This is a genomic window from Burkholderia sp. Bp9012, assembly GCF_003853825.1.
GTDB lineage: Bacteria > Pseudomonadota > Gammaproteobacteria > Burkholderiales > Burkholderiaceae > Burkholderia > Burkholderia diffusa.
The window spans coordinates 115344-226533 of the sequence record NZ_QTQA01000006.1 but is presented as its reverse complement, the minus strand read 5'-3'; the positions used below and the strand labels follow the sequence as shown (position 1 = coordinate 226533).

At 66.4% G+C, this 111190-nt stretch carries 116 protein-coding genes and 7 tRNA genes (2 of these 123 only partly in view); 79 read left to right on the top strand and 44 right to left on the bottom strand.

All coding sequences use genetic code 11. The features are described 5' to 3' along the window. The 16 genes from gyrA to cysM form a co-directional block, all read left to right on the top strand. Positions 1–554: the end of a DNA gyrase subunit A gene (gene gyrA / locus DIE11_RS10715; RefSeq protein WP_059599005.1), read on the top strand. Its footprint begins 2050 nt before the window's first position; 554 of the gene's 2604 nt are visible here — the last part of the coding sequence; its start codon lies beyond the left edge, outside the window; the stop codon is at positions 552–554. Positions 555–637: 83 nt separating this feature from the next. Then, entirely contained in the window at positions 638–1237 is a 600-nt protein-coding gene (locus tag DIE11_RS10710; protein ID WP_011883810.1) for a DUF2059 domain-containing protein, read from the top strand. Positions 1238–1398: 161 nt separating this feature from the next. Then, positions 1399–2481, top strand: coding sequence for a 3-phosphoserine/phosphohydroxythreonine transaminase (gene serC / locus DIE11_RS10705; RefSeq protein ID WP_124623417.1), 1083 nt, complete (start codon positions 1399–1401; stop codon positions 2479–2481). A 33-nt stretch (positions 2482–2514) separates the two neighbouring features. Continuing rightward, complete coding sequence (gene pheA / locus DIE11_RS10700; RefSeq protein ID WP_059599006.1) at positions 2515–3597, top strand: prephenate dehydratase; 1083 nt, start codon at positions 2515–2517, stop codon at positions 3595–3597. 186 nt (positions 3598–3783) lie between these two features. Beyond that, a complete protein-coding gene (locus DIE11_RS10695; RefSeq protein WP_124623415.1) occupies positions 3784–4710 on the top strand; it encodes a prephenate dehydrogenase/arogenate dehydrogenase family protein in 927 nt (308 codons plus the stop codon). Between the two features lie 20 nt (positions 4711–4730). Further along, positions 4731–6035, top strand: a complete 1305-nt coding sequence (aroA, locus tag DIE11_RS10690; RefSeq protein ID WP_059530011.1) for a 3-phosphoshikimate 1-carboxyvinyltransferase — start codon at positions 4731–4733, stop codon at positions 6033–6035. 13 nt (positions 6036–6048) lie between these two features. Continuing rightward, a complete protein-coding gene (gene cmk / locus DIE11_RS10685; protein WP_059599008.1) occupies positions 6049–6735 on the top strand; it encodes a (d)CMP kinase in 687 nt (228 codons plus the stop codon). A 141-nt stretch (positions 6736–6876) separates the two neighbouring features. Next, positions 6877–8589, top strand: coding sequence for a 30S ribosomal protein S1 (gene rpsA, locus DIE11_RS10680; protein WP_059599019.1), 1713 nt, complete (start codon positions 6877–6879; stop codon positions 8587–8589). Between the two features lie 22 nt (positions 8590–8611). Continuing rightward, positions 8612–8935, top strand: coding sequence for an integration host factor subunit beta (locus tag DIE11_RS10675; protein WP_006750752.1), 324 nt, complete (start codon positions 8612–8614; stop codon positions 8933–8935). 210 nt (positions 8936–9145) lie between these two features. Continuing rightward, positions 9146–9439 carry a lipopolysaccharide assembly protein LapA domain-containing protein gene (locus DIE11_RS10670; protein ID WP_059530004.1) on the top strand — a complete coding sequence of 98 codons (294 nt, stop codon included), beginning with the start codon at positions 9146–9148 and terminating at the stop codon, positions 9437–9439. Between the two features lie 53 nt (positions 9440–9492). After that, positions 9493–10665: a lipopolysaccharide assembly protein LapB gene (gene lapB, locus DIE11_RS10665; RefSeq protein WP_124623411.1), complete on the top strand. Its 1173-nt coding sequence runs from the start codon at positions 9493–9495 to the stop codon at positions 10663–10665. Positions 10666–10755: 90 nt separating this feature from the next. Continuing rightward, positions 10756–12156, top strand: coding sequence for a UDP-glucose/GDP-mannose dehydrogenase family protein (locus DIE11_RS10660; protein WP_124623408.1), 1401 nt, complete (start codon positions 10756–10758; stop codon positions 12154–12156). Positions 12157–12163: 7 nt separating this feature from the next. Continuing rightward, complete coding sequence (gene rfaE1, locus DIE11_RS10655) at positions 12164–13114, top strand: D-glycero-beta-D-manno-heptose-7-phosphate kinase (protein ID WP_174907117.1); 951 nt, start codon at positions 12164–12166, stop codon at positions 13112–13114. Positions 13115–13178: 64 nt separating this feature from the next. Then, positions 13179–14171, top strand: a complete 993-nt coding sequence (gene rfaD / locus DIE11_RS10650) for an ADP-glyceromanno-heptose 6-epimerase (RefSeq protein WP_059507155.1) — start codon at positions 13179–13181, stop codon at positions 14169–14171. Between the two features lie 73 nt (positions 14172–14244). Beyond that, a complete protein-coding gene (locus tag DIE11_RS10645) occupies positions 14245–14589 on the top strand; it encodes a helix-hairpin-helix domain-containing protein (protein ID WP_059599012.1) in 345 nt (114 codons plus the stop codon). 206 nt (positions 14590–14795) lie between these two features. Then, positions 14796–15698 carry a cysteine synthase CysM gene (gene cysM / locus DIE11_RS10640; protein WP_124623402.1) on the top strand — a complete coding sequence of 301 codons (903 nt, stop codon included), beginning with the start codon at positions 14796–14798 and terminating at the stop codon, positions 15696–15698. Between the two features lie 76 nt (positions 15699–15774). On the opposite strand, the gene mltB is transcribed toward cysM, so the two are convergent. Beyond that, complete coding sequence (gene mltB / locus DIE11_RS10635) at positions 15775–17124, bottom strand: lytic murein transglycosylase B (protein WP_124623567.1); 1350 nt, start codon at positions 17122–17124, stop codon at positions 15775–15777. 43 nt (positions 17125–17167) lie between these two features. Between mltB and DIE11_RS10630 the strand changes: the two genes are divergently transcribed. Next, positions 17168–18091 carry a histone deacetylase family protein gene (locus DIE11_RS10630; RefSeq protein ID WP_124623400.1) on the top strand — a complete coding sequence of 308 codons (924 nt, stop codon included), beginning with the start codon at positions 17168–17170 and terminating at the stop codon, positions 18089–18091. A gap of 22 nt (positions 18092–18113) precedes the next feature. Here DIE11_RS10630 and DIE11_RS10625 read toward each other — a convergent pair whose 3' ends face one another. After that, positions 18114–19037, bottom strand: coding sequence for an alpha/beta hydrolase (locus DIE11_RS10625; RefSeq protein ID WP_124623564.1), 924 nt, complete (start codon positions 19035–19037; stop codon positions 18114–18116). Between the two features lie 216 nt (positions 19038–19253). On the opposite strand from DIE11_RS10625, the gene DIE11_RS10620 reads away from it, so the two are divergent. The 5 genes from DIE11_RS10620 to DIE11_RS10600 all read left to right on the top strand — a co-directional run bounded on the left by DIE11_RS10620 (position 19254) and on the right by DIE11_RS10600 (position 23684). Beyond that, the gene (locus tag DIE11_RS10620) at positions 19254–20288 is read left to right on the top strand and encodes a methionine ABC transporter ATP-binding protein (protein ID WP_124623398.1); all 1035 of its coding nucleotides are present in this window, start codon (positions 19254–19256) and stop codon (positions 20286–20288) included. Further along, positions 20278–20931 (top strand): methionine ABC transporter permease, encoded by a 654-nt coding sequence (locus DIE11_RS10615; RefSeq protein WP_059529977.1) that lies wholly within the window; start codon positions 20278–20280, stop codon positions 20929–20931. Before DIE11_RS10620 ends, DIE11_RS10615 begins: the two co-directional genes overlap by 11 nt. A gap of 27 nt (positions 20932–20958) precedes the next feature. Next, on the top strand, positions 20959–21753 hold the full coding sequence (locus DIE11_RS10610; protein ID WP_124623395.1) for a MetQ/NlpA family ABC transporter substrate-binding protein: 795 nt from the start codon (positions 20959–20961) through the stop codon (positions 21751–21753). Positions 21754–21982: 229 nt separating this feature from the next. Beyond that, the gene (locus DIE11_RS10605) at positions 21983–22732 is read left to right on the top strand and encodes an electron transfer flavoprotein subunit beta/FixA family protein (protein WP_124623394.1); all 750 of its coding nucleotides are present in this window, start codon (positions 21983–21985) and stop codon (positions 22730–22732) included. Between the two features lie 16 nt (positions 22733–22748). After that, the gene (locus DIE11_RS10600) at positions 22749–23684 is read left to right on the top strand and encodes an electron transfer flavoprotein subunit alpha/FixB family protein (protein ID WP_059590178.1); all 936 of its coding nucleotides are present in this window, start codon (positions 22749–22751) and stop codon (positions 23682–23684) included. A 322-nt stretch (positions 23685–24006) separates the two neighbouring features. Here the strand turns inward: DIE11_RS10600 and DIE11_RS10595 are convergent, their stop codons facing one another. Next, positions 24007–25293: a D-amino acid dehydrogenase gene (locus tag DIE11_RS10595; RefSeq protein WP_124623391.1), complete on the bottom strand. Its 1287-nt coding sequence runs from the start codon at positions 25291–25293 to the stop codon at positions 24007–24009. A 144-nt stretch (positions 25294–25437) separates the two neighbouring features. Between DIE11_RS10595 and DIE11_RS10590 the strand changes: the two genes are divergently transcribed. Continuing rightward, positions 25438–25926, top strand: a complete 489-nt coding sequence (locus tag DIE11_RS10590) for an Lrp/AsnC ligand binding domain-containing protein (RefSeq protein WP_006762687.1) — start codon at positions 25438–25440, stop codon at positions 25924–25926. A 91-nt stretch (positions 25927–26017) separates the two neighbouring features. Further along, positions 26018–27196 (top strand): PA0069 family radical SAM protein, encoded by a 1179-nt coding sequence (locus DIE11_RS10585; protein ID WP_124623388.1) that lies wholly within the window; start codon positions 26018–26020, stop codon positions 27194–27196. A 22-nt stretch (positions 27197–27218) separates the two neighbouring features. Here the strand turns inward: DIE11_RS10585 and DIE11_RS10580 are convergent, their stop codons facing one another. After that, a complete protein-coding gene (locus DIE11_RS10580; protein ID WP_059599369.1) occupies positions 27219–27689 on the bottom strand; it encodes an NINE protein in 471 nt (156 codons plus the stop codon). Positions 27690–27799: 110 nt separating this feature from the next. Then, positions 27800–28939, bottom strand: coding sequence for a sorbosone dehydrogenase family protein (locus DIE11_RS10575; RefSeq protein WP_124623561.1), 1140 nt, complete (start codon positions 28937–28939; stop codon positions 27800–27802). Positions 28940–29092: 153 nt separating this feature from the next. Between DIE11_RS10575 and rpsP the strand changes: the two genes are divergently transcribed. The 6 genes from rpsP to DIE11_RS10545 all read left to right on the top strand — a co-directional run bounded on the left by rpsP (position 29093) and on the right by DIE11_RS10545 (position 33221). Continuing rightward, positions 29093–29347 (top strand): 30S ribosomal protein S16, encoded by a 255-nt coding sequence (rpsP, locus tag DIE11_RS10570; protein ID WP_006476550.1) that lies wholly within the window; start codon positions 29093–29095, stop codon positions 29345–29347. A 42-nt stretch (positions 29348–29389) separates the two neighbouring features. Continuing rightward, positions 29390–30067, top strand: coding sequence for a ribosome maturation factor RimM (gene rimM / locus DIE11_RS10565; RefSeq protein ID WP_124623384.1), 678 nt, complete (start codon positions 29390–29392; stop codon positions 30065–30067). Continuing rightward, complete coding sequence (gene trmD, locus DIE11_RS10560; protein WP_059599372.1) at positions 30067–30861, top strand: tRNA (guanosine(37)-N1)-methyltransferase TrmD; 795 nt, start codon at positions 30067–30069, stop codon at positions 30859–30861. The genes rimM and trmD overlap by 1 nt, the downstream gene beginning before the upstream one ends. Positions 30862–30994: 133 nt before the next feature. Continuing rightward, positions 30995–31387, top strand: coding sequence for a 50S ribosomal protein L19 (gene rplS / locus DIE11_RS10555; protein ID WP_006753174.1), 393 nt, complete (start codon positions 30995–30997; stop codon positions 31385–31387). 87 nt (positions 31388–31474) lie between these two features. Beyond that, positions 31475–32161, top strand: coding sequence for a CoA pyrophosphatase (locus DIE11_RS10550; RefSeq protein WP_124623381.1), 687 nt, complete (start codon positions 31475–31477; stop codon positions 32159–32161). Positions 32162–32282: 121 nt separating this feature from the next. Further along, positions 32283–33221, top strand: coding sequence for a CobD/CbiB family protein (locus tag DIE11_RS10545; RefSeq protein ID WP_059599374.1), 939 nt, complete (start codon positions 32283–32285; stop codon positions 33219–33221). A 78-nt stretch (positions 33222–33299) separates the two neighbouring features. Here DIE11_RS10545 and DIE11_RS10540 read toward each other — a convergent pair whose 3' ends face one another. Genes DIE11_RS10540 through DIE11_RS10530 form a run of 3 tightly spaced genes read right to left on the bottom strand, consistent with a single transcriptional unit; the run spans position 33300 to position 35873 of the window. Next, complete coding sequence (locus DIE11_RS10540; RefSeq protein ID WP_124623378.1) at positions 33300–33617, bottom strand: putative signal transducing protein; 318 nt, start codon at positions 33615–33617, stop codon at positions 33300–33302. Between the two features lie 58 nt (positions 33618–33675). Further along, complete coding sequence (gene rsgA / locus DIE11_RS10535; protein ID WP_124623375.1) at positions 33676–34617, bottom strand: ribosome small subunit-dependent GTPase A; 942 nt, start codon at positions 34615–34617, stop codon at positions 33676–33678. After that, positions 34614–35873 (bottom strand): M48 family metallopeptidase, encoded by a 1260-nt coding sequence (locus DIE11_RS10530; RefSeq protein ID WP_059599377.1) that lies wholly within the window; start codon positions 35871–35873, stop codon positions 34614–34616. The genes rsgA and DIE11_RS10530 overlap by 4 nt, the downstream gene beginning before the upstream one ends. A gap of 117 nt (positions 35874–35990) precedes the next feature. Here DIE11_RS10530 and orn point away from each other — a divergent pair, with 117 nt between their 5' ends. Next, entirely contained in the window at positions 35991–36611 is a 621-nt protein-coding gene (orn, locus tag DIE11_RS10525; protein ID WP_059678659.1) for an oligoribonuclease, read from the top strand. A 16-nt stretch (positions 36612–36627) separates the two neighbouring features. Here orn and mog read toward each other — a convergent pair whose 3' ends face one another. Together mog and yjgA are read right to left on the bottom strand one after the other, a co-directional pair. Further along, on the bottom strand, positions 36628–37248 hold the full coding sequence (mog, locus tag DIE11_RS10520) for a molybdopterin adenylyltransferase (protein WP_124623372.1): 621 nt from the start codon (positions 37246–37248) through the stop codon (positions 36628–36630). Next, positions 37229–37834: a ribosome biogenesis factor YjgA gene (yjgA, locus tag DIE11_RS10515; protein WP_272482657.1), complete on the bottom strand. Its 606-nt coding sequence runs from the start codon at positions 37832–37834 to the stop codon at positions 37229–37231. The genes mog and yjgA overlap by 20 nt, the downstream gene beginning before the upstream one ends. A 128-nt stretch (positions 37835–37962) precedes the next feature. Between yjgA and pmbA the strand changes: the two genes are divergently transcribed. After that, complete coding sequence (gene pmbA / locus DIE11_RS10510; RefSeq protein ID WP_059523791.1) at positions 37963–39333, top strand: metalloprotease PmbA; 1371 nt, start codon at positions 37963–37965, stop codon at positions 39331–39333. A gap of 83 nt (positions 39334–39416) precedes the next feature. On the opposite strand, the gene DIE11_RS10505 is transcribed toward pmbA, so the two are convergent. Next, on the bottom strand, positions 39417–39917 hold the full coding sequence (locus DIE11_RS10505; protein ID WP_124623369.1) for a dihydrofolate reductase: 501 nt from the start codon (positions 39915–39917) through the stop codon (positions 39417–39419). A gap of 296 nt (positions 39918–40213) precedes the next feature. Further along, positions 40214–40507 carry a hypothetical protein gene (locus tag DIE11_RS10500; protein WP_260437101.1) on the bottom strand — a complete coding sequence of 98 codons (294 nt, stop codon included), beginning with the start codon at positions 40505–40507 and terminating at the stop codon, positions 40214–40216. 534 nt (positions 40508–41041) lie between these two features. Here DIE11_RS10500 and DIE11_RS10495 point away from each other — a divergent pair. Further along, the gene (locus tag DIE11_RS10495) at positions 41042–42439 is read left to right on the top strand and encodes a sigma-54 dependent transcriptional regulator (protein WP_059606981.1); all 1398 of its coding nucleotides are present in this window, start codon (positions 41042–41044) and stop codon (positions 42437–42439) included. Positions 42440–42481: 42 nt separating this feature from the next. Continuing rightward, a complete protein-coding gene (locus DIE11_RS10490; protein ID WP_124623366.1) occupies positions 42482–43453 on the top strand; it encodes a thymidylate synthase in 972 nt (323 codons plus the stop codon). 111 nt (positions 43454–43564) lie between these two features. Here DIE11_RS10490 and DIE11_RS10485 read toward each other — a convergent pair whose 3' ends face one another. Both DIE11_RS10485 and DIE11_RS10480 read right to left on the bottom strand, forming a co-directional pair. Next, entirely contained in the window at positions 43565–46075 is a 2511-nt protein-coding gene (locus tag DIE11_RS10485; RefSeq protein WP_124623364.1) for a DUF6600 domain-containing protein, read from the bottom strand. Between the two features lie 162 nt (positions 46076–46237). Next, entirely contained in the window at positions 46238–46945 is a 708-nt protein-coding gene (locus DIE11_RS10480) for a helix-turn-helix transcriptional regulator (protein ID WP_124623362.1), read from the bottom strand. 175 nt (positions 46946–47120) lie between these two features. On the opposite strand from DIE11_RS10480, the gene DIE11_RS36250 reads away from it, so the two are divergent. Then, positions 47121–47261 carry a hypothetical protein gene (locus tag DIE11_RS36250; protein WP_170296360.1) on the top strand — a complete coding sequence of 47 codons (141 nt, stop codon included), beginning with the start codon at positions 47121–47123 and terminating at the stop codon, positions 47259–47261. Between the two features lie 144 nt (positions 47262–47405). Continuing rightward, positions 47406–47918, top strand: coding sequence for an acyl-CoA thioesterase (locus DIE11_RS10475; RefSeq protein ID WP_014897688.1), 513 nt, complete (start codon positions 47406–47408; stop codon positions 47916–47918). 56 nt (positions 47919–47974) lie between these two features. Here the strand turns inward: DIE11_RS10475 and fumC are convergent, their stop codons facing one another. The 3 genes from fumC to DIE11_RS10460 all read right to left on the bottom strand — a co-directional run bounded on the left by fumC (position 47975) and on the right by DIE11_RS10460 (position 51247). Next, positions 47975–49369, bottom strand: coding sequence for a class II fumarate hydratase (gene fumC, locus DIE11_RS10470; protein ID WP_124623360.1), 1395 nt, complete (start codon positions 49367–49369; stop codon positions 47975–47977). 141 nt (positions 49370–49510) lie between these two features. Next, positions 49511–50899, bottom strand: a complete 1389-nt coding sequence (norM, locus tag DIE11_RS10465; RefSeq protein WP_124623358.1) for a multidrug efflux MATE transporter NorM — start codon at positions 50897–50899, stop codon at positions 49511–49513. Between the two features lie 129 nt (positions 50900–51028). Continuing rightward, a complete protein-coding gene (locus tag DIE11_RS10460) occupies positions 51029–51247 on the bottom strand; it encodes an RNA-binding S4 domain-containing protein (RefSeq protein ID WP_006753074.1) in 219 nt (72 codons plus the stop codon). A 280-nt stretch (positions 51248–51527) separates the two neighbouring features. Here DIE11_RS10460 and DIE11_RS10455 point away from each other — a divergent pair, with 280 nt between their 5' ends. Beyond that, entirely contained in the window at positions 51528–51938 is a 411-nt protein-coding gene (locus tag DIE11_RS10455) for a hypothetical protein (RefSeq protein ID WP_124623356.1), read from the top strand. A 117-nt stretch (positions 51939–52055) separates the two neighbouring features. Here the strand turns inward: DIE11_RS10455 and DIE11_RS10450 are convergent, their stop codons facing one another. The 8 genes from DIE11_RS10450 to fdxA all read right to left on the bottom strand — a co-directional run bounded on the left by DIE11_RS10450 (position 52056) and on the right by fdxA (position 56435). Continuing rightward, entirely contained in the window at positions 52056–52832 is a 777-nt protein-coding gene (locus DIE11_RS10450) for a DUF4088 family protein (RefSeq protein ID WP_124623355.1), read from the bottom strand. Positions 52833–52991: 159 nt separating this feature from the next. After that, positions 52992–53330 (bottom strand): AzlD domain-containing protein, encoded by a 339-nt coding sequence (locus DIE11_RS10445; RefSeq protein ID WP_124623352.1) that lies wholly within the window; start codon positions 53328–53330, stop codon positions 52992–52994. After that, a complete protein-coding gene (locus tag DIE11_RS10440) occupies positions 53327–54100 on the bottom strand; it encodes an AzlC family ABC transporter permease (RefSeq protein WP_124623351.1) in 774 nt (257 codons plus the stop codon). The genes DIE11_RS10445 and DIE11_RS10440 overlap by 4 nt, the downstream gene beginning before the upstream one ends. A 121-nt stretch (positions 54101–54221) precedes the next feature. Then, the gene (locus tag DIE11_RS10435) at positions 54222–55127 is read right to left on the bottom strand and encodes an AraC family transcriptional regulator (RefSeq protein WP_124623349.1); all 906 of its coding nucleotides are present in this window, start codon (positions 55125–55127) and stop codon (positions 54222–54224) included. Between the two features lie 61 nt (positions 55128–55188). Beyond that, positions 55189–55674 carry a CreA family protein gene (locus DIE11_RS10430; RefSeq protein ID WP_059607001.1) on the bottom strand — a complete coding sequence of 162 codons (486 nt, stop codon included), beginning with the start codon at positions 55672–55674 and terminating at the stop codon, positions 55189–55191. Positions 55675–55781: 107 nt separating this feature from the next. Next, positions 55782–55857 (bottom strand) — tRNA-Asn (locus DIE11_RS10425). A gap of 75 nt (positions 55858–55932) precedes the next feature. Continuing rightward, positions 55933–56008 (bottom strand) — tRNA-Asn (locus tag DIE11_RS10420). 103 nt (positions 56009–56111) lie between these two features. Continuing rightward, the gene (fdxA, locus tag DIE11_RS10415; RefSeq protein ID WP_011544919.1) at positions 56112–56435 is read right to left on the bottom strand and encodes a ferredoxin FdxA; all 324 of its coding nucleotides are present in this window, start codon (positions 56433–56435) and stop codon (positions 56112–56114) included. Positions 56436–56724: 289 nt separating this feature from the next. Between fdxA and pncB the strand changes: the two genes are divergently transcribed. From pncB to DIE11_RS10385, 5 genes are all read left to right on the top strand, one after another. Then, entirely contained in the window at positions 56725–57924 is a 1200-nt protein-coding gene (gene pncB / locus DIE11_RS10405) for a nicotinate phosphoribosyltransferase (RefSeq protein ID WP_059607002.1), read from the top strand. Between the two features lie 86 nt (positions 57925–58010). Continuing rightward, positions 58011–58673 (top strand): lactate utilization protein C, encoded by a 663-nt coding sequence (locus tag DIE11_RS10400; protein WP_059607005.1) that lies wholly within the window; start codon positions 58011–58013, stop codon positions 58671–58673. Between the two features lie 52 nt (positions 58674–58725). Continuing rightward, on the top strand, positions 58726–60156 hold the full coding sequence (locus DIE11_RS10395; RefSeq protein WP_059607007.1) for a sodium:proton antiporter: 1431 nt from the start codon (positions 58726–58728) through the stop codon (positions 60154–60156). An 81-nt stretch (positions 60157–60237) separates the two neighbouring features. Continuing rightward, on the top strand, positions 60238–61227 hold the full coding sequence (locus tag DIE11_RS10390) for a D-glycerate dehydrogenase (RefSeq protein WP_124623347.1): 990 nt from the start codon (positions 60238–60240) through the stop codon (positions 61225–61227). Beyond that, a complete protein-coding gene (locus DIE11_RS10385; RefSeq protein ID WP_124623345.1) occupies positions 61224–62702 on the top strand; it encodes a DNA recombination protein RmuC in 1479 nt (492 codons plus the stop codon). The genes DIE11_RS10390 and DIE11_RS10385 overlap by 4 nt, the downstream gene beginning before the upstream one ends. Positions 62703–62798: 96 nt before the next feature. Here the strand turns inward: DIE11_RS10385 and DIE11_RS10380 are convergent, their stop codons facing one another. The 6 genes from DIE11_RS10380 to DIE11_RS10355 form a co-directional block, all read right to left on the bottom strand. Continuing rightward, positions 62799–63284 carry a GNAT family N-acetyltransferase gene (locus DIE11_RS10380; protein ID WP_059607011.1) on the bottom strand — a complete coding sequence of 162 codons (486 nt, stop codon included), beginning with the start codon at positions 63282–63284 and terminating at the stop codon, positions 62799–62801. Further along, positions 63281–63556, bottom strand: a complete 276-nt coding sequence (locus tag DIE11_RS10375; RefSeq protein ID WP_006476519.1) for a hypothetical protein — start codon at positions 63554–63556, stop codon at positions 63281–63283. The genes DIE11_RS10380 and DIE11_RS10375 overlap by 4 nt, the downstream gene beginning before the upstream one ends. Positions 63557–63592: 36 nt before the next feature. After that, positions 63593–64888 (bottom strand): gephyrin-like molybdotransferase Glp, encoded by a 1296-nt coding sequence (glp, locus tag DIE11_RS10370; RefSeq protein ID WP_124623343.1) that lies wholly within the window; start codon positions 64886–64888, stop codon positions 63593–63595. Positions 64889–64993: 105 nt separating this feature from the next. After that, positions 64994–65611 (bottom strand): molybdenum cofactor guanylyltransferase MobA, encoded by a 618-nt coding sequence (mobA, locus tag DIE11_RS10365; RefSeq protein WP_124623341.1) that lies wholly within the window; start codon positions 65609–65611, stop codon positions 64994–64996. Between the two features lie 28 nt (positions 65612–65639). Next, complete coding sequence (gene moaA / locus DIE11_RS10360; RefSeq protein WP_124623339.1) at positions 65640–66752, bottom strand: GTP 3',8-cyclase MoaA; 1113 nt, start codon at positions 66750–66752, stop codon at positions 65640–65642. A gap of 131 nt (positions 66753–66883) precedes the next feature. Then, positions 66884–70063, bottom strand: a complete 3180-nt coding sequence (locus tag DIE11_RS10355; protein ID WP_124623337.1) for an Rne/Rng family ribonuclease — start codon at positions 70061–70063, stop codon at positions 66884–66886. 724 nt (positions 70064–70787) lie between these two features. On the opposite strand from DIE11_RS10355, the gene DIE11_RS10345 reads away from it, so the two are divergent. Genes DIE11_RS10345 through DIE11_RS10330 form a run of 4 tightly spaced genes read left to right on the top strand, consistent with a single transcriptional unit; the run spans position 70788 to position 73869 of the window. Beyond that, positions 70788–71792, top strand: a complete 1005-nt coding sequence (locus DIE11_RS10345) for an RluA family pseudouridine synthase (RefSeq protein ID WP_059607020.1) — start codon at positions 70788–70790, stop codon at positions 71790–71792. A gap of 5 nt (positions 71793–71797) precedes the next feature. Then, complete coding sequence (locus DIE11_RS10340; RefSeq protein WP_059607022.1) at positions 71798–72457, top strand: HAD-IA family hydrolase; 660 nt, start codon at positions 71798–71800, stop codon at positions 72455–72457. Continuing rightward, entirely contained in the window at positions 72454–72864 is a 411-nt protein-coding gene (locus DIE11_RS10335; RefSeq protein WP_059607024.1) for a Rieske 2Fe-2S domain-containing protein, read from the top strand. Before DIE11_RS10340 ends, DIE11_RS10335 begins: the two co-directional genes overlap by 4 nt. Positions 72865–72876: 12 nt before the next feature. Beyond that, on the top strand, positions 72877–73869 hold the full coding sequence (locus DIE11_RS10330) for a S49 family peptidase (RefSeq protein ID WP_124623335.1): 993 nt from the start codon (positions 72877–72879) through the stop codon (positions 73867–73869). A gap of 72 nt (positions 73870–73941) precedes the next feature. On the opposite strand, the gene DIE11_RS10325 is transcribed toward DIE11_RS10330, so the two are convergent. Beyond that, positions 73942–74664: an SAM-dependent methyltransferase gene (locus tag DIE11_RS10325; protein WP_059447957.1), complete on the bottom strand. Its 723-nt coding sequence runs from the start codon at positions 74662–74664 to the stop codon at positions 73942–73944. Then, positions 74661–75290, bottom strand: a complete 630-nt coding sequence (locus tag DIE11_RS10320; protein WP_124623333.1) for a Maf-like protein — start codon at positions 75288–75290, stop codon at positions 74661–74663. The genes DIE11_RS10325 and DIE11_RS10320 overlap by 4 nt, the downstream gene beginning before the upstream one ends. Positions 75291–75544: 254 nt before the next feature. On the opposite strand from DIE11_RS10320, the gene DIE11_RS10315 reads away from it, so the two are divergent. From DIE11_RS10315 to nagZ, 22 genes are all read left to right on the top strand, one after another. Continuing rightward, positions 75545–76180 (top strand): DUF177 domain-containing protein, encoded by a 636-nt coding sequence (locus DIE11_RS10315; protein WP_059607032.1) that lies wholly within the window; start codon positions 75545–75547, stop codon positions 76178–76180. 98 nt (positions 76181–76278) lie between these two features. Further along, positions 76279–76458, top strand: a complete 180-nt coding sequence (gene rpmF / locus DIE11_RS10310; protein WP_047900174.1) for a 50S ribosomal protein L32 — start codon at positions 76279–76281, stop codon at positions 76456–76458. Positions 76459–76587: 129 nt separating this feature from the next. Then, positions 76588–77694, top strand: coding sequence for a phosphate acyltransferase PlsX (plsX, locus tag DIE11_RS10305; RefSeq protein WP_059607035.1), 1107 nt, complete (start codon positions 76588–76590; stop codon positions 77692–77694). Continuing rightward, positions 77695–78684, top strand: a complete 990-nt coding sequence (locus tag DIE11_RS10300) for a beta-ketoacyl-ACP synthase III (protein ID WP_059607037.1) — start codon at positions 77695–77697, stop codon at positions 78682–78684. A gap of 85 nt (positions 78685–78769) precedes the next feature. Continuing rightward, positions 78770–79702, top strand: a complete 933-nt coding sequence (gene fabD, locus DIE11_RS10295; RefSeq protein WP_124623331.1) for an ACP S-malonyltransferase — start codon at positions 78770–78772, stop codon at positions 79700–79702. 36 nt (positions 79703–79738) lie between these two features. Continuing rightward, positions 79739–80488 (top strand): 3-oxoacyl-ACP reductase FabG, encoded by a 750-nt coding sequence (gene fabG, locus DIE11_RS10290; protein ID WP_059607041.1) that lies wholly within the window; start codon positions 79739–79741, stop codon positions 80486–80488. A 144-nt stretch (positions 80489–80632) separates the two neighbouring features. Then, positions 80633–80872, top strand: a complete 240-nt coding sequence (gene acpP / locus DIE11_RS10285; RefSeq protein WP_004197638.1) for an acyl carrier protein — start codon at positions 80633–80635, stop codon at positions 80870–80872. 161 nt (positions 80873–81033) lie between these two features. Further along, positions 81034–82266, top strand: a complete 1233-nt coding sequence (gene fabF, locus DIE11_RS10280) for a beta-ketoacyl-ACP synthase II (RefSeq protein WP_124623329.1) — start codon at positions 81034–81036, stop codon at positions 82264–82266. 11 nt (positions 82267–82277) lie between these two features. Further along, complete coding sequence (locus DIE11_RS10275) at positions 82278–82742, top strand: protein YgfX (protein ID WP_124623327.1); 465 nt, start codon at positions 82278–82280, stop codon at positions 82740–82742. A 91-nt stretch (positions 82743–82833) separates the two neighbouring features. After that, positions 82834–83433 carry an RNA polymerase sigma factor RpoE gene (rpoE, locus tag DIE11_RS10270; RefSeq protein ID WP_006752490.1) on the top strand — a complete coding sequence of 200 codons (600 nt, stop codon included), beginning with the start codon at positions 82834–82836 and terminating at the stop codon, positions 83431–83433. A gap of 88 nt (positions 83434–83521) precedes the next feature. Next, the gene (locus DIE11_RS10265; RefSeq protein WP_059523722.1) at positions 83522–84139 is read left to right on the top strand and encodes a sigma-E factor negative regulatory protein; all 618 of its coding nucleotides are present in this window, start codon (positions 83522–83524) and stop codon (positions 84137–84139) included. 5 nt (positions 84140–84144) lie between these two features. Next, positions 84145–85197: a MucB/RseB C-terminal domain-containing protein gene (locus tag DIE11_RS10260; RefSeq protein ID WP_059607047.1), complete on the top strand. Its 1053-nt coding sequence runs from the start codon at positions 84145–84147 to the stop codon at positions 85195–85197. A 16-nt stretch (positions 85198–85213) separates the two neighbouring features. Continuing rightward, entirely contained in the window at positions 85214–86719 is a 1506-nt protein-coding gene (locus DIE11_RS10255) for a DegQ family serine endoprotease (RefSeq protein ID WP_124623326.1), read from the top strand. A gap of 7 nt (positions 86720–86726) precedes the next feature. Further along, on the top strand, positions 86727–86963 hold the full coding sequence (locus DIE11_RS10250) for a glutaredoxin family protein (protein ID WP_059607051.1): 237 nt from the start codon (positions 86727–86729) through the stop codon (positions 86961–86963). A gap of 217 nt (positions 86964–87180) precedes the next feature. Further along, entirely contained in the window at positions 87181–88974 is a 1794-nt protein-coding gene (gene lepA / locus DIE11_RS10245; RefSeq protein WP_059607053.1) for a translation elongation factor 4, read from the top strand. 16 nt (positions 88975–88990) lie between these two features. Then, entirely contained in the window at positions 88991–89884 is an 894-nt protein-coding gene (lepB, locus tag DIE11_RS10240; protein ID WP_059678698.1) for a signal peptidase I, read from the top strand. 153 nt (positions 89885–90037) lie between these two features. Next, entirely contained in the window at positions 90038–91285 is a 1248-nt protein-coding gene (gene rnc, locus DIE11_RS10235) for a ribonuclease III (protein WP_124623324.1), read from the top strand. A gap of 60 nt (positions 91286–91345) precedes the next feature. Next, positions 91346–92245, top strand: coding sequence for a GTPase Era (era, locus tag DIE11_RS10230; protein ID WP_059607060.1), 900 nt, complete (start codon positions 91346–91348; stop codon positions 92243–92245). After that, complete coding sequence (recO, locus tag DIE11_RS10225) at positions 92232–93071, top strand: DNA repair protein RecO (RefSeq protein WP_014897645.1); 840 nt, start codon at positions 92232–92234, stop codon at positions 93069–93071. Before era ends, recO begins: the two co-directional genes overlap by 14 nt. After that, on the top strand, positions 93068–93844 hold the full coding sequence (gene pdxJ, locus DIE11_RS10220; protein ID WP_124623322.1) for a pyridoxine 5'-phosphate synthase: 777 nt from the start codon (positions 93068–93070) through the stop codon (positions 93842–93844). The genes recO and pdxJ overlap by 4 nt, the downstream gene beginning before the upstream one ends. Before the next feature lie 69 nt (positions 93845–93913). Then, positions 93914–94366, top strand: coding sequence for a holo-ACP synthase (gene acpS / locus DIE11_RS10215; RefSeq protein ID WP_124623320.1), 453 nt, complete (start codon positions 93914–93916; stop codon positions 94364–94366). 15 nt (positions 94367–94381) lie between these two features. Then, a complete protein-coding gene (gene nagZ, locus DIE11_RS10210) occupies positions 94382–95410 on the top strand; it encodes a beta-N-acetylhexosaminidase (RefSeq protein ID WP_124623318.1) in 1029 nt (342 codons plus the stop codon). Between the two features lie 166 nt (positions 95411–95576). Here nagZ and DIE11_RS10205 read toward each other — a convergent pair whose 3' ends face one another. The 3 genes from DIE11_RS10205 to earP all read right to left on the bottom strand — a co-directional run bounded on the left by DIE11_RS10205 (position 95577) and on the right by earP (position 99117). Then, positions 95577–96962 (bottom strand): sigma-54 dependent transcriptional regulator, encoded by a 1386-nt coding sequence (locus DIE11_RS10205; protein WP_124623316.1) that lies wholly within the window; start codon positions 96960–96962, stop codon positions 95577–95579. 271 nt (positions 96963–97233) lie between these two features. Beyond that, complete coding sequence (gene efp / locus DIE11_RS10200) at positions 97234–97791, bottom strand: elongation factor P (RefSeq protein ID WP_059607070.1); 558 nt, start codon at positions 97789–97791, stop codon at positions 97234–97236. Between the two features lie 138 nt (positions 97792–97929). Continuing rightward, positions 97930–99117 (bottom strand): elongation factor P maturation arginine rhamnosyltransferase EarP, encoded by a 1188-nt coding sequence (earP, locus tag DIE11_RS10195; protein ID WP_124623314.1) that lies wholly within the window; start codon positions 99115–99117, stop codon positions 97930–97932. Positions 99118–99193: 76 nt separating this feature from the next. Here earP and uvrC point away from each other — a divergent pair, with 76 nt between their 5' ends. From uvrC to DIE11_RS10160, 7 genes are all read left to right on the top strand, one after another. After that, positions 99194–101224: an excinuclease ABC subunit UvrC gene (uvrC, locus tag DIE11_RS10190; protein WP_124623312.1), complete on the top strand. Its 2031-nt coding sequence runs from the start codon at positions 99194–99196 to the stop codon at positions 101222–101224. Between the two features lie 99 nt (positions 101225–101323). Then, on the top strand, positions 101324–101911 hold the full coding sequence (gene pgsA / locus DIE11_RS10185; protein WP_006757520.1) for a CDP-diacylglycerol--glycerol-3-phosphate 3-phosphatidyltransferase: 588 nt from the start codon (positions 101324–101326) through the stop codon (positions 101909–101911). Between the two features lie 144 nt (positions 101912–102055). Then, positions 102056–102131 (top strand) — tRNA-Gly (locus DIE11_RS10180). Between the two features lie 53 nt (positions 102132–102184). Then, positions 102185–102260, top strand: a tRNA-Gly gene (locus DIE11_RS10175). Between the two features lie 52 nt (positions 102261–102312). Further along, positions 102313–102388, top strand: a tRNA-Gly gene (locus DIE11_RS10170). Between the two features lie 51 nt (positions 102389–102439). Continuing rightward, positions 102440–102515 (top strand) — tRNA-Gly (locus DIE11_RS10165). A 101-nt stretch (positions 102516–102616) separates the two neighbouring features. After that, positions 102617–102690 (top strand) — tRNA-Cys (locus DIE11_RS10160). A gap of 63 nt (positions 102691–102753) precedes the next feature. On the opposite strand, the gene DIE11_RS10155 is transcribed toward DIE11_RS10160, so the two are convergent. The 3 genes from DIE11_RS10155 to DIE11_RS10145 form a co-directional block, all read right to left on the bottom strand. Beyond that, positions 102754–103242, bottom strand: a complete 489-nt coding sequence (locus tag DIE11_RS10155) for a hypothetical protein (RefSeq protein ID WP_124623310.1) — start codon at positions 103240–103242, stop codon at positions 102754–102756. A 283-nt stretch (positions 103243–103525) separates the two neighbouring features. Then, complete coding sequence (locus DIE11_RS10150) at positions 103526–104074, bottom strand: GNAT family N-acetyltransferase (RefSeq protein WP_124623308.1); 549 nt, start codon at positions 104072–104074, stop codon at positions 103526–103528. Beyond that, complete coding sequence (locus DIE11_RS10145) at positions 104071–104730, bottom strand: helix-turn-helix domain-containing protein (protein ID WP_059678707.1); 660 nt, start codon at positions 104728–104730, stop codon at positions 104071–104073. Before DIE11_RS10145 ends, DIE11_RS10150 begins: the two co-directional genes overlap by 4 nt. 148 nt (positions 104731–104878) lie before the next feature. Between DIE11_RS10145 and DIE11_RS10140 the strand changes: the two genes are divergently transcribed. Beyond that, positions 104879–105115, top strand: a complete 237-nt coding sequence (locus tag DIE11_RS10140) for a ParD-like family protein (RefSeq protein WP_124623306.1) — start codon at positions 104879–104881, stop codon at positions 105113–105115. Next, positions 105115–105921 (top strand): type I methionyl aminopeptidase, encoded by an 807-nt coding sequence (map, locus tag DIE11_RS10135; protein WP_124623304.1) that lies wholly within the window; start codon positions 105115–105117, stop codon positions 105919–105921. Before DIE11_RS10140 ends, map begins: the two co-directional genes overlap by 1 nt. A 138-nt stretch (positions 105922–106059) precedes the next feature. Here map and DIE11_RS10130 read toward each other — a convergent pair whose 3' ends face one another. Together DIE11_RS10130 and DIE11_RS10125 are read right to left on the bottom strand one after the other, a co-directional pair. Next, complete coding sequence (locus DIE11_RS10130; RefSeq protein ID WP_124623302.1) at positions 106060–106563, bottom strand: GAF domain-containing protein; 504 nt, start codon at positions 106561–106563, stop codon at positions 106060–106062. A 133-nt stretch (positions 106564–106696) separates the two neighbouring features. Further along, positions 106697–107614, bottom strand: coding sequence for a LysR family transcriptional regulator (locus DIE11_RS10125; protein ID WP_059607090.1), 918 nt, complete (start codon positions 107612–107614; stop codon positions 106697–106699). A 110-nt stretch (positions 107615–107724) separates the two neighbouring features. Here DIE11_RS10125 and DIE11_RS10120 point away from each other — a divergent pair, with 110 nt between their 5' ends. Together DIE11_RS10120 and DIE11_RS10115 are read left to right on the top strand one after the other, a co-directional pair. Further along, positions 107725–108591, top strand: a complete 867-nt coding sequence (locus DIE11_RS10120; protein ID WP_124623300.1) for a pirin family protein — start codon at positions 107725–107727, stop codon at positions 108589–108591. A 127-nt stretch (positions 108592–108718) separates the two neighbouring features. Continuing rightward, complete coding sequence (locus tag DIE11_RS10115; RefSeq protein ID WP_124623298.1) at positions 108719–109210, top strand: GNAT family N-acetyltransferase; 492 nt, start codon at positions 108719–108721, stop codon at positions 109208–109210. Positions 109211–109229: 19 nt separating this feature from the next. Here DIE11_RS10115 and DIE11_RS10110 read toward each other — a convergent pair whose 3' ends face one another. The 3 genes in view from DIE11_RS10110 to DIE11_RS10100 are tightly spaced (at most 10 nt apart) and all read right to left on the bottom strand, a layout consistent with a single transcriptional unit that may run on beyond the window. Beyond that, positions 109230–110102 carry a cytochrome c oxidase assembly protein gene (locus DIE11_RS10110; RefSeq protein ID WP_124623296.1) on the bottom strand — a complete coding sequence of 291 codons (873 nt, stop codon included), beginning with the start codon at positions 110100–110102 and terminating at the stop codon, positions 109230–109232. Positions 110103–110112: 10 nt separating this feature from the next. Beyond that, positions 110113–110553 (bottom strand): copper chaperone PCu(A)C, encoded by a 441-nt coding sequence (locus tag DIE11_RS10105; protein ID WP_124623294.1) that lies wholly within the window; start codon positions 110551–110553, stop codon positions 110113–110115. An 8-nt stretch (positions 110554–110561) separates the two neighbouring features. Next, a protein-coding gene (locus tag DIE11_RS10100; protein WP_124623292.1) for an SCO family protein crosses the window boundary here: on the bottom strand, positions 110562–111190 show its 3' portion. 16 nt of this gene lie beyond the right edge of the window; only the last 629 of its 645 coding nucleotides appear in the window; its start codon lies beyond the right edge, outside the window — the gene reads right to left on this strand; the stop codon is at positions 110562–110564.

Sequence of the window (111190 nt, the reverse complement as noted above, 5' to 3'; positions counted from 1 at the left end):
GCCTCGACGACGGCGACTTCCTGATCGGTGCATCGATCACCGACGGTGCGCACGACGTGATGCTGTTCTCCGACGCCGGCAAGGCCGTTCGCTTCGACGAGAACGACGTGCGTCCGATGGGTCGCGAAGCGCGCGGTGTGCGCGGCATGCAGCTCGAGGACGGGCAGCAGGTCATCGCGATGCTGGTCGCGGGCAGCGAGGAGCAGACCGTGCTCACCGCAACCGAGAACGGCTACGGCAAGCGCACGCCGATCACCGAGTACACGCGCCACGGCCGCGGTACGAAGGGTATGATCGCGATCCAGACGTCCGAGCGCAACGGCAAGGTCGTGGCCGCGACGCTCGTCGACGCCGAAGATCAGATCATGCTGATTACGACGGCCGGCGTGTTGATTCGCACCCGCGTATCCGAGATTCGCGAGATGGGGCGTGCCACGCAAGGTGTTACACTCATCAGTCTCGATGAGGGTACCAAGCTTTCTGGCCTGCAGCAGATCGCGGAGGCCGAAGAGGGCGATGGCGAGGCCGACGAGGCGTCGGACGGCGAAGCCTGAAGAACGGATGAGACTCTGGCCGCCGCGGGCGTGAAGCGCCGCGGCCGGCGAGCAACCATTCATATTTCCAAAAGGGAGTGATGATGCAAAAGCAATTCAAGCAACTGGTTCTGCTGGCTGCACTGGTGCCGACGTTCGCGATGGCGCAAGCGCTGTCGAATTCCGCACCGGCTGCGACCGCGGCAGCTGCGCCGATCGACGCCGACAAGAAGGCGGCGATCAAGGATCTGCTCGACGCGATCGACGCGCCGAAGCTCGTGTCGGCAATCGGCAACAGCGCCGAGATGCAGGCAAAGCAACTCGTGCCGGCGATCCTGTCGGACGCGCTGTCGGAAAACAAGACGCTGAACGACAAGCAAAAGCAAGCCGCCGTGCCGACGCTGCAGAAGAACGCGGTGCCGAAGCTGGTTGACGGTGCGGGCAAGGTGTTCGGCACGCAGCAGTTCCAGAACGACGCGATGTCGGCTCAGTACGACGCTTACGCGAAGTACTACAGCACGTCGGAGATCAAGGATCTGACGACGTTCTACAAGAGCCCGACGGGCCGCAAGTTCATCCAGGTTCAGGATCAGGTCGGTCGCGACGTGGTCAACGGCCTGATGCAGAAGTACATGCCGCAAGCGATCCAGGCAACGCGTACGCAGGCTGACAAGGAAGTCGCTGCAGTCAAGCCGGGCAAGTAAGCCGTCCGGGCACGCCGCCCGGCCGTTCGGCCGGGTTTGGCGGGAGCCTGATGACAGTGCGATAATGGCCGTTTGCGCGCGAGCGCAAGCGGCCATTCCTTTTCTGGCGCGGTTCTTTCTGCCGGCGGCAAGCCGGTCGCGTCCCTCCCGAGGTTTTCACGATGCGCGTCTTTAATTTCTCCGCCGGTCCTGCGGCGCTCCCCGAGGAAGTGCTGCGGCAGGCCGCCGACGAAATGCTCGACTGGCACGGCAGCGGCATGAGCGTGATGGAGATGAGCCATCGCGGCAAGGAATTCATGTCGATCCACGAGGCAGCGCTGACCGACCTGCGCGAGCTGCTCGATGTGCCGGCCAGCCACCGGATCCTGTTCCTGCAGGGCGGCGGCATTGCCGAGAACGCGATCGTGCCGATGAACCTGCTTGGTTCGCGCAAGACCGCCGACTTCGTCGTGACGGGTTCGTGGTCGCAGAAGTCGTTCAACGAAGCGAAGAAATACGGCACGCCGCATCTGGCCGCATCCGGCAAGACGGCCGACGGTTTCACGCGCGCGCCCGCCCGCGCCGAATGGCAGCTGTCGGACGATCCGGCCTACGTGCATCTGTGCACGAACGAGACGATCGACGGCGTCGAGACGTTCGAGATTCCCGACCTCGGCGACGTGCCGCTCGTCGCGGACGTGTCGTCACACATTTTGTCGCGTCCGATGGACGTCGCGAAGTACGGCGTGTTGTTCGGCGGCGCGCAGAAGAACATCGGGATGGCCGGCGTGACCGTCGTGATCGTGCGAGAGGATCTGCTCGATCGCGCGCTGTCGATCTGTCCGTCCGCATTCGAATGGAAGACCGTCGCCGCGAACAACTCGCTGTACAACACGCCGCCTACTTATGCGATCTACATCGCGGGCCTCGTGTTCCAGTGGCTGAGGCGGCAGGGCGGCCTCGAGGCGATCGAGGCGCGCAATATCGAGAAGGCGAAGCTGCTCTACGACACGATCGATGCGAGCAGTTTCTATCTGAACAAGGTCGAGCCGGCGGTGCGGTCGCGTATGAACGTGCCCTTTTTCCTGGCCGACGAAACGCGCAACGAAGACTTCCTTGCCGGCGCAAAGGCGCGCGGGCTGCTGCAGCTGAAGGGCCACAAGTCCGTCGGCGGCATGCGGGCGTCGATCTACAACGCGGTGCCGCTCGAGGGCGTGAAAGCGCTCGTCGAGTACATGAAGGACTTCGAACAGCGCGGCGCCTGAGCGCGCGCTGTTCAAACAGCACGGCAACTACGCATGGACGACGAACTGAATTCCCGCCTGAAACCGCTGCGCGACCGCATCGACGCGATCGACGCGCAGCTGATCGCGCTCCTCAACCAGCGCGCCGCGGTGGCGCTCGAGGTGGGCGAGGTCAAGAAGCATTTCAACGCGCCGGTGTTCCGGCCGGAGCGCGAGCTGCAGGTGATCGCGCGCCTGCAGGACATGAGCGCGGGACCGCTCGCGAGCGAGCACATTAGCGCCATCTGGCGCGAGATCATGGCCGCGAGCCGCGCGCTCGAACAGACGATCCACGTCGCGTTCCTCGGGCCGGTCGGCACGTACAGCGAACAGGCGATGTTCGAGTACTTCGGCCAGTCGATCGAAGGGCTGCCGTGTCCGTCGATCGATGAGGTATTCCGCTCGGTCGAGGCAGGCGCGTCCGCATTCGGCATCGCGCCGGTCGAGAACTCGACCGAAGGTGCGGTGTCGCGCACGCTCGACCTGCTGCTGCAGACGCAGTTGCTGATCAGCGGTGAACTCGCGCTGCCGATCCATCACAACCTGCTCACGCAGAGCGGCACGCTCGACGGCGTGACGCGCGTCTGCGCGCATGCGCAGGCGCTCGCGCAATGCCAGCAGTGGCTTGCCGCGAACGCGCCGCAGCTCGAGCGGCAAGCGGTGTCGAGCAATGCGGAGGCCGCGCGTCTCGCGGCGGCGGATCCGAGCGTCGCGGCGATCGCAGGCGACCGCGCAGCCGCGCACTACGGCCTGCAGATCGCGTTCTCGCTGATTCAGGACGATCCGCACAATCGCACCCGCTTTGTGATCGTCGGCAAGCAGCCGGCCGGGCAGAGCGGTCACGACCAGACGTCGCTGATCGTGTCGGTGAAGAACGAGCCGGGCGCGGTGTTCAAGCTGCTCGAACCGCTCGCGAGGCACGGTGTGTCGATGACGCGCTTCGAGTCGCGCCCCGCGCGGGTCGGCACGTGGGAGTATTACTTCTACATCGACATCGAAGGGCACCGGGACGAGCCAGCCGTGGCCGCCGCGCTCGCGGAGCTCGGCCAGAAGGCCGCGTTCCTGAAGATACTCGGTTCGTATCCGCGCGCGCGCTGACGCGTAGCGGCCCGTCGCCTGCACCAGCAGGCGGCGCGGCGAAGCGGGCGGGGCAGGCCGGGCGGCGCTGCCCAAGGCGGGTTCGGGCGGTATCCGGTGCAGGTCGCGCCGGGTGCGGGCCCGTTGCCCGGAATCTGGACTTCCGTGCGCGGGGCGTCGTTCCGCGCGCGTCACTTGGCTCTTGTCGTGTCAGGCTTTGCATTCAACAAACTTGTCATCTTCGGCGTCGGCCTGATCGGCGGATCGCTGGCGCGCGCGTTGCGCGAGCGCACACCGGGTGGCGCGGGCGAAGTCGTCGGCGTCGGTCGTTCGCGTGCAACGGTCGATCGCGCGCTCGCGCTCGGCGTGATCGATCGCGCGGTGGCGCTCGACGACGATGCGCAACTGCGCGACGCACTTGCCGGCGCCGATCTCGTATTGCTGGCTGCGCCCGTCGCGCAAACGGGCCCGTTGCTCGCGCGCATCGCGCCGTGGCTTGACGCTGCGACGATCGTCACCGACGCTGGCAGTACCAAGTCCGACGTCGTTACGGCGGCACGCGATGCGCTCGGTGCGCGGATTGCGCAATTCGTGCCGGGCCATCCGATCGCCGGGCGCGAATCGAGCGGCGTCGAGGCCGCGCTGCCGGATCTGTACGTCGGTCGCAACGTCGTGCTGTGTCCGTTGCCGGAGAACGCGCCCGAAGCGGTCGCGCGGATCGACGCGATGTGGCGGGCGACCGGCGCCGACGTGCGCACCATGAGCACGGCGCAGCACGATCGCGTGTTCGCGTCGATCAGTCATCTGCCGCACGTGCTGTCGTTCGCGCTCGTAGAGCAAATTCTCGGCGAGACGGATGCCGAACTGAAATTCTCGTACGCGGCGGGCGGCTTCCGCGACTTCACGCGGATCGCGGCGTCGAGCCCGGAAATGTGGCGCGACGTGTGTGTCGCGAACCGCGCGGCGCTGCTCGATGAACTCGACGGCTACACGCGCGTGCTCGCCCGGCTGCGTGCGGCGATCGACGCCGGCGATGGCGCGGCGCTCGAAGCCGTGTTCACTCGCTCGCGCGCTGCACGCAAGGCCTGGCAGGAACGTGGCGCGCAGCCCGCTGCCGAACCGGTCAAGAAATAACAGGAAACAGGACGATTCCCATGGACTATCTCGATCTCGGCCCATATTCCAGCGCGTCGGGTACCGTGCGCCTGCCCGGCTCGAAAAGCATCTCGAACCGCGTGCTGCTGCTCGCGGCGCTTGCTGAAGGCGATACGACGATCACCAACCTGCTGGATTCCGACGACACGCGCGTGATGCTCGACGCGCTCGGCAAGCTTGGTGTGAAGCTCGCGCGCGAGGGCGACACCTGTGTCGTCACCGGCACGCGCGGCGCGTTCACCGCGAAGACCGCCGATCTGTTCCTCGGCAACGCGGGCACCGCAGTGCGACCGTTGACGGCGGCGCTCGCAGTCAACGGCGGCGACTATCGCGTGCACGGCGTGCCGCGCATGCACGAGCGGCCGATCGGCGACCTCGTCGACGGCCTGCGGCAGATCGGCGCGCAGATCGACTACGAGCAAAACGAAGGCTTTCCGCCGCTGCGGATCAAGCCTGCCGCGATCACGGTCGACGCGCCGATCCGCGTGCGCGGCGACGTGTCGAGCCAGTTCCTCACCGCGCTGCTGATGACGCTGCCGCTCGTGAAGGCGAAGGACGGCAGGATCGTCGTCGAAGTCGACGGCGAATTGATCTCGAAGCCGTACATCGACATCACGATCCGGCTGATGGCGCGCTTCGGCGTGACCGTCGAGCGCGACGGCTGGCAGCGTTTCGTCGTGCCGGCCGGCGTCCGCTACCGTTCGCCGGGGCGCATCATGGTCGAGGGCGATGCATCGTCGGCCTCGTACTTCCTCGCGGCCGGCGCGCTCGGCGGCGGCCCGCTGCGCGTCGAGGGCGTGGGGCGCGCGAGCATCCAGGGCGACGTCGGCTTCGCGAACGCGCTGATGCAGATGGGCGCGAACGTATCGATGGGCGACGACTGGATCGAGGTGCGCGGCATCGGCCATGACCATGGCAAGCTCGAGCCGATCGACATGGACTTCAACCTGATTCCCGACGCGGCGATGACCATCGCGGTCGCGGCGCTGTTCGCGAGCGGCACGAGCACGCTGCGCAACATCGCGAGCTGGCGCGTGAAGGAAACCGACCGCATCGCCGCGATGGCGACCGAACTGCGCAAGGTCGGCGCGATCGTCGAGGAAGGCCCGGACTATCTGGTCGTTACGCCGCCGCAACGGCTCACGCCGAATGCAGCGATCGACACGTACGACGATCACCGGATGGCGATGTGCTTCTCGCTCGTCAGCCTGGGCGGCGTGCCCGTGCGGATCAACGATCCGAAGTGCGTCGGCAAGACGTTCCCCGACTATTTCGACCGCTTTGCCGCGCTCGCCAAAGCCTGACCCGACAGTTCCGATGAAATCGACCCGACCCTTTCACCCGACCCCCGTCATCACGATCGACGGTCCGACCGCTTCCGGCAAGGGGACCGTCGCGGCGCTCGTCGCCGCGCATCTCGGCTTTCACCTGCTCGACAGCGGCGCGCTGTACCGGCTCGCCGCGCTCGCGAGCGTGCGCTACGGCATCGCGGCGGAGGATGTCGACGCGCTCGTGAAGCTGATCGACGATCTTCACATCACGTTCCGCGAGGGCTGCGCGCAGCTCGACGGCGTCGACGTGTCGAACGACATCCGCGCCGAAGCGGTCGGCAACCGCGCGTCGGCCATTGCCGTGCACGGGCCGGTGCGTACCGCGCTCGTCGCGCGCCAGCGCGCGTTCCGCAAGACGCCGGGCCTCGTTGCCGACGGCCGCGACATGGGCACTGTGATCTTCCCGGACGCCGTGCTGAAGGTGTTCCTGACGGCCAGTGCCGAGGCTCGCGCGACCAGGCGGCATAAGCAATTGATGCAAAAAGGTTTTTCTGCTAATATTGATAACTTGCTCCGGGATCTTCGTGAACGTGACGCGCGCGACAGCAATCGCGCAGCCGCGCCGCTGAAGCCTGCGGCAGATGCCAAGCTGCTCGATACGTCGGCGCTTTCGGTTGATGAAGCAGTCGACCAGGTGCTGCAGTGGTACCGAACGCTCGGTCAGCCCGCCTGAGAAGGCGGGCAGCAGTAGGTGCTTTGCGCGAGAAGCGCGGAGCGTGTTTCGAACCCTTAACCCCGTGTGGCTTCGATCTGGCCCTTTCAGCCTGCCATTCCGGCCGGCGTGGCACAGCGATCCATGCACAATCAGATTTTTATGTCCGACCTGCAAACCTCCAACCCGAATACTGAATCTTTCGCGGCTCTGTTCGAAGAGTCGCTGACCCGCCAAGACATGCGCGCCGGCGAAGTGATTTCCGCCGAAGTCGTGCGCGTCGACCACAACTTCGTGGTCGTCAATGCAGGCCTGAAGTCCGAGGCTTACATTCCGATCGAGGAATTCCTGAACGATCAGGGCGAGGTTGAGGTGCAGTCGGGCGATTTCGTGTCCGTCGCGATCGACGCACTCGAAAACGGCTACGGCGACACGATCCTGTCGCGCGACAAGGCGAAGCGCCTTGCATCGTGGCTGTCGCTGGAAAAGGCTCTCGACAACAACGAACTCGTCACTGGCACGATCACCGGCAAGGTGAAGGGCGGCATGACCGTGATGGTCAACGGCATCCGCGCGTTCCTGCCGGGTTCGCTGGTCGACACGCGTCCGGTCAAGGACACGACCCCGTACGAAGGCAAGACGCTCGAGTTCCGCGTGATCAAGCTCGATCGCAAGCGTAACAACGTCGTGCTGTCGCGTCGTGCAGTGATCGAAGCAACGCAAGGCGAAGAGCGCGCAAAGCTGCTCGAGACGCTGAAGGAAGGCGCGATCGTCAACGGCGTGGTCAAGAACATCACCGACTACGGCGCGTTCGTCGACCTCGGCGGCATCGACGGCCTGCTGCACATCACCGACATCGCGTGGCGTCGTGTGCGTCACCCGAGCGAAGTTCTGTCGGTTGGCCAGGAAGTCACCGCGAAGATCCTCAAGTTCGATCAAGAGAAGAACCGCGTCTCGCTGGGCATCAAGCAACTGGGCGACGATCCGTGGGAAGGCATCTCGCGCCGTTACCCGTCGGGCACGCGCCTGTTCGGCAAGGTCACGAACATCACCGACTACGGCGCATTCGTCGAAGTGGAATCGGGCATCGAAGGCCTCGTCCACGTGTCGGAAATGGACTGGACCAACAAGAACGTTGCTCCTTCGAAGGTTGTCCAGCTGGGCGACGAAGTCGAAGTCATGGTCCTCGAGATCGACGAAGACCGTCGTCGTATCAGCCTCGGCATGAAGCAGTGCAAGCCGAATCCGTGGGATGACTTCAGCCGCAACTTCAAGAAGGGCGACAAGATCACGGGCGCAATCAAGTCGATCACCGACTTCGGCGTGTTCATCGGTCTGCCGGGCGGCATCGACGGCCTGGTCCACCTGTCGGACCTGTCGTGGAGCGAAGCCGGCGAAGAAGCCGTTCGCAAGTACAAGAAGGGCGACGAAGTCGAAGCGATCGTGCTCGGTATCGACGTCGAGAAGGAGCGTATTTCGCTCGGCATCAAGCAGCTCGAAGGCGACCCGTTCAGCAACTACGTTGCAATGAACGACAAGGGTTCGATCGTCGACGGCGTGGTGAAGTCGGTCGATGCGAAGGGTGCGGTCGTTACGCTGACGGGCGACATCGAAGGCTACCTGCGCGCGTCGGAAATCTCGCAGGATCGCGTCGAAGACGCACGCAACGTGCTGAAGGAAGGCGACAAGGTCAACGCGATGGTGATCAACATCGATCGCAAGTCGCGTGGCATCAACCTGTCGATCAAGGCGAAGGATTCGGCTGAACAACAGGAAGCGATCCGCGGCCTGCAGTCGGACACCAGCGCTGCTGCGACCGGTACGACCAACCTCGGCGCGCTGCTGAAGGCGAAGCTCGACGGCCAGAACCAGTAAGCCTCACGAGGTCTGCTGAAGTATGACCAAATCCGAGTTGGTCGCGCAGCTGGCACTGCGATTTCCGCAACTTGTCCTCAAGGATGCGGATTTCGCGGTGAAAACGATGCTCGATGCAATGTCCGACGCTTTGTCGAAAGGGCATCGCATCGAAATTCGGGGTTTCGGCAGCTTCGGCCTCAACCGTCGCCCGGCGCGCGTTGGGCGCAACCCGAAGTCGGGGGAGAAAGTGCAGGTGCCCGAGAAGTTCGTGCCTCACTTCAAGCCCGGCAAGGAATTGCGTGAACGCGTCGACGGCCGCGCCGGCGAGCCGCTGAAAGCTGATGATCCGGACGACGAGCGTTGAGCGTCGTGCGGCTTGCCCGGAATCCGTCCAGCGAAGGCTGAAGAAAAAAGCGCCCCTTGCGGGCGCTTTTTTCATTTCCGGCGGCCGCGTGACAACGTGTACCCGCAGGATGTGCGGTGACGCGGAAACGCTTCCTTTACAATACGGGTCGATTCGGCGCCGCGAAGGGGAGTCGCGCGCCACGGCAAACCTCAACAAAGAGAGGGCTACATGAAGTTTATCGTCTGGCTGATCCGGGTATTGGTGTTCGTGCTGTTGCTGGTGCTCGCGCTGGCCAATACGCAAACCGCGACGCTGAATTTCGTTGCCGGCTACGCATGGCAAGCACCGCTGATCCTGATCGGCCTCGCGTTCTTCGTCGTGGGGCTGCTGGCCGGCCTGCTGTCCGCGCTGCCGGCGATCTTCCGCATGCGCCTCGAGAACGGGCGCCTGAAGCGCGATCTGCGTACGGCGCGCGAAACCCCGGCCGTCGTCGACCAGCCGCCGATGCCGCCCGTCATTTAACACGGACGCCGCGCGACTCTGGCGCGGTTTTCGTCTCTGCTTCGATATTTCGCATGGATCTGGATTTTTGGTGGTTGCTCGCGATTCCGGTGGCGTTCGCGCTCGGCTGGGCGGCGTCACGCTATGACCTGAAGAACCTCCTGTCGGAGAGCGCCAACCTGCCGCGATCGTATTTCCGCGGCCTGAACTTTCTGTTGAACGAACAACCGGACAAGGCGATCGACGCGTTCATCGAGGTCGCGAAGCTCGACCCCGAGACGGTCGAGTTGCACTTCGCGCTCGGCAACCTGTTTCGCCGGCGTGGCGAAACGGACCGTGCGATCCGCGTGCATCAGAACCTGCTGAGCCGCACGGACCTGCCGGTGAACGAGCGCGACCACGCGCTGTACGAGCTCGGCCAGGATTTCCTGAAGGCCGGCCTGCTCGATCGTGCGGAGGAGACCTTCCACCGGCTCGCCGATGGCGATTACGCGCTGGGCGCGCAGCGGGCGCTGCTGACGATCTACGAGATCGAGAAGGACTGGAACAAGTCGATCGATACCGCGAAACGCATCGAATCGATGAGCGACAAGCCGCTCGGCACCGAAATCGCGCAGTTCCATTGCGAACTCGCGCAGGAGGCGCTGCAACGCAAGAACGCCGCGGCTGCGGCCGATCAATTGAAGCTCGCGCTTGCAGCGAACCCGCAGAACGTCCGCGCGACGATCCTGTCCGGCGACGCCGCGCAGGCGGCGGGCGATCACGCGGCCGCGATCGAGCACTGGAAGCGTGTCGAAGCGCAGAATCCGGCGTATCTGCCGCTCGTCGCCGACAAGCTGATGAAGGCCTACGTCGCGCTCGGCAAGCCGGTCGAGGGTGCCGAGCTGCTGATGGGCTACGTCGATCGTTATACGTCGAACGACCTGCTCGATATTGCTTATCAGCACATCGCCGGGTTGCGCGGCCAGGAAGCGGCGCACACACTCGCGCGTACGCAGATGGAGAAGTCGCCGAACCTGTCGGGCATGCTGCACCTGCTCGATGCGCAGATCGCGGCCGCCGACGAGCCGCGCCGTAAGGAACTTGAAATGATGCGTGCGCTGATCAAGCAGCGCACCAAGAATCTGCCACGCTATACGTGCCAGAATTGCGGTTTCCGGGCACGGCTCTTCTACTGGCAGTGCCCCGGATGCAGCGGCTGGGAAACCTATGCGCCGCGCCGCGTCGAACCTGCGATGCCGGGCTGATCCCGGCGTTCGACGCGCAAGCGCTGCGGTTGTCGCCGGGCCCGCTCCGGCGGCCAAGTTTGTCATTTACCGGGACGTACCGGAACCTCTATGAAAATCACCATCATCGGCACTGGCTATGTCGGTCTCGTCACGGGCTCCTGCCTCGCCGAGATCGGCCACGACGTCTTCTGTCTGGATGTCGATCCGCGCAAGATCGAGATCCTGAACAACGGCGGGATGCCGATTCACGAACCGGGCCTGCTGGACATCATCGCGCGCAACCGCGCGGCAGGACGTCTGCGCTTCTCGACCGACATCGAGGCGAGCGTTGCCCACGGTGAGATCCAGTTCATCGCGGTCGGCACACCGCCCGACGAGGACGGTTCGGCCGACCTGCAATACGTGCTCGAGGCGGCGCGCAACATCGGCCGGTACATGACCGGTTTCAAGGTGATCGTCGACAAGTCGACGGTGCCGGTCGGCACCGCGCAGCGCGTGCGCGCGGTGGTCGACGAGGCACTCGGCGCGCGCGGCCTTGCGGGCAGCGTCGCGCACCGTTTCTCGGTCGTGTCGAATCCGGAATTCCTGAAGGAAGGCGCGGCAGTCGAGGACTTCATGCGCCCTGACCGAATCATCATCGGTGTCGACGACGACGAGACGGGCACGGTGGCGCGCGAGAAGATGAAGAAGCTGTACGCGCCGTTCAACCGCAATCACGAGCGCACGATCTACATGGACGTGCGTTCGGCGGAATTCGCGAAATATGCGGCGAATGCGATGCTCGCGACGCGCATTTCATTCATGAACGAGATGTCGAATCTCGCCGACAAGGTCGGTGCCGACATCGAAGCCGTGCGCCGCGGGATCGGTTCCGATCCGCGCATCGGCTATCACTTCCTGTACGCGGGCGTTGGTTACGGCGGCTCGTGCTTCCCGAAGGACGTGCAGGCGTTGATTCGCACCGCGAGCGAAAACGGTCAGCCGCTGCGCATCCTGGAGGCCGTCGAAGCGGCCAACTCCGCACAGAAGGACGTGCTGATCGGCAAGATCGAGCAGCGCTTCGGCGCAGACCTGAACGGTCGCGAATTCGCGGTCTGGGGCCTCGCGTTCAAGCCGAACACGGACGACATGCGCGAGGCGCCGAGCCGTCGGCTGATCGCCGCGCTGCTCGGGCGTGGCGCGACCGTGCGCGCGTACGATCCGGTCGCGATCGACGAGGCGCGCCGTGTGTTCGCGCTCGATCTCGGTGAGGCTCCCGACGCGCTTGCGCGCCTGCACTTCGTCGATACCCAGGACGCGGCCGTGACCGCCGCGGATGCGCTCGTGATCGTCACCGAATGGAAGGAATTCAGGAGCCCGGATTTCACGCGCCTGAAGGCCGAACTGAAGGCGCCGGTGATCTTCGACGGACGCAACCTGTACGAGCCGGACGCAATGGCCGAACTCGGCATCGACTACCATGCGATCGGGCGTCCGCATGTCGACCCCCAGTCCTCTCCCCGTGGATGAACGCACGATGACTACCCTTCGCGAAGTGGTGCCGGTACCGCGCGCGCAGCTCGCGCGTTCGCGCGTGCTCGTGGTCGGTGACGTGATGCTCGACCGCTACTGGTTCGGCAACGTCGAGCGCATTTCTCCGGAAGCGCCGGTTCCTGTCGTGCACGTGCAGCGCCAGGAAGAGCGGCTTGGCGGTGCGGCCAACGTCGCGCGCAACGCGGTGACGCTCGGCGGTCAGGCCGGGCTCCTGTGCGTGGTTGGCTGCGACGAGCCGGGCGAGCGCATCGTCGAATTGCTCGGCAGCAGCGGTGTGACGCCCCATCTCGAACGCGATGCGTCACTGCCGACGACGATCAAGCTGCGCGTGCTCGCGCGCCAGCAGCAGCTGCTGCGCGTCGACTTCGAGGCGATGCCGACGCACGAGGTGCTGCTCGCCGGGCTCGCGCGTTTCGATGCGCTGCTGCCGCAGCACGACGTCGTGCTGATGTCGGATTACGCGAAAGGCGGTCTGACGCACGTGACCACGATGATCGAGAAGGCGCGCGCGGCCGGCAAGCCAGTGCTCGTCGATCCAAAGGGCGGCGACTGGGCGCGCTATCGCGGCGCATCGCTGATCACGCCGAACCGTGCCGAGTTGCGCGAGGTCATCGGTCAGTGGCAATCGGAAGACGACCTGCGCGCGCGTGTCGCGAAGCTGCGTGCGGAGCTCGATCTCGACGCGTTGCTGCTCACGCGTTCGGAAGAGGGGATGACGCTCTTTTCCGCAGCGGGCGAACTGCACGCACCGGCGCTCGCGCGCGAGGTGTATGACGTGTCCGGCGCAGGCGATACCGTGATCGCGACCGTCGCGACGATGCTCGGCGCCGGCGTGCCGCTCGTCGATGCCGTCGTGCTCGCGAACCGTGCGGCAGGCATCGTGGTCGGCAAGCTGGGTACGGCCACGGTAGACTACGACGAACTGTTTCACTGAGCGCATTCGGCGGCACGCCGAGCGGGCCGCACGTATTTCTTGCAATTTTTCAGGCAGAACGACCATGACCATCATCGTCACCGGCGCAGCCGGTTTTATCGGCGCGAACATCGTCAAGGCGCTCAACGAGCGCGGCGAGTCGCGCATCATCGCGGTCGACAATCTGACGCGCGCGGACAAGTTCCGCAATCTCGTCGATTGCGAGATCGACGACTATCTCGACAAGACGGAATTCGTCGAGCGCTTCGCGCGCGGCGATTTCGGCAAGGTACGCGCGGTGTTCCATGAAGGCGCCTGTTCGGACACGATGGAAACCGACGGCCGCTACATGATGGACAACAACTTCCGCTACAGTCGCGCGGTGCTCGATGCGTGCCTCGCGCAGGGCGCGCAGTTCCTGTACGCGTCGTCGGCCGCGATCTACGGCGGCTCGACGCGTTTCGTCGAGGAGCGCGAAGTCGAGGCGCCGCTGAACGTCTACGGCTATTCGAAGTTCCTGTTCGACCAGGTGATCCGCCGCGTGCTGCCGAGCGCGAAGAGCCAGATCGCCGGGTTCCGCTACTTCAACGTGTACGGTCCGCGCGAGACACACAAGGGCCGCATGGCGTCGGTCGCGTTCCACAACTTCAACCAGTTCCGCGCGGAAGGCAAGGTCAAGCTGTTCGGCGAGTACAACGGTTATGCGCCGGGCGAGCAGACGCGCGACTTCGTGTCGGTCGAGGACGTCGCGAAGGTGAACCTGTTCTTCTTCGATCATCCGGAGAAATCGGGCATCTTCAACCTCGGCACCGGCCGGGCACAACCGTTCAACGACATCGCATCGACGGTCGTGAACACGCTGCGCGCGCTCGACAACCTGCCGCCGCTGACGCTCGCGCAGCAGGTCGAGCAAGGGCTGATCGAGTACGTGCCGTTCCCGGATGCGCTGCGCGGCAAGTACCAGTGCTTCACGCAGGCCGACCAGACGAAACTGCGTGCTGCCGGCTACGATGCGCCGTTCCTGACGGTGCAGGAAGGTGTCGATCGCTACGTGCGTTGGCTATCCGGCCAGGTTTAAGCCTGCGCGTCGCATCGCTAGACTGGGTCTCACGGTCGGCAGCCGCCGACCGTTTTCATCGGAGATCCAGTACATGATCAGGAAATGGTTTGCCGCCGCCGCCATGTTCGGCGCGATCGCGTCGGCCTGGGCGGCCGTCGACGTCAACACCGCGAACGAAGATGCACTCGTCGGCATCAAGGGCATCGGTCCCGCGCGAGCGAAGGCGATTCTCGACGAGCGCGGTGCACGGGGGGCTTTCAGGAATGCAGACGATCTCGCATCGCGCGTGAAAGGCATGGGCGGCCATACGGTCGAGCGTCTTCAACGGGAAGGGTTGACGATCGGTACGGCCGGCCCAGGTGCTGCGGCACCGGCCGCGGGCAAGCCCGCGGCGGCGACGCCGGCTGCGGCACCTGCCCGCACCGCGCAGAAGTAACGCACGCGAGACAAAGGGCTCCTTCAGCCGCCGTCGTTGCGACGGCTTCCCGCGGCATGCCGCGGGTTTTTTGCGTGCATGCTGCAAATGCACACTCGTCAATCGCGCGGCACATCTATTCCATCGTCACAATGGGGTTGCCGGCGCGAGCCCCGGTGCTGGTTTACAATCAATCGATTGATCGGCCTCGCACTCACGGTATCTCCATGGCTTACAAAACTATCGAAGACACGATCGGCAACACGCCGCTCGTGCAACTGGTCCGCCTGCCGGACGACGAGATTCGCGCACGCAACAACGTGGTGCTTGCGAAGCTGGAGGGCAACAATCCGGCCGGCTCCGTGAAGGATCGCCCGGCGCTGTCGATGGTCAGCAAGGCTGAGGCGCGCGGTCGCATCAAGCCGGGCGATACGCTGATCGAGGCGACGAGCGGCAACACGGGCATCGCGCTCGCGATGGCAGCGGCGATCCGTGGCTACAAGATGGTGCTGATCATGCCGGAAGATCTGTCGATAGAGCGTCGCCAGAGCATGGCCGCCTACGGCGCCGAAATCATCCTGACGCCCGTAAAGGGCGGGATGGAACTGGCGCGCGACCTCGCGGAGCAGATGCAGCGCGAAGGCAAGGGGGTGATTCTCGATCAGTTCGGGAACCCCGACAATCCAATCGCGCACTACGAAGGAACAGGCCCGGAGATCTGGCGCGACACCGAGGGGCGCGTTACGCACTTCGTGTCGGCGATGGGCACGACGGGCACGATCATGGGCACGTCGCGCTTTCTGAAGGAACAGAATCCGGCGATCGAGATCGTCGGCGCGCAGCCGGAAGAAGGGTCGCGTATTCCGGGCATTCGCAAGTGGCCGGAAGCCTATATGCCGACGATCTTCGATCGCAGCCGCGTCGATCGCGTAGAGAGCGTGAGTCAGGCCGCGTCCGAAACGATGGCGCGTCGGCTCGCGGCCGTCGAAGGCATCTTTGCCGGCATCTCGTCGGGTGGCGCATGCGAAGTCGCGATGCGTATCGCGCGTCAGGTCGAGAACGCGACGATCGTGTTCATCGTCTGCGATCGCGGCGACCGCTACCTGTCGACCGGCGTATTTCCTGCCTGAGCCCGAACGGCATCAGCAGCGTCACGCGATAAAAAAGCGCCGCATGAGCGGCGCTTTTTCTTTGCGCGGACCGTGCTTACTGCGCCGGCGCTTCCGTGTCCGCCGCAGGCAGCGGCAGCGCGCCGTTCGCTTCCATCTGCGCCTTCACGGCTTCGCCGAGCTGGTACACGGCGAGTGCGTAGAAGAAGCTGCGGTTGTAGCGCGTCAGCACGTAGAAGTTCTTGAGGCCGAGCATGTATTCGGTCGCGCTTCCCGGCGACGGCAGATCGACCACGGTGACCGGCGTGCCAGCTTCGGTGGTGATGTTAACCATCGGCTCGTTGAGCGTCATGCCGGCGCGCAGAAGTTGCGACAGTGCCCAGTGCGGTTCGGGCTGACCGTCCGCGGCCGCCTGGGCAATGCCGAGGCTGCCGGTGTCGGGCGTGATTCGCCAGACTACCGGGCGATCGGTTTCCCAGCCGTGCTGCTTCAGGTAGTTCGCGACGCTGCCGATCGCATCGGCAGGACTGCTGCGCAGATCGACGTGGCCGCCGCCGTCGTAGTCGACCGCATACTCGCGGATGCTGCTCGGCAGGAACTGCGGGATGCCGATCGCGCCCGTGTACGAGCCGAGCACGGTGGTCGGGTCGAGCTGGTTGTCGCGGGTCCAGACGAGGAAGTCCTCGAGATTCTTGCGGAACGTTGCTTGGCGACTGTCGCGATTTGGCGTGTCCGGGTAGTCGAACGTGAGCGTCGTCAGCGCATCGAGCACCCGGAAGTTGCCCATGTAGCGGCCGTAGATCGTTTCGACGCCGATGATGCCGACGATCACTTCGGGCGGCACGCCGAATTCCTCGGACGCGCGCTGCAGCGTCGCCTGGTTCGCCTTCCAGAATTTCACGCCCGCGTTGATGCGGATCGGTTCGATGAAACGCGAACGATAGACGCGCCAGTTCTTTACCGAAGGCGTCGGAGCCGGCTTCACGAGCTTCACGGCGGTGGCCGAGTAGCTGATGCGCGAGAACAGCGCATGCAGGCTTGTGGAATCGAAGCCGTTGCGGCTCACCATCTCGTCGATGAACGCATCGACCTTCGCGTTGTTCGCGTAGCGCTGCGGAACGATTTCCTCTTCGAAGGTCTGCCCTTGCGGCGCCGGCTGCTGCGGTTGCGCCTGCGCGACGCGCGTGCCGGGAGACTTCGCGGGCTGCGTCTGCGCGACGGCGGGCGCGGCCGCCACGGTAGCGGCGACGGCAGCAGCAACGAGCGGAACGCGAACGCTAAACAGTGCGGAGAGAAGGGCGGCAGGCTTGCTGGAATTCATGTCGAAGCGGGCGGACAGGGCGGTGGGGTTCGGCGCAGTATACCCGACGCATCCTGCGTGCCGGGGCGACGCAGCGTACCGTTGTGGTAAGTTAGCGGCGAATTCGCGGCAGACGATGGACATTATTGATGGAGACCTGCGGCGCACCCCGCGTCGCGGATGACAGATTATGGCAACCGCCTTCTATACGCACCCCGACTGCATGCTGCACGAGATGGGGGAATGGCATCCGGAATGCCCGGCCCGCCTGTCGGCGATCCAGGATCAACTGATCGCGAGCCGCATCGACGACCTGATCGTGCACGAAACCGCGCCGTTCGCGAGCGAGGTGGCGCTGGGCCGCGTGCATACGCAGGCCCACATCGACTACATCCGCAGCATGACGCCCGTCGACGGCTACGTCGAGATCGATCCCGACACGCTGATGAACCGCGACACGTGGCGCGCCGCGCTGCGTGCGGCCGGCGCGGCGATCGCGGCGACTGACGCCGTGATCGAAGGCCGCTACGCGAATGCGTTCTGCAGCGTGCGGCCGCCCGGCCATCACGCGGAGCCAGCGCGCGCGATGGGTTTCTGCTTTTTCAACAACGTCGCGATCGCCGCGCGGCATGCGCTCGACGTCCACGGCCTCGAGCGCGTCGCGATCGTCGATTTCGACGTGCACCACGGCAACGGCACCGAAGCCGCGTTCGCGAACGACGAGCGGGTGCTGATGTGCAGCTTCTTCCAGCATCCGCTATACCCGTTCTCGGGCGTCGATCACCAGGCGCCGAACATGGTCAACCTGCCGATGCCTGCGCGCAGCAACGGGATGGCGATCCGCGAAGCGGTCGACATGTTCTGGCTGCCGCGTCTCGACGCGTTCAAGCCGCAGATGCTGTTCGTGTCGGCCGGTTTCGACGCGCATCGAGAGGACGACATCGGCAGCCTCGGTCTCGTCGAGGCCGATTTCGAATGGCTGACCGCGCAGATCGTCGACGTCGCGCGCCGGCATGCGCAGGGCCGCATCGTGAGCTGTCTCGAGGGCGGCTACAACCTGTCCGCGCTCGGCCGCAGCGTCGTGGCGCACCTGCGCGTGCTGGCCGGCATCTGACCGGGAGCGGGGCGGCGCGCGCTCAGCGCGCCTGCACGTGCGCGTGAATCCACTCGATCAGCGCATCGATCACGCGGTCGCGCTCGAGATCGTTCATCGTTTCGTGGAACCCGCCTTCGTATAGCGTCAGCGTGCGATCGGGCGAGCCGACGCGTGCGCCGAACGCGCGGCTTCCGTCGGGCTCGGTCAGCTTGTCCTCGGTGCCGTGATAGACGAGCACCGGCACGCGCAGCGCGCCGCGACCGCGCTCGATGCGCGCCATCGCGTCGAGGATCTCGGCGCCGGTGCGCGCCGGCACCGCGCCGTGGTGCACGAGCGGGTCGGCACGATTGGCCGCGACGACGGCCGGATCGCGCGACAGCAGCGCCGCGTCGATCCTGATCGCGGGGAAGCTCGGCCACACGCGGCTGATGAAGCGGCTCATCGCGAGCATCCAGCGCGGCACGTCGCGTCCCGGCGCGAGCGCCGGGCTCGACAGCACGAGGCCCGCCAGCGCGTGGCCGCGAATCGGCGCGCGTTCGATCGCATACAGCGCCGCGACGGCGCCGCCCATGCTGTGCCCCATCAGGAAGAGCGGCGTATCGTCGCGGGCGGCTTCGGCGACGAGGGCATCCGCATCGTTCAGGTAATCGTCGAAACGCTCGACCCACGCGCGTTTACCGGGTGACTGGCCGTGCCCGCGCAGATCGATCGCCAGCACGTCGATGCCGGCCGCATTCAATCTGGCCGCGAGCGCCGCGTAGCGGCCCGCATGCTCGGCGAGGCCATGCACGAGAGCAATCGTCGCGCGTGGCGGCTCCGTGCCGTCGCCAGCCGGCCAGCGATACGACGCCAGTTCGAGCCCGTCCGCGGTACGGAGCCGGCCCATCCGCGGGGCGGGCGGCGCTGCCGTGTCCCGTGCTGCGATGGCGGCGGGTGCGGCGACCTGCGTGGTGGTGGCGGTCATCTGGCGGGTCCCCTGTTTGGTTGGCATCGGTGTTCCGGATCATAGTCGCGGCACTCACACGGCGGACCAGCAGTGCTCCTCTAATTTCGTCTGGTTATGAAAAGATCGAAATCGATTATTAAGTGGAATGAGGCGTTTGCGGTAAAATCGCCGGCTATTCCAGATGCATCGGCGGCCGACTGGCGGGCTTCGCCAGTCGGCCGCCGTTTTGTTTACATGATCGAATTACGCAATCTGTCGCAGCGTTTCCCCGGGCCGACCGGCTGGGTCGACGCATTGCACAACGTCAATCTGACGATCCCGCAGGGCGAGGTGTTCGGCATCATCGGCCGAAGCGGCGCCGGCAAGAGCACGCTCGTGCGCACCATCAACCTGCTCACGCGGCCGACCGAAGGCAACGTCGTCGTCGGCGGGCTTGATCTCACGCTGCTGTCGGCCGGCGCGCTGCGCGAAGCGCGCCGCGAAATCGGCATGATCTTCCAGCACTTCAACCTGCTGTCGTCGCGCACGGTCTTCGACAACGTCGCGTTGCCGCTCGAGCTTGCTGGCGCGAGCCGTGCCGACATCGAGGCCGCCGTGCTGCCGCTGCTCGACCTCGTCGGGCTGTCCGCGCAGAAGGACCGCTACCCTGCGCAGATCAGCGGCGGCCAGAAGCAGCGCGTCGGCATCGCCCGCGCGCTCGCGAGCAAGCCGAAGGTGCTGCTGTCGGACGAAGCGACGTCGGCGCTCGACCCCGAGACCACGCGCGCGATCCTCGACCTGCTGAAGCGCATCAACCGCGAACTTGGCCTGACGATCGTGCTGATCACGCACCAGATGGAAGTGATCAAGCAAGTGTGTGATCGCGTGGCGGTGCTCGACGCGGGTCGCGTGGTCGAGGAAGGCCGCGTGATCGACGTGTTCCTGCAGCCGCATCACGAAGTGACGCGCGCGCTGATCGGCGACGTGATCGCGCAGGAACTGCCGCCCGCGCTGAAGGCACGCGTGGCCGAGCGGCTGAAGACGGGCAGTGGGCATTTGCTGCGGCTCGCGTTCACCGGCTCGGGTGTCGACCAGCCGATCCTGTCGGAGACGATTCGCCGGTACGAACTGGATTTCAACATCCTGCACGGCCAGATCGACGAGATCCAGGGGCAGGCGTTCGGGTCGCTCGCGGTGCTCGCGGGCGGCGAACCGGGCAAGGTCGGGCAGGCGCTCGCGTTCCTGCGCGAGCAAGGTGTGGTGGTAGAGGAGCTTTCGTATGTTGAGTGAGATGTTCGATATGTTCGTGCAGTCGTTCTGGGAGACGCTGATCATGGTCGGCATCTCGGGAGCGGTCGGCGCGCTCGTCGGGATGCCGCTCGGCGTGCTGCTCTACTTGACCGACCGCCAGGGCGTGCTGCAAAACCTCGGCGTGAATCGTGTGCTCGGCGGCATCGTGAACGCGGTGCGCTCGACGCCGTTCATCATCCTGTTGGTTGCGGTCATTCCGTTCACGCGGCTCGTCACGGGGTCGTCGATCGGCACGGCTGCGGCGGTCGTGCCGCTGACGCTCGCGGCCGCGCCGTTCGTCGCGCGACTGGTCGAGACCGCGCTGCGCGAAGTCGACCGCGGGCTGATCGAAGCCGCGCAGTCGATGGGCGCGACGACGTCGCAGATCGTGTTCAAGGTGCTGCTGCCCGAATCGCTGCCTGGCATCGTCGCGGGCCTGACGATCACGTTCGTGTCGCTCGTCGGTTATTCAGCGATGGCCGGTGCGATCGGCGGCGGCGGGCTCGGCGATCTCGGGATCCGCTACGGCTACCAGCGCTATCTGCCGGAAGTCATGTGGACGGTCGTCGCGATCTTGATCGTGTTCGTGCAGATCGTGCAATCGTTCGGCGACTGGCTCGTGCGCCGGCTGAGCCACAAGTAAAACGACATTCATTGGTAGGGGGAGATGATGCAACGACGCTTCATGCTGAAGTTCGCGGCCGCACTCGGCGCGGCCGCGCTATTCGCGAGCGCGCACGCGCAGGCCGAAACCATCAAGGTGGGCGTGACGGGCGGTCCGCACGCGCAGATCATGGACGTGGTGAAGAAGGTCGCGGCCAAGAGCGGCCTCGACATCCGCATCGTCGAATTCTCGGATTACGTGCAGCCGAACGCGGCGCTCGCGTCGGGCGATCTCGACGCAAACAGCTACCAGCACGATCCTTATCTGCAGGCGCAGGTGAAGGATCGCGGCTACAAGCTGATCAAGGTTGCGGATACCGTCACATTCCCGATGGGCATCTATTCGAAGCGGGTGAAGTCGCTGGCCGAGCTGAAACCCGGCGCGCGCATCGCGGTGCCGAATGATCCGACCAATGGCGGCCGCGCGCTGCTGTTGCTGCAGAAGCAGGGGCTGCTGAAGCTGCGTGCGGACGCCGGGTTGAAGGCGACGCCGCTCGACATCGTCGACAATCCGCGCAAGCTGAAGATCGTCGAACTCGATGCGGCGCAGATTCCGCGTTCGCTCGGCGACGTCGACGCGGCGGCGATCAACACCAACTACGCGATGGAAGCCGGGTTGAAGCCGAAACAGGACGCGATCGCGATCGAGGGCCCGAACGGCCCTTACGCGAACGTTCTCGCAATTCGCGACGCCGACCGGAGCAAGCCGTGGGTCGCGAAGCTGGTAGCGGCCTACCATTCCGCGGAAGTGAAGCAGTTCATCGAACAGAAGTTCGGCGGCGCGGTCATCGCCGCCTGGTAACACGTGGTGCTGGGCGCGCCCGGTGACGATTAGAGTTGATGATCGAAAACCCGGGCTTTGCGTCCGGGTTTTTTCTCTTTTAAAATAGAACGACCGTTCGCTATTGCCGGCGCGCCGAAGAGGAGCGTTATCCTCGATAGCCGCGATGGATTGGTCCGCTTGGCCGCGCAGTCATGAGGCCTCGCTATAGAATGGCCTCTGGTCGTATTCGTAACTTTGGAGCGTGTGCATGAAAATCCTGGTGCCAGTGAAAAGAGTGGTCGATTACAACGTGAAGGTCCGCGTGAAGTCGGACAACACGGGCGTCGACATTGCGAACGTGAAGATGTCGATGAACCCGTTCGACGAAATCGCGGTGGAAGAAGCGGTGCGCCTGAAGGAAGCGGGTGTGGCGACCGAAGTGATCGCGGTGTCGGTCGGTGTGACGCAAGCGCAGGAAACGCTGCGCACGGCGCTGGCGATCGGCGCGGATCGCGCGATCCTCGTCGAATCGAACGACAGCGTCGAGCCGCTGGCGGTGGCGAAGATCCTGAAGGCGCTGGTCGACAAGGAACGGCCGCAACTCGTGATCCTCGGCAAACAGGCGATCGACGACGATTCGAACCAGACGGGCCAGATGCTGGCCGCGCTGGCAGGCCTGCCGCAAGCGACGTTCGCGTCGAAGGTGACGATCGCCGATGGCCGCGCCACGGTTGCGCGTGAAGTCGACGGCGGCGCGGAAACGCTGTCGCTTCAACTGCCGGCGGTCGTCACGACCGACCTGCGCCTGAACGAGCCGCGCTACGTGACGCTGCCGAACATCATGAAGGCGAAGAAGAAGCCGCTGGAAACGGTGAAGCCGGAAGACCTGGGCGTGGACGTCACGCCGCGTCTGAAGACGCTGAAGGTGGCCGAGCCGCCGAAGCGCGCGGCCGGCGTGAAGGTGCCGGACGTGAAGACGCTGGTCGAGAAGCTGAAGACCGAAGCCAAGGTGCTGTAAGAGGGAGCGGAAAGAAATGACGATTCTGGTGATTGCAGAACATGACAACGCGTCGATCAAGGCCGCGACGCTGAATACGGTGGCGGCGGCCGCGAAGATTGGCGGTGACATTCACGTGCTGGTCGCGGGGCACAACGCGCAGGGCGCGGCCGATGCGGCAGCCAAGATTGCAGGCGTGTCGAAGGTGTTGCTGGCCGACGCGCCGCAGCTCGAAGCGGGCCTGGCGGAAAACGTCGAAGCGACCGCGCTGAACATCGCGAAGGACTACTCGCACATCCTCGCGCCGGCAACCGCCTATGGCAAGAACATCGCGCCGCGCATCGCCGCGAAGCTGGACGTCGCACAGATTTCGGACATCACGGCGGTCGATTCGGCCGACACGTTCGAGCGTCCGATCTACGCAGGCAACGCGATCGCGACGGTTCAGTCGAGCGATCCGATCAAGGTGATCACGGTGCGTGCGACGGGTTTCGATCCGGTGGCGGCGGAAGGCGGCAGCGCGTCGGTCGAGAAGATCGAAGCGGCGGCCGATGCAGGCAAATCGCAGTTCGTGAGCCGTGAAGTGACGAAGCTGGATCGTCCGGAGCTGACGTCGGCGAGCATCATCGTGTCGGGCGGCCGCGGTCTGGGCAGCGGCGAAAACTACACGAAGGTGCTGGAGCCTCTGGCCGACAAGCTGTCGGCAGCGCTTGGCGCATCGCGCGCGGCAGTCGACGCCGGCTACGTGCCGAACGACTATCAGGTCGGCCAGACCGGCAAGATCGTTGCGCCGCAGCTGTACATCGCGGTCGGTATCTCGGGTGCGATCCAGCACCTGGCCGGCATGAAGGATTCGAAGGTGATCGTCGCGATCAACAAGGATCCGGAAGCGCCGATCTTCAGCGTGGCCGATTACGGCCTCGTCGGCGACCTGTTCGCGCTCGTGCCGGAGCTCGTGAACGAACTGGGCTGACACGGCGTGACTTGACGCTTCGGCGGCAAGTACGCAGGACGAGGGGGCGCGATATGCGCCCCTTTTTTTGTGCGACGACAGAAGCGGGCGGGGGGGGCTGTCGGGCAGCGAGCCGTGCTCGCTCAATGCCGCGCCGAACATGTCGTCGTGCGGACAGGTGGGCCAGAAGAGTTGATCGTCGGCGCGAATGGCAACGACCGTGCGCGAGTCGACGGAGGCCCTGTTCCGAGCCCGCAACGCATTCGCTGTAACGAAAAAGGCGCCCTCGGGGCGCCTTTTTCGTTGATGCGGACCGGCCTGCGTCGCGGCGGGCCGTTCCGACTTATGCGTATGCCGGGCGCGTCTGGCCGGCTACGTCCTTCAGGTAGCGATGCACCGACAGGTCGTCGGCCTGGATTGCCGGCTTCTTGCCCGAGATCAGGTCGGCGAGCAGCTGGCCCGACCCGCAAGACATCGTCCAGCCGAGCGTGCCGTGGCCGGTGTTCAGAAACAGGTTCGAGACCGGCGTGCGGCCGACGATCGGCGTGCCGTCCGGCGTCATCGGGCGCAGGCCTGTCCAGAACGTTGCCTTCGACGTGTCGCCGCCGCCCGGGAACAGGTCGTTCACGCACATTTCGAGCGTCTCGCGACGCGCGGCACGCAGGTTCTTGTCGAAGCCGACGATCTCCGCCATGCCGCCGACGCGGATGCGCTGGTCGAAACGCGTGATCGCGATCTTGTAGGTTTCGTCCAGCACCGTCGACACGGGCGCGGCCGTCTCGTCGACGATCGGCGCGGTGATCGAATAGCCCTTCAGCGGATAGACGGGGATCTTCATCAGGTTTGAGATGAAGTTGGTGGAGTACGACCCGAGCGCGACGACATATGCATCCGCGCGCACCGTCTCGCTGCCGCACTGCACGCCGGCGATCTTGCCGCCCGCGATCGCGAGCGCGTCGATCGGCGTGTTGTAGCGGAACTTCACGCCGAGCGATTCTGCGAGCGCCGCGAGGCGCGTCGTGAACAGCTGGCAGTCGCCGGTTTCATCGCCCGGCAGGCGCAGGCCGCCCGTCAGCTTGTGCGACACGGCGGCGAGCGCCGGTTCGGCATTCTTGAGCTCGGCCGGCGACAGCAGTTCGAACGGCACGTTGGCTTCCTGCAGCACCGCCATATCCTTCGCCGCGCCGTCGAGTTGCTGCTGCGTGCGGAACAGTTGCAGCGTGCCGCCCGTGCGGCCTTCGTACTGGATACCCGTGTCGGCGCGCAGCGCCTGCAGGCAATCGCGGCTGTATTCGGCGAGGCGGACCATGCGGCCCTTGTTGACTGCATAGCGCTCGGCCGTGCAGTTGCGCAGCATCTGCCACATCCACTGGAGCTGGAAGCGCGTGCCGTCGAGGCGGATCGCGAGCGGCGCGTGCTTCTCGAACATCCACTTGACGGCCTTCAGCGGCACGCCGGGCGCGGCCCACGGCGCGGCATAGCCGGGCGAGATCTGACCTGCGTTCGCGAAGCTCGTCTCGAGCGCCGGACCGGCTTCCCGGTCGATCACCGTGACTTCATGACCGGCGCGCGCGAGGTAATACGCGCTTGCCACGCCCACCACACCGCTGCCCAGAATGACGACTCGCATAGCTGCTCCAGATGGAAGGATCAGGTCGAGGCCGGGCGCACCTGCGTCTCCGTGTAACCTCTAGCTGATCTAGTTTTTTGCGCTATGGTATTGTCGAATGTGTAGGTTTTGTTATCGTATTTTTCAGGTTTTCAGCATAAACAAATGAGAACGCAACGCCAGCCAGTACGCTCGCTCGACAAGCTCGACCGGCGCATCCTCAAACTGCTCCAGGACGACGGCCGGATGGCGATGAAGGACCTCGCGGAGCAGGTCGGGCTGACCGTCACGCCGTGCATCGAACGCGTGCGGCGCATGGAGCGCGACGGCGTCATCACCGGCTATCACGCACGTGTCGATCCGGGACAACTGGGTGCCGCGTTGCTGGTGTTCGTCGAGATCACGCTCGGCCACAAGGGCGGCAACATGTTCGAGCAGTTCCGGCGCGAAGTGATGAAGATCGACGAGGTGCTCGAATGTCATCTCGTGTCCGGCGACTTCGACTACCTGATCAAGGCGCGGATCGGTGAAATGGCCGACTATCGCAAGCTGCTGGGTGACATCCTGCTGCAGCTGCCTGGCGCGGTGCAGTCGAAGAGCTATGTCGTGATGGAAGAAATCAAGGAGACGCTGACGATCTCGGTCGGCGAATGACCCTGGCTGTGGCCTACGGTTCGTCCCTCTATCTCACCCTTGGCATGCTGCACCCAATACTGTATAAATGTACAGTATTGGGTGCAGGCGAATGGGTGAGTGCATGGGCGGTCGGTCCGACAACGAATTTCCGATAGCGCCGCCGGCGCCCCGCAAGGGGCGTGGTGCGGTCGACAACCTCCAGGGGCGATACGAAACGGCGCTGCGTGAAGCGGTCGACGACGGCTGGACCCACGAATCGGTCGATACCGATCTGCCGGTTCCGCTGCGCACGCAGGTATTCGAGGAGCGCGCGAAGAGCATCCTCACGCACAACCAGTCGCCGGACATACCGTTCAGCGTGTCGCTCAATCCGTATCGGGGCTGCGAGCATGGCTGCATTTACTGCTTTGCACGGCCGACCCATAGTTATCTCGGTCTGTCGCCGGGGCTCGATTTCGAGAGCCGCATCTATGCGAAGGTCAACGCTGCCGAATTGCTCGAGCGCGAGATTTCGCGCAAGCGCTACGTGCCGGAGCCTATCGCGCTTGGCGTCAACACCGATGCATACCAGCCCGTCGAGCGCGATCTGCGCATCACGCGCAGCGTGATCCAGGTGATGCACGATCACGGGCTGCCGTTCGCCGCGATCACGAAATCGTCACTGATCGAGCGCGATCTGGATCTGCTGGCCCCGATGGCCGAGCGCGGGCAGGTGATGGCCGCGGTCACGATCACGACGCTCGATGCCGATCTCGCGCGTACGCTCGAGCCGCGTGCGGCGACGCCGGCGCGCCGGCTGCGCACGATCCGCGCGCTGCGCGACGCGGGCGTGCCGGTGGGCGTCAGCATTGCACCGATGATCCCGTTCGTCACTGAGCCGGACATGGAGCGTGTGCTGGAAGCCTGTGCGGAAGCCGGCGCAACGCACGCGAGTTACATCATCCTGCGGCTGCCGTGGGAGGTCGCGCCGCTGTTCAAGAACTGGCTCTCCGCGCATTTCCCCGATCGCGCGGAGCGCGTGATGAACCGCGTGCGCGACATGCGCGGCGGGAAGGACTACGACTCGGATTTCGCGAAGCGGATGAAGGGCGAGGGAATCTGGGCAGACCTGTTGCGGCAGCGGTTCCGTCAGGCCGTGAAGCGGCTCGGGTTGAACGAGCGCGCGAACGGCATTCTGGATCTGTCGCAGTTTCGCGGTGCGCCGGCAACCGGGGCGGCAGCGCAAAGCCCGATGGCGGGCGCAACCGGCGCGACGTCGCGTGACGACGTGCAGCTGAGGCTGTTCTGAGCTGACCGACGCGCGTCGGTGCTTATTGCGAGATTTGCTTCGCCGCTTCGACTTGCGATTCGAAGTATGTCTGGAAGGACAGCGCGAGCGCGGTCATCAGCAGGAACGCACCGATCAGCAGCGAGAAGATCACGATGAAGATCACGGTCCAGCCTGACTGGCTGTGCTTGCCGGTATCGGCATTGAATTGCGCGTCCCATTTCTCGTCGGGGCGCAGGCCGTAGACGAGCGCGGCGAGGAACGCAGCCAGAAGCGAGATCGCACCCGGCACGGCGAGCCACCAGCCGAGGTTGGCACTGCGCTGGGTCGCGGCGAGCAGCAGGAAACCCGGGATCCCGACGATCGTCGCGAGCAGGTGCGCCCAGCCGTACACGTCGCGAAAGCCGTACAGGTAGAAGCGGTGCGCACCGAGCGAGCCGAGGAGGAACGCGAGGGCGGCGGTGAGCGTCTTGGAGCGAAAGCGGCGGGACGACGATGCGGTGCTGCTGGACATGGATGGCGGCGGATTATCGTTGGCATGGGCGGCCGGCAGGCCGGCGCGGGGCGCGTGGCCCGGCAGGCATTCTACGATGCCCGGTCGGGCCGGGTCACCCCTTGCCTGCGTCAAGGTGCCGCATAGGTGACGCGATAGATGGTGCCCGCATAGTCGTCGCTGACCAGCAGCGAGCCGTCCGGCAGCGGCAGTACGTCGGCCGGGCGCCCCCACACGGTGCCGTCCGCGCGCAGCCAGCCGGTGATGAACGGTGTCTGGCTTGCGTGGCTGCCGTCGGCCGACACGACCGCGCGCATCACGCGATAGCCGACCTTCGTGCTGCGATTCCACGAACCGTGCTCGGCAATGAAGATGTTGTTGCGATATGACGCCGGAAACATCGGCCCCGTATAGAAGCGCATGCCGAGTGCCGCGACGTGCGCGCCAAGTTTCAGCACGGGCGGTACGTAGCGGTGGCACACGTCGGCGCTCCCGAATTCAGGGTCAGGCGTGTCGCCGCCGTGGCAGTACGGAAAGCCGAAATCGAGGCCTGCGTGCGGCGCACGGTTCAGTTTGTCGTCGGGCACGTCGTCGCCCATCAAGTCGCGCCCGTTGTCGGTGAACCACAGCTCGCGCGAATCGGGGTGCCAGGCAAAGCCGACGGTATTGCGCACGCCGCGGGCAAACACTTCTCGGCCGCTGCCGTCCGCGTTCATGCGTGCGATGATCGCGTATCGGCCGCGATCGGCGAGGCACACGTTGCACGGTGCGCCGGTTGGCACGTAGAGCTTGCCGTCGGGGCCGAATGCGATGAATTTCCAGCCGTGATGATGGTCGGTCGGCAGCGCGTCCGTCACGACCGTCGGCACCGGAGGACTGGCGAGCCGGTCGTCGATGTGGTCGAGGCGCAGAATGCGCGACACGGCGGAGATATAGAGCGCGCCGTCGCGATACGCGACGCCGACGGGCATGTCGAGCCCCGATGCGATCACGTGTCGGGCCGTGATCCGGCCCTCCTGCATCACGAATGCATGCACGCGACCTTCCTGCGACCCGACATACAGGATTCCGCGGGGCGACCATGCCATTTCGCGGGCGGTCGGCACGGCGTCGGTCAGCACGTCGACATGGAAGCCGGATGGCACGACGAGTTTGTCCACCGGCGTTGCGGCGCAAGCCGCGGCGGCTGCGAGACAGGTGACGAGGCCGGTCAGCAAGCCCGCGAGGCGGTGCTGCGCGCGGCCCGCCGGGGTGACGCAAAATAGCGGCATGGCGGCGGTGAGCGTCGTGGACACGACGATTGTATGCCTGGCGCGCAGGGAGTCCGTGGAATTTTTGCGCGTAAGTGTTTGTTGTGGCTTTGGTTTCCGGCTATAATCGCACGTTTCAGTAGTTTCGAACCCGGTTTCCCCGAAGGATTTCATATGGTTATCATCCGTCTGGCTCGCGGCGGCTCGAAGAAGCGCCCGTTCTACAACATCGTCGCTACCGATTCGCGCAACCGTCGTGACGGCCGCTTCATCGAGCGCGTCGGCTTCTACAACCCGGTCGCCACGAAGGGCGAATCGCTGCGTATCGCTCAGGACCGTCTGACGTACTGGCAAGGTGTTGGCGCGCAACTGTCGCCGACCGTTCAGCGTCTCGTGAAGGAAGCGCAAAAGGCGCAACCGGCTGCCTAACATGGCGCGGTGTGCCGGTCGTGCCGGCTGCAAGGAGCATTGATGTCCGGTCACGATTCCGGTAACGCAAAGCGCGGGCGAGCGTCGTTTGGCGCATTCGTCCGCAAGCCGGTCGAGCGCGACACTGTCGCGAGCGCCGGTGAGGCTGCCGAGTCGCGCAGTCTCGAGGCGGTGCAAGCCTGGCCCGACGATGCTGTCGAGGTCGGGGCGGTAGTCGACGCCTACGGCCTGAAAGGCTGGGTCAAGGTGGCGACGCATGCCGACGCCGGTCGTGGCGGCGATGCGTTGCTCAACGCGCGCTGCTGGTGGCTGGAACGGGGTGGGGAGCGGTTGTCCGCTCGCATCCTGCAGTCGAAGACGCACGGCGACACTGTCGTCGCGCATACCGCGGGTGTCAGCGACCGCGATGCCGCACTGGCTTTGCGCGGCTTTCGCGTGTTCGTGCGCCGGGAAGATTTCCCGGTATTGGCCGCGGACGAATTCTATTGGGTCGACCTGATCGGCCTCGAGGTCGTCAACGAGCAATCGGTGGCGCTCGGGACGGTGAGCGGGATGATCGACAACGGCGTGCATTCGATCATGCGCGTCGAGTATCCGGCAGCCGGCAAGGATGGTCGGCCGACCACCGGCGAACGGCTGATTCCGTTCGTCGGCGTCTACGTCAAAACGGTGGATCAGGCGGCACGTCGCATCGTCGTCGACTGGGAAGCCGATTACTAATGAACCAGGTTACGGAGAGCGCGGTGCAGTTTGACGTCGTCACGCTCTTTCCCGAAATGTTCCGCGCGCTGACCGACTGGGGTATCACCAGCCGTGCCGTGAAGCAGGGGCGCTTCGGGCTGCGCACCTGGAATCCGCGTGATTTCACGACGGACAACTACCGCACGGTCGACGATCGTCCGTACGGCGGCGGTCCGGGCATGGTGATGCTTGCCAGGCCGCTAGAGGCTGCGATCGGTGCTGCGAAGGCAGCGCAGGCGGAGCAGGGCGTCGCGAGCACGCGTGTGGTGATGATGTCGCCGCAAGGTGCGCCGTTCACGCACGAACGTGCGGTGCGAATGGCACAGGAGCCGGGTGTCATCGTGCTGTGTGGCCGCTACGAGGCGATCGATCAGCGTCTGCTCGACCGTTGCGTTGACGAGGAAATCAGCCTCGGCGATTTCGTTCTGTCCGGCGGCGAACTGCCGGCGATGGCGATGATGGATGCCGTTGTGCGCCTGCTGCCCGGCGTGCTGAACGATGCGCAGTCGGCCGTGCAGGACAGCTTCGTCGACGGGCTGCTTGATTGTCCGCATTACACGCGCCCCGAGGAGTACGAGGGGATGCGCGTGCCGGACGTGCTGCTCGGTGGCCATCATGCCGAGATCGAGCGGTGGCGGCGCCAGGAAGCATTGAGAAATACGTTGCGGAAGCGGCCGGACCTGATCGTCCGGGCGCGCCGCGAGAAGTTGTTGAGCCGTGCCGACGAGGCCTGGCTTGCGAACCTCGCACGCGAAGCGAAGAACGCCTCCTGAGGCGGCGTCGCGGGCGGGAAATGGCGGTGCCGTGCATGCGTGCGCGGCGCCTGATGTGAATCCATCCTCTATCGGGGCCAAGCCTGGAAGCAGGCGGGTGCAAACGCCGACAAGATGGCTTTAGGAGTCAGTGATGAATCTGATTGCAAAACTTGAGCAGGAAGAGATCGAGCGCGCGCTCGCCGGCAAGACGATCCCCGAATTCGCCCCGGGCGACACGGTGATCGTGAACGTGAACGTGGTTGAAGGTAACCGCAAGCGCGTTCAGGCGTACGAAGGCGTCGTGATCGCGATTCGCAACCGTGGTCTGAACTCGAACTTCATCGTCCGCAAGATCTCGTCGGGCGAAGGCGTCGAGCGTACGTTCCAGACCTACTCGCCGCTGCTGGCGAGCATCGTCGTGAAGCGTCGCGGTGATGTGCGTCGTGCGAAGCTGTACTACCTGCGCGAGCGTTCGGGCAAGTCGGCTCGAATCAAGGAAAAGCTGGTGTCGAAGGATCGCGCCGCAGCAGCTTCCCAAGAGTAAGAGCTGTAAGGAAAAAGCACCCACCCGGGTGCTTTTTTCATTCTGGCGCGACAATATGCTCGACACGTCACGAACTCGAGACCCCGATTGAATCGCCGCCCCATCATTGATCCCGAAGTGCTGCCGGTCGAAGGCACCGGCGCCGGCCTGCCGTCCATCGAATCCCGCTTGATGACGCCGCCCGGGCTGCGCGAGCGTTTCGCGCGCACGCTCGAATGGAGCGTCGAGCCCGGAGAGGTACGGCTGCAGGAGGGCGTCGATCCGCGCAGCGCTGCCGTTCTTATCCCGCTCGTCGTTCGCGAGAGCGGTCTCACCGTGCTGCTGACCCAGCGCGCCGATCACCTGAACGACCATGCCGGGCAAATCAGCTTTCCCGGTGGTCGCCGCGAGCCGTTCGATCGCGATGCGACGGCGACCGCGTTGCGCGAGGCGAAGGAAGAAATCGGACTGGCCGCCGAACCGGTGGAGATTCTCGGTGCGCTGCCCGACTACCTGACGGGGACCGGCTTCTGCGTGACGCCCGTCGTGGGTCTCGTGCATCCCCCGTTCACCGTGCAGGCCGATACGTTCGAAGTTGCCGAGATTTTCGAGGTGCCGCTCGCGTTCCTGATGAGTCCGTCGAACCACCAGGTGCGCGTGTTCCGCTGGGAAGGCGGCGAGCGTCGTTTTTTTGCGATGCCGTATCCGAACGGCGAATCGGCCGGGTATTACTTCATCTGGGGCGCAACTGCCGGCATGTTGCGCAATCTGTACCGCTTCTTGGCAGCCGGATAGCATCCCACCCGAACCTGCGCACGCGGCCGGCTGCCGGCCCCGTCGCGTCGGCAGCCATGCGCCCCTTACGCTGTGCTATCGTTATGCAAAAAATGACATAACTCCGAAGACGGCACCACGCATGACTTTCTTTTCGGTTCTTCTCGCCCTCATCATCGAACAGGTCCGCGCGTTGTCACCGAGCAATCCGGTGTTCGCGCTGTTCCAGTTTCATGCGGAAACCGTCGCCCATGGCCTCGACGCCGGCAAGCAAAAGCATGGCCTGCTCGCATGGATCGCAGTCGTGCTGCCGTGGGTTCTGGTCGTCGCGCTGATCTACTTCCTGCTGTTCAAGGTGAGCTTCGTGCTCGCGTTCATCTGGAACGTCGTCGTCGTGTATTTCACGCTCGGCTTCCGCCAGTTCAGCCACTACTTCACCGATATCCATCTCGCGCTCAACAACGACGACGTGCCGCGGGCGCGTGAAATCCTGCACGAGTGGACGGGCCTCGATACGGTCGACATGCCGGTCGGTGAAATCGTCCGCCATACGCTGATTCATGCGGTCGTTGCGTCGCATCGCCACGTGTTCGGCGTGTTCTTCTGGTACGTGCTGCCGATCGGTCCGGCCGGAGCCGTGCTGTACCGCATCTCCGAATATCTCGCGCGCAGCTGGTCGACGCCGGGCGACGATCGCACGGCCGCGTTCTCGACGTTCGCGCAGCGCGCGTTCTTCGTGATCGACTGGATTCCGTCGCGACTGACCGCGCTCGGCTTCGCGATCGTCGGCAACTTCGAGGATGCGATCTACGCGTGGCGCAATCACACGCGCCAGTGGCCCGACCCGAACGACGGCGTGCTGCTCGCGGCCGGCAGCGGCGCGCTCGGCGCGCGCCTCGCGGGGCCGCTCGCGGAACCGTCGAGTCTCGACGCGTTGGCGGTCGGTGACAGCGGCCCGTTGACGGTCGGTGATGATTGCACGCCGCGCACGCTGCAGTCCGCGGTCGGCCTGGTTTGGCGCGCCGTGATCCTGTGGATGATCCTGCTGTTGATGCTGACGCTGGCCGTCTGGGTGTCGTGACGCGGCAGCGAACATGCGCGATGAAACGAAAAGGCCGGCTTCATGCCGGCCTTTTTGCTGTGCGTCCGGTTAGTCCGCTCAGTCGTCGAGCGGATCGCGTACGGCGCCGCATTGCCAGCAGGCGGTGAACTGGGCCTCCAGCGCCTCGCCGCATTGGCGGCAGCGCCACGAAACCGCGCCGGCCGACGGGCCGTGCGACGCCGCATCGAGGAGCCGCCGGGCGAGTGCATCGTCGCGCTCGTCGTCGAGCCACAGCTCGGGGGCGCAAGCGTCGGCGGGCAAGCCGCCGAGCGCGCCGGTCGCGTAGCAGTTGTGCAGTTCGCAGCCGATGCCGGCCACCTGCAGCACATTCGCCCAGTGCTGCGCGGTGGCGAGATCGGGGGCCTTGAAACGCATCGCGGCTCCTGTCGGTGAAGGCCGGGCCGGCCCCGGCCGCCTTCTGTCCGCCGTGCGGTCAGCGGACGATCTGGCTTGCCTCGTGCACGAGCTGTGCGTAAAGCGCATGCCGCGACGGTGAAATGCGGCCGTCGGAGACGGCTTCGAGAATCGCGCAGCCCGGCTCGTGCAGATGATGACAATTATAGAAACGGCAGTCCGCGAGCAGCGGGCGGAATTCCGGGAACGCGCGCTCGAGGCGGCCTTCCGTCAGGTGGTAGAGGCCGAATTCCTGGAAGCCCGGCGAATCGATCAGTGCGCCGCCGCCTTCGAGCGGGTAGAGGCGCGTGAACGTCGTCGTATGGCGGCCGCTGTTGAGCGCGGCCGAGATTTCGCGGGTCGCGGCTTCGGCATCGGGCACGAGCAGGTTCACGAGCGTCGACTTGCCCATCCCGGACTGGCCGAGCAGGATCGTCGAATGCCCGGCCAGATGCGGCATCAGTTGCGCGCGCGCATCGTCGGGCGAGCCCTTCACCGACAGTTCGAGCACGTCGTAGCCGAGCACGCGGTAGGGCGCGAGGCGCTCGCGGGCGACCGGCAGCGCGGCCTCGACGTCGATCTTGTTCAGCACGACGAGCGGCTTCAATTCGTTCGCTTCGGCCGCGATCAGCGCGCGGCCGAGGAGGTCCTCGCTGAAATAGGGCTCGGTTGCGAGCACGATCAGCAGCTGGTCGAGGTTGGCCGCGAACAGCTTCGACTTGAACTGGTCGGAACGGTACAGCAGGTTGCGCCGCTCGCCGATCTCGACGATCACGCCCTGGTCCGCCGACGCCTGTTCGTACACGACGCGGTCGCCGACCGCGATCTCGCTTTTCTTGCCGCGGGGGAAGCACTGCAGCATCGGGCCGCCGTCGTCGGGCGCGACGATGTAGTGGCGGCCGTGCGCCGCGATCACGCGGCCTTCGACACGCGACGCGCCTGATGCGCGCGCAGCCGGCTTGCGGGAGGTCGGCCGGCTCATGCGTGCTGCATCAGGCGGTCGATCCGCTGCGACGCCGGCGGATGCGAGTAGTAGAAGGCCGTGTAGACCGGGTCAGGCGTGAGGGTCGACGCGTTGTCCTCGTAAAGCTTCACGAGCGCGCTGATGAGATCCTGCGCGTCGGTCTGGCTGGCCGCGAACGCGTCGGCCTCGAATTCATGCTTGCGCGACGTGAGGCTGCTGAACGGCGTCGCGAAGAACAGGAACACGGGGATCGCGAGGAAGAACAGCACGAGCGCGGCGCCCGCGTTGCTCGTGTCGAGCGAAGGCGTGACGCCAAGCCCCGTGTAGAACCACGTGCGCTGCGCGAGCCAGCCGAGCAGCGCGAGCAGCACGAGGCTCAGCACGAACGACACGAGCATCCGCTTCATTACGTGGCGGCGCTTGAAGTGGCCGAGTTCGTGCGCGAGCACGGCCTCGATCTCCTGGCCGGACAGCCGCGCGAGCAGCGTGTCGAAGAACACGATCCGCTTCGATGCGCCGAAGCCCGTGAAATAGGCGTTGCCGTGCGCGGAACGGCGGCTGCCGTCCATCACGAACAGGCCCTTCGCCGCGAAGCCGCACCGTTTCATCAGCGACTCGATGCGCGTGCGCAGCGCTTCGTCCTTCAGCGGTTCGAACTTGTTGAAGATCGGCGCGATGAAGGTCGGGTAGATCAGCAGCACGAGCATCTGGAATGCAACCCAGACGATCCAGGTCCACAGCCACCACAGGCTGCCGGCCTGGTTCATCAGCCACAGCACGACGAACAGCAGCGGCAGGCCGAGCACGGCGCCGAGCAGCGTGTTCTTCAGCATGTCAGTGAAGAACAGGCGCTTGGTCATGCGGTTGAAGCCGAACCGCTGTTCGATCCCGAACTGGCGGTAATACTCGAACGGCACGTCGATCACGCTCATGGTTGCGAGCACGGCGGCGACGAGCGCGACCTGCTGCCCGTAGCCGCGGCCGAACCAGCCCGTCAGCAGCGTGTCGAGGGCACCGACGCCGCCGAGCAGCGTGAGGCCGACCAGCACGGCCGCGCTGACGACGATTTCAAACATTGCCAGCCGGGTGCGCTCGACCGTGTAGTCGGCCGCGCGCTGGTGGGCGGTCAGCGGAATAGTGGCGCTGAACTGCGCGGGCACGCCGTTACGGTGTGCGGCGACGAAGCGGATCTGCCGTGATGCGAGCCACAGCTTGGTAACGACCATCGCGAGCACGGCGAGCGCGAACAGCAGGGTGAACGAAAAGGGTGACATCGAAGGCGCCAAAGGGTTCTATGCGAGAATTATATGTTCTTGCGGACCGGGCCCGCTCACGCGATGCCGGCCGCCCGGGCGGCGCCGCGCGCCGTCCGCCATTTTCCAGGATGACTCATGACCGATACCGCCGCTTCCGCCAGCCAGCCCGCGCTCGTGCGCAACGAGTTGAACCTCGTCTGGCTCGACATGGAGATGACGGGCCTCGACCCGGATAACGACCGCATCATCGAAATCGCGGTCGTCGTGACCAATTCCACGCTCGACATCGCCGTGGAAGGGCCCGTGTTCGCGATCCACCAGAGCGACGAAACGCTCGCGAAGATGGACGACTGGAACAAGTCGACGCACGGCCGCTCGGGCCTGATCGACCGCGTGCGCGCCTCGACCGTGACCGAGGCGGACGCCGCCGCGCAGCTGCAGGCGTTCCTCGCGCAGTACGTATCGCCCGGCAAGTCGCCGATGTGCGGCAATTCGATCTGCCAGGATCGCCGTTTCATGGCGCGCTGGATGCCGGAATTCGAGAAATTCTTCCACTACCGCAATCTCGACGTCAGCACGCTGAAAGAGCTGTGCCGCCGCTGGCAGCCCGCGATCTACAAGGGCTTCCAGAAGCGCGCGATGCACACGGCACTCGCGGACATCCACGAGTCGATCGACGAACTGAAGTACTACCGCGAGCATTTCCTGATTCCGGCCGCGTCGGCGCCGGCAGGCGAGTCCGCACCGGCCGCCTGAGCGGGCCGGCACGCGCTCAGCGCGGCGCGCGTTGAGCGCTCTTCGGCCGGAACGCCGCGACCACTGCGGCGTCGGTCTCGATGTACGGGCCGCCGATCAGATCGATGCAGTAGGGCACGGCCGCGAAGATACCGGGCACGGTCGACTTGCCGTCGGCGTCGCGCAGCCCTTCGAGCGTTTCCCGGATCGACTTCGGCTGGCCGGGCAGGTTGATGATCAGGGCCGCGTGGTCGGCCGTCTCGCGGATCACCGCGACCTGTCGCGACAGGATCGCGGTCGGCACGAAATTCAGGCTGATCTGCCGCATCTGTTCACCGAATCCCGGCATTTCCTTCGTCGCAACGGCCAGCGTGGCTTCCGGCGTTACATCGCGCCGCGCCGGGCCGGTGCCGCCGGTCGTCAGCACCAGATCGCAGCCTGCCACGTCGACGAGTTCCGCCAGCGTGGCGGAAATCGTCGGCGCGTCGTCCTGGATCAGCCGGGTTTCGGCGCGCCACGGCGAGCGCAATGCGCCGGCGAGCCATTCCTGCAGCGCCGGAATGCCCTTGTCCTCATAAATACCCGTGCTCGCGCGGTCGCTGATCGACACGAGGCCGACCACGAGCTCGTCCGGGTGGTTACGCTTCGTCGTCGTCATGGTCGTCTCCGGCGTCGTCGGCCGCTTCGTCATCCCCGTCGGGCGTACCGCTCGCGGTCTTGATCCACTGGAACAGCTCGCGGAAATAGCGCGGCGGCTTGCCTTGCTGTGCTTCCTTGCGCGCGTTGCGGATCAGCGTGCGGCCTTCCTGGATGTCGGCTTCGGGGTGCTGGCGGAGGAATTCGGTCAGCGCGTCGTCGCTGGCGAGCAGCTGTTCGCGCGTGCGCTCGATCCAGTGCAGGCGAGCGGTCGCGGCCTTGTTCACGCCTCGCTGGGCGTCCAGCGCGGTGCGCAGCGCGGCCGTTTCATCCTCGGTCAGCGAGCGCATCACGCGGCCAACGTACTGGAGCTGGCGGCGCTTGCCTTCGTGGTCGGTGATCCGGCGCGCCTCGCGCACGGCGTCGGCGAGGTCCTCGGGCATCGGCATGCGCTTGAGCGCGTCCTTCGGCAGGTCGACCAGGGCCTGGCCGAGCTCCTGCAGCGCGTGCATCTCGCGTTTCAACTGGGATTTGCTGGGGCGATCGTAGCCGTTGCCGACGTCGTCGTCGGCATGCTCGATCGGCTGGATTCGGGTTTTGCGTGTCATGGGCGGCATTGTATCGCGGCGCGAACACCCCAAGCTTGTCGGTATGCGGCCCCGGACCTTGCTATGATCGCGGGATACGCAACATTTTGAACATGCGGGCGGCTCGCCCGCCACCGGATATCACGACGATGGCAGCCAATCTCGACGTACAAGCGCGCTATTTCCCGCACACGCAGGACCAGCTCAAAGAAATTGCCTCGGACATCCTTCGCCATGCGAAGGCGCTCGGCGCGACGGACGCCGCGACCGAAATCTCCGAAGGCGACGGCCTGTCGGTGTCGGTGCGCCGCGGCGAGGTCGAGACGATCGAACACAACCGCGACAAGATGGTCGGCGTGACGGTGTTCATCGGCAAGAAGCGCGGCAACGCGAGCACGTCGGACTTCTCGCCGGCCGCGATCAAGGATACCGTCGCCGCCGCGTACAACATCGCGCGCTTCACGGCCGAGGACGACGCGGCCGGCCTCGCCGAGGCCGAGTTGCTCGAAACCGACCCGCGCGACCTCGATCTCTACCACCCGTGGGCGCTGACGGCCGACGAGGCCGTCGAGCTCGCCCGTCGCGCGGAGGACGCCGCGTTCGCGGTCAGTCCGCAGATCCGCAACTCGGAAGGCGCGAGCGTGTCGGCGCAGCATTCGCAGTTCGTGCTCGCGACGTCGCGCGGCTTCCTTGCCGGCTACCCGTACTCGCGCCACTACATCGCGTGTGCGCCGATCGCGGGCACCGGCCGCCACATGCAGCGGGACGACTGGTATTCGTCGAAGCGCAGCGCGGTCGACCTCGCTGCGCCGGAAGCCGTCGGGCGCTATGCGGCCGAGCGTGCGCTGGCGCGGATGGGCGCGCGCCGTCTCGACACCCGCAAGGTGCCCGTGCTGTTCGAGGCGCCGCTCGCGGCCGGCCTGCTCGGCGCATTCGTGCAGGCCGTCAGCGGCGGCGCGCTGTACCGCAAGACGTCGTTCCTCGTCGACAGCCTCGGCAAGCCGGTGTTCGCACCGCACGTGCAGGTCGTCGAGGATCCGCACGTGCCGCGTGCAATGGGCAGCGCGCCGTTCGACGAGGAAGGCGTGCGCACGCGTGCGCGCAGCGTCGTCAGCGACGGTGTCGTCGAAGGCTACTTCCTGTCGACCTATTCGGCGCGCAAGCTCGGCACGCAGACGACCGGCAACGCGGGCGGTTCGCACAACCTCGCGCTGCGCAGTTCGAACACGCAGCCGGGCGACGATTTCGACGCGATGCTGAAGAAGCTCGGCACGGGCCTGCTGTTGACGGAGCTGATGGGGCAGGGCGTGAACTACGTGACCGGCGACTATTCTCGCGGCGCGGCCGGCTTCTGGGTCGAGAACGGCGTGATCCAATATCCGGTCGAGGAAATCACCGTCGCGAGCACGTTGCAGGAGATGTTCCGGCATATCGTCGCGATCGGCGCGGATTCGATCGTGCGCGGTACGAAGGAAACGGGCTCGGTGCTGATCGAGCAGATGACGATCGCCGGCCAGTAAGCGGCGCGGCGTCGGCCGCCACGAAACGAAAAAGCCCGACCGGCGTGAGTGCGCCGGTCGGGCTTTTTGTCGTGTGCCGCGTGTCAGTCGCGCTTGCGCGCGTAGACGACGAACGCATAGCCGAACGTGTTCGGCGCGGCGGCCTGGTGCGGATCGCGCAACACTTCTTGCCAGTGCGCGGGATCGGGCGCCGGGAACGACGCATCGCCGTCGAAGTCCGCGTCGATCTCGGTGACGACCAGCTTGTCGGCGAGTTCCAGACCTTCCGCATAGAGCTGTGCGCCGCCGATCAGGAATGCTTCGGCTACCCCGTCGCGCGCGGCGAGCGCGAGCGCATCGGCGAGCGACGTGACGGTGTCGCAGCCGTCGAAGCGGCGCGCTGCGTCGCGCGTGACGACGATATTGCGGCGGCCCGGCAGCGGCCGGCCGATCGACTCGTGGGTCTTGCGGCCCATCACGATCGGCGCACCCATCGTCGTGCGCTTGAAGAACGCGAGGTCCTCGGGAAGTTTCCAGGGCAACTGGTTGTCGCGGCCGATGATGCCGTTGCGGGCGCGCGCGACGATCAGGGTCAACGTCGTCATGAAGGTCGGAGAAGAGGAGAACCGGAATGGCGCCGATTCTACCGGAATGGCGGCGCGCGACCGCATCGATGCGGATGCGCGGGCGCCTTGGCAGATTCCGGTCCGCCGCACCTCGCCGACGGTGGCGACGAGGTGCGGCCTTTGCGCCGTAATGTCCTGAATAAAAAGAGTGCCCGCCGGGGGACGGACACAAAAAACGGTTCGCGTCGAGATATCGACGCTGTGTGGACTGACCTGACTCATCTCGCTCGTCTGTAATCCTCATCAATTGAGCGGCATGTGGCGTCGTGAGCAGATTATTGATGCACGCGGTTTCCGGTATTTCCCTCCATCGCATGCTGTGCGTTGCCGGGAAGCGGAACAGGAATCGGTACTGGCAGCGGAGTAGGCGGGGCGAGCTCGTCCCACAGCGTCACCCATGTCTTGCTCGACGAACGCGGTTGGGGTGCGGCGACCGGCACGATACCGATGTGGTTGTCCTGTTGCGTGTGCGGCGCGTTATCGGCAAGCAGCATCGCGCGTTCGGGCCGCGCGCTTTCTTCCGCGCGGGCCGGCATGAACGGGCACGCGAGCGCAAATGCAATCGTCATCTGCACACAAGACCGCGAAAAAAGTGTTTGCATGGCTGCCTTCTCCGATCCGTTGCACATTCAGCGAAATACATGCCATCGGGCGAAGAGCATTGTCGCGTCTGCGATTCGCGGGGGAGCATCGTGAATCGCAATCGAAAACGCCGGGAAATGTTTCAGGCGTGAAACGAAGGGGCTTGGGAGTACTGCGGATTCATTCGATACGCTTCAAGGATGAAAATCTGGGCGTGTGTCGATGCAGGTACGCGTCACTGCGCGTGTGCTTATGTGCAGATGATTGATAAACGTCGACCATTGAGCGATTCGGCCGCTCGCCCATTTGCGCTGCAATCGGTTTGTCGTATTCAGCGCCTATAACTAAGCCGTTGTAACCCAAAAATAACTGGACGCGAGACAAGCGCCATCATGCGAGGCTGGTCGTCGCCGCGCATCGGCATGGCGAATCGAGCCGCTTCGGCTGACCCGGTTCGATCCTTTAGCACGCGACTTGGCGTGTGCTGCAATCGTTAGACGGTTGATGAACGGGGTGGGCATATGGGAGCCGAGCAGCGGCATGTGATCTATTTCTCGCGCGAGCCGAACGACGCTTTGCGCGGGCATTTCGACGAATGCGGGTGGCGCGTCGATCTTGCGGAAAGCGCACGCGACGTGCGGCGTGTCGTGCAGCACGGCGTGGCAACCGCCGGCCTGCTTGATTTCTCGCCGGGCTTTCGGCCCGCGGATCTGCGCGAACTCGAAACGTGTCTGAGCATCCAGCACATCGGCTGGATCGCGGCGACCCGGCGTGGGCAGTTGCAGGACGCGTCGCTGCGGCATCTCATTCGCGACTATTGCTTCGACTACGTGACGATGCCGTACGAGGCGTCGCGCATCGTCGAGACCATCGGCCATGCGCACGGCATGGTCGCACTGACCGACCCGGTGGCGGCGCCCGTCGGCGCCGGGCGCGCCGAAGGCGAGATGGTCGGCACCTGCGATGCGATGCTCGGACTCTTCAGGACGATCCGGCGCGTCGCCACGACCGATGCACCGGTGTTCATCTCCGGCGAATCGGGTACCGGCAAGGAACTGACGGCCGTTGCGATCCACGAGCGCTCGGCGCGCGCGCAGGCGCCGTTCGTCGCGATCAATTGCGGTGCGATTCCGTCGACGCTGCTGCAAGCCGAGCTGTTCGGCTATGAGCGCGGCGCTTTTACGGGCGCGAACCAGCGCAAGATCGGCCGTGTCGAGGCCGCGAACGGCGGCACGCTGTTTCTCGACGAGATCGGCGACCTGCCGCTCGAGAGCCAGGCGAGCCTGCTGCGATTCCTGCAGGAAGGCAAGATCGAGCGGCTCGGCGCGCATGTGTCGGTGCCGGTCGACGTGCGCGTGATCTGCGCGACGCACGTGAACATGGAAGCGGCGCTGCGCGACGGGCTGTTCCGCGAGGACCTGTTCCATCGGCTGTGCGTGCTGAAGATCGAGGAGCCGCCGCTGCGCGCGCGCGGCAAGGATATCGAGTTGCTGGCGCGCCACATGCTCGAGCGTTTCAAGGGTGATGCGCATCGCCGCCTGCGTGGCTTCTCGCCGGATGCGATCGCCGCGCTGTACGGCTATTCGTGGCCCGGCAACGTGCGCGAGCTGATCAATCGCGTGCGCCGCGCGATCGTGATGTCGGAGGGCCGGATGATTACCGCGGCCGATCTCGAACTCAACGAATTCGCGATCCTGGCGCCCGTCTCGCTGACCGAGGCGCGGGAAGCGGCCGAACGGCAGGCGATCGAGCAGGCGCTGCTGCGCCACCGCGGCCGTTTCGCCGATGCGGCGCGCGAACTCGGCGTGTCGCGTGTCACGCTGTACCGGCTGATGTGCGCGCATGGCATGCGCGATCGCAGCGACCCGCTGGGAGGGTTTTCGGCGCCGTTGCCGGAGGTTCCGCGTCACGCTTGCTAAAATTGGCGGGTGACGGCCGCCCTCGCGGCCGAAGGAACCCGCATGAAACAGTACCTCGACCTCGTTCGCACCATCCTCGACACCGGCACCTGGCAGGAGAACCGTACGGGCATCCGCACCATCAGCATGCCCGGTGCGATGCTGCGGTTCGACCTGCAGCAAGGTTTCCCGGCCGTGACGACCAAGAAGCTCGCGTTCAAGTCCGCGATCGGCGAACTGGTCGGCTTCCTGCGGGCGTCGCGCAGCGCGGCCGATTTCCGCGCGCTCGGCTGCAAGGTGTGGGACGCGAACGCGAACGACAATGCGCAGTGGCTCGCGAACCCGTACCGCCAGGGCGTCGACGACCTGGGCGACGTGTACGGCGTGCAATGGCGCCAGTGGCCCGGCTACAAGGTGCTCGACGCGGGCGCCGACGCGCAGGTCGCCGACGCGACGCGCCGCGGTTTCCGGATCGTCACGCGCTTCGACGAGGACGGTGCGCCGAAGGTGCTCCTGTACAAGGCGATCGACCAGTTGCGCCAGTGTCTCGACACGATCATGGAGAACCCGGCCGATCGCCGCATTCTGTTTCACGCGTGGAATCCGGCCGTACTCGACCAGATCGCGCTGCCCGCGTGCCATCTGCTGTACCAGTTCCTGCCGAACGTCACGAAGCGCGAGATTTCGCTGTGTCTGTACATCCGCAGCAACGACGTCGGGCTCGGCACGCCGTTCAACCTGACGGAAGGGGCTGCGCTGCTGTCGCTCGTCGGTCGGCTGACGGGTTATACGCCGCGCTGGTTCACGTACTTCATCGGTGACGCGCATATCTACGAGAACCAGCTCGACATGCTGCAGCAGCAGCTCACGCGCGAACCGTACGACAGCCCGCGGCTCGAGATTGCCGAGCGCGTGCCGAACTACGCGAAGACGGGTGTTTATGCGCCCGAATGGCTCGAGCAGATCGAGCCGTCCGACTTCTCGCTCGTCGGCTATCGGCATCATGAGCCGCTGACCGCGCCGATGGCGGTCTGAGCCCCGGCGGTTGACGGCGCGGCGGTGCGGGTTACGCGATCCGCGCCAGACGGAATGAAGAAGGCCCGACTGGCATTCGCCGGTCGGGCCTTTCCGTTTCATCGGGCGCGGTTACTGGCGGTGCCGCTCGTCGTGGCCGCCGGGCGGCGGGTTGCTCGGGTGCGGCGCCTCGACGTGCGGCGCCGGTTGCGGCCGTGGTTCCATGTGCGGCGCGGGCATCGACGGCCGCGGCTCCATGCGCGGAGCTTGCGGCTGCGATCGCGGCATTTCGTGTACGGCCGGCGCGGGCGGGCGGTACTCGTTCACGCGCGGCGGCGCGACTTCGTGCCTTGGTGCCGGTTGCGCGAATTCGGGGCGCGGTTGCTGTGTCGGGGCGGCCCGCTCGGGCCGCGGCTGCGCATGCTGCGCCGGTGCCGCGAAGTCAGGACGCGGACGCGGCTGCGGAATCTGCGCGGTCGTATCGAGCCGTGGTTGCGGCAACGCGCGCGGCGTTTCCTGCCGCCCGCCGAGTTGCGTACTGGGCGCGGCTTCCGGATGCTGGGCCGGTGCCGCGCCGCGCACGGGCGGCAGTGCATTCTGTCCCGCTGCGTGGAGAGCCGTCGGCGGCGTCGGGCGCTGACGCTCCATCGGCGTATGCGGCTGCATCCACGCGGGCGCGGGCGCCGCGGCAGCATGCGTGTTGTCGTGCCCGGTCGGCGTGTTGACGGAGATCGGCGGGTGCGGGACGCCATTTCCAGGGCCCAATGCCTGATGCGCAGCCGGATTGCCCGGTGCCTGCGGCGTGGCACCGTTCGTGAAGCGCGGCGCATTGGGGCCTTCGCCGTTCGTCGGCCGCGCGCCATTCGGCACGACAGGCATCGGCGCACCCGGCCGTGCGGCCAGTGCCTGTGCCGGGGCTGGCTGCCCGTCGCGCGGCGCGTGCGCCGGTTGCACGACAGGACCGTGCGGGTTCACGAGCTGAACGTTGCGCATCGCCCATGCACCGGCCTTCGGGTTGCCCGGAACGCGGACCGGGCGAGCCGTATAGTCGGCCGGCACGTTCGTCTTCGCGACGGGCGCGCCCGCGCCCGGCACGCGCCCGCCTTGCCGGGCGAGATGCGCGGCGGCCTGGTCGCGATATGCGGCCGGTACCGCCGGATTGCGCGTCGCGACGAACGTGTGCTGTCCGATCGCTGCCGGCGGGCGGTAGCTGGCCGTGCGCAGTCCGCCGGTAAAGCTCTGGCGTACCGGCGCAATGCCGGGGGTGCCCGGCATCACGTGCGCGTTGCGCCATTGCTGCGGATCGACGCGCTGCGAGAAGTGCGCGACTGGCTGACCGTGCACGAACGCGGACGCCGGCACGGCCGTGATCGCGTGCGGCGCGCGGAAGTTCACGTACGTCTTGTTGATGTTCGTGATGTTGGTGATGTTCGTCACGTTCACGGTCTTGTTGACCGTCACGTTGTTGACCACGATGTTCCGGTTCACGCGATCGTAGTAATGCGGGCTCCAGCCACCCCAGCCGGGATGCCAGGCTTCGCCCGGGCCGAGTGCGAACCACGCGCAGCCGGCCGCGGCGACGCCGCCGACCGTCAGGGCGACGCTCCAGTCGGGACCGCCGCCTCCACCCACGAACGCGACGAGCGCCGGCGCGTAGACGGGCGGCTGGCTGACGACCATCGGGCCGGGCACCCATGCCCAGCTATCGTCGACATAGGCCCAGCGGCCGTAGTGATAGGGCGCGAAGCCCCACGGTGCATCGTCGACCCACGTCCAGCCCCACGGCGCTTGCCAGATCCAGTGACCGTCGTGATACGGCGCCCAGTCGGCCGGCGTGTCGTTCGGCACCCAGACCTCGCCGTAATTCGGGGTTTCGCGCCACGTACCGTTCGCGTCGAGGTCCTGATAGCCGGGAACGTCGCGCGATACGTAGCGGGCCGACACCGAGCGCTGCTCGGCCGCATCGCGGCTGGCGGCCCACTGGTCGAGCGCATCGGGGGCCGGTGCGGCCGATTGCTGTGCGACCTGCAGGTCGGTGCCGGTGAACACGACCTGCTGCCCGGGCGACAGCGGATACTGCCCGTTGCTGCCGTAGACGGTCGCGCTGCCGCTGCGGACGGTGACCGTCGTGGTCGCACCGTTCGGCGCGACATCGACGCGATAGTCGCCGGGGCCCGTGATGCCGAGCGCGAGATTGGGCGTATCGATTTCGTAGGTTCCGCCGGGCGGCAGATCGCGTACGTGGGTCGACACGGTGCCGAGCCCGACTTTCAGCTGCGTCGTGTTGTCGTCGAGGTTCAGGACCGACAGGTTCGTCGATTCGCCGAGACGCACCGCGGTCGAGCCGATGTGCAGTTCCGAGCGCGCGCCGGCATCGTTCCACAGCTGGTCGCCGGTCGTCAGCGGCCGGTTCACGGCGGCGTACGACCAGGTATCGGTGCCGGCGGGTTCCGTCGTCACGGCACCCGACATGTAGTTGAGCCGGGCGACGCGGCTCGGCGGATCGCCACCCGGTTGTCGGGCGGCGGCCGCATACGCCGCGGCCTGTGTCGCTTGCGCGAATGCGGACGGCAGGGTCGCCAGCGTGGCGACAGCGAGCAGCGTGCAGTGGGCGGTTCGCTTGAGCGTGAACAGGGAGGCCATGATGAGCGTCTTCGTCGTTATCGCGGCGCGTCGATTCGTGCCGTCGAGTTCACAATATCCGCTCGGCCTGTTTCAGTGCTCAGTGTTTTGTAAGTCGTATGGCACGCGATGTAACAAAACCTGTCCATCGCGCGCCGTTGTCATCCGGTCGCAATGCGCACGTCAAGCGGACGTAAGCCAGTCGTCGAAAATCTGCTGTCCCGGCACGGTGACGCGCAGCACGCGCGGCCGCACGGTGCGCTCGATCCAGCCGTGCGCGCAGAAGCTGTCGAGCAGTGCCGCGCCCAGCGCGCCGCCGAGATGCGGGCGGCGCTCGCTCCAGTCGAGGCAGCGGCATGCGAAACGGCGGCGGCGCGTGCGCTGCTGTGCGACGTCGATGCCCCAGCGCCCGAGCGCCTGCGTGCCGAGTTCGGTGGCTTCGATCGCATCGCCGTCCGCCTGCAGCCAGCCGCGCGCGGTGAGCCCGTCGAAGATGCGGACCGCGAGCTCGCCGGCCATGTGGTCGTAGCAGGTGCGCGCGTAGCGTAGTTCGGCCGGCACCGTGCGCGACGGCGGCGGCACCGGACGGTTCGGCGCGGCCGCGCGGGCCACGTTCGCGAGTGCCTCGAGCGACGCCGCGATGTCGACCGACGCGAGCCGGTAGTAGCGGTGCCGGCCACGCACGTCGAGTGCGAGCAGGCCACCTTCGGTCAGGCGCGCAAGGTGCGCGCTCGCCGCGGAAGGCGACAGCCCCGCGATCATCGTCAGTTCGCCGGCCGGCCGCGCGCTGCCGTCCATCAGCACCCACAGCATCGCGGCGCGGCCGGGATCGGCGATCAGTGCGCCGATCCGGCTCAGGCCTGGAAAGTGGTGGTCGTCTTGATCGGTCATCGTCGTGTCTCGTCAGGCGGAATGCCTGCAGTGTAGGCGCTGCGCGCATTCGATGTTTCGCGTTCGGATGAAATGTCAGATGCGGCGGGGCGGTGTGCGCCCGCGGTTGCCGGCCGCGCGCGTAGAATGGCCCGACGCGGCGGCAGTGGGCCGCCGGATGCGACACGATGCAACGATGAAGACGATTTTCTGCCTGTTGGTGGCCGCGTTCCTCTGCGCGGCCTGTGCGCAGGGCGGTGCGGGTGCCGCCGGCGCGCGGGGCGGCAGCCTCGAGATGTACGGGACGATCGACCAGGGCATCACGGTGCGCCGCTGACGGGCGCCAGCTTGCGGTGCCGATGCCGGCTCAGTGCGCGGGTGGGCGTGCCGTCGCTGCGGCGCGGCGGGCACCGCGACGTGTTGCCGCAGTGCAACGTATAATGCGCCGATTGCAGTGCCCCCGCCGCCTGGAGCTACCACGATGTCCCAACCGTCCCCCGTACCGGCCGCCCTCGACCGCACCGAAACCGTATTCCGCTTCCTCGCCGAGCCGTCGTCCGTGAACTTCGGCGGCAAGGTGCATGGCGGCGCGCTGATGAAGTGGATCGACGAGGTCGCGTATGCGTGTGCGGCGGTCTGGTCGAGCCGCTATTGCGTGACGGTCAGCGTCGGCAACATCCGCTTCCAGCGGCCGATCCTCGTTGGCAACCTGGTCGAACTGAAGGCGCGCGTCGTCGCGACGGGGCGCACCAGCATGCACATCCATGTGTCCGTGCACGCCGGCGATCCGAAGGGCGGCGTACTGCGCCAGACGACCGATTGCCTCGTCGTGTTCGTCGCGGTCGATGAGAACGGCAACCCCGTGCCGGTGCCGCCGTTCGTGCCCGAGACCGACGAACAGAAGGTGCTCGCAAAATATGCGGCCGACGTGCGCGCCGCGCTCGACAAGATCGTCGAGATGAAGCCCGAGGAAGTGGCGAAGGGCACCGTCTGACGACAACGGGCGCCGCGCATGCGTGCCGCGCCCGTCATCGCGTCGCCTCCCCGCGATTACCGCGATCCGATCATCTCTTCGGGGCGCACCCACGCGTCGAATTCCGCCTCGGTCAGGTAGCCGAGCGCGAGCGCGGCGGCTTTCAGCGTCGTGCCTTCCTTGTGCGCCTTCTTCGCGATCTGCGCGGCCTTGTCGTAGCCGATGTGCGGATTGAGCGCCGTCACGAGCATCAGCGATTCGTTCAGCAGCAGGTCGATGCGCGCGCGGTTCGGCTCGATGCCCACCGCGCAGTGGTCGTTGAAGCTCTGCGCGCCGTCGGCGAGCAGCCGCACCGACTGCAGCACGTTGTGCGCGATCATCGGCCTGAACACGTTCAGCTCGAAATTGCCGCTGGCGCCGCCGACGTTGACCGCGACGTCGTTGCCGAACACCTGACAGCACAGCATCGTCACGGCTTCCGACTGCGTTGGGTTCACCTTGCCCGGCATGATCGAGCTGCCCGGTTCGTTTTCCGGAATCGACAGTTCGCCGAGCCCGCAGCGCGGCCCGCTCGCAAGCCAGCGGACGTCGTTGGCGATCTTCATCAGGCCGGCCGCGACCGTCTTCAGCGCGCCGTGCGCGAACACCAGCGCGTCGGCGGCTGCCATCACCTCGAACTTGCTCGGGGCGGTCACGAACGGCAGCTTCGTCAGCCGGCCGATCTCGTCGGCCACGCGCACCGCGAACTCCGGATGCGCGTTCAGCCCGGTGCCGACGGCGGTGCCACCGAGCGCGAGTTCGTACAGGTGCGGCAGCGCGGATTCGACGTGCCGGACGCCCTGGTCGAGCTGCGCGACGTAGCCGGAAAACTCCTGCCCGAGCGTGAGCGGCGTCGCGTCCTGCAGGTGCGTGCGGCCGATCTTCACGATGTCGGCGAAAGCCTTCGACTTCGCGTCGAGCGTCGCGCGCAGCGTGCGCAGCGCGGGCAGCAGGTGGTTGACAATCGCGTAGGCGGCCGCGACATGCATCGCGGTCGGGAACACGTCGTTCGACGACTGGCCGCGGTTCACGTCGTCGTTCGGGTGGACCTTGCGTGCTTCGCCGCGCTCGCCGCCGAGCAGCTCGCTCGCCCGGTTCGCGATCACCTCGTTGAGGTTCATGTTGGTCTGCGTGCCGGAGCCCGTCTGCCAGACCGCGAGCGGGAATTCGCGCGGATGCTTGCCCGCGATGATCTCGTCGGCCGCGTCGATGATCGCGCGCGCCTTTTCGTCGGCCAGCACGCCGAGCGACTGGTTCACGGCGGCCGCGGCACGCTTGACGATCGCGAGCGCGTGGATCAGCTCGGGCGACTGCTTCTCCGTCGAGATCCGGAAATTCTGCAGCGAGCGTTCCGTCTGCGCGCCCCAGAGCCGGTTGGCCGGCACGGCGATCTCGCCGAACGTGTCGCGTTCCATCCGAACTGCTTCGTTCATGATGCACTCCTCTTGGGAAGGGGAAAAGCCGCGGGTCGCGCGGCGTCTGGCGTATCGTGAGGCATTCGCGCCGCTGGCGCGGCGTCCTGGGTCTTCAACCGACAAGCATAGCGCCGGCTGCGATTTTGCGTCGTGCCGAGCTCAACGCGTCGGCGCGACGAGCGACGAGGTCTTCCGGTGAAAGCGCCAGGCCATCAGCACGGCGACGCTCGCGAGGCCGGCCGCGAGCCCCCACCACAGGCCGCGAGCGCCGAGGCCGGCATGGAATGCCAGCCAGTAACCGGTCGGGAAACCGATGCCCCAGTAGCCGAAGGTCGCCGCGAGCATCGGGATGCGCGTGTCCCGCAGTCCGCGCAGTGCGCCCGACCCGACGGTCTGCATGCCGTCGACGATCTGGAACACCGCGGCGATGCCGAGGAGCGATGCGGCCAGCGACACGGTCGCCGCGTTGGCCGGGTCGTCGAGTTGCAGATACAGGCCGACGATCGCATGCGGCGCGACGATCAGCACGAGCCCCGACAGCGACATGAACGCGACGCCGAGGCCGAGCGCGACGAAACCCGCATGTCGCGCGGCGACCGGCTGGCCGGCGCCGACCCAGTAGCCGACCCGCACGTTGGCGGCCTGGCCGATCGCGAGCGGCACCATGAACGCGACCGACGCGACGTTCAGCGCGATCTGATGCGCGGCAAGCGACGTCGCGCCGAGCACGCCGATGGTGAGACCCGTGGCGAGAAAGAGCGTCGATTCGACCCCGTACGTGATCGCCACCGGCCAGCCGATGCCGATCAGCTCGCCCATCAAGGGCAGTTTCGGACGGGCGGCGGTCACGAAATGGCGGAACCGCTGGCGGCCGTGCAGCAGCCAGATCAGCGCGAGCGCGGTGAGCCAGATGGTGATGGTCGTCGCGACCGCCGAGCCGAGGAAGCCGAGCCGCGGCAAGCCGAATGCGCCGTGGATCAGCCCGTAGTTCAGCACGCCGTTGATGCCGACGCCGCCGATCGAAACCCACAGCAGGCGTCGTGCGGCGCCGATCGCCGGCAGGAATGCGCGCATCAGTCCGACGCCGATCAGGCTGCCGAGCGCCGCGAACCGCAGGATGCCGGTGTACTCGCCGACGTGATGCGCGAGCGTCGGCGGCTCGTGGAACATCAGCAGGATCGGTTCGGACAGCGACAGCGCGACGATCGCCGGAATCGCGAGCAGCACGGACAGCATGAAGCCGGTCCAGTAGATGTGCGGCACGCGGTGTTCCGCCTGCGCGCCGCGCGCATGCGCGACGCTCACGCTGACCGACGAGAGCACGCCCTGCAGGACGGTCACGATGACGAAGAAGAAGTTCGCGCCGAGGCCGCCCGCCGCGAGCGAATCGGGGCCGAGCGAGCCGAGCAGTACCGTGTCGGTGACGCTCATCGCCATCTGCGAGAGCTGCGCGATCGCAAGCGGCGCGGCGAGGCGCGCGGTATCGGCGGCATGACTGGACAGGGACGGCGGCGCGGCGGCCGTCCGCGTAAGACCGGAATGCGACATGGAATGAGCGCTCGCGCGGGTGCGGGCCCGCGCTGTCTGTATTTATTTTGAGAGACGGCTAGCTTACGGCTTTATTCGAACGGTGTCGAACGCGCGCGCCGATGGCCATGTCACGGTCAGGGGGAACCGCTACGCGTCGTGAACCGCGATCCGCGTGTCGCCGAACAGCACGACCTGACCCGCGCGGATCTTGCAGGTCTTGCGCAGTTCGACCACGCCGTCGACTTTCACCGCGCCGGACGCGACGAACATCTTCGCCGTGCCGCCGCTGTCCGCGAGGCCGGTGATCTTGAGAAGGTTGTGCAGCTCGACGTATTCGCCGGTCAGCGTGAAATCCAGATTGGGCATGACGAAGGATGCGCGCGATGCGCGGGAGGAATCGCCCCGCATCATACGGCACCGAGGGCCGGCGCGCGAGTGCGGACGGTCGTGCAGGCCCGCGCGCAGCAGTTGTTAAGGACTGTGAGCGATTCGTCAGCAAATGAAACGGTGGGTAACAGTCTGAGAGATTGGAGAACCGGACGTGCGGCCTGCGGGTCTTTCGTCGTACCTGCTGCGTGTTGCGGCAGGGGACGCGACGGATCGCATCGAGGCGGTCCGCGCCCACAACTTCTTGAGGAGGATTCTCATGTCCAAGATTCGTACGATGCTGATCGGTGCCGCGCTGACGGCGTTCGCCACTTCGGCCGCATTCGCGCAGACGGGCGTCGCGGCACAGGGCACCGCAGGTGCCGGCGTGCAGGCGCAGGCGCCGGCAGCAGGGGCAGGCGCTGGTGCGGGCATGCAGGGTGGTGCCGGCGCGAACGCGTCGGGCAATGCGGTCGGCGGCGCGACCGACGCGGTCGGTGCGGCAGCCGACAGCGCGAAGGACACGGCGGCGTCGTCGGTCCACTCGGCCAAGAAGCACGCGAAGCACGCGGCGAAGTCGGCCAAGCATCATGCCGGCTCGGCGAAGTCGAAGGTGGGCGACGAGGCGATCGAAGGCGGCGCGTCGGCCGGCGTGCAGGGCGGTGCATCGGCCACGGGCGCCGCGCAGTAAGCGGCCCCTCGACGTCGCACGACGTTCGCCCCGGACGGCGCGTCGTGACGGCGATCGATCGACGGCCCGGTTCGCTTCGCGCGAACCGGGCCGTTCTTCATGCGTGGACGCGGGCCGTCATGGCCGGTGCTGTTCCGGCCCCGGTCCGTGCGCCGGTCGTGCGGCGGACGGCGTGAATACGCTGCGCAGCCACGCGGCAAGCCGCGCGAATACGTCGTACGGCTCGTCGACGAAGATGTCGGGCTTCAGCAGCCGCAGGTATTCCATGATCTGCTGCGCTTCCTGTTTCTGGAACGAACCGTGCGCGAGCCCGAGCCGCAGCAGGCCGCGCAGTTCGCCGAGCTTGTCGCGCGCGGCGCTGCCGACGCTCATCTCGCACGCGAGCTTCGCCTCGTAGACGCGCTGGCGCAGCGATTCCGCAAGCCGCCATGCGGGCGTCTGCATCGTTTCCTCGAGCGTCTGGATGTCGTGCACCGCGCCCTTGATCTGCGCGGCGAGCGGATCGACGAGCGACGCGTCGCCCTGCGCTTCGGCGACGATCGCCTTGGCCCAGTCGCGGCATGCCTTCGCGAGCTCGTCGGGGGTCCATTCGGAGCGCGACGCGAAGCCGAAGCCGAATTCGCCGGCCTGCCGCATCAGGATCGCGACGACGTCCGGAAATTCCTTGTCGAGCGTGCGCTTCGCCCACGCGTACTGGCCGCCCTCGAGCATCCGCTGCACGGCATGCTCGGTCAGCGGCACCATGTTGTCGAGCAGCTTGGCGCGCAGGAAATCCTCGAACGACGGCGTCGCGAACTGCGGGTCGAGTTTCAGCGACACGCGCACGAATGCGTCGTAGTCCTTGCGCAGGGACGCAAGCGTGTCGTCTTTGAGGGAAAGGGTGATCTGGCCCATGAATCGTCTCGATGGCGGCCCGCGCGGGCCGGCGGCCGACACCGCGCACCGGTGCGGGCGCAGCGTCGACGGACCGGTTCGCGCCGAGGCCGATGGCGGGTCTTCATACCCGATATCGGCGCGCCGGGCGAAAACTTGAGCACGGCCGGCGACGTTCGCTCAGGCCGGCAGCCAGTGCGGCATCACGATCCCTTGCCAGATGAAGAACACCGCGAGCCCGACCGCGATCGTCACGAGCGGCCGGCGTGTCGTCGCCGATACGGCCACGGCGGCGAGCGCGCCGACGAGCTGCGGATTGCGCCAGGTCAGTTCGGCCGTGCCGCCGTGCGGCGAGACGGTCATCGGCACGATGATCGCGGTCAGTACGGTGACGGGCACGAAGCCGAGCGCGGTCCGCACGAGCGGCGGGAAGGTCAGCCGCTCGCCGAACAGGAACAGCGTCGTCCGGATCGCATAGGTGATCACGGCCATCCCGAGGATCAGCAGCGCGTAGCTCACGATGCGGTCTCCGTGCGTGAAGCGGTGCGCGAACGCTCGTGCCGCAGCGTCAGCGCGACGCCGACCACGACGCCGGCGGCGACCGCGCCCAGCAGCCCGAGCTTGTACGGCCAGCCCTGCCAGAAGTACGCGAGCGTGCCGGCCGTCGCGGCGGCCGCGAAATAGCGCAGCGTGCCGAGTTGCGGAACGACGATCGCGATGAATGTCGCCGCCATCGCGAAATCGAGGCCGAGCGATTGGAGGCCCGGGAAGGCCGCGCCGAAGCCGATGCCCGCGAGCGTCCAGACCTGCCAGTTCAGGTACATCGCGAGGCCCGAGCCGAAGAAGTAGTGGGGGCCGATTGCACCGGGCGGGAAGTGCCGGTAGTGCGCGTAGGCGACCGCGAACACTTCGTCGGTCATCAGCGCACCGAGCGTCGCGCGCCAGCGCAGCGGCAGGTGCGCGACGTACGGCGCGAGCGTCGCGCTGTACAGCAGATGACGCAGGTTCACGATCAGCGTCGTCGCGAGCACGACGACGAAGCTTGCGCTGCCGGCGATCAGGCCGAGCGCGATGAATTGCGCGGAGCCCGCGAACACCGCGAGCGACATCAGCGCGCCGTGCCATGCGGCGAGCGGGCCGCCACCGACCAGCGTGCCGAAGATCACGCCGAACGGCGCCGCGCCGATCATCATCGGGATCGTGTCGCGTGCGCCGTCGAGCCATTCGTTGAGCGGGCGGCGGGGCAGGGGCGAGTTTGTGGGTGCGGGATTCAAGGGGTGCGTCTCCATGAAATGCAGGATAGCGGAGCGCTGCCCGTGGCGGCTTGTACGTTCTTGCGCCCGCGGTGCCGGCGGCGCAACCTGCGTGCCGGTTGCCGCGTATTGTCGAATGCAGGGTGGGGAGTGCGCGTCAGCGCGCTTGCCAGCGTCCGGGCGGTACGCCGAACATTCGTTTGAAATGTCGCGAGAAGTGACTCTGGTCGACGAAGCCGCTGGCCGCGGCGACGTCGGCGATCGACACGCCCGCGCGCAACGGCGCCAGTGCGCGCTGCAGCCGCAGCTGGTTGCGCCATGCATGCGGCGGCATCCCGATCGTCCGGGTGAACAGGCGCGCTGCGTGGAACGGCGACAGGCCGGCAGCCTGCGCGACGTCGTCGAGCGTGACAGTGCAGGAGAGATCGGTGGCGAGCCTCTCGCGCATCGCGTCGACGCGCGGCTCGTCGGCCGCGAGCACTGCCGGCTGCAGCCGCGCGTCGGCATGGCGCGCGATCAGTGTCGACAATGCATCGAGCATCGCCGTTTCGGCGGCGAGCGGATCGTAGACGCGCGCGGCCGCCGCAGCCGGAGCGTCGGCGGCCGGCTGCTCGTGCGGATGGAACGCCGGCATGCATTCGCTGCCGGCCTCCATCATCCGGTGGGCCAGCGCGAGCCGCGCCGCGAGATCGGCGTCGCGGATCACGTCGGACGGGAACCATGGCGCGTCCTGCGGGCGCCCCGCGATCGCGCTCGCGAGCGCGCGAATGTAGTCGACCGGCACGTAGCTCACGCGATAGCACCAGCCTTCGTCGGTCGCGCGCGAGCCCGTGTGCACTTCGCCGGGATTGATCACGGGCACGGTGCCCGTTTCGGCGACATGGCCGCTGCCGCGACACGTGTAGCGCTCCGCTCCCTCGAGGATCACGGGGATCGTGTACGCGTCATGCCAGTGCGGCGCGAACGTATGGTCGCGATAGGTAGCCGTGAGCAGATCCGCGCCCGGCAGCAGCGGCGTGCGCCAGTAACGTGCGGAGTCCGGAAGAAGGCGGGTGGCGGACATGGTCGGGCGCGGGGGCGGTCGAATCGACAGTGTATCGCTCGAGCGCCCGGCCGGCGCGGGCTTACTTGACCGGAATCGTCGTGCCGGCCGGCATCGGCACCGCGGTCACGGCGTTCTTCGGGCTGCCGCTGACGATGCGGTCGCTGTAGGTCAGGTAGACGAGCGTGTTGCGCTTCTTGTCGACCACGCGCACGACGTGCAGCGTCTTGAAGATGAACGACATCCGCTCGCTGAACACGTCGGTCTGCTGCTTGAGCGGCTCCTTGAAGCTGAGCGGGCCGACCTGCCGGCACGCGATCGACGCTTCGCTCGGATCCTCGGCGACGCCGAGCGTGCCCTTGATCCCGCCGGTGCGCGCCCGTGACACGTAGCAGGTGACGCCCGTCACGAGCGGATCGTCGTACGCTTCGACGACCACGCGGTCAGAGCCCGTCACGCGGAAATGGGTGTTGACGCTGCCGACTTCCTCCGCGTGCGCGAGCGGCGCGGCGGCAAAGGCGGAGAGCAGAAGGGCGAACGGCGCGGCGGAAAGGAGGCGATGCTTCATCGACGGAACCGGATGCGAATGCGGGACAGAGACTCTAGCATGCGCGGCGGTGACCGACGGGCGCCGGAAAAACAAAAGGCCCGTCGAATGACGGGCCTTTTGCTGTCTGGCTCCCCGACCTGGGCTCGAACCAGGGACCTACGGATTAACAGTCCGGCGCTCTACCGACTGAGCTATCGGGGAATAAATCGGTACATCTGCGTGCTTGTCTGGTGGCCAACAAAAAACCCGTCCACTTTCAACGGGCTCTTGCGTTTTTGGCTCCCCGACCTGGGCTCGAACCAGGGACCTACGGATTAACAGTCCGGCGCTCTACCGACTGAGCTATCGGGGAACAAACAACAACAGCAGAGAAACGAGATTTTATGGAGCGTTCGCTAACCTGTCAACACTTTTGAGCGGGGGAGTGCAAAAAATTTTGCGGCGCCGCTGCGCGATCAGCGTTCGAGCAGGTGCAGCTTGTCCTGCACGTCCTTCCACTCGTCCGCGTCGGCCGGTGCCGGCTTCGTCTTCGTGATGGACGGCCAGTTCTTCGCCAGTTCGGCGTTCAGCTCGGTGAACTGCTGCTGGTCGCCCGGAACGTCTTCTTCGGCATAGATCGCATTGGTCGGGCACTCGGCGACGCACACGGCGCAGTCGATGCACTCGTCCGGATCGATGGCGAGAAAGTTGGGACCTTCACGGAAGCAATCCACCGGGCACACATCCACGCAATCCGTGTATTTGCACTTGATGCAGCCTTCGGTCACAACGTGAGTCATTAAAACGCTCCTGCTTCGCGGTATATATGGGGTGGCGTTTGCGCCAAAAGCGGCATTGTAACTGAAGCGCAAAACCCGCATGGCGTGGTCGGCTTTCCGGCTTATATCGTTTCGTGATTAGTTTATGGGGCCGACCGTGGGCGCGGTGCGTGCGGCCGGCCGCACGACGCGGTGGGCAAGGGGGAGGCGGTTTCACGATGGTCGGGCCCGCATTCGGGTAACATGGCCGGCAGACCGGGCGGCGCGCGGTGCGCCGGGGCCGTGTCTCGATATTGGCGGTACCGCAATCATGATCATCACTTCGCTGCTCGACACGGATCTCTACAAGTTCACGATGATGCAGGTCGTCCTGCATCACTTTCCTGCCGCACACGTCGAGTACCGGTTCCGGTGTCGCACGCCCGGCGTCGATCTCGTCCCGTACATCGACGAGATCCGCGACGAGGTGCGCGGCCTGTGTTCGCTGCGCTTCACCGACGACGAACTCGACTACCTGCGGCGGATGCGCTTCATCAAGAGCGACTTCGTCGACTTCCTCGCGCTGTTCCATCTGAACGAGAAATACATCTCGATCACGCCTTCTCCGAAGGGCAACGGCGAGATCGACATCGTGATCGAGGGGCCGTGGCTGCACACGATCCTGTTCGAGATTCCGGCGCTCGCGATCGTCAACGAGGTCTATTTCCGCAACACGCAGCGCGAGCCCGATTATCGCGAAGGCCGCGAACGGCTGCGCGAGAAGATCAAGCTGCTCGGCGCGAAGCCCGAGTTCGCCGACTGCAAGATCGCCGACTATGGCACGCGCCGGCGCTTCTCGAAGGTGTGGCACGAGGAGGTCGCGCTGACGCTGCGCGACGGGCTCGGGCCGCAGTTCGCGGGCACCAGCAACGTGTTCTACGCGATGAAGCACGGCCTGACGCCGCTCGGCACGATGGCCCACGAATACCTGCAGGCCTGCCAGGCGCTCGGCCCGCGGCTGCGCGATTCACAGACCTATGGTTTCGAGATGTGGGCGAAGGAGTATCGCGGCGACCTCGGGATCGCGCTGTCGGACGTCTACGGGATGGATGCGTTCCTGAACGACTTCGACATGTACTTCTGCAAGCTGTTCGACGGTGCGCGCCACGATTCGGGCGATCCGTTCGAGTGGGGCGAGCGCATGCTGCGCCACTACGAGGCGAACCGCTGCGACCCGCGTACCAAGGTGCTCGTGTTCTCCGACGCGCTCGACATCCCGAAGGTCATGCAGCTGTACGAACGGTTCCGCAACCGCTGCAAGCTCGCGTTCGGCGTCGGCACCAACCTCACGAACGATCTCGGCTACGTGCCGCTGCAGATCGTGATCAAGATGGTCCGCTGCAACGGACAGCCGGTCGCGAAGCTGTCGGATTCGCCGGGCAAGAGCATGTGCGACGACAAGGCGTATCTCGCGTACCTGCGCCAGGTGTTCGGCATCGCGCAGCCGGTCGACGAGGACGCATCGCAGTAAGCGTCGGCCATGCGGCCAGGTGCGTCGCGGCGAGGGCGGCCGGTATAATCCGACGGTATCGCACGCCAACGTCACGAGGACCGTTCATGGACACTTCCGCTGCGCGTCGCCAGATCCTCGCACGCATTCGCGCGTCGCAACGACGCGCGCCCGAACCCGATGCAGCGGAGCGCGATGGCGTCGCCGACTACCTCGCCCGCCATCCCGAGGGGCCGCGCCCGCCGATGCCGGCCGACCTCGTCGCCGCATTCGGCGACGAAGCGGCTCGCCTTTCGACGACGGTCGACGAAGTCGCGACACTGGCCGACGCGCCGTCCGCCGCCGCCCGCTATCTTTCCGCTCACGGCCTGCCGATGCAGGCCGTCGCATGGCGCACGCTGGCCGAGCTCGACTGGGCCGGCGCCGGCCTGTCGGTCGAATGCCGCAAACCGCGCGACGGCGATCTCGTCGGCCTCACCGGCTGCTTCTGCGCAACCGCCGAAACGGGTTCACTGGTGTTGCTGTCCGGCCCCGACACCTATGCATCGGCCGCGCTGCTGCCGGAGACGCACATCGCGATCGTGCCGGCGTCGCGGATCGTCGCGGGCCATGAAGACGCATTCGCGCTGATTCGCGCGGAGCGCGGTGAATTGCCGCGCGCGGTCAATTTCGTATCGGGCCCGTCGCGCACGGGCGATATCGAGCAGACCATCGTGCTGGGCGCGCACGGCCCGTACCGCGTTCACGTGATCGTCGTACGCGGCGCATGACGCACGCACCTGATCCCTCCTCACTCGACTCACTCGCACAAGGAAGTTCTGCATGAAACGACATGCCGCCTGGGCGGGCATGGCGTCGGGAGCCGCGCTTGGCGCCGTTCCCGCGCTTGCATCGGCCGCCACGCTCGACGGTGCCACGCTGTCCGCACTCTGGGGCATCCCGTTCGCCGGGATCCTGCTGTCCATCGCGGTGTTCCCGCTCGTCGCGCCGGTGTTCTGGCATCACCACTTCGGCAAGATCGCCGCAGCGTGGGCGATCGTGTTCCTGGTCCCGTTCGCCGTCGCGTTCGGTGCGAGCACGGCGTTCGGTACGCTCGTGCACGCGCTGCTCGAGGAATACATCCCGTTCATCGTGCTGTTGACGGCGCTCTATACGGTCGCGGGCGGCATTTGCGTCAACGGCAACCTGCACGGCACGCCGAAGCTGAACACCGCGATCCTCGCGCTCGGCACGCTGCTCGCGAGCGTGATGGGCACGACGGGCGCGGCGATGCTGCTGATCCGGCCGCTGCTGCGCGCGAACGATAACCGCAAGCACGTCGTACACGTCGTGATCTTCTTCATCTTCCTCGTCGCGAACGCGGGCGGCTCGCTGTCGCCGCTCGGCGATCCGCCGCTGTTCCTCGGCTTCCTGAATGGCGTGAGCTTCTTCTGGACGACCACGCATCTCGCGCTGCCGATGCTGTTCATCTGCGCGGTGCTGCTGACGCTTTTCTTCGTGCTCGATACGTACTTCTACCGGAAGGCCGGTGAGGAGCGGCCGGCCGCACTCGACCCGACGCCCGACGGCGGCGCGCTGTCGATCGACGGCAAGGTCAACTTCGTGCTGCTCGCGGCCGTGATCGGCCTCGTGCTGATGAGCGGCATCTGGAAGCCGGGCATCTCGTTCGACGTGTGGGGCACGCACGTCGCACTGCAGAATCTCGTGCGCGATGTCGCGCTGGTCGTCGTGGCGCTCGCGTCGCTCGCGCTGACGCCGCGCTCGGCGCGCGAAGGCAACGCGTTCAACTGGGCGCCGATCGAGGAGGTCGCGAAGCTGTTCGCGGGCATCTTCGTGACGATCGCGCCGGTGATCGTGATCCTGCGCGCGGGTGCGGACGGTGCGTTCGCACAGATCGTCCATCTCGTCACGGGGCCCGACGGCAAGCCGATCGACGCGATGTATTTCTGGGCGACCGGCCTGCTGTCGTCGTTCCTCGACAACGCACCGACCTATCTCGTGTTCTTCAACCTCGCGGGCGGCGATGCGCAAGCGCTGATGACGACCGGCGCGACGACGCTCGCCGCGATTTCCGCGGGGGCGGTGTTCATGGGAGCGAACAGCTACATCGGCAATGCGCCGAACTTCATGGTGAAAGCGATCGCGGAATCGCGCGGCGTGAGGATGCCGAGCTTCTTCGCATATCTCGGCTGGGCGCTCGTGATCCTGGTACCCGTATTCCTGCTGACGTCGTGGATCTTCTTCCCGGCGTAGGCTGACGATTTTCAACCAAGCGCGGACGGCTCCGGCGGCGCACGAAGTGCCGCGTGCCGGCCGCGGCATGCGGAGATGGCGATGCAGAAGATCCTGGTCGCACGTCCGATCTTTCCGGACGTGATCGAACGGCTCGAGCAGTATTTCGAAGTCGACTGGAACAATGGCGATGCGCTCGCCCCCGACGCGCTCGCCGCGCGCCTCGCGGACAAGGACGGCGCGCTGACGGCGGGCGACCCGGTCGGCGCGGCCGCGCTCGCGGCAGCGCCGCGCCTGCGCGTCGTGTCGAACATGGCGGTCGGCTACAACAATTTCGACATGGCCGCGTTCAACGCTGCGAACGTGCTCGGCACCAATACGCCCGACGTGCTGAACGAATCCACCGCGGATTTCGGCTGGGCGCTGATGATGGCCGCCGCGCGGCGGATCGCCGAATCCGAGCACTGGTTGCGCGCCGGACACTGGAAGAAGTGGGCGTACGACGGTTTCCTCGGCAGCGACATTTACGGCTCGACACTCGGCGTCATCGGGATGGGGCGCATCGGTCAGGCACTCGCACGGCGCGCGCGCGGCTTCGGGATGCAGGTGATCTATCACAACCGGTCGCGGGTTGCGCCCGAGATCGAGGCCGAGCTGAACGCCGAATACGTGTCGAAGGATGCGTTGCTGGCGCGCGCCGATCACGTCGTTCTCGTGCTGCCGTACACGAAGGAGAACCATCACACGATCGGCGCGGCCGAGCTCGCGAAGATGAAGCCCACCGCGACGCTGACCAACATCGCGCGCGGCGGCATCGTCGACGACGCAGCGCTGGCCGTCGCGCTGCGCGACGGGACGATCGCCGCGGCCGGCCTCGACGTCTATGAAGGCGAACCGAGCGTCCATCCAGCGCTGCTCGAGGTACCGAACGTCGTGCTGACGCCGCACATCGCGAGCGCGACCGAGAAGACGCGCCGTGCGATGGCGAACCTCGCGGCCGACAACCTGATCGCCGCGCTGGGCGAAGGGCCGCGCGCGGGGCAGCCGCCGAACCCGATCAACCCTGACGTAATCGGGAAGCCGCGCGCATGACGACGATGTTGTTGCTGGCGGCGGTCGTCGTGCTGGCCGTCGCGCTCGCGGTGGCGATCGTCGCGATCGTGCGCGGCGGCGGCCGCCACGACGATGCGGCCGTGCTGGGCGACCAGATCGAGGACGCCGCGCACGCGCAGGCGCTCGCGGTCGAGCGGCTCGAGCGCGAGCTGCGTGGCGAGATCGTCGAGAACGCACGAGGCTCGCGCACCGAGCTTGCTGGCAGTTTCTCGCAGCTTCAGCAGACGCTCGCGACGCAGCTCACGAGCATCGCGACCGTGCAGAACAATCAGATCGAGGGCTTCGCGCAACAGCTGGGCAAGCTCGTCGCGGGCAACGCGCAGCAATTCGACGCGATGCGCGAGAGCGTGCAGCGCCAGGCGCAGCAGGCGCGTGAAGAGCAGACGGTCGCGCTGCGGCTGTTCGGTGACACGCTGAACCGGCAGCTCACGCAACTGACCGAGGCCAACGATCGCCGGATCGGCGAAGTGCGTGCGACGCTCGAACAGCGGCTGAAGGAAATCGAGACGAACAATGCGGCGAAGCTCGAGGAGATGCGCCGCACCGTCGACGAGAAGCTGCATGCGACGCTCGAACAGCGGCTCGGCGAATCGTTCAAGCTCGTGTCCGACCGGCTCGAGCAGGTACACCGCGGGCTCGGCGAGATGCAGACCCTCGCGGCTGGCGTTGGGGATCTGAAGAAGGTGCTGACCAACGTGAAGACGCGCGGCACCTGGGGCGAGGTGCAGCTCGAGGCCTTGCTCGAGCAGATGCTCACGCCCGACCAGTACGCGAAGAACGTCGCGACGGTGCCGAAGAGCAGCGAACGCGTCGAGTTCGCGATCCGGCTGCCGGGGCGCGACGCCGGCACGCGCGACGCGCCGCCGGTGTGGCTGCCGATCGACGCGAAATTCCCGCGCGAGGACTACGAGCGGCTGATCGACGCGCAGGAGCGTGCCGATTCGGCGGCGGTCGAGGACGCGGCCCGTGCGCTCGAGGCGCGCGTGCGGTTGGAAGCGCGCACGATCGCCGAGAAGTACGTCGCACCGCCGCATACGACCGATTTCGCGCTGCTGTTCCTGCCCACCGAGGGGCTCTATGCGGAGATCCTGCGCCGCCCGGGGCTGACCGACCTGCTGCAGCGCGACTATCGCGTGACGGTGGCCGGGCCGACGACGCTGACTGCGCTGCTGAACAGTCTGCAGATGGGCTTCCGCACGCTCGCGATCGAGCAGCGCTCGAGCGAAGTGTGGCAGGTGCTCGGTGCAGTGAAGACCGAATTCGGCAAGTTCGGCGATGTGCTCGCGCGCACGAAGGCGCAGCTTGAAACGGTCACGCGCTCGATTGAGTCCGCCGAGCAGCGCACCCGCGTGATGAACCGCAAGCTGAAGCAGGTCGAGGCGTTGCCAGGTGAGACGGCCGCCGGGCTGCTCGGCACGGAAGGCGCCGATGGAGCCGATGCGGACGATGCATGACGCATCACGCGTACAGCCGAAGCCGGCTGGAACGAAAAACGGGCGCCGCGGCGCCCGTTTTCTTTTGCAGCACCGACCGGCGTGGCCGGCCCGCGTTCAACGTGCGGCGAGCGTGTTCAGTGCATCCCCGGTGACGCGCACGATGCGCCACTCGGGCAGCACGGTCGCGCCCATCTTCTGGTAGAAGTCGATCGCCGGCTGGTTCCAGTCGAGCACCGACCATTCGAAACGGGCACAGCGGCGCTCGACTGCGAGTGCTGCGAGGTGCTGCAGCATCGCGGTGCCGAGGCCCGTGCCGCGCTGCGACGGCTGCACGTACAGATCCTCGAGATAGAGGCCGCGACGGCCGAGGAACGTCGAATAGTTGTGAAAGAACAGCGCATACGCGACGATCGCGCCGTCGCGCTCGGCCACGAGCGCTTCGGCGGCGGGGCGCTCGCCGAACAGCGCGTCGGCCAGATCGGCGTCGCTCGCGACGAACAGGTGCGTGAGCTTCTCGAACTCGGCCAGCTCGCGCATCAGCGCGAGGATCGCGCCGACGTCGCGCGTTTCCGCCGTGCGGATCAGCGGCGTGCCGCTCACGCTTCCTCCGGCGGATCGGACAGCACGATCTCGATGCCGCCGAAGCGCGACGCGACCCAGTTGTACGCGTGGCAGGCGATCCACAGCAGCACGAAACCAAGGATCGCGTTCAGCAGCAGCGCACTCAGGATCGTGCTCAGTTCGACCATCCCGTAGCGGATGTACGCGACCAGGATGCCGAGCAGCACGATCGGCACGCTGAACGTCAGGTAGACGAGGATCAGCGCCTTAGCGGTCTGCCCCGCGGCGATCGACGAGATTTGTTTCTTCATGTGCGGATTGCCCCGTAGAGATATACCGATTGGAATTCAGATCAAGCCGTCGAGCGGCAGGATGTCGACCGGGGCGCCCGCGTCGACTGCTGCGCAATCGTGGCCCAGGACGATGAAACAGTTGGCGGCCGCGAGGCCGCTCAGCGATGCGGAACTTTGCGAACCGGCCGGCTCGACAAGCCACTGGCCGTCGGCGTCGCGCGTCGCGATGGCGCGCAGATATTCGGTACGGCCCGGGCGCTTTTTCAGCGCCTGCGTGCTGCGTGCCGTATACAGCGCCGGCGGTGGCGCATGCGCGCCGGCCAGCGTCAGCAGCGCGGGGCGCACGATCGCATAGAACGTCACGGCGGAGGCGACGGGATTGCCGGGCAGCCCGAAGAACAGCACGTGGCCGGCGCCGTCGCCCGCAGGTGCGAGCGTGCCGCACGCGAGCGGCCGGCCGGGCCGCAGCGCGAGGCTAGCGAAGGTCACGTCGCCAAGCCGCGCCATCACGTCGCGCGTGAAATCGGCTTCGCCGACCGACACGCCGCCTGACGTGATCACTGCGTCCGCCTGTGCGGCGGCGGCATCGCGCAGCGCGCGCTCGAGGGCCGCCGGATCGTCGCGGACGATCCCGAGGTCGAGCGCGTCGATGTGCAGCCTTTCGAGCATCGCGACCAGCATCCCGCGATTGCTGTCGTACAGCGTGCCGCGGCCGAGCGGCTCGCCGGGTTCGCGCAGTTCGTCGCCGGTCGAGAACACGGCGACGCGCACGCGGCGGCGCACCGTGACTTCGCGCAACCCGAACGATGCGAGCAGGCCGAGATCGGACGGGCGCAGGATGCGGCCAGCGGCAAGCGCGCAGGCGCCGCGCGCGAGGTCCTCGCCGGCCCGGCGGCAGTTTGCTCCGCGCGTGACGTCGTGCGCGGCGAAGCGGATGACGTCGCCGTCGACGCGCACGCGTTCCTGCGGAATGACCGTGTCGCATCCGGCCGGCATCGGCGCGCCGGTCATGATGCGGATACACGTACCGGGCGCCACGGCTCCATCGAACGGATGGCCGGCGAACGCCGTGCCGGCGACCGTCAATGCGATGTCGGGGGCCGATGCAGGCGTGTGTGCGCCGCAGTCGAATGCATAGCCGTCCATTGCCGAGTTGTCGTATGCGGGGATGTCGAACGGCGCATTGACGTCGGCCGCGAGCACGCGGTCGAGGGCGTCATGCAGCGGCACCGTGTCGCACGCGTCGACCGGCACCGCGAACCGGCACGCGAGCGCCTGCGCATCGGCGAGCGACAACGGGGCAGCGGAATCGGGTGCGGTTCGGGAGGCGGGCGAGGATTGCGTGATCATCAGTGTGACTGCGCCGCAAGGCGTATCGGGTTCGTGGCCGGTGGCGCGCGGAGGGCGCCGGAGCGCGAAGGCGCATGCGGCGGGCGGGAACGGATGCCGGTGCCGTCAGCGGCGGGCAAGCGCGGCAAGTTCCTGCCAGGAGTTGGCATTGTAAAACGCACGCTCGTCGCAAAACTCGACTTCGACCGTCTTGTGGCGTGCGTACCACGCACGCACCTTGCGCTCGCCGGCCGCGAGTCCGGCCGCGAGATCGTCGGCGAGCGACGTTCGCAGCAGCGCGAACGTCGGCTGCGGCGAACGTGCCTGTTGCGCGTCGACGGTCACCGCCATCGCGATGTCGGCTTGCTGCGCATCGAGCGCCGCGTGCAGTCGTGCGACGAGGTCGGTCGGCAGATAGGGTGTGTCGCACGGCGAGCACGCGACGAGCGGTGCGCGCGCCGCCCGCATGCCGGCCAGCAGACCCGCCAGCGGGCCGGGGAAATCGGGTGTTTCGTCCGGCACGATGCGCGCGTCGAACGGCGCACCGAGCTCGGCGTAGCGATCGGTGTTGCGATTTGCGCTGATCAGCGTCTCGTCGACCTGCGGCGAGAGCCGGCGCAGCACGTGCAGCGCAAGCGGCGTGCCGTCGAGCAGTTGCAGGCCCTTGTCGGCGCCATCCATGCGCGTCGCGCGCCCGCCCGCGAGCAGCAGGCCGGTGACGGAAGGCGAGGTGGAAGCGGACATCGCGGGAAATCGGGGCGGCGGGCGCGCGTCAGCCGCCAATGTACGACATTTCTACGCGCTTGCCGGCACCGTGGGGTGCCGCGTCGGCGGCCGCGCTGCCGCGCAGCTGCGAATAGCGGTCGGTGCGGGCCTGCCAGATCCGGGCGATCGCGGTCGCGATCTCGGCGTCGCTGGCGCCACCGCGCACCAGGGCACGCAGGTCATGGCCAGTCGACGCGAACAGGCACAGGTACAGCTTGCCTTCGGTCGACAACCGCGCGCGCGTGCAGTCGCCGCAAAATGCCTGTGTGACGCTCGAGATCACGCCGATTTCACCGCTGCCGTCCGCATAGCCCCAGCGCTGCGCGGTTTCCGCCGCCGTGTGCGGCTCGAGCGGCACGAGCGGGAACTGTTCGGCGATCCGTGCGACGACGTCCGCGGACGGCAGCACTTCGGTCATGTTCCAGCCGTTCGACGTGCCGACGTCCATGTATTCGATGAAACGCAGGATCACGCCGGTGCCGCGGAAGCGCTCGGCCATCGGCAGGATCTCGCTGTCGTTGGTGCCGCGCTTCACGACCATGTTGACCTTGACCGGCGCGAGGCCCGCGGCCTGCGCGGCGAAGATGCCGTCGAGCACGTCGGCGCTCGCGAAGTCGGCGTCGTTCATGCGCTTGAACAACGTATCGTCGAGCGCGTCGAGGCTGACCGTCACGCGCGTGAGGCCGGCATCCTTCAGCGCGCGCGCCTTGCGCGCGAGCAGCGAGCCATTGGTGGTCAGCGTCAGGTCGAGCGGGCGGCCGTCATGGGTCGTTAGGCGCGCGAGGCGCTCGATCAGGAATTCGAGGTTCTTGCGCAGCAGTGGTTCGCCGCCGGTGATCCGGATCTTTTCGACGCCGTGTGCGACGAACAGCCGCGCCACGCGTTCGATCTCCTCGTGCGTGAGCAGCGCGCTGTGCGGCAGGAACGGGTAGTTCTTGTCGAACACGTCGCGCGGCATGCAGTACACGCAACGGAAGTTGCAGCGGTCCGTCACCGAGATGCGCAGGTCGCGCAGCGGCCTGGCGAACGTGTCGGCCAAGGCGCCGTCAGGGGTATGCGCGACGCCGGAGATATCCGGCATCCCGCTGACGTCTGCGAGAGGAATGATGCGTCGGGACATGTCGAAAGAAGTGCGAGCCAAGCTTCTATTCTAGCCGCAAGCGGCTGGCCGGGCCGGTGGGCGGAAACCCTCGGCGCGGAAATGGAAAAGCCCGCCGGGGGCGGGCTTTTCCTGGTCGGGCGATGCGCCGCTTAATGTTGCGACGTTTCGACCTGCTGCATCGGGGTCGGGTCGACCGGCGGTAGCGCCTTGCGCTCGCGCGGAACGCGGACCGCGCGCGGCAGGCGCGACGCGGCTTCCTGAGCAGCGCGGAACTTGTCGGCGTCGGTGTTCACCCACACGAGACCGGCTTGTTCCAGCACGGCATCGAGGCTCGCCGAAGCTGGCGCAGCGGCCGGTTGCACGGGTGCCGGAGCCGGCGCAGCGGCCGGTTGCACGGGCGCTGGAGCCGGCGCGGCAACGGCTTCGACCGGTGCAGTTTCGACGTGGGCCGGTTCGACGCGAGCGGGTTCGAGGCGGGCGGGTTCGAGGCGGGCGGGTTCGAGGCGGGCCGGTTCGACGCGGGCCGGTTCGGCAACGGCCGGAACCGCTTCGGCTGCGACGACCGGTGCCGGTGCGGCCTGCTCGACGGGCGCGGACTGCGGCGCTTCGACGGCAGCGGGCGCGGCCGGCACTTCGAACGCATCGATCGGCGAAACCGCGACCGGAGCCGGGCCGGCTTCCGGAGCAGCGGCCGGCGCGACCGGTGCCGATTCGGCTGCCGGTGCGACGACGGCGGGCTCGAGCGGTGCGACCGGCGTTGCTTCGACGCGAACCGGTGCCGGTTGTGGCTCGGCTACGACCGGTGCGGCCGTATGAGCCTGCTCGTCCGCGCTCGAGGGTTCCGTCGTCACGGCCTGCATGGCGACTTCGCCGTCCGCGCCTTGCTCGGCGTGGTCGACGACTGCGCCTTCGTCCTCGCGCTCGCGACGACCGCCACGGCGACCGCGGCGGCGGCGGCGACGTTCCTCGCCGTCACGTGCGACGGCTTCCGCGTCGGCTGCGACATCGGCGCCCGGCAGGGCGACGGCTGCGGCCTGGTCGGCATCCGCTTCCGGATGGTTTTCGCCACGGGTGACGGTTTCGAGCGTCGCCGCGTGTTGCGTCGGCTTGCGGCGCTCTCCGCGCTCGCGACGCTCGCCGCGTTCCTGGCGCTCGCCGCGGCCGGCTGCCTCGACGGCTTCCGGCTGCTCGGTGCGATCGCGCGGTTCGCGGTTCTCGCGCGACTCACGCGGCTCACGGCCTTCGCGCGGGCCACGGCCCTCGCGACTTTCTCGACCCTCACGGCTTTCGCGCGGCTCGCGGCCTTCACGCGGCTCGCGGCTTTCGCGCGGTTCGCGGCCTTCACGCGGTTCGCGACCCTCGCGCGGTTCGCGCGGCTCGCGACCTTCCTTGCCTTCGCGTTCCAGGCGTTGCGACTGGCCACGGCCTGCCGCTGCCTGGTCGCGGCCACCCTGAGCCTGCTGGGCGCCGCCACGGCGGTTGCGGTTGCGATCGCCGCCGCGCTGCTCGGTCTTCTCGGTCCGCTCGCGGGCCGGACGGGTTGCCTGTTCCTTGGCCGGTGCCGGTGCGACCGGCGTGGGCGCCGGAGCCGGCGACATGCCGAACAGACCCTTCAGCCAGCCGATGAAACCGCCGCTCGCCGCGGCGACCGGTGCGGGCGCCGCAACCGCCGGCTCGACCGGGCGCTGCGGTGCCGGGCTCGGTGCCGGACGCTCCGGCGTGATGCCCTTGACCGCCGCTTCCTGCTTCGGCTTCACGTCGGCCGCACGCTTGCTGTAGCCGGTTTCCGACTCCAGTTCGCGGGCTGCTTCCTCTGCCATCTTCCAGGACGCACGCGGATCGTCGAGGCGCGCGTCGTCATGGCGCAGGCGCTCGAGCTTGTAGTGCGGCGTATCGAGGTGCTTGTTCGGGATCAGCACGATGCCGACCTTGAAGCGCGACTCGATCTTGTTGATTTCCTGACGCTTTTCGTTGAGCAGGAAGGCGGTCACCTCGACCGGCACCTGGCAGTGGATCGCCGCGGTGTTTTCCTTCATCGCTTCTTCCTGAATGATCCGCAGGACCTGCAGCGCGGACGATTCGGTATCGCGGATGTGGCCGGTGCCGTTACAGCGCGGACACGTCACGTGGCTGCCTTCCGACAGGGCCGGACGCAGGCGCTGGCGCGACAGTTCCATCAGGCCGAAGCGGGAGATCTTGCCCATCTGCACGCGTGCACGGTCATGCTTGAGCGCGTCTTTCAGGCGCTGCTCGACTTCGCGCTGGCTCTTCGCCGACTCCATGTCGATGAAGTCGATCACGATCAGGCCGCCGAGGTCGCGCAGGCGGAGCTGGCGGGCCACTTCGTCGGCCGCTTCGAGGTTCGTGCGGGTCGCCGTTTCCTCGATGTCCGCACCCTTGGTCGCGCGCGCCGAGTTCACGTCGATCGCGACGAGCGCTTCGGTGTGGTCGATCACGATCGCGCCGCCCGACGGCAGCGGCACCGTGCGCGAGTAGGCCGTTTCGATCTGGTGCTCGATCTGGAAGCGGGAGAACAGCGGCACGTCGTCGTGGTAGCGCTTCACCTTCGACACGTTGTCCGGCATCACGATGTCCATGAACGCACGGGCCTGATCGTAGATCTCGGTCGTGTCGATCAGGATTTCGCCGATATCGGGCTGGAAATAGTCCCGGATCGCGCGGATCACGAGGCTCGATTCCAGGTAGATCAGCATCGGCTGGCCGGAGTTGCCGCTTTGCGACGCCGCTTCGATCGCGCGCCACAGTTGCAGCAGGTAGTTCAGGTCCCACTGCAGTTCCTCGGCGCTGCGGCCGATGCCCGCGGTACGGGCGATCATGCTCATGCCGTCCGGAATCTGCAGTTGCGACATCGTTTCGCGCAGTTCCTGGCGCTCGTCGCCCTCGATCCGGCGCGATACACCGCCGCCGCGCGGATTGTTCGGCATCAGCACGAGGTAGCGGCCGGCGAGCGAGATGAAGGTCGTGAGGGCGGCACCCTTGTTGCCACGCTCTTCCTTCTCGACCTGGACGATCAGCTCCTGGCCTTCGCGCAGGGCATCCTGGATGCGCGCGGAGCGCATGTCGATGCCTTCCTTGAAGTACTGGCGGGCGACTTCCTTGAACGGCAGGAAGCCGTGGCGATCTTCGCCGTAGTTGACGAAGCAGGCTTCGAGCGACGGCTCGATGCGGGTGACGACACCTTTGTAGATATTGCCTTTGCGCTGTTCGCGCCCGGCTGTCTCGATGTCGATGTCGATGAGCTTTTGCCCATCAACGATGGCGACGCGCAGCTCCTCCTGCTGCGTCGCATTGAACAGCATGCGTTTCATGTACGACTCCAGGCGGCTCCGCAGCCGGCGCCTCGCGGTTGTCAGTCGCGAGGGCGGGAACGACGGCAGGCCGCACCTTGTTGTGTTGTCACAAGCACGCTGGAGCGGGAACGATGGCGGGGAGAATTGCCTGAAGAGGCGCTTGGGCCCGAAAGACGGGGCCGGCGGCCGTAGGGCACCTGCGAATACGGCTTCAAAGCACGGCGTTCACACACCGCACGCTGCAAAAAAGCGCGCTAAGCCTGAGTCCGCGCATTGCCACGGGCGCGCGCAATGCGTCGCGCGCGCCGACGGGCGGCAGATGCTGCGGCTTGGGCCGCAGCGGGGAGTATCGAATCCAGCCCGACTTTCCCGCTTGGGGTGTACTTCCCTGGTTTGACGTCGCCAAGCCCCGCACGCTTCGCGGGGCCAAATCGGGCGCAACGCCGTAATTTTCGCAACCGGCAGCCTGCGGACGCACTTCGCGCCGTCGGGCTGCCGATCAAATTCTTTTCAACCAACTTTCCGTTACCGCGGCGCCTTGCCGACCGAATCCGCCTGTGGGCGCGATCCTTGCCGACGGGCGGCGCCGTGCGTGCAACTTGCTGCATCTCTTTGATTAGGGGCGAGCAGCGGACCCCCGGCGCAAGTAAAATAATGGTTTCCGCTTGCACCTTGCCCGACTCGGTCGGGGCCGGCCGGTCAGGCCACCCTCAACGTCAGGCTGGGCAAAATTATATTCAGTATGAATGAGTTAGGCAAAATATCCCAGAATTCAGTCGCAAGCGGCCAGGTATCGATGATCGAGATCGACGAAAACTCGGCCGGTCAGCGGATCGACAACTTCCTGTTGCGCGTCTGTAAAGGCGTGCCGAAAAGCCATATTTACCGGATCCTGCGCAGCGGCGAAGTGCGCGTGAACAAGGGCCGGATCGATGCGCAGTACCGCCTCGCCCTCGGCGACATCGTGCGCGTACCGCCCGTGCGCGTGGCGGCGGCGGACCTCGCGCGCGCCGACACGCCGATCGTGCCGCCCGCGCAATTCGAGGTGCTGTACGAAGATGACGCCATGCTCGTCATCAACAAGCCGGCCGGCGTGGCCGTGCACGGCGGCAGCGGCGTCGCGTTCGGCGTGATCGAGCAGATGCGTCAGGCGCGTCCGCGCGCGAAGTTCCTCGAACTCGTGCATCGGCTCGACCGCGAGACGTCCGGGATCCTGATGCTCGCGAAGAAGCGCTCGGCGCTCGTCGGCCTGCACGAGCAGATTCGCGAGAACCGGATGGACAAGCGTTACTTCGCGTGCGGACATGGAGAATGGCAGGCCGACTGGGGCCGCCGCCGTGCGGTGAAGGCGCCGCTGTTCAAGTATTCGACCCCGGAAGGGGAGCGGCGGGTGCGCGTGCAGGACGACGGCCTGCCGTCGCACACGGTGTTCAACCTGATCGAGCGCTGGCCGGACTATGCGCTGGTCGAAGCGGAACTCAAAACGGGTCGGACCCATCAGATTCGTGTGCACCTCGCGCATCTCGGCCTGCCGATCGCCGGCGACGCCAAGTATGGCGACTTCGCACTGAACAAGGCGCTGGCGCGCGCGAATGCGCAGCCGTCGCTCAAGCGGATGTTCCTGCACGCGCACCGGCTGAAGCTCACGCATCCGCTGACCGGCGAGGCGCTGCAGTTCGACGCGCCGCTGCCGGACGAATGCCGGCGCTTCCTCGATCAACTCAGCGCTCTGCGCGATACCGCCTGACTCGCATGGCCCGACAGCAATTTGACCTGATCGTCTTCGACTGGGACGGCACGCTGATGGATTCGACTGCGCACATCGCGCACAGCATCCAGGCCGCGTGCCGCGATCTCGGCCTGCCCACGCCGTCGGACGAGGCGTCCCGCTATGTGATCGGCCTCGGCCTGCGCGATGCGCTTCAGATTACTGCGCCGACCCTCGATCCGTCCGACTATCCGCGGCTGGCCGAACGTTATCGCCATCACTACTTGCTGGACGATCAGCGCATCGAGCTGTTCGCCGGCGTGCGCGAACTGCTCGCGGAATTGCGCGACATGGGTTACCTGCTCGCGGTCGCGACCGGCAAGGGCCGCGTCGGGCTGAACCGCGTGCTCGACCAGTCAAAGCTGACGAGCCTGTTCGATGCGACGCGCTGCGCGGACGAAACATTCTCGAAGCCGCACCCGGCGATGCTGCACGAACTGTCGCGCGAATTGGGGCAGGATCTTGCGCGTACCGTGATGATCGGCGACACCACGCACGACCTGCAGATGGCCGCCAGTGCCGGTGCCGCCGGCATCGGTGTTTCGTATGGTGCGCACACGGCCGATGCGCTGGCCGCGCTGACGCCGCGCTTCGTCGCGCCGGACGTCGGCGCGCTGGCGGCGTGGCTGCGAGAGCACGCATGAGCACGGCGCCGGAAGTCGTGCGCGTGTGCGCATCGGACGCGCTGGCCGACGGCGGTGCCGGCGTGCGCGTCGACGCATCGCTGCGCGGCGAGCAGGCGGTCGTGTTCTTCGTGCGCTACGAAGGTCGTGCGTACGGCTACCTGAACCGCTGCGCGCACGTGCCGATGGAACTCGACTGGGCCGAAGGGCAGTTCTTCGAGTCGTCGGGCCTGTACCTGATGTGTGCGACGCACGGCGCGATCTACGCGCCGGATACTGGCAAGTGTGTCGGCGGCCCGTGCCGCGGCGGTCGCCTGCGACCGGTCGAAGTCGACGAGCGCGACACGCCGGACGGGCGTGCGGTATTCTGGGTGCCGGATGCCGACCTGGGACCCGCCGCTCCGCCCCCTTCCGCCACGACCGACTGAAGACATCACTGCATGGCCGACCAACCGAACATCCCTGATTCCTCCTCCCGTCCCGACAGCCGCGAACCGAACTGGGAGCGTGCGGCGCTCGAGCGGATCGCGCTCGCGGCCGTCAAGGAACAGCGCGCGGCGCGGCGCTGGAAGATCTTCTTCCGCTTTGCGTTTCTCGGCGTATTCGTGCTGCTCGCGTTCGCGCTGATCGATTTCTCGAGCGACTCGAAGTTCTCGTCGAGCGGGCGCCACACGGCGCTCGTGACGATCGACGGCGAGATCGCGGCGGGCACCAACGCGAATGCCGACGACATCAATACGGCGCTGGATGCCGCTTTCGACGACAGCGGCACGGCCGGCGTCGTGCTGCGGATCAACAGCCCGGGCGGCAGCCCGGTGCAGGCAGGAATGGTCTATGACGAGATTCGCCGGCTCCGCACGAAGTATCCGGACAAGCCGTTGTACGTCGTCGTGACCGACATGTGCGCATCGGGTGGCTATTACATTGCGTCCGCCGCCGACAAGATCTTCGTCGACAAGGCGAGTATCGTCGGCTCGATCGGGGTGCTGATGGACGGGTTCGGTTTCACGGGCCTGATGGGCAAGCTGGGCGTCGATCGCCGCCTGCACACGGCGGGTGAAAACAAGGGCTTTTACGACCCGTTCTCGCCCGACACGCCGAAGATGGATGCCCATGCGCAGGCGCTGCTCGACCAGGTCCATGCGCAGTTCATCAAGGCCGTGAAGGATGGCCGCGGCAAGCGGCTGCACGAAACGCCCGACATGTTCTCGGGCCTGTTCTGGACCGGCGAGAAGAGCGTCGAGCTCGGGCTCGCCGACGGCTACGGCACGACCGACACGGTCGCCCGCGATGTGCTGAAGGCGCCGGATCTCGTCGACTACACGGTGAAGGAAAGCCTGACGAATCGTGTTGCGCGCAAGTTCGGCGCGGCGGTCGGCGGTGCCGCGATGAAGGCGCTGACCGCGGGCGGCACGTCGTTCAGCCTGCGCTGAGCGCCAGCCGGCCGGCGCCGCGCCGATTGGGGCGGGGCGCCCCGTGCCGCGAGGCTGTTGCCGGTGCCGATCTCAGTTCGCGAGCAGCAGGAAGATGGCAGGGCGCTTGTGCAGGTTCGGCGCCGGCGCCTTTTTCCAGTCGGCCACCGAACGGCTGGCGATCGTCTCGGTTTCGAGGGTCAAGTCGGCCGCGACGCAGATCTGCGTCGACGGCGCGCAGGTCGCGACGAGCGTATCGAGCATCGCATGGTTCCGGTACGGCGTCTCGATGAAGATCTGCGTCTGGCGCGCCTTGCGCGACAGCTGCTCGAGTTCACGCAGGCGTTTCGCGCGCGCGGCCGCATCGACCGGCAGATAGCCGTTGAACGCGAAACTCTGGCCGTTCAGGCCCGATGCCATCAGCGCTAGCAAGATCGAACTCGGCCCGACGAGCGGCACGACCTTCACGCCGCGCTCGTGCGCCCGGCGGACCAGCAGCGCGCCGGGATCGGCAACGGCGGGGCAGCCGGCCTCGGATACGAGCCCGGCGTCCGCGCCCGCCAGTACCGGTGCGAGCAGCCGGTCGATCTCGCCGGCCGGCGTATTGACGTTCAGTTCCCGAATCTCGATCTCCTGGATCGGCCGCGTCGTGCCGATCTTCTTCAGGAACGCGCGGGTCGTTTTCGCGTTTTCGCCGATGTAGTAGCCGAGCGTGCCGGCGCGCGCCTGCACGGCCGCGGGCAGCACGGCGGCGAGCATCGATGCGTCGCCTTCGCCGAGGGTGTTCGGGACGAGATAGAGCGTGCCGGCCGTCATGCGCGGTCTCCCTGGGTAGCGAACAATGGATAGCCCGCGGCGCGCAGCATCCGCGTGAGCGCGATCAGCGGCAGGCCGACGAGAGCCGTGGGGTCGTCGGAGTCGATGGCATCCAGCAGCGCGATGCCGAGCCCTTCTGACTTCGCGCTGCCGGCGACGTCGTACGGCGTTTCCGCGCGCAGGTAAGCGTCGAGTTCGGCTTCGGACAGCGAGCGGAAGCGCACGTGCGTGACGACGTCCTCGCTCCAGGTTTCACCCGTGCGGCTGTCGTACAGGCTGAGCGCACTGTGGAATTCGACGTCGCGGCCCTGCATCGACAGGAGCTGCGCGAGCGCGCGCTCGTGCGTGCCGGGCTTGCCGATCTGGCGGCCGTCGAACGTCGCGACCTGGTCCGACCCGATCACGAGCACGCCGTCCGGCGCGTCGATCGTCGCGGCGACCGCGCGCGCCTTCGCGCCGGCGAGGCGCAGTGCGGTCTCGGCCGGCGTTTCTCCTGCGAGCGGGGTTTCGTCGAGGTCGGGCGACATGACGTCGAACGGCATGCCGAGGCGCTCGAGGAGCGCGCGGCGGTAGCGGGAACTGGAGGCGAGAATCAGCCGCGGCGGGCGGCAAACGGTATCCGGCATGGTCGGTTGGGTCGATGAGTCGTCAGGTGTGGCGCGGTGTTGCGAGGGCGCAAGCATAAGTGATTGACCGAAAAAGGTAAAACAGGTATGCTTTCCCGCTTTTCATCGGCAGGCTTTCGCTGTGGTGGCGCCTGCCGGGTCTTCGGACGTAAAGTACGTAATCGTACGCGGCGTAGATCGCGCACTGTGCGGCGCCAAATATGTGGCGCCAGCAAGCCGGATCCCGCAAGTCAGCCTGTAGGCAGGAGCGCAACATGAACACTTCTTCTGGCAAACCTGCGGCGTTGCTTGATCCGCACGCGGTCGACCTGTTCGAATTGGCCCGCAGCGGGCGGCAAGCAGCGGGTGCCGTGCGCCTGTCGCAGCTGCCGCGCATGCTGAACGAAGTGCCGGCGGACGCGTCCGATCGCGACACGGTCTTCACGTGGCAGGCCGAAGGGTTCACCCAGAAAGAGTTGCAGGACGACGGCGCCGATGGGCAGCAGCCGTATCTGCGCCTCGCGGTGCATGGCCATGCGTGGCTCACGTGCCAGCGCTGCATGACCCCGTACGACCAGACGTTCGACGTCGACATGACGTACCGGGTCGTTGCGACCGAAGAAGAAGCTGAAGAATTTCCGCTCGACGACGATGAAGCCGATGTGATCGTGGGCTCACGCCAGTTCGATCTCGTCGACTTGATCGAAGAGGAGTTGCTGCTTTCGTTGCCGCTCGTGCCCAAGCACGAGGTTTGCCCGGCAGTTCACGAAAGCCTCGTGTCGGGTGCGAGCGGTCCTTCGGAAGACGCGGACGACGAGTCCGCCGAAGACGAGGACGAAGGCAAACGGCCGAATCCGTTCGCGGCGCTGGAAGCGCTGAAGAAGGACGGGGACGGCGGCAAGAAACACTAAGCAGTTGTGGCGCGGGAAGGCGTAAGGGCTTTGGGCCAGGGTAGTTAAGCGCCGGATCGGGCTGTGTTAGAATCCGGAAAATTATTTAGGAGTTAGTCATGGCAGTCCAGCAAAACAAGAAGTCGCCGTCGAAGCGCGGCATGCATCGTTCGCACGATTTCCTGACGGCGTCGCCGCTGGCAGTCGAGCCGAGCACGGGTGAAGTGCATCTGCGTCACCACGTCAGCCCGAACGGCTACTATCGCGGCAAGAAAGTCGTCAAGACGAAGAACGACTAAGCGTCAAGTCACGCGTTGCGCGCTACGTTCGCCGTTCGCGTGACAACTGGTTCGCTTGACACTTTCCTGGCTCAACAAAAAGGCGGCATTCAACTGCCGCTTTTTTGTGCCTGAAATTCGTCGCATTCCATGACCGTAAAGCTCACAATCGATTGCATGGGAGGCGACCACGGCCCGTCCGTGACCGTTCCCGCGGCAGTCAAGTTCGTCCGCGCGCATCCCGATGCGCACCTGATGCTCGTCGGCATCGAAAGCGCGATCCGCGCTCAGCTGAAAAAGCTGAAAGCCCTCGACGATCCCGCGCTGACCATCGTGCCCGCCACCGAAGTCGTGGCGATGGACGACCCTGTCGAAGTGGCGCTGCGCAAGAAGAAGGATTCTTCGATGCGTGTCGCGCTCAACCACGTCAAGGACGGCGCGGCCCAGGCCTGTATCTCCGCCGGCAATACCGGTGCGCTGATGGCCGTTTCCCGTTACGTGCTCAAGACGCTGCCCGGCATCGAGCGGCCAGCGATCGCGTTCGCGCTGCCGAACCCGACCGGCTACACGATGATGCTGGACCTCGGCGCGAACGTCGACTGCGAGCCGCAGCACCTGCTGCAGTTCGCGGAGATGGGGCATGCGCTCGTTGCCGCGCTCGAAGGCAAGGAGCGTCCGACGATCGGCCTGCTGAACATCGGCGAAGAGGTCATCAAGGGCAACGAGACGATCAAGCGCGCAGGGGAACTGCTGCGCGCCAGCACGCTGAATTTCCGCGGCAACGTCGAAGGCAACGACATCTATAAAGGCACGGTCGACGTGATCGTCTGCGACGGCTTCGTCGGCAACGTCGCGCTGAAGACGTCCGAAGGGCTTGCGCAGATGCTCTCGGACATCATCCGCGAGGAGTTCGGCCGTTCGCTGATGTCGAAGCTGATGGCGCTGCTTGCGCTGCCGGTGCTGATGCGTTTCAAGAAGCGCGTCGATCACCGCCAGTACAACGGCGCGGCGCTGCTGGGGCTGAAGAGCCTCGTGATCAAAAGCCACGGTTCGGCCGATGCCTATGCGTTTGAGTGGGCGATCAAACGCGGGTATGATGCCGTCAAAAACGGCGTGCTGGAGCGCCTCGCGCGCGCGATGGCGGACAATTCGGTGTCGCTCGGCGACGGCGAACACGACGCGGGCGGCGCGGGCCAGACGAGCCCGGCCGCAGGCCATCACGCCGAACCTTCCGCTGCGCAATCCTCTAAAGCATAAATGGCCCAATCGACTCTCTATTCCCGCGTGCTCGGCACGGGCAGCTATCTGCCGCCCGACCGCGTCACGAACCAGCAGCTTGCCGATCGACTCGCGAAGGAAGGCATCGAGACGAGCGATGAGTGGATCGTTGCGCGCACGGGCATCCATGCGCGTCACTTCGCCGCACCGGACGTCACGACGAGCGACCTCGCGCTCGAGGCGTCGCGTCGTGCGATCGAAATGGCCGGTATCGATCCGCAGTCGATCGACCTGATCATCGTCGCGACTTCGACCCCCGATTTCGTGTTTCCCAGCACGGCGTGCCTGCTGCAGAACAAGCTCGGCATCAAGAACGGCGGCGCGGCATTCGACGTGCAGGCCGTGTGCTCCGGCTTCGCCTATGCGATGGCGACGGCAGACAGCTTCATCCGCAGTGGCCAGCACCGCACGGCGCTCATCGTCGGCGCGGAGACGTTCTCGCGTATTCTCGATTTCAAGGACCGGACGACCTGCGTGCTGTTCGGCGACGGCGCGGGCGCGGTGATCCTGTCCGCATCGGAAGAGCCGGGCGTGCTCGGCAGCGCGCTGCACGCAGACGGCAGTTATTCGAACATCCTCTGCACACCGGGCAACGTCAATCGCGGCGTGATCGACGGCAGCGCGTTCCTGTACATGGACGGGCAGGCCGTGTTCAAGCTCGCGGTCAACGTGCTCGAAAAGGTCGCGATCGAGGCGCTCGCCAAGGCGAATCTCGCGCCGGAGCAGATCGACTGGCTGATTCCGCACCAGGCCAACATCCGCATCATGACCAGCACCTGCCGCAAGCTCGGCTTGCCGCAGGAGCGCATGGTCGTGACGGTCGACCAGCACGGCAACACGTCGGCTGCGTCGATCCCGCTGGCGCTCGACACCGCGGTGCGCGACGGCCGCATCCAGCGCGGTCAGCACGTGCTGATCGAAGGCGTCGGCGGTGGCTTCACGTGGGGCGCATCCGTCTTCCGCTACTGATCCGCGGCGCGCAATGGCTGCGCGCGGATCCTGAACCGGCGCGCCGTTCGCGCGCGCCGTCCGAATCGATTCAATTGGGGACGATATGAAATTTGCATTCGTTTTTCCGGGGCAGGGCTCGCAGTCGGTCGGCATGCTCAACGCATTCGCCGATCTGGCCGTCGTGCGCGAGACGCTTCAGGAAGCATCCGATGCACTCAATCAGGATCTCGGCAAGCTGATCGCCGAAGGTCCGGCCGAAGAACTGAATCTGACCACCAACACGCAGCCCGTGATGCTGACGGCCGCCTACGCGTGCTACCGCGCATGGCAGCAGGCCGGCGGCCCGGCCCCGTCGATCGTCGCGGGCCACAGCCTCGGCGAATACACGGCGCTCGTCGCCGCGGGCGCGATCGCGTTCAAGGACGCAGTGCCGCTCGTGCGCTTCCGCGCGCAGGCGATGCAGACGGCCGTGCCGGTCGGCGAGGGCGGCATGGCCGCGATCTTGGGTCTCGATGACGACACGGTGCGCGCGGTGTGTGTCGAAGCCGCGCAAGCGGGCGTCGTCGAAGCCGTGAACTTCAACGCTCCGGCGCAGGTCGTGATCGCGGGCGCGAAGGCGGCCGTCGAGAAAGCTTGCGAGATCGCGAAGGCGAAGGGCGCGAAGCGCGCGTTGCCGCTGCCCGTGTCGGCGCCGTTCCATTCGTCGCTGCTCAAGCCGGCGTCGGACCAGTTGCGCGACTATCTCGCGAACGTCGACGTGAAGGCGCCGCAGATTCCGGTCGTCAACAACATCGACGTCGCGGTGACCAGCGACCCGGCCGCGATCAAGGACGCGCTGGTGCGCCAGGCCGCGGGCCCGGTGCGCTGGGTCGAATGCGTGCAGCACATCGCGGGCACGGGCGTCACGCACGTGATCGAATGCGGTCCGGGCAAGGTGCTGTCGGGCCTGACGAAGCGCATTGACGGCAACCTGGTCGGCGCATCGGTGTTCGATCCGGCTTCGCTCGACGAAGCACTGAAGCTGGCGACCGCCTGACGCGGCGCCTTTCCTCAAGAGACGGATATTCGATTCATGGAAAAGACTCTCGATAAACAGGTCGCGATCGTGACCGGCGCGTCTCGCGGCATCGGCCGGGCGATCGCGCTCGAACTCGCGCGCCTGGGCGCGACGGTGATCGGCACGGCGACGAGCGAATCGGGCGCCGCCGCGATTACCGCAGGGTTCGCGGAAGCGGGCGTGACGGGCCGCGGCGCGGTGCTGAACGTCAACGACGCGGCGGCGGCCGAAGCGCTGATCGACGCGACCGTGAAGGAATTCGGCGCGCTCCACGTGCTCGTCAACAACGCCGGGATCACGCAGGACCAGCTCGCGATGCGGATGAAGGACGAGGACTGGGACGCGGTGATCGACACCAACCTGAAGTCGGTGTTCCGCCTGTCGCGTGCAGTGCTGCGCCCGATGATGAAGGCCCGCGGCGGCCGTATCATCAACATCACGTCGGTGGTCGGTTCGGCCGGCAACCCGGGGCAGGTCAACTATGCTGCCGCGAAGGCCGGCGTCGCGGGCATGACACGTGCGCTCGCGCGCGAGATCGGCAGCCGCGGCATCACGGTGAACTGCGTCGCGCCGGGCTTCATCGACACCGACATGACGAAGACGCTGCCGGAAGAACAGCAGACCGCGCTCAAGACCCAGATTCCGCTCGGCCGCCTCGGCAGCCCGGAAGACATTGCCCATGCCGTCGCGTTCCTCGCATCGCCGCAGGCCGGTTACATCACCGGCACGACGCTGCACGTGAACGGCGGCATGTACATGTCGTAACGGTTTTCGTTTACCATCCGCGCCGTATCCCGTTTTTCAGGCGGATAGGCGCTTGATCGACCATCAAGCCAACGCGCGTTTTGGCGTCAGCAAACCTGATAAAATGCGCGCACTTGTAAATCTGAACTTTCCCTCGGAGGGGTAATGGATAACATCGAACAACGTGTCAAGAAGATCGTCGCTGAGCAACTGGGCGTCGCAGAAGCCGAGATCAAGAACGAAGCATCGTTCGTGAACGACCTGGGCGCGGACTCGCTCGACACGGTCGAACTGGTGATGGCGCTCGAAGACGAGTTCGGCATGGAAATCCCGGACGAAGAAGCAGAGAAGATCACGACCGTTCAGCAAGCGATCGACTACGCTCGCGCAAACGTCAAGGCGTAAGCGCCTTAGCGCTTGTCTGCCACGTCGCCGCGATCTTCGCGTTTGACGCGCCATCCTGCCGGCAACCGCGCCGGACGGACTAACAGCCACAGGGCTCGCAGGGCTGGTTCCTGTGGCCACTGTGGCTTTTGTTTTTGTCATCCAATGGAAAAGAGGTTACCGTGAGCCGCCGTCGTGTTGTCGTTACAGGCCTGGGGCTGATTTCGCCTGTTGGCAATAATGTTGCCGACGGCTGGGCCAATCTCGTCGCCGGCAGGTCCGGCATCGCCACCGTCACGAAGTTCGATCCGTCGAACCTTGCCGTGCATTTCGCGGGTGAGGTGAAGGGTTTCAGCGCCGAGGAGTACATTCCGGCGAAGGAAGCCCGCAACATGGATACGTTCATCCATTACGGCATCGCAGCCGGCGTCCAGGCAATCCGGGACAGCGGCCTCGAAGTGAACGAAGCCAATGCGGAACGCATCGGCGTGCTGGTCGGCTCCGGCATCGGCGGCCTGCCGATGATCGAAGACACGCACCAGACCTACGTCGATCGCGGCGCGCGCCGGATCTCGCCGTTCTTCGTGCCGGGTTCGATCATCAACATGATCTCGGGTCACCTGAGCATCATGTTCGGCCTGAAGGGCCCGAACCTCGCGGCCGTGACGGCCTGCACGACCGGTCTGCACAGCATCGGCCTCGCGGCGCGCCTGATCCAGGCCGGCGACGCCGACGTGATGGTCGCGGGCGGCGCCGAATCGACGGTGTCGCCGCTCGGCATCGGCGGCTTCGCGGCTGCGCGTGCGCTATCGACCCGCAATGACGATCCGGCCACTGCGTCCCGTCCGTGGGACAAGGACCGCGACGGCTTCGTGCTGGGCGAGGGTGCAGGCGTCATGGTGCTCGAGGAATACGAGGCGGCGAAGGCGCGCGGCGCGAAGATCTATGCGGAAGTCTCGGGCTTCGGCATGACTGGCGATGCGTACCACATGACCGCGCCGAACATGGACGGTCCGCGCCGCTGCATGGTTGCGGCACTGCGCGACGCCGGCTTGAACGCGGACGAGGTTCAGTACCTGAACGCGCACGGCACGTCGACGCCGCTCGGCGACAAGAACGAGTCCGACGCGGTGAAGGCAGCCTTCGGCGAGCATGCGTACAAGCTCGTCGTGAACTCGACGAAGTCGATGACGGGCCACCTGCTGGGTGGCGCGGGCGGTCTCGAGTCGGTGTTCACGGTGCTGGCGCTGCACAACAACGTGTCGCCGCCGACCATCAACATCTTCAACCAGGACCCCGAGTGCGATCTGGATTACTGCGCGAATACCGCGCGTGACATGAAGATCGACGTCGCCGTGAAGAACAACTTCGGCTTCGGCGGTACCAACGGCACGCTGGTGTTCAAGCGCGTCTGACGCCGAATCGCTTGACGAGTCCATTCGATGCTCCGGCCGGGCGTCCGCAGCGCTTTGCGTTGCGGGCCTCGGCCGTGTCGTATGTCGTGCTGGCCGTGTTCGTCGCGGCGGCTGCCGCGTCCGCGTACCTGTTCTGGGCGCCGCGGGCCGGTGCTGCCGCCGGCGCTTGCGTGTCCGCGGCGACGGCTGCGCTGCTTGCCGTGTGTGCCGCGCGGGCCTGTGCCCGTCGGCTGCCGGCCGAGCTGCGGATCGATGCATTCGGGGAGATTGCGGCGTTTGGCCGCACCGGGCGCTTGCTGGCCCGGGGCCGCGTGACCGGCCATGCACACTGGAGCAGCCTGCTGCTCGTGCTGTCGGTCGGGCAGGGCGCCCGGCGCGCCCGGCCGCTGCTGATCCCGGCCGATGCGCTCGATGCCGCGTCGTTCAGCGCGCTGTCCGTGCTGGCGCGTACCGCGGGCACGGCGGGGCGGGCATGACGGTGGCGCAGTTACCGACCGTAACCAGCGCCCGGCGCCGGAACGCTACAATAACGCTCCGCGTTGCATCCCTAGTTAACGGATTTGTCAGGTGAGTGAAAAAGAAATCGATCAGGCTCTGGTCGAGCGCGTACAGAAAGGCGACAAGGCAGCGTTCGAACTCCTGGTCTCCAAATACCACCGCAAGATCATTCGGCTGATCTCGCGCCTCGTGCGGGATCCCGCCGAGGTCGAGGATGTGGCCCAGGACGCGTTCATCAAGGCGTATCGTGCGCTGCCGCAATTTCGCGGCGAGTCGGCGTTCTACACGTGGTTGTACCGGATTGCCGTCAATACGGCGAAGAACTACCTTGCGACGCAGGGCCGCCGGGCACCGACCTCCACCGAGGCCGATGCCGAGGAAGCGGAAACTTTCTCCGACGCAGACCAACTAAGGGATATCAACACGCCTGAGTCGATGTTGATGAGCAAGCAGATTGCCGAGACGGTCAACGCTGCAATGGCCGTCCTGCCCGAAGAACTGCGCCAGGCGATCACGCTGCGCGAGATCGAGGGCCTGAGCTACGAAGAGATCGCGGAAATGATGGATTGTCCGATCGGGACGGTCCGGTCGCGGATCTTCCGGGCGCGCGAGGCAATTGCTGCGAAATTGCGTCCGCTGCTCGATACGCCCGAAGGCAAGCGCTGGTAAGCGCGACGGGCGCAACGAAGCGGGTCGGGGTCTAGTTACGGATAGAGTCGTGAAGTCACGACGGGGTGTGTGCAAGATGGGGAGCATCATGGGGTCGGTCAATACGCAGTCGCAAGCGTGCTCGCGCGGCGAGCGCCTTTCCGCTCTGGTCGACGGTGAACTGTTCGACGGCCCGGATCACGGGCAGTTTCTGGCTGAGCTCGACCGCGCGGATCGCGCTGCGTGGGCCCATTACCACCTGATCGGCGATGCGCTGCGCTCGGACGAGCTCGCGCTGTCGCCCGCGCTGAGCGTCGCGTTCACCGCGCGCATGTCGGCCGCGCTCGAAAGCGAGCCGCACCTGCTCGCGCCGGCCGCCGCGCCGGTCGCGCGCAAACTGCTGTCGCTGCGCCGGCGAGTCGTGCCCGCGTTCGCGGTGGCCGCCGCGGCCGCCACGCTGACGTGGATCGTCGTCCCGCAGATGCAGACGGCCGGCGCGCCGGGCGCCGTCCAGGTCGCATCGACAGGCGCACCGCAGAACGGCAACCTGCAGCGCGTGACGGTTGCGCAGGCATCGGCGCAGCCGGGTCTGCAGGACGTCAACATCATCCGCGACGCAAGTCTCGACCAATACCTTGAAGCGCACCAGCAATTCGCGCAGCAGCCCGTCGTCACGGGCTCGATGCCGCTGATCCGCGCTGCCGTGACCACCACGCCAGGCCAATAAACCCGATGCGGACATTGCAGTTGAATCACGCCATCTCCGGATGGAAGCGGCTGCCGGCCCTCCTGCTTTGCGCAGCCGCCCTGTTGTCCGTCCAATCCCTCACAGCCAGCGCCCAGCAACCGGACGATCCCGTCGCGACCCGCAAGGGTGCGGCGGATTGGCTCGATCGCATCCAGCAGGCGGCGCAGCAGCAGAGCTACGAGGGTACGTTCGTCTACCAGCGCGGCGGCTATGTCCAGTCGTCGCGTATCGCGCATGTGGCGTCCCGCGACGGCGAGTTCGAGCGGATCGAATCGCTCGACGGCAAGCCGCGCAAGGTTTTGCGGCACAACGACGAGTTGTACACGTTCGTTCCCGAGCGCAAGTTGTGCGTGGTCGAGCGCCGCCAGACGCGCGATTCGTTCCCTGCATTGCTCGGCGCGGGCGGCGAGCACGTGATGTCCGTTTATGACGCGAAGCTGCTCGGCAAGGACCGTGTGGCCGGAGTCGACGCGCAAGTGGTCGAACTCGTACCGAAGGATGCGTACCGGTTCACGTACAAGCTGTGGGCCGACACCCGCACCGGGCTGCTGCTGCGTTCGCAGACGCTCGACGCGAGCGATCACGTGCTCGAGCAGGTCGCATTTTCGCAAGTGCAGACAGGCGGCACGGCCGGCGACAAATCCGCGATTGCGGCCGGCATGCGCAACCTGAGCGGCTGGACGGTCGTCCGCCCGCCGGTCGCGACGGTCGACATGGAAGCGCAGGGCTGGCAGATCGCACCGACCATCGCCGGATTCCGGAAGATTCGCGAGGTGCGCCGCCCGATGGCCGCGCGCGACGCCGGTGATCCGCCGATTCCGGTCGATCAGGCCGTCTTCACCGACGGCCTCGCGACGATCTCCGTCTTCATCGAGCCGGCCGAAAAGAACACGCGCAAGGAAGGTGCGGGCAGCACCGGCGCGACCCACGTGCTCGTGAAGCGTCGCGGCGACTACTGGATCACCGTGCTCGGCGAAGTGCCGCCGGCCACGTTGCAGCAGTTCGCGTCTGCCATAGAATACAAGGCTTCCAAGTAACGCTACGGCTTTCGACATGACGAAACTCACGCTGCGCAAAGTGTTCGCGGCGGCGGTGCTGTTTGCCTGCCTGCCGCTTGCCTCGCATACCGCCGCCGCTGTCACGCCTCCTGCAGCCAGCCTTCCCGACTTCGCCGATCTGGTCGAGAAGGTCGGGCCGGCTGTCGTGAACATCCGGACCACCGCGAACGTGCCGACGCCCGGGCCGCGCGGCGTGCTCCCGCCGGGCTTCGACAACGGCGACATGTCGGAATTCTTCCGGCGCTTCTTCGGCATTCCGCTGCCGCAGGCGCCCGGTAGCGGTGGCGGCAACGGCAATGGCAACCCGAAAAACGCGCCGGCGCCGGACAATCCGCCCGACACCGAGCAGAACCGCGGCGTCGGTTCGGGCTTCATCGTGTCGGCGGACGGCTACGTGATGACCAACGCGCATGTCGTCGACGACGCGGACACCATCTACGTGACGTTGACCGACAAGCGTGAATTCAAGGCGAAACTGGTCGGCGTCGACGACCGCACGGACGTCGCGGTCGTCAAGATCCAGGCGTCGAATCTGCCGGTCGTCGCGATCGGCGATTCGAACAAGGTGCGCGTCGGCGAGTGGGTCGTCGCGATCGGCTCGCCGTTCGGCCTCGACAACACCGTGACGGCCGGCATCGTGAGTTCGAAGAGCCGCAACACGGGCGATTACCTGCCGTTCATCCAGACCGACGTCGCGGTGAACCCCGGCAACTCGGGCGGCCCGCTGATCAACATGCAGGGCGAGGTGATCGGCATCAACTCTCAGATCTACAGCCGCACCGGCGGTTTCATGGGCATTTCGTTCGCGATCCCGATCGACGAGGCGATGCGCGTGGCAGACCAGCTGAAGGCGACCGGCAAGGTCACGCGCGGCCGCATCGCGGTGGCGATCGGCGAAGTGACGAAGGACGTGGCCGACTCGATCGGGCTGCCGAAGGCGGAAGGCGCGCTCGTCAGCAGCGTCGAGCCGGGCGGTCCGGCCGACAAGGCGGGCATTCAGCCGGGTGACATCATCCTGAAGTTCAACGGCCGGCCGGTCGATGCGGCGTCGGATCTGCCGCGCATGGTCGGCGACACGAAGCCGGGCACCAAGGCGACCGTCAGCGTGTGGCGCAAGGGTCAGGCGCGTGATGTGCCGATCACGATCGCCGAGACGCCGGCGGAGACGACGGCGAAGGCCGAGCAGCGCAAGAATGTGCCGCAGAAGCCGCGCCAGGCCAATTCACTCGGCTTGACGGTCAGCGACCTTTCGGCTGACCAGCTGAAGTCGCTGAAGCTGAAGAATGGCGTGCAGATCGACGGCGTCGACGGTCCGGCGGCCCGTGCGGGCCTGCAGCGCGGCGACATCGTGCTGCGCGTCGGCGACACCGACATCACGAGCGCGAAGCAGTTCGCCGACGTGACCGCGCAGTTGGATCCGCAGAAGGCTGTCGCGGTGCTCGTGCGGCGCGGCGACAACACGCAGTTCGTGCCTGTGCGCCCGCGCCCGATCCAGAAGTAACGCGCCGATGTTCACGCTCTACGGCCGCGGCTGGTGCCATCTGTGCGACGACATGCGCGATGCGCTGGCGCCCGTGGCGGCCGAGTTCGGCGTTGCCGTCGACTACGTCGACATCGACGCCGATCCGGCGCTCGTCGCCCGTTACGACGAGGACGTGCCGGTGCTGTTGCTGGACGGCACGGAGGTGTGCCGCCACCGGTTCGACGAGGCGAGGGTGCGCGGCGCGCTATCGGCGCGGCGCTGAATCTGGCCCCGCCGCCGGCCGCGCCCTGCGCGGAGTTCCGGTGCGAGTCTGCCCGCCAAGGCCTCCGGCAGGGTGCCCTGACCGGGCGTCCTCGACCAGACGTCCCAAATTACCGCCCGGCAAAGGCCTTTTCGGCTAAAATAAGCCGTTTTTTCACCGACTTACAAGGCGTGCTCCGCAGTCGTCGAGCGCGCCTTTTTCGCTTGATCGGCACTGAATGGATCATATTCGCAATTTCTCGATCATCGCGCACATCGACCATGGCAAGTCGACGCTCGCGGATCGCATCATCCAGGTATGCGGCGGCCTCGCCGACCGTGAAATGGAAGCGCAGGTGCTCGATTCGATGGATATCGAGCGCGAACGCGGCATCACGATCAAGGCGCAGACGGCGGCACTGTCCTATCGCGCCCGCGACGGCAAGGTCTACAACCTCAACCTGATCGATACGCCGGGGCACGTCGACTTCTCGTACGAGGTCAGCCGTTCGCTGTCCGCGTGCGAAGGTGCGCTGCTCGTGGTCGACGCGAGCCAGGGCGTCGAGGCGCAGACGGTCGCGAACTGCTACACGGCGATCGAGCTCGGCGTCGAGGTCGTGCCGGTGCTGAACAAGATCGACCTGCCGGCGGCGAACCCCGAGAACGCGATCGAGGAGATCGAGGACGTGATCGGCATCGACGCGACCGACGCGACGCGCTGCAGCGCGAAGACGGGGCTCGGCGTCGAGGACGTGCTCGAAGCGCTGATCGCGAAGGTGCCGCCGCCGAAGGGCGATCCGGCCGCGCCGCTGCAGGCGCTGATCATCGATTCGTGGTTCGACAACTACGTCGGCGTCGTGATGCTCGTGCGCATCGTCAACGGCACGCTGCGCCCGAAGGACAAGATCAAGATGATGGCGACCGGCGCGCAGTATCCGGTCGAGCACGTCGGTGTATTCACGCCGAAGTCGCGCAATCTCGAATCGCTGTCGGCCGGGCAGGTGGGCTTCATCATCGCCGGCATCAAGGAACTGACGGCCGCGAAGGTCGGTGATACCGTCACGCACGTGACCAAGGCCGCCACCGAGCCGCTGCCGGGTTTCAAGGAAGTGAAGCCGCAGGTGTTCGCGGGCCTCTATCCGGTCGAGGCGAACCAGTACGACGCGCTGCGCGAGTCGCTCGAGAAGCTGAAGCTCAACGACGCATCGCTGCAGTACGAGCCGGAAGTGTCGCAGGCGCTCGGCTTCGGTTTCCGCTGCGGCTTCCTCGGGCTGCTGCACATGGAAATCGTGCAGGAGCGGCTCGAGCGCGAATTCGACATGGATCTCATCACGACCGCGCCGACGGTCGTCTACGAGGTCGTGCAGAGCGACGGCTCGACGATCATGGTCGAGAACCCGGCAAAGATGCCGGAGCCCGGCCGCATCGCCGAAGTTCGCGAGCCGATCGTCACCGTGAACCTGTACATGCCGCAGGACTACGTCGGGTCCGTGATCACGTTGTGCGAGCAGAAGCGCGGCTCGCAGATCAACATGCAGTATCACGGCCGCCAGGTGCAGCTCACGTACGAAATCCCGATGGCCGAAATCGTGCTCGACTTCTTCGATCGCCTGAAGTCGGTGTCGCGCGGTTATGCGTCGATGGATTACGAGTTCAAGGAATACCGCACGTCGGACGTCGTGAAGGTCGACATGCTGATCAACGGCGACAAGGTCGATGCGCTGTCGATCATCGTGCACCGCTCGCAGTCGCAGTATCGCGGCCGTGAAGTGGCCGCGAAGATGCGCGAGATCATTCCGCGCCAGATGTACGACGTGGCGATCCAGGCCGCGATCGGCGCGCACATCGTCGCGCGCGAGAACATCAAGGCACTCCGCAAGAACGTGCTCGCGAAGTGCTACGGCGGCGACATCACGCGAAAGAAGAAACTGCTCGAGAAGCAGAAAGAAGGTAAGAAACGCATGAAGCAGGTGGGTTCGGTCGAGATCCCGCAGGAAGCGTTCCTCGCGATCTTGCGCGTCGAAGACAAATAACAGGACTGATCCTTTTATGAATTTTGCGTTGATTCTTTTTGTGCTCGTCGTCGTGACGGGCGTAGCGTGGGTGTTGGACAAACTGGTGTTCCTGCCGCGGCGACGCAAGGCGGCCGATGCGGCGATCGAGGAGTTCGATCGCCAGCAGTCGCGCATCGACAAGCGTTTCGCGGACGAAAACGCGGGGCAGACGCGTTCGAAGCTGCGCGACGAAAAGCTGCGCCAGCCGTGGTGGCTCGAGTACACCGCGAGCTTCTTCCCGGTGATCCTGGCCGTATTCGTCGTGCGTTCGTTCGTCGTCGAGCCGTTCAAGATCCCGTCGGGCTCGATGGTGCCGACGCTGCTGGTCGGCGACTTCATCCTCGTCAACAAGTTCGAATACGGCCTGCGCATGCCGATCACGAACACGAAGATCACGCAGGGCAGCCCGCTGTCGCGCGGCGACGTCGTCGTGTTCCGTTATCCGAAGGACGAGTCGGTCGACTACATCAAGCGCGTGATCGGCCTGCCGGGCGACACGGTCGCTTACCAGGACAAGCAACTGACGATCAACGGCCAGCCGGTGCCCGAAACGCCGTTGCCGGATTTCTTCGACGACGAGCGCCAGAACTACGCAAAGCAATTCGAGGAAACGATCGGCAACAAGAAGAACGCGATCCTCAACAACCCGGCCGTGCCGCCGTTCGTGATGGGCGCTTACGATTATCCGTATCGCGACAACTGCACGTACAACAGCCGCGGCGTGATCTGCAAGGTGCCGCCGGGCCACTACTTCATGATGGGCGACAACCGCGACAACAGCGCCGACAGCCGCTACTGGGGTTTCGTGCCGGACAACAACATCGTCGGCCGCGCGTTCTTCATCTGGATGAACTTCGGCGACCTGAAGCGCATCGGTTCCTTCAACTGATCGCGTTCGACTCGCACGCAATACGCGACGCACGGGCCGCGTCGCGTATTGCCGAACTACTTTAAGAACCGGCGGTAACACCGCCTCGTCACGCCTTTTCGCGTCCGGCCGTGCCGTTTCGGCCCGACCGGCGCCCGCGTTATACTCCTGCACATGCCCCTATCCCAGTTGGAAAGCCGGCTGCGCTACGAATTTCGCAATGCGGAATTATTGCGCCAGGCTTTGACCCATCGCAGTCACAGTGCCACGCACAATGAACGGCTCGAGTTTCTCGGCGATTCCGTTCTGAATTGCGCGGTGGCCGCCCTTTTGTTCCAGCGTTTCAGCAAGCTGGACGAAGGCGACCTGTCGCGCGTGCGCGCCAACCTCGTCAAGCAGCAGTCGCTCTACGAAATCGCTCAGGCCCTGAATATTTCGGAAGGGTTGCGGCTGGGCGAGGGCGAATTGCGCAGCGGCGGCTTCCGTCGCCCGTCGATCCTCGCGGACGCGTTCGAAGCCATCATCGGGGCGGTATTCCTCGATGGCGGCTTCGAAGCCGCCCAAGGGGTCATCAAGCGCCTCTATATCCCGATTCTCGACCACATCGATCCGCGCACGCTCGGCAAGGATGCGAAGACGCTGCTGCAGGAGTACCTGCAGGGGCACAAGATCGCGCTTCCGACCTATACGGTCGTCGCGACTCATGGTGCGGCGCACAATCAGCAGTTCGAGGTCGAGTGCACGGTGCCGAAGCTCGACGTGAAGGTGTCAGGCTCCGGCGCGAGCCGGCGGGCGGCCGAGCAGGCTGCCGCGAAGAAGGCGCTCGACGAGGTGCTGGCGGCCGCGCCGATGCTGGCCGCGAAGCCGAAGCGTTCGAAGAACGCACGCGGGTCGAAGCACGTCGAGCCTGAAATCGTGCCGGGCGTGAAGGGCGTGCAGGAAGCACTCGACCTGCGTTCGCCGGAACGAAAGGAGCGTGCGACGACGCGCGACGCGAAGGCGCCTGCTGCCGGGTCGGCAGCGACCGACGCCGGCGCACACACGACCGAGCGGCCGACGCAGGCGCCGATGGCCGCGATTCGCGCGGCGCATGTGGAAACGGCCACGGACAAGGCCGACCGGCCCCCGAAGCCGATGGCCGACAAGCCGGCCGACAAGGCGCCTGAGAAGCCGTCGGATCGCAACGAAGCCGGCTCGCGCGCGACGGACAAGCACGCGGAAGCCGCACCCCGTGCAGCCGACAAGCAGGCGGGCCAGGCGGCCGATCCGGCCGCGTCCACCGACAAGCCCGCTGCCGGTTCAGACGCCGCTTCGCGTGCAACGTCGCGCGCCCGCGACGCCGCGGCGCCCGGCACCGAGACGCCGCAGGGTGGCGCAAGCCTCGCTGCCGCGCAGGCGCGCGTGGCCGATGCCGACCACTGAATTGCCCCTCGATCGTGCCGCGCGCCGCGCGGCCGTTTCCGAACCTGTCTCTCAAACGATATGAACACTCCCGCTCCTACCGGTTTCCGTTGCGGCATGATCGCGATCGTGGGCCGCCCGAACGTCGGCAAGTCGACGTTGATGAACGCACTCGTCGGCCAGAAGATCAGCATCACGTCGCGCAAGGCGCAAACGACCCGCCATCGCATCACCGGCATCAACACGTTCGACGACGCGCAATTCGTGTTCGTCGACACGCCGGGCTTTCAGACCCGTCACAGCACCGCGCTGAACCGCTCGCTGAACCGCGCAGTCACGTCGACGCTCACGTCGGTCGACGTGATCCTGTTCGTGATCGAGGCCGGCCGCTTCGGGCCCGACGACCAGAAGGTGCTCGATCTGATCCCGCCCGGCATGCCGACGCTGCTGATCGCGAACAAGATCGATCGTGTGTCCGACAAGGCGACGTTGTTCCCGTTCATGCAGCAGATGAGCGGGCTGCGCGAATTCACCGAACTCGTGCCGCTGTCGGCACAGCGGCCGGAAGACATCAAGCGCCTGCTGGACACCATCAAGCCGTACCTGCCGGAAGGCGAGCCGATCTACGGCGAGGATGAACTGACCGACCGCAGCTCGCGCTTCCTTGCGGCCGAAATCCTGCGCGAGAAGGTGTTCCGCTGGACCGGCGACGAACTGCCCTACACGAGCACCGTGCTGATCGACAAGTTCGAGGAGGAAGGGCGCCTGAAGCGTATCTTCGCGACGATCCTCGTCGAGCGCGATTCGCACAAGGCGATGGTGATCGGCAAGAAGGGCGAGAAGCTCAAGCAGATCAGCACCGAGGCGCGGATGGACATGGAGAAGCTGTTCGACGGCCCCGTGTATCTCGAGACCTTCGTGAAGGTGAAGAGCGGGTGGGCCGACAACGAGGCGGGGCTGCGCGCCTATGGGTACGAATGACGCGCTGACGTCGACCGAAGACGCGGTGACCGCCGGCGCGAACGACGCGCCGTTGCCGGCACCGCCCGAACCGCCGCGTCGCAAGGCGCGGCGCGCGACGTCTCGCACGTCCGATTTCCGCGTCGCCGAGCAGCCGGCGTTCGTGCTGCACAGCTATCCGTATCGGGAAACGAGCCTGATCATCGACGTGCTCACGCGCGATCACGGCCGCCTCGCGCTCGTCGCGAAGGGCGCGAAGCGCCCGCACTCCGCGCTGCGCGGCGTGCTGCAGACGTTCCAGCCGCTACTGCTGTCCTGGTCGGGCAAATCCGAAGTACGCACGCTGACGGGTGCCGAGTGGGTCGGCGGGATGCTCCCGCTCGGCGGCGACGGGCTGCTGTGCGGCTTCTACGCGAACGAGCTGCTCGTGAAATTCTGCGCGCGCGAGGATCCGCAGCCGCCGCTCTTCAATCACTACGTGCTGACCCTCACGCGCCTTGCGCACGGCGAGCCTGCGGTGCAGGTGCTGCGTTCGTTCGAGCGCGTGCTGCTGCGCGAGACCGGCTATGCGATGGCGCTGAACCGCACGGTCGCGCGCCGTGCGGTCGAGCCGGATCGCCGCTACGTGTTCGATCCCGAGCGCGGCGTGCGCAATGCGGACGACGACGTACCGTCGCACTGGCCGGTGATTACCGGACAGACGTTGCTCGACATGGAGCAGGACGATTACCATCGAGCCCAGACGGTCGCGCAAAGCAAGACGCTGATGCGCTTCCTGCTGAACACCTATCTCGGCGGTACGCCGCTTGCCACGCGTCAGATCCTGATCGACCTGCAAAACCTATGAGTTTCTTCCTGACAACGCCCACCGCCATCGACCTCGGCGTGAACATCGACCACGTCGCGACGCTGCGCAACGCGCGCGGCACGTCCTATCCCGATCCGATCCGCGCGGCGCTCGCCGCCGAAGAGGCCGGTGCGGACGCGATCACGCTGCATCTGCGCGAGGACCGCCGCCACATCGTCGACGCCGACGTGCGCAAGCTGCGCCCTCTGCTGAAGACGCGGATGAACCTCGAATGCGCGGTGACGGCCGAGATGCTCGACATCGCATGCGAAGTGCGTCCGCACGACGCGTGCCTCGTGCCGGAGAAGCGCGAGGAACTGACGACCGAAGGCGGTCTCGACGTTGCCGGCCGCTTCGAGGCCGTGCGTGCGGCATGCAGGCAGCTCGCCGACGCCGGCGTGCGCGTGTCGCTGTTCATCGATCCGGACGAGACGCAGATCCGCGCCGCGCACGAAGCCGGCGCGCCGGTGGTCGAGCTGCATACCGGCCGCTACGCCGATGCGCACGACGAGGCCGAGCAGCAGCGCGAATACGAGCGCATCGTCGCCGGCGTGCAGGCCGGCGCGCAACTGGGTCTCAAGGTCAACGCCGGCCACGGGCTGCATTACACGAACGTGCAGCAGATCGCCGCGATCGACGGCATCGTCGAACTGAACATCGGCCATGCGATCGTCGCGCACGCGATCTTCGCAGGCTGGGACAACGCGGTGCGCGAGATGAAGGCGATCATGGTCGCCGCACGGGTCGCCGCGCTGCACGGCGGCGCGCGCTGACGATGCGTTACGTGCGCGCGTGCTTCGCTCGCCGCCCGGCATCGTCCGCACATCACGGCGGGCGTTGAGATGGCGATCTACGGCATCGGCACCGACATCGTCCAGGTGAGCCGCATCGCGGCCGTGCTCGAGCGCACGGGCGGCCGGTTCGCCGAGAAGGTGCTGGGCCCCGACGAGCTGCGCGTGTTCCAGGCTCGCCGTGCGCGCTCGGAGGCGCGCGGCATCGCGTTTCTCGCGACGCGCTTTTCCGCGAAGGAAGCGTTCTCGAAGGCGATCGGGCTCGGCATGCACTGGCCGATGACGTGGCGCGCGCTGCAGACGCTCAACCAGCGCAGCGGCGAGCCGTACGTAGTCGCTTCGGGCGAGCTGGCCGACTGGCTTGCCGCGCGTGGCATCACGGCGCGCGTGACGGTCAGCGACGAACGCGACTACGCGGTGTCGTTCGTGGTCGCCGAGACGGACGCCGCGCCTGGCACTGCACCTGCACCTGCACCTGCACCTGTTTCCCGAACCCCCTCCTGACGGAATTCCGATTCGATGAAAACGACTCCCGGCCCGGTCATGCTCGACGTCGTCGGCACGACCCTGTCGCGCGACGATGCGCGGCGCCTCGCGCATCCGAATACCGGCGGCGTGATCCTGTTCGCGCGGCACTTCCAGAATCGTGCGCAACTGACGGCGCTGACCGACTCGATCCGCGCGGTGCGCGAAGACATCCTGATCGCCGTCGATCACGAAGGCGGCCGCGTGCAGCGGTTCCGCACCGACGGCTTCACGGTGCTGCCCGCGATGCGTCGCCTCGGCGAACTGTGGGACCGCGACGTGCTGCTCGCGACGAAGGTCGCGACCGCCGTCGGCTACATCCTGGCCGCCGAACTGCGTGCCTGCGGGATCGACATGAGCTTTACGCCGGTGCTCGATCTCGACTACGGTCACTCGAAGGTGATCGGCGATCGCGCGTTCCATCGCGACCCGCGTGTCGTCACGCTGCTCGCGAAGAGCCTGAACCACGGTTTGTCGCTCGCGGGCATGGCGAACTGCGGCAAGCATTTCCCGGGGCACGGCTTCGCGGAAGCCGATTCGCACGTCGCACTGCCGACCGACGACCGGCCGCTCGACGCGATCCTCAAGCAGGACGTCGCCCCGTACGACTGGCTCGGCCTGTCACTCTCCGCGGTGATCCCCGCGCACGTGATCTACACGCAGGTCGACAAGCGGCCCGCGGGCTTCTCGCGCGTGTGGCTGCAGGACATCCTGCGCGGGCAGCTCGGCTTCACGGGCGCGATCTTCAGCGACGACCTGTCGATGGAGGCGGCACGCGAAGGCGGCACGCTCACGCAGGCGGCTGACGCAGCGCTCGCCGCCGGCTGCGACATGGTGCTCGTCTGCAACCAGCCGGACGCGGCCGAGGTCGTGCTGAACGGGCTGAAGGCCCAGGCGTCGGCCGAGTCGGTGCGGCGCATCAAGCGGATGCGGGCGCGCGGCAAGCCGCTCAAGTGGGACAAGCTGATCGCGCAACCCGAGTATGTGCAGGCGCAGGCGCTGCTGAGCAGCGCGCTGGCGTAAGCGGAGAAGGGCGGCGTGATGTCGTCTTTCCCGTTGTCGAAAGCAAAAAGCCGCGCAGAAGCGCGGCTTTTTGCTTTTCCATCGAGGCGGGGCGAGGCGCAAGGCGACATGGCCTTACGCAACTAACCGTCAACTCCCGCCCGCGCCCCGAACAACTGCGGCGCGGTCAGTTGACCTTCATCCGCTGCAACTTGTTGTACAGCGTCTTGGGGCTGATGCCGAGCAGCGTCGCGGCCCGATGGCGCGTGCCGCCGACCGCGTCGAGCGTCGCGCGGATCAACAGGTCCTCGACGTCGGACAGCGGGGTGCCGACCTTGATCTGCACGCTGCTGCCGTTCAGCGCGGCGCCGGCGGCGAAGCTCGCTTCGCCCGCGCGCAGCGTTTCGATGAAATCGCCGGACGCGTCATAGGCGAAACGCACGCGCTCCTGCAATTCGCGCACGTTGCCGGGCCATTCGTAGGACAGGCATTCGCGCACGAAGCCCGGTGCCGCGCGCTTGTCGGTCGTGCTGCGACCGGTGGCGCTCGCTTCGCGGTTGAGTTCGTCGATAAGCGCGTCCGCGATGGCGAGCGCATCACCCTCGCGCTCGCGCAGCGGCGGCATCGTGATCGACGCCGCATCGAGACGCAGCCATAGATCCTCGCGCAGCGTGCCGTTCGCGACCGCCTCGCGGGCCGGGCGGCGCGTGGCCGCGATCAGCCGGAAGTCGCTCGCGATCGAACTCGTGCCGCCGATCCGCATGAAGTTCTGCGAGTCGAGCGCATGCAGCAGCGCTTCCTGCAGCACGAGCGGCAGTGCGGTGATCTCGTCGAGGAACAGCGTGCCGCCGCCGGCCTGTTCGAACAGGCCCGATTCGCGCCGCTCGGCGCCGTCGAACGCGCCGCGTTCATGGCCGAACAGCACGCTGTCGAGCGACGCGCCGTGACGCCCGGCATGCGCGATCGTGCGGCAGTCGAACGACACGAACGGCCCCTTGCGGCGCCGGCTCAGCTCGTGCAGCGTGCGCGCGGTCAGCTTCTTGCCCGTGCCGGCTTCGCCGGTGAACAGCACGGCCGTTTCGGTGCCGGCGTTGTGCTCGATCATGTCGTACACGTGCTGCATCGCCTCGCTGCGGCCCACCAGCGCGCCGAAACGGCCCAGGTGGCGCAGCGACGCGCGCAGCGTCCGCACTTCGTCGATCAGTTCGTAGGGGCGCGGAATCCGGGCCAGCAGGCTGCGCAGGCGCGGAATGTTGATCGGCTTCAGCAAGTAGTCCCAGATGCCGTGACGCAGGCCTTCGATCGCGCTCTCGACCGTCGCGTTGCCCGTCAGCACGATCACCGGCAGCGAACCGTTCGGCTGCTGCTGCGGCAGATGCTGGAGCAGGTCAAATCCGCTGCCGTCCGGCAGGTTCAGGTCGACCAGGACGACATCGGGAATCGAGCGGCCGAGCGCCGTGCGTGCCTCGGCGAGCGACGTGGCCGTGTCGACCGAGAAGCCGTCCGCGGCGAGCAGCGCGGTCAGGCCGGACAGACTGTTGGGATCGTCTTCGACAATCAGGGCGTGTGGCATGGTGGACGCGAGTCGAGTCAAGAGAGGCGGGCTGTCGGCTGTCGAGCCGGCCGCAGCCGCATGTCAGATTAAAAACTGATTTTATGCCCCGCTGAACGCCTGACGTACATTATTTCTTTGTCGCTATAAAACAGTTACCGATGATACAAATTGAATACCTTTAGTGCTGGATTTTGTATTGTCGATGGTGCCGACGCACCGGTGCTGTTGGCGGCAGGCAAACAAAAAGCGCCCCGAAGGGCGCTTTGTTCGATCCGGAAATCGCGAGCGATTACGCGCGGCTGCGATATTCGTTCGTGCGCGTATCGATTTCGATCTTGTCGCCGGTACTGCAGAACAGCGGCACTTGCAGTTCGAAGCCCGTCGCGAGCTTGGCGTTCTTCAGCACCTTGCCCGACGACGTGTCGCCCTTGACGGCCGGTTCCGTGTAGGTGATCTCGCGAACCAGGATCGTCGGCAGTTCGACCGAGATCGCCTTCTCGTTGTAGAACACGACTTCGCAAGCCATGCCGTCTTCGAGGTAGTTCAGCGCTTCGCCCATCATTTCCGCTTCGACTTCGTACTGGTTGTAGTCGGCGTCCATGAACACGTACATCGGATCGGCGAAGTACGAGTACGTCACTTCCTTGCGGTCGAGCACGACGACGTCGAACTTGTCGTCAGCCTTGTAGACCGATTCCTGGCCTGCGTTCGTCAGCAGGTTCTTCATCTTCATCTTGACGACGGCGGCGTTACGGCCCGACTTGTTGTATTCCGTCTTTGCGATGACCCATGCGTCGCTGCCGATCTGCACGACGTTGCCTACGCGGAGTTCCTGTGCGGTCTTCATAAAAAACTGTCCTGATCCAATCAAATAAATAGGTGCCTGAGCGTTGCACAACGGCTGACGGCGCAAGCGGGGGCGTTCCGGTGGGTGCCAAGAGCCCCGAAACGCGAGCGCTTGCGTGGTCAGCCGTCGGATAACCGCTTATTTTAACTGAGATTTTGCGTATTCCGCCAGCTTTCCGGCGAGATCGCCGACGCCCGCCAGCGCGTCGGCCCAGCATGCCGCGTTGGCGTCCAGCGCGGCACGGTGTTGCAGCAAATCGGCCCAATCGGGCGTGCCGCCGCCGTTCCATGCGTGCCAGAAGCGCTCGAGCGCGGCGCGCGGCGCGTCGGCGAGGCCGGCCGACAGGTGCGCGAGCGCGGCGTCGAGCTTCGGCAGGTGCGCGTCGTCGGCCTGCGGGTAGATGTGCCACACGAACGGTTTGCGCGCCCATTGCGCGCGAACGAACGAGTCCTCGCCGCGCACGAAGTTGATGTCGGACACCCACAGCAGCGGGTCATAGTCGGCCTGCGGGACGAACGCGAGCCCGTAAGCGGTCAGGTTGCCGGCGGCCGCGCGCGCGCCGGCGACGAACGATTCGACCCCGAAGAAACGCGCGACGGCCGGCGATACGCGGCCGGCAGGCACGAGCGCGACGACGTGCGACGGGCCGTCGCGCCACTGCGCGAGCAGCGCATCGACGGCCGGATTTTCATAGGCGAAGAGGCTGACGACGGTCGTGCCCGGCGCCGGCGGCGCGTCGCCGGTCGCCTGCCGCCACCAGGCGGCGCGCGCTGCCGTGTCGGCTTCGAAGGCCGCGCGGCGCGCGTCGAGGTCGCGTTCCTTCAGCACGCCGCCCGTGCCGGCCGATAGTCCCGGGAAGAAGAACGTCTTCAGCAGCGGGTACCGCGGATGGGGCGACGGCCGCAGATGGAAATCGGCGACCCAGTCCTCGGCGCTCAGGTATTCGAGATTGATCCACACGGGGCGGCGCGCGCGGCGCGCCATCGCCGCGAGATACGCGCCGGGCAGCTCGCACGCGAACGCCTCGATCACGACGTCGGCGATCTCCAGCGCGTCGCCGGCTTCCGCATGCCAGTGTTCGATCACGATGGCGTCGAGCGTCTGCCGTCCGGCATCGGGATCGACCCCCGGCAGCAGACGCGCGAACGTGCGCAGATCGTCGACGAACAGGCGCACCTGCCAGCCGTGCTCGTGTGCGAGCTGGCGCGCGAGGCGCCAGCACACGCCGATGTCGCCGAAGTTGTCGATCACGGTGCAGAAGAGGTCGCACGCGATCGGTTCGTCGGGTGCGAGCGGCGCAGGGGAGGCGGGGGTGGTGCGGGGCATCGAAGCGGACCGGTGAATGCTCTAAACTGGCGATTCTAATGGACCCGTTCCGCGCCACAAGGCACCCGGATCACGCATGACATCCCCAGAAGCCGCCGACATCCCGTTCGAACCCAAGAAGATCCTCGCGCAGTTGCCGCACATGCCGGGCGTCTACCGCTACTACGACACGGCGGGCGCCGTACTTTACGTAGGCAAGGCGCGCGACCTGAAGAAGCGCGTATCCAGCTATTTCACGAAGACGCAGCTGTCGCCGCGCATCGCGATGATGGTCACGCGCATCGCACGCATCGAGACGACCGTCACGCGCTCGGAGGCGGAAGCGCTGCTGCTCGAGAACAATCTGATCAAGGCGCTCACGCCGCGCTACAACATCCTGTTTCGCGACGACAAGTCGTATCCGTACCTGAAGCTCACCGCGCACCGCTTTCCGCGCATGGCTTACTACCGCGGCTCGGTCGACAAGCAGAACCAGTACTTCGGGCCGTTCCCGAGCGCATGGGCCGTGCGCGAGAGCATCCAGATCCTGCAGCGCGTGTTCCAGCTGCGCACCTGCGAGGATTCGGTCTTCAACAACCGCACGCGGCCATGCCTGCTCCATCAGATCGGGCGCTGCACGGCGCCGTGCGTCGGCGCGATTTCCGAGGACGACTACGCGATCGACGTGTCGAATGCCGCGCGGTTTCTGCTCGGTCGGCAGTCGGAAGTGATGAAGGAGCTCGAGCAGAAGATGCATGCGTTCGCGGCCGAGCTGAAGTTCGAGCAGGCGGCCGCCGTGCGCAACCAGATGAGCTCGCTCGCGACGGTGCTGCACCAGCAGGCGATCGAGGTCGGCAGCGACAGCGACGTCGACATCCTGGCGGTCGTCGCGCAGGGCGGGCGCGTGTGCGTGAACCTGGCGATGGTGCGCGGCGGCCGGCATCTCGGCGACAAGGCGTATTTCCCGACGCACGTCGAAAGTGCGCTGACGCTTGCCGAAGGCGGGCTCGGCGACGAAGCCGAGGCGGCGGACGCAGCCGACGAAACTGCCGCGGCATTGCCCGAGGCGCCCGAGGAAGACGCTGCCGCCGCGCGTGACGCGGGGGCGTCGGTGGAGGCCGAGGTGCTCGATGCGTTCATCGCGCAGCACTATCTCGGCAATCGCGTGCCGCCCGTGCTGGTCGTAAGCCACGCGCCCGCGAGCCGCGACCTGCTCGACTTGCTGTCCGAGCAGGCCGGTCACAAGGTCTCGCTGGTGCGGCAGCCGCAGGGGCAGCGGCGCGCGTGGCTGTCGATGGCCGAGCAGAACGCGCAGATTGCGCTCGCACGGTTGCTGTCCGAGCAGGGCTCGCAGCAGGCGCGCACGCGCGCGCTCGCGGAGACGCTCAGCTTCGAAGGTGACGATCTCGCCACGCTGCGGATCGAATGTTTCGACATCAGCCACACGATGGGCGAGGCGACGCAGGCGTCGTGCGTCGTATATCACCATCACAAGATGCAATCGGGCGAGTACCGTCGCTACAACATCACCGGGATCACGCCGGGCGACGATTACGCGGCCATGCGGCAGGTGCTGACGCGCCGCTACGAGAAGATGGTCGAGCAGGCCGCGCAGGCGGTGGCCGCCGACGACGCAGCCGGCATCGACGGCGAATCGACGCGCAAGGCCGAGGCATCGAGCCTGCTGCCGAACATCGTGCTGATCGACGGCGGCAAGGGGCAGGTCGAGATCGCGCGACAAGTGTTCACCGAACTCGGGCTCGACACGTCAATGCTGGTCGGCGTCGCGAAGGGCGAAGGGCGCAAGGTCGGCCTCGAGACGCTCGTGTTCGCGGACGGCCGCGCGCCGCTCGAACTCGGCAAGGAGAGTGCCGCGCTGATGCTCGTCGCGCAGATCCGCGACGAGGCGCATCGTTTCGCGATCACCGGAATGCGCGCGAAGCGGGCGAAGGCGCGCCAGACCTCGCGGCTCGAGGAGCTCGAAGGGATCGGCGCGAAACGCCGGCAGCGACTGCTCGCGCGGTTCGGCGGGCTGCGCGGCGTGGTCGCCGCGAGCGTCGAGGAACTGGCGAGCGTCGACGGTATCTCGTACGCTCTCGCCGAGCAGATCTACAAGCAGCTTCACTGAAGCGGCCGTGCGGCCGGCGGCTCCTGCGCGCGATCTCGCGTTCTTGTGGCAGGCCGGTCGACACGGCACAATTGCAAATCCTTTACTGACCCGCCTGCCATGCCGTTCAATTTCCCGATTTTCCTGACGTGGGTACGGATCGTGCTGATCCCGCTCGTCGTCGGCGTGTTCTATCTGCCGGACACGGTGATGGGCGGCGCGCACCGCAACCTCGCGGCGGCGGCGATCTTCATTCTCGCCGCGCTGACCGACTGGTTCGACGGGTTTCTCGCCCGCAAGTGGAACCAGACGTCGTCGTTCGGCGCGTTCCTCGATCCGGTTGCTGACAAGCTGATGGTGACCGCCGCGCTGCTGATCCTCGTGCAGATTTCGCGGGTCGATGCGGCGATCGCGCTCGTGATCGTCGGCCGCGAGATCGCGATCTCGGCGCTACGCGAGTGGATGGCACAGATCGGCGCGTCGAAGAGCGTCGCGGTCAACCAGCTCGGCAAGTTCAAGACCGCGTGCCAGATGGTCGCGATCCCGATGCTGCTGTACTACGGCCCGCTGCCGCTCGGCATCGCGACGATCGACACGCGCGTGTGGGGCGAGTGGCTGATGTATCTCGCGGCGGTGCTGACGATCTGGTCGATGCTGTACTACATGAAGCTTGCATGGCCGCAGATTCGCGAGCGCGGCGGCGCGTGATCGGCCCCGCATGGTCGATTGCGCAGGTTTTTGGAAAAAGGGCTGGAAAAGCCCTTGACACACGAATGTGCCTTCGACATAATCTCGCTTCTCCGCTGCACGACGAAGTAAGTGTGTGACGGGGAAGCAGTAGCGTATCAATACGCGGGAGTAGCTCAGTTGGTAGAGCGCAACCTTGCCAAGGTTGAGGTCGCGAGTTCGAGACTCGTCTCCCGCTCCAGATTTTTTCTGGCAGCGTGTTGTACGGCAAAGCGCTGCAGATGCAGGACACATGCGGGAGTAGCTCAGTTGGTAGAGCGCAACCTTGCCAAGGTTGAGGTCGCGAGTTCGAGACTCGTCTCCCGCTCCAGATTTTTCTGGCAGCGTGTTGTACGGCAAAGCGCTGCAGATGCAGGACACATGCGGGAGTAGCTCAGTTGGTAGAGCGCAACCTTGCCAAGGTTGAGGTCGCGAGTTCGAGACTCGTCTCCCGCTCCAGATTTTTCTGGCAGCGTGTTGTACGGCAAAGCGCTGCAGGTGCAGGACAATGCGGGAGTAGCTCAGTTGGTAGAGCGCAACCTTGCCAAGGTTGAGGTCGCGAGTTCGAGACTCGTCTCCCGCTCCAAGTAATGGGGAAGCCACGCTTCCCTTTTTATTTGATGGACTGATGGTCCTCGAATAAAAAATCTGTCGCTTGCCTCCACGGCATCCGGACAGTCCGCTTTTGGCGCGATAGCAAAGCGGTTATGCAGCGGCCTGCAAAGCCGTTTAGGCCGGTTCGACTCCGGCTCGCGCCTCCAAGTAAGAAAAGAAAAGCCCCGCTTCGGCGGGGCTTTTCTTTTTTCCGCGCCTCATTCGCGCATCTATTCCGCCGGATACGTCAGCGTCACCAACTCGCACTTCGACGTGCTCTTGCCGTCGTAGTCGTAAATCGCGAGCAGGTGCTGGCCCTTGCTGTTCAGTATCGGCAGCGTGATCGTCCGCCGATTCGGGTTGCCGCCGCCGGCGGGTTCGTCCGACACCTGTTTGCGGATTTCCGATTCGAGGTCCGACGGCGTGTTGATGCCGTTCTCCGGCCCGCGGCTGCGCACCCGGCTGTAGAAATGAAAACCGTTGTCGGTCCAGCCGCGCGGCAGCATGTTGCGCCACTGGTTGTTGGTGACTTCCTTCCACAGCAGATCGGTGTTGCCGCTCAACGCGAACGGCGTCGGACACGCGCCGGCCGCGAACGCTTGTCCGCAGAAAAGCGGGAGGGCGGCAAGCGACCACGCAACGCGTCGGGCCGCGCGGCGCGCGAGGCCGGCATCGCGTCGCGATCCGGCAAGGTGCGACAGGACAGGGGGCGTTTTCATACGGCATTCTCCGGGTGATGGATCGGTACGCGGCCGTGCTGCGACCGCTGGGGAATACCGTATCGCTACCGTTCTCGCAGAAGAATGCGGCGAACGTCACACGTGCAGTCACGGGGCAAAGGGGCGAGGCCTCGGCCCGGGAAGGCCCGGAGGAGGGGCGACAACGCGCTCCGGTGGGGAGAGGGGGCGATCGCGCGTTGTCGCGGGCGAAGCGATGGGCGTGCTGCGGGCCGTCTATACCGCCCGCGTCATCATGAGCATGCCGAACGTTCGGCGATGCCGGTCAGCCGTCGACCGGCCGTGCCGGCGTGTCGAGCCTCAGCTGATAGAACGCCGCATCGAGCCAGCGGCCGAACTTGAAGCCCGCTTCGGTGATCGTGCCCGAGTGCGCGAAGCCGAGCCGCGTATGCAGCGCGACGCTGCCGCTGTTGGTCGCGTCGATGCAGCCGACCAGCAAATGCACGTCAGCTTCGCGCGCACGCCGGATCAACTCGCGCAGCAGCAATTCGCCGAGCCCGCGGCCGCGATGGTCGCGGTGGACGTAGACGCTGTGCTCGACCGTGTACTTGAACGCCGGGAACGCGCGGAACGTGCCCCAGCTCGCGAAGCCGACCAGCGTGCCCGATTCGTCGACCGCGCCGACGACCGGAAACCCACCGGCGCGCTTCGTCGCGAACCAGGTGATCATCGCTTCCGGTGGGCGAGGCTGGTAGTCGTACAGCGCGGTGGAGTTCAAGATCGCATCGTTCAGGATCTCGAGAATGGCCTCGGCATGCTCGGCCTCGTTGCAATCGATCAGGCGCACGTCGTCGCGCGGTGTCGGGGAATTCATACGGGCTCCTGCGCCTGTCGGCCTTGAACGGATGACACATTCCGCGCGCCGATGGCGGCGGGGGCATCGCAGATCGCGACGACATAGCGCGCGACGTGCGACGACGGGTTGCTGAAAACCAGCGGCTGATCGACGCGCATGGCGAGACAGTCGCCTTCGTGTAGTTTGTGAAGCTGATCGCCGAATGTGACGTCGATGCACCCGCGGACGACCCACACCTGTTGATGCAGCGCGCTTTCGCGCCCGCCGGAGTCGTACGCGACGCGCGCGCCGGGCGGGAAATCGACCTCGACGAGCTGGATCGGCGACGGCCATCCGGGCGGCGACAGATTGCGCCGCACGTACCCGGATGCCGGATCGCGCCATTCCGCCTGCTGTGCGCGCCGCACCAGCGGCTGCGCGGGTGCGTCGTCGCGATCGCCGGCGAACAGCCCGGCCAGCGACACGCCCAGACCGGCCGCGAGCTTGTCGAGCACGACGGCCGTCGGGCTCGCCGACGCACGCTCGATGAGCGAAATCATCGAACGGCTGACGCCGGAGCGCGCGGCGAGCGCATCCAGCGTGTAGCCTCGCAGCGTGCGCAGGTCGCGCACGCGTCGGGCAATGCGTTCGTTGATGCCGGTGTCGTCAGCGGGGGCAGCGGTTGATTCTTGCATGATGGATTTATTGTCCAGCAAGCTGGAATTTGATGTCAACGGGATTCCTGCCGTCGCGGTCGACGATTCGCTGTCGGTCGCGTGCTTGCCGGACGACCCGGGCGAGCGTAATATACGAAACGGCTATATTTCGTTTAATTAGAGACATATGGGAATCATCAAGATATCCGAGCACATGCACGAACGGCTGCGCTCGACCAGCACCGCGCTGAGCCGTTCGATCAATGCACAGGCCGAGCACTGGCTGCGCGTCGGGATGCTGGCGGAGCTCAATCCGTCACTGTCCTACGGCGATATCTGCCGGATGCTGATCGAGACCGAAGCGCGCGGCGGCGATGCCCGACCGACAGAGTTGGTCGCCCACGGCATCGAGCAGGTGGCGTGATGGCGAGACGCGAAATCCCGATCCGCGGTGCCGCGGAAATCGCCAGGTCGCGCGAAGCCGCGAAGCTCGCGTCCCAGGTGCTGACGATGATCACCGAGCACGTGAAGCCGGGCGTCACCACCGACGAGCTGGATGCGCGCTGCCGCGAATACATCGTTGACGAGCTCCGCGCGATCCCGGCGAACATCGGATACCACGGCTATCCGAAAACCCTGTGCACGTCGGTCAATCACGTGGTCTGTCACGGCATTCCGTCGTCGCGGCCGATGCGCGACGGCGACATCGTGAATCTCGACATCGCGGTGATCAAGGACGGCTGGTTCGGCGACACGAGCCGCATGTACTTCGTCGGCGAGCCGGGCGAACTGGCGCGGCGCCTCGTCGCGACGACCTACGAGGCGATGCATGCGGGCATCCGCGCGGTTCGTCCGGGCGCGACGCTCGGCGACGTCGGCTACGCGATCCAGCAGGTCGCACATCGAGAAGGGTTCAGCGTGGTCCGCGAGTATTGCGGGCACGGGATCGGCGACGTATATCACGACGAGCCTCAGGTGCTGCACTACGGCCGCCCGGGTACCGGCGTGCCGCTGCGGCCGGGGATGATCTTCACGATCGAGCCGATGCTGAACGCGGGCAAGCGCGATACGCGCGTGCTGGCCGACGGCTGGACGGTCGTCACCAAGGACCATTCGCTATCCGCCCAATGGGAGCACATGGTCGTCGTGACGGAGCAGGGCTTCGAGATCCTGTCGGACGATGTGAAGCCGCCGGCGTTCGCGGCGCTGTCCGGCACGCACGCGGCCTGACGCGCGGCGTGCCGCACGCAGCGGCGCAATGAAAAGGGCCCCGTCATGGGGCCCTTTTCATTTGGAGTCGCGCGGCGCGATCAGCAGAGGATCGTCTCCACCGCCGCGACCCGCAGCGCCACGCGGCTCAACGGGGGCTCAACCGCGCGCCTTCTGCCATGCGTGCTCGACGAACACGCGGCACAGCGCTTCCATTCCGTTGCGGTCCTCGTCATCGAAACGTGCGGCAACGGGGCTGTCGACGTCCCACACGCCGATCAGCGTGCCGTCGGCGGCCACCAGCGGCACGACGATTTCCGATTCCGACGCGGCATCGCAGGCGATATGGCCGGGGAATTCGTGCACGTCGCGCACGACCTGCGTCTCGCGGGTCTGCGCGGCCGTGCCGCACACGCCCTTGCCGAGCGCGATCCGCACGCACGCGGGCTTGCCCTGGAACGGGCCGACCACGAGTTCAGTCCCGTCGAAGAAATAGAAGCCGGCCCAGTTCAGGCGGTCGAGCGAGTGATAGACGAGCGCGGAGAAGTTCGCGGCGTTCGCGGTCAGGTCGCGTTCCGTTTCGACGAGCGCGCGTGCCTGTTCGACGAGCGTCGCATAGAGTTCGGCCTTGGAGGCGTGAGGGGCGGTGGACAGCGTGAACATGGCTGAAATGCGAAAAGGGTTATGGGCAGCGGGATTGTGAAAAGCGCGATGCGCGTCCCGCAGTCTACGGCACGCGCGGCTCGTTTGCAGCGCGTGGTTCGCGGGCGCCGTGGTGAACGCGCAGCGCCGTCGCTCAATCAGGTTCGAGCTCGGCGAACCGCTCGGCCAGGAAATCGAGCAGCGCGCGCACCGCGGGCAGCAGCCCGCGCCGCGACGCGAACACCGCGTGCACGATTTCGCGCCGCGGTGCCCAGTCCGGCAGCACGGTCGCCAGTTCGCCGCGCGCGACTTCGTCGCGCACCATCATCGTCGGCAACTGCACGATGCCGACGCCCGCGACGGCCGCCGCACGCAGTGCGAGCATGCCGCCCGTCACGAGCCGCGGCTGGTGATGGATTTCCGCCTGCGCGCCGTCGGGGCCGCGCAGCCGCCACACGTGCGCGGCCTGCGGCACGCCGTGATCGAGGCTCGGCAAGCGGGTCAGGTCTGCGGGGACGGCCGGCACGCCGCGCTCGCGCAGCAACGCGGGGCTCGCGACGAGACACTGCCCGCGCTCGGCCAGCACGCGCAACGCGAGATCGCTGTCCTCGAGCGGCGGCGGGCGCACGCGAATCGCGACGTCGATCCCTTCGCCGACGACGTCGACGCGCCGGTTGGTCGCTTCGAGATGAATCTCGACGCGCGGGCACGTGACCATGAACGCGGCGATCATCGCGCCGACCAGCGAATCGAGCAGCACGACCGGGCAACTGACCCGCACGATGCCGCGCGGCTCCTCGTGCAGCAGCGCGATCGCCTCGTCGGCGGCGTCCGCTTCGACGAGCATCGCGCGACAATGCGCGTAATAGGTCTGGCCGACGTCGGTGACAGTGAAGCGGCGTGTCGAGCGCTGGATCAGCCGCATTCCGAGCCGCGCTTCAAGCAGCGCGATGCGGCGGCTCAGCTTCGATTTCGGCATGTTCAGCGCGCGTCCTGCCGGTGCGAAGCCGCCGTGCTCGACCACCTGCACGAAGTAATAGAGATCGTTCAGATCCCGTTCGTTATCGTTCATTAAATAGAACGCTGAGTGCGATTTTGGCAGTCTACCGCATCGATCGTTCCACCTCTATATTCCTTCTCAGGATGCGAAACACGTGTTTCGCCGCAATTCGGAGAAGGCAAATGAAGAAGATCCAGGGTGTGTACAGTGCGCCGCGCGGTCATTGGGTCGGCGACGGTTTCCCGGTGCGATCGATGTTCAGCTATCAGTCTCACGGCGCACATCTGAGCCCGTTCCTGCTGCTCGACTACGCCGGTCCTGCGAACTTCGAGCCGGCTTCGGCGCCGCGCGGGGTGGGACAGCACCCGCACCGCGGGTTCGAAACGGTGACGATCGTCTATGAGGGCGAAGTCGCACACCGCGACTCGACCGGCGCGGGCGGCGTGATCGGCCCGGGCGACGTGCAGTGGATGACGGCCGCGAGCGGGATCCTGCACGAGGAGTTTCACTCGGAAGCGTTCACGAAGCGTGGCGGCCCGCTCGAGATGGTGCAGCTGTGGGTGAACCTGCCCGCGGCCGACAAGATGGGTGCGCCCGGTTATCAGACGCTTCTGAACGCGGACATCCCGGTGGTCGAATTGCCGGACGGCGCAGGTCGCGCGCGGATCATCGCGGGCGAGTTCGACGGGCGGCGCGGCCCGGCCCGCACGCACACGCCGATCGATGTGTGGGACGTGCGGCTTGCAGCAGGCGGCCGTGCACGGTTCCCGATCGCCGAAGGGCGGACGCTCGCGGTGGTCGTGCTGAGCGGGACATTGCTGGTGAACGGCGAGACGGTCGCCCGCGAAGCGCAGTTCGTGCAACTGAGCCGCGACGGCCGCGACGTCGAGATCGAAGCGAACGGCGATGCCAAGCTGCTGATTCTGAGCGGCGAGCCGATCGATGAGCCGGTCGTCGGTTACGGGCCGTTCGTGATGAACTCGCAAGAGGAAATCCGGACTGCGATCGACGATTTCAACAGCGGCCGCTTCGGCCAGATGCCGGTGTGACGGACAGGCCCCGCGCAATGCGGGGCTTTTTTTCATGCGCGGCGCGGCGGCACGCGTGCCGCGTGCGCTTCGAGGCATAATCATCGGTTGCTGCGCGCCGGCCGGCGCGCTTGATTCAGGACCGACCATGAACGCTTCCGCACCTGCCGCCTCCGTGCGCGCCGACGATCTCGACTGGCACTGGAAATCCTTCGACGCGCTGACGGCGCGTGAACTCTATTCGATCCTCGACGCGCGCAGCGCCGTGTTCGTTGTCGAGCAGAACTGCGTGTATCGCGACATCGACGGTGCGGATCAGGCCGCATGGCACCTGGCCGCGTACGACCCGGCGGGCCGCCTCGCCGGCTATCTGCGCGTGCTGCTGCCGGATGCGCAGCACACTGACGTGCGCATCGGCCGTGTGCTGACGACCGCGCCGTTTCGCGGCGCGGGCCTCGGCAACGCGTTGCTGTCGCGCGCGCTCGAGTTCATCCGCGCGCAGTGGCCGGATGCGCAGGTGAGCCTGCATGCGCAAGCTCATCTGCAGCGCTTCTATGGGGCATTCGGGTTCGCGCCGAGCTCGGACGTGCACGACGAGGACGGCATCCCGCACGTGTGGATGACCAGCGCGCGCGGCTGACGCGCCGCGCGCCGCGCCGTCAGTGGGCGGCGCGAGTCACCGGCGAGTTCTGCGCGTGCCGGGCGGCCGCCCGTTCGTCGACCAGGCGGCCGCGCGCCGACAGTCGCAGCCAGTGCCGCAGCGCGATCAGCGCGCCGATCACGCTCATCATCGAACCCGGGATCCAAAGCAGCAGGCCGCCGATCTGCTGATCGCGCAGCGGGCTGAGCCACGTGAATGCGCGTCCGCAGATCGAGTAGATCGGATACAACTCGTGCGGCGTGAAGAAGATCAGCGCACCGAGCGCGATCTGCGGCGGGATCGCCGCGACGACGATCAGGATCCGGCGGCCCGGTGACAGCCGCGCGGGCGGCGCGGGACGCGGATCGACGACGAGCCACCAGAACAGCAGCCCGTCGATTACCATGCTCCAGTTCATCACGCGATACAGGCGCCAGTCGAGCATCGCGATGAAGTGGATCGGCGATAGCAGCCAGAAATAGATCAGCCCGACGAACAGCACGACCGCGACGACCGGATGGAACACCACGTCGAGCGTCGCGCGCATGGGCGCCCACGCGAGCGCGGGGCGCACGAAGCGCTGCCGCCAGCGAAACGGTATGCCCGCGCGGATCGCCGCGCCCGGGTAGGCCAGCGCGATGAAGAACGGCCCGAGGTGATGCAGCACGAGGTGCTGCGCACGGTGCATGAAGAATTCGTGCTCGAAGAAGTAGTCGAGCCGGGTATGCAGCGCGATGTAGAGCGCCGTCAGCCCGAGCCAGAACGAGAACTGCCGCAGCGGCGACACCTTCGCCTTCTTCACGCCGCGCGCGAACAGCACGGCGGCCGTCAGCACCGCGATGACCACGGTCGGCGACGGTTCCCACGGATCGAGCCAGTACAGGACGTTCATCGCGCGCGCATCACTTCGCCTGGGCCGGCGACTTCACGGCGAACGGCGTGTCGACCGTCTCGCCATCGGAGAACTTCAGGCGCAGGCGCACGGTGTCGCCGGGCTTGATCGTGTGCCTGGGTTCCTCGAGCATGAAGTGATAGCCGCCCGGCGCGATGTCGACCTTGCCGCGCGCGGGGATCGTCAGCTTGTCGACCATTTCCATCTTCTGCGTCGAGCCGTTCGACACGGTCTGGTGCAGCATCGCCATCCCGTAGTCGGGGCTGTCGACGTCGACGAGATCGACCGGCTTGTCGCCCGTGTTGACGAGCGTCACGTAGCCGCCTGCGGGCAGCTTGTTCGGCAGCCAGCGCACCCATGCGTTCTGCGCGATGATCGCGCCGGCGGCATACGCGTGCGCGCCGGTGCACAGCGCGGCGAGGAGGGCGAACGTCTTGAGGGGCGTCTTCATGTCGGAGTTCAGGTGGTGGAGGCGGTGTCGATGATCCGGCGCACATCGGCGGCGATGGCGTCGGGGGAATCGCGGTCGGTCGCGAGCAGGCGCGCGCGACCGTTCGCGTCGAAGATGTAGACGGCCGAGCTGTGCGTAACCTCGTAGCCGCCGGACGGATCGCGTTTTTCCATCTGGTACGCGACGCGATAGCGTTTCGCGAGCGATTCGATCTGGCTGTCGGTGCCGGTCAGGCCGCGCGCGTGGGCGGCGTCGAACGCGGCGACGTACGCCTGCATCGTCTGCGGCGTGTCGCGCGCGGGGTCGACCGAGACGAACAGGATGCGCACGTCGTTCGCCCGCGGGCCGAGCTTCGCGAGCACTTCCATCAGGCGTGCCATCGTTTCGGGGCAGACGTCCGGACAGTGCGTATAGCCGAAGTAGACGAGCGCGACGCGGCCGCGAAACGCGTTCGCGTCGACCGCATGGCCGTCGCCGCCGGTGAGCGTGAACGACAGGTCGGGCAGGTGGCCCGTGACGTTGGTCAGGTGCCAGTTCTGCTCGTCGTGCGTGCATGCGGCGAGCGCGACGGCGGCGGTCAGCGCCGCGACCGTGCGGACGAAGCGGGTCAGACTGAAGAGGCGCCGGTGCGGCGCGG

Coding starts and splice junctions, on each gene's coding strand:
- DIE11_RS10105 (WP_124623294.1), bottom strand. CDS start 110,553: ATGAAGACGCCCCTCAAGACGTTCGCCCTCCTCGCCGCGCTGTGCACC.
- DIE11_RS10495 (WP_059606981.1), top strand. CDS start 41,042: ATGGGAGCCGAGCAGCGGCATGTGATCTATTTCTCGCGCGAGCCGAAC.
- DIE11_RS10590 (WP_006762687.1), top strand. CDS start 25,438: ATGAGAACGCAACGCCAGCCAGTACGCTCGCTCGACAAGCTCGACCGG.
- DIE11_RS10500 (WP_260437101.1), bottom strand. CDS start 40,507: ATGACGATTGCATTTGCGCTCGCGTGCCCGTTCATGCCGGCCCGCGCG.
- norM (WP_124623358.1), bottom strand. CDS start 50,899: ATGTCGCATTCCGGTCTTACGCGGACGGCCGCCGCGCCGCCGTCCCTG.
- acpS (WP_124623320.1), top strand. CDS start 93,914: ATGGCGATCTACGGCATCGGCACCGACATCGTCCAGGTGAGCCGCATC.
- DIE11_RS10620 (WP_124623398.1), top strand. CDS start 19,254: ATGATCGAATTACGCAATCTGTCGCAGCGTTTCCCCGGGCCGACCGGC.
- rfaD (WP_059507155.1), top strand. CDS start 13,179: ATGACCATCATCGTCACCGGCGCAGCCGGTTTTATCGGCGCGAACATC.
- rpmF (WP_047900174.1), top strand. CDS start 76,279: ATGGCAGTCCAGCAAAACAAGAAGTCGCCGTCGAAGCGCGGCATGCAT.
- DIE11_RS10205 (WP_124623316.1), bottom strand. CDS start 96,962: ATGCCACACGCCCTGATTGTCGAAGACGATCCCAACAGTCTGTCCGGC.
- yjgA (WP_272482657.1), bottom strand. CDS start 37,834: ATGACACGCAAAACCCGAATCCAGCCGATCGAGCATGCCGACGACGAC.
- DIE11_RS10545 (WP_059599374.1), top strand. CDS start 32,283: ATGACTTTCTTTTCGGTTCTTCTCGCCCTCATCATCGAACAGGTCCGC.
- rimM (WP_124623384.1), top strand. CDS start 29,390: ATGTCCGGTCACGATTCCGGTAACGCAAAGCGCGGGCGAGCGTCGTTT.
- era (WP_059607060.1), top strand. CDS start 91,346: ATGAACACTCCCGCTCCTACCGGTTTCCGTTGCGGCATGATCGCGATC.
- nagZ (WP_124623318.1), top strand. CDS start 94,382: ATGAAAACGACTCCCGGCCCGGTCATGCTCGACGTCGTCGGCACGACC.
- DIE11_RS10630 (WP_124623400.1), top strand. CDS start 17,168: ATGGCAACCGCCTTCTATACGCACCCCGACTGCATGCTGCACGAGATG.
- lepA (WP_059607053.1), top strand. CDS start 87,181: ATGGATCATATTCGCAATTTCTCGATCATCGCGCACATCGACCATGGC.
- DIE11_RS10320 (WP_124623333.1), bottom strand. CDS start 75,290: ATGCCGGATACCGTTTGCCGCCCGCCGCGGCTGATTCTCGCCTCCAGT.
- DIE11_RS10355 (WP_124623337.1), bottom strand. CDS start 70,063: ATGAAACGCATGCTGTTCAATGCGACGCAGCAGGAGGAGCTGCGCGTC.
- DIE11_RS10530 (WP_059599377.1), bottom strand. CDS start 35,873: ATGTCACCCTTTTCGTTCACCCTGCTGTTCGCGCTCGCCGTGCTCGCG.
- DIE11_RS10485 (WP_124623364.1), bottom strand. CDS start 46,075: ATGGCCTCCCTGTTCACGCTCAAGCGAACCGCCCACTGCACGCTGCTC.
- DIE11_RS10450 (WP_124623355.1), bottom strand. CDS start 52,832: ATGGGCCAGATCACCCTTTCCCTCAAAGACGACACGCTTGCGTCCCTG.
- DIE11_RS10250 (WP_059607051.1), top strand. CDS start 86,727: ATGTTCACGCTCTACGGCCGCGGCTGGTGCCATCTGTGCGACGACATG.
- trmD (WP_059599372.1), top strand. CDS start 30,067: ATGAACCAGGTTACGGAGAGCGCGGTGCAGTTTGACGTCGTCACGCTC.
- DIE11_RS10575 (WP_124623561.1), bottom strand. CDS start 28,939: ATGCCGCTATTTTGCGTCACCCCGGCGGGCCGCGCGCAGCACCGCCTC.
- DIE11_RS10580 (WP_059599369.1), bottom strand. CDS start 27,689: ATGTCCAGCAGCACCGCATCGTCGTCCCGCCGCTTTCGCTCCAAGACG.
- DIE11_RS10325 (WP_059447957.1), bottom strand. CDS start 74,664: ATGACGGCCGGCACGCTCTATCTCGTCCCGAACACCCTCGGCGAAGGC.
- DIE11_RS10615 (WP_059529977.1), top strand. CDS start 20,278: ATGTTGAGTGAGATGTTCGATATGTTCGTGCAGTCGTTCTGGGAGACG.
- DIE11_RS10490 (WP_124623366.1), top strand. CDS start 42,482: ATGAAACAGTACCTCGACCTCGTTCGCACCATCCTCGACACCGGCACC.
- DIE11_RS10390 (WP_124623347.1), top strand. CDS start 60,238: ATGCAGAAGATCCTGGTCGCACGTCCGATCTTTCCGGACGTGATCGAA.
- DIE11_RS10395 (WP_059607007.1), top strand. CDS start 58,726: ATGAAACGACATGCCGCCTGGGCGGGCATGGCGTCGGGAGCCGCGCTT.
- fdxA (WP_011544919.1), bottom strand. CDS start 56,435: ATGACTCACGTTGTGACCGAAGGCTGCATCAAGTGCAAATACACGGAT.
- rplS (WP_006753174.1), top strand. CDS start 30,995: ATGAATCTGATTGCAAAACTTGAGCAGGAAGAGATCGAGCGCGCGCTC.
- pdxJ (WP_124623322.1), top strand. CDS start 93,068: ATGAGTTTCTTCCTGACAACGCCCACCGCCATCGACCTCGGCGTGAAC.
- DIE11_RS10605 (WP_124623394.1), top strand. CDS start 21,983: ATGAAAATCCTGGTGCCAGTGAAAAGAGTGGTCGATTACAACGTGAAG.
- pgsA (WP_006757520.1), top strand. CDS start 101,324: ATGCCGTTCAATTTCCCGATTTTCCTGACGTGGGTACGGATCGTGCTG.
- DIE11_RS10385 (WP_124623345.1), top strand. CDS start 61,224: ATGACGACGATGTTGTTGCTGGCGGCGGTCGTCGTGCTGGCCGTCGCG.
- DIE11_RS10440 (WP_124623351.1), bottom strand. CDS start 54,100: ATGGAGACGCACCCCTTGAATCCCGCACCCACAAACTCGCCCCTGCCC.
- DIE11_RS10610 (WP_124623395.1), top strand. CDS start 20,959: ATGCAACGACGCTTCATGCTGAAGTTCGCGGCCGCACTCGGCGCGGCC.
- DIE11_RS10315 (WP_059607032.1), top strand. CDS start 75,545: ATGAACACTTCTTCTGGCAAACCTGCGGCGTTGCTTGATCCGCACGCG.
- DIE11_RS10150 (WP_124623308.1), bottom strand. CDS start 104,074: ATGAATTCCCCGACACCGCGCGACGACGTGCGCCTGATCGATTGCAAC.
- DIE11_RS10675 (WP_006750752.1), top strand. CDS start 8,612: ATGACCAAATCCGAGTTGGTCGCGCAGCTGGCACTGCGATTTCCGCAA.
- DIE11_RS10335 (WP_059607024.1), top strand. CDS start 72,454: ATGAGCACGGCGCCGGAAGTCGTGCGCGTGTGCGCATCGGACGCGCTG.
- DIE11_RS10455 (WP_124623356.1), top strand. CDS start 51,528: ATGTCCAAGATTCGTACGATGCTGATCGGTGCCGCGCTGACGGCGTTC.
- DIE11_RS10110 (WP_124623296.1), bottom strand. CDS start 110,102: ATGAACGTCCTGTACTGGCTCGATCCGTGGGAACCGTCGCCGACCGTG.
- DIE11_RS10265 (WP_059523722.1), top strand. CDS start 83,522: ATGGGGTCGGTCAATACGCAGTCGCAAGCGTGCTCGCGCGGCGAGCGC.
- DIE11_RS10255 (WP_124623326.1), top strand. CDS start 85,214: ATGACGAAACTCACGCTGCGCAAAGTGTTCGCGGCGGCGGTGCTGTTT.
- DIE11_RS10645 (WP_059599012.1), top strand. CDS start 14,245: ATGATCAGGAAATGGTTTGCCGCCGCCGCCATGTTCGGCGCGATCGCG.
- DIE11_RS10130 (WP_124623302.1), bottom strand. CDS start 106,563: ATGTTCACGCTGTCCACCGCCCCTCACGCCTCCAAGGCCGAACTCTAT.
- DIE11_RS10475 (WP_014897688.1), top strand. CDS start 47,406: ATGTCCCAACCGTCCCCCGTACCGGCCGCCCTCGACCGCACCGAAACC.
- DIE11_RS36250 (WP_170296360.1), top strand. CDS start 47,121: ATGAAGACGATTTTCTGCCTGTTGGTGGCCGCGTTCCTCTGCGCGGCC.
- uvrC (WP_124623312.1), top strand. CDS start 99,194: ATGACATCCCCAGAAGCCGCCGACATCCCGTTCGAACCCAAGAAGATC.
- DIE11_RS10435 (WP_124623349.1), bottom strand. CDS start 55,127: ATGTCCGCCACCCGCCTTCTTCCGGACTCCGCACGTTACTGGCGCACG.
- DIE11_RS10125 (WP_059607090.1), bottom strand. CDS start 107,614: ATGAACGATAACGAACGGGATCTGAACGATCTCTATTACTTCGTGCAG.
- DIE11_RS10115 (WP_124623298.1), top strand. CDS start 108,719: ATGAACGCTTCCGCACCTGCCGCCTCCGTGCGCGCCGACGATCTCGAC.
- mobA (WP_124623341.1), bottom strand. CDS start 65,611: ATGTCCGCTTCCACCTCGCCTTCCGTCACCGGCCTGCTGCTCGCGGGC.
- map (WP_124623304.1), top strand. CDS start 105,115: ATGGCGAGACGCGAAATCCCGATCCGCGGTGCCGCGGAAATCGCCAGG.
- DIE11_RS10480 (WP_124623362.1), bottom strand. CDS start 46,945: ATGACCGATCAAGACGACCACCACTTTCCAGGCCTGAGCCGGATCGGC.
- DIE11_RS10595 (WP_124623391.1), bottom strand. CDS start 25,293: ATGCGAGTCGTCATTCTGGGCAGCGGTGTGGTGGGCGTGGCAAGCGCG.
- pmbA (WP_059523791.1), top strand. CDS start 37,963: ATGGCAGCCAATCTCGACGTACAAGCGCGCTATTTCCCGCACACGCAG.
- mog (WP_124623372.1), bottom strand. CDS start 37,248: ATGACGACGACGAAGCGTAACCACCCGGACGAGCTCGTGGTCGGCCTC.
- DIE11_RS10660 (WP_124623408.1), top strand. CDS start 10,756: ATGAAAATCACCATCATCGGCACTGGCTATGTCGGTCTCGTCACGGGC.
- lepB (WP_059678698.1), top strand. CDS start 88,991: ATGAATTTTGCGTTGATTCTTTTTGTGCTCGTCGTCGTGACGGGCGTA.
- DIE11_RS10145 (WP_059678707.1), bottom strand. CDS start 104,730: ATGCAAGAATCAACCGCTGCCCCCGCTGACGACACCGGCATCAACGAA.
- DIE11_RS10540 (WP_124623378.1), bottom strand. CDS start 33,617: ATGCGTTTCAAGGCCCCCGATCTCGCCACCGCGCAGCACTGGGCGAAT.
- aroA (WP_059530011.1), top strand. CDS start 4,731: ATGGACTATCTCGATCTCGGCCCATATTCCAGCGCGTCGGGTACCGTG.
- rpsP (WP_006476550.1), top strand. CDS start 29,093: ATGGTTATCATCCGTCTGGCTCGCGGCGGCTCGAAGAAGCGCCCGTTC.
- glp (WP_124623343.1), bottom strand. CDS start 64,888: ATGATCACGCAATCCTCGCCCGCCTCCCGAACCGCACCCGATTCCGCT.
- DIE11_RS10155 (WP_124623310.1), bottom strand. CDS start 103,242: ATGAAAACGCCCCCTGTCCTGTCGCACCTTGCCGGATCGCGACGCGAT.
- lapB (WP_124623411.1), top strand. CDS start 9,493: ATGGATCTGGATTTTTGGTGGTTGCTCGCGATTCCGGTGGCGTTCGCG.
- orn (WP_059678659.1), top strand. CDS start 35,991: ATGACCGATACCGCCGCTTCCGCCAGCCAGCCCGCGCTCGTGCGCAAC.
- cmk (WP_059599008.1), top strand. CDS start 6,049: ATGAAATCGACCCGACCCTTTCACCCGACCCCCGTCATCACGATCGAC.
- DIE11_RS10260 (WP_059607047.1), top strand. CDS start 84,145: ATGCGGACATTGCAGTTGAATCACGCCATCTCCGGATGGAAGCGGCTG.
- DIE11_RS10600 (WP_059590178.1), top strand. CDS start 22,749: ATGACGATTCTGGTGATTGCAGAACATGACAACGCGTCGATCAAGGCC.
- DIE11_RS10430 (WP_059607001.1), bottom strand. CDS start 55,674: ATGAAGCATCGCCTCCTTTCCGCCGCGCCGTTCGCCCTTCTGCTCTCC.
- rnc (WP_124623324.1), top strand. CDS start 90,038: ATGCCCCTATCCCAGTTGGAAAGCCGGCTGCGCTACGAATTTCGCAAT.
- DIE11_RS10330 (WP_124623335.1), top strand. CDS start 72,877: ATGGCCGACCAACCGAACATCCCTGATTCCTCCTCCCGTCCCGACAGC.
- fabG (WP_059607041.1), top strand. CDS start 79,739: ATGGAAAAGACTCTCGATAAACAGGTCGCGATCGTGACCGGCGCGTCT.
- DIE11_RS10625 (WP_124623564.1), bottom strand. CDS start 19,037: ATGACCGCCACCACCACGCAGGTCGCCGCACCCGCCGCCATCGCAGCA.
- efp (WP_059607070.1), bottom strand. CDS start 97,791: ATGAAGACCGCACAGGAACTCCGCGTAGGCAACGTCGTGCAGATCGGC.
- pheA (WP_059599006.1), top strand. CDS start 2,515: ATGGACGACGAACTGAATTCCCGCCTGAAACCGCTGCGCGACCGCATC.
- plsX (WP_059607035.1), top strand. CDS start 76,588: ATGACCGTAAAGCTCACAATCGATTGCATGGGAGGCGACCACGGCCCG.
- DIE11_RS10300 (WP_059607037.1), top strand. CDS start 77,695: ATGGCCCAATCGACTCTCTATTCCCGCGTGCTCGGCACGGGCAGCTAT.
- serC (WP_124623417.1), top strand. CDS start 1,399: ATGCGCGTCTTTAATTTCTCCGCCGGTCCTGCGGCGCTCCCCGAGGAA.
- DIE11_RS10340 (WP_059607022.1), top strand. CDS start 71,798: ATGGCCCGACAGCAATTTGACCTGATCGTCTTCGACTGGGACGGCACG.
- DIE11_RS10345 (WP_059607020.1), top strand. CDS start 70,788: ATGAATGAGTTAGGCAAAATATCCCAGAATTCAGTCGCAAGCGGCCAG.
- DIE11_RS10375 (WP_006476519.1), bottom strand. CDS start 63,556: ATGAAGAAACAAATCTCGTCGATCGCCGCGGGGCAGACCGCTAAGGCG.
- DIE11_RS10585 (WP_124623388.1), top strand. CDS start 26,018: ATGGGTGAGTGCATGGGCGGTCGGTCCGACAACGAATTTCCGATAGCG.
- DIE11_RS10120 (WP_124623300.1), top strand. CDS start 107,725: ATGAAGAAGATCCAGGGTGTGTACAGTGCGCCGCGCGGTCATTGGGTC.
- DIE11_RS10710 (WP_011883810.1), top strand. CDS start 638: ATGCAAAAGCAATTCAAGCAACTGGTTCTGCTGGCTGCACTGGTGCCG.
- rfaE1 (WP_174907117.1), top strand. CDS start 12,164: ATGACTACCCTTCGCGAAGTGGTGCCGGTACCGCGCGCGCAGCTCGCG.
- pncB (WP_059607002.1), top strand. CDS start 56,725: ATGATCATCACTTCGCTGCTCGACACGGATCTCTACAAGTTCACGATG.
- DIE11_RS10140 (WP_124623306.1), top strand. CDS start 104,879: ATGGGAATCATCAAGATATCCGAGCACATGCACGAACGGCTGCGCTCG.
- cysM (WP_124623402.1), top strand. CDS start 14,796: ATGGCTTACAAAACTATCGAAGACACGATCGGCAACACGCCGCTCGTG.
- earP (WP_124623314.1), bottom strand. CDS start 99,117: ATGCCCCGCACCACCCCCGCCTCCCCTGCGCCGCTCGCACCCGACGAA.
- moaA (WP_124623339.1), bottom strand. CDS start 66,752: ATGTCCCGACGCATCATTCCTCTCGCAGACGTCAGCGGGATGCCGGAT.
- rsgA (WP_124623375.1), bottom strand. CDS start 34,617: ATGAGCCGGCCGACCTCCCGCAAGCCGGCTGCGCGCGCATCAGGCGCG.
- fumC (WP_124623360.1), bottom strand. CDS start 49,369: ATGAACGAAGCAGTTCGGATGGAACGCGACACGTTCGGCGAGATCGCC.
- rpsA (WP_059599019.1), top strand. CDS start 6,877: ATGTCCGACCTGCAAACCTCCAACCCGAATACTGAATCTTTCGCGGCT.
- recO (WP_014897645.1), top strand. CDS start 92,232: ATGGGTACGAATGACGCGCTGACGTCGACCGAAGACGCGGTGACCGCC.
- fabD (WP_124623331.1), top strand. CDS start 78,770: ATGAAATTTGCATTCGTTTTTCCGGGGCAGGGCTCGCAGTCGGTCGGC.
- DIE11_RS10460 (WP_006753074.1), bottom strand. CDS start 51,247: ATGCCCAATCTGGATTTCACGCTGACCGGCGAATACGTCGAGCTGCAC.
- DIE11_RS10670 (WP_059530004.1), top strand. CDS start 9,146: ATGAAGTTTATCGTCTGGCTGATCCGGGTATTGGTGTTCGTGCTGTTG.
- acpP (WP_004197638.1), top strand. CDS start 80,633: ATGGATAACATCGAACAACGTGTCAAGAAGATCGTCGCTGAGCAACTG.
- DIE11_RS10505 (WP_124623369.1), bottom strand. CDS start 39,917: ATGACGACGTTGACCCTGATCGTCGCGCGCGCCCGCAACGGCATCATC.
- DIE11_RS10400 (WP_059607005.1), top strand. CDS start 58,011: ATGGACACTTCCGCTGCGCGTCGCCAGATCCTCGCACGCATTCGCGCG.